The 112,770-nt window shown below is 56.5% G+C and carries 110 protein-coding genes, 2 tRNA genes, 2 pseudogenes and 1 riboswitch (2 of these 115 only partly in view); of the genes and pseudogenes, 44 read left to right on the top strand and 70 right to left on the bottom strand.

The window, feature by feature from the left end; genetic code table 11:
* Positions 1-74 carry the beginning of a transcriptional regulator EbgR gene (gene ebgR / locus ABLU96_RS23480; RefSeq protein ID WP_032720237.1) on the bottom strand. Its footprint begins 910 nt before the window's first position, so 74 of the gene's 984 nt are visible here — the first part of the coding sequence; it begins with the start codon at positions 72-74; the stop codon falls past the left edge of the window.
* 219 nt (positions 75-293) lie between these two features.
* Here ebgR and ABLU96_RS23475 point away from each other — a divergent pair, with 219 nt between their 5' ends.
* Positions 294-626 carry a tRNA-binding protein gene (locus ABLU96_RS23475; RefSeq protein ID WP_014226909.1) on the top strand — a complete coding sequence of 111 codons (333 nt, stop codon included), beginning with the start codon at positions 294-296 and terminating at the stop codon, positions 624-626.
* A 37-nt stretch (positions 627-663) separates the two neighbouring features.
* Here ABLU96_RS23475 and ygjG read toward each other — a convergent pair whose 3' ends face one another.
* Positions 664-2,043, bottom strand: coding sequence for a putrescine aminotransferase (ygjG, locus tag ABLU96_RS23470; protein WP_064404283.1), 1,380 nt, complete (start codon positions 2,041-2,043; stop codon positions 664-666).
* 240 nt (positions 2,044-2,283) lie between these two features.
* A complete protein-coding gene (locus tag ABLU96_RS23465; RefSeq protein WP_064404281.1) occupies positions 2,284-2,838 on the bottom strand; it encodes a PadR family transcriptional regulator in 555 nt (184 codons plus the stop codon).
* Between the two features lie 238 nt (positions 2,839-3,076).
* Here ABLU96_RS23465 and ABLU96_RS23460 point away from each other — a divergent pair, with 238 nt between their 5' ends.
* Positions 3,077-3,850 carry a siderophore-interacting protein gene (locus ABLU96_RS23460; RefSeq protein WP_064404278.1) on the top strand — a complete coding sequence of 258 codons (774 nt, stop codon included), beginning with the start codon at positions 3,077-3,079 and terminating at the stop codon, positions 3,848-3,850.
* A 463-nt stretch (positions 3,851-4,313) separates the two neighbouring features.
* Here the strand turns inward: ABLU96_RS23460 and ABLU96_RS23455 are convergent, their stop codons facing one another.
* The 4 genes from ABLU96_RS23455 to dhaK form a co-directional block, all read right to left on the bottom strand.
* Positions 4,314-5,963, bottom strand: a complete 1,650-nt coding sequence (locus tag ABLU96_RS23455) for a glycerone kinase (RefSeq protein WP_032720240.1) — start codon at positions 5,961-5,963, stop codon at positions 4,314-4,316.
* A 67-nt stretch (positions 5,964-6,030) separates the two neighbouring features.
* Positions 6,031-7,449, bottom strand: coding sequence for a dihydroxyacetone kinase phosphoryl donor subunit DhaM (gene dhaM / locus ABLU96_RS23450; RefSeq protein WP_064375095.1), 1,419 nt, complete (start codon positions 7,447-7,449; stop codon positions 6,031-6,033).
* A 10-nt stretch (positions 7,450-7,459) separates the two neighbouring features.
* Positions 7,460-8,092 carry a dihydroxyacetone kinase subunit DhaL gene (gene dhaL, locus ABLU96_RS23445; RefSeq protein ID WP_348862848.1) on the bottom strand — a complete coding sequence of 211 codons (633 nt, stop codon included), beginning with the start codon at positions 8,090-8,092 and terminating at the stop codon, positions 7,460-7,462.
* An 11-nt stretch (positions 8,093-8,103) separates the two neighbouring features.
* Positions 8,104-9,174, bottom strand: coding sequence for a dihydroxyacetone kinase subunit DhaK (gene dhaK, locus ABLU96_RS23440; protein WP_009651831.1), 1,071 nt, complete (start codon positions 9,172-9,174; stop codon positions 8,104-8,106).
* Positions 9,175-9,770: 596 nt separating this feature from the next.
* Here dhaK and ABLU96_RS23435 point away from each other — a divergent pair.
* The 3 genes from ABLU96_RS23435 (at position 9,771) to ABLU96_RS23425 (ending at position 13,349) form a co-directional block, all read left to right on the top strand.
* The gene (locus ABLU96_RS23435) at positions 9,771-10,868 is read left to right on the top strand and encodes a glycerol dehydrogenase (RefSeq protein WP_009651847.1); all 1,098 of its coding nucleotides are present in this window, start codon (positions 9,771-9,773) and stop codon (positions 10,866-10,868) included.
* 104 nt (positions 10,869-10,972) lie between these two features.
* Positions 10,973-12,886: a dihydroxyacetone kinase operon transcriptional regulator DhaR gene (gene dhaR, locus ABLU96_RS23430; RefSeq protein WP_348862846.1), complete on the top strand. Its 1,914-nt coding sequence runs from the start codon at positions 10,973-10,975 to the stop codon at positions 12,884-12,886.
* A 139-nt stretch (positions 12,887-13,025) separates the two neighbouring features.
* Entirely contained in the window at positions 13,026-13,349 is a 324-nt protein-coding gene (locus tag ABLU96_RS23425; protein WP_071532228.1) for a DUF1889 family protein, read from the top strand.
* Positions 13,350-13,444: 95 nt separating this feature from the next.
* Here the strand turns inward: ABLU96_RS23425 and ABLU96_RS23420 are convergent.
* Positions 13,445-13,520: transfer RNA gene (locus tag ABLU96_RS23420), tRNA-Ile, on the bottom strand.
* A 124-nt stretch (positions 13,521-13,644) separates the two neighbouring features.
* Between ABLU96_RS23420 and mug the strand changes: the two genes are divergently transcribed.
* Positions 13,645-14,151, top strand: coding sequence for a G/U mismatch-specific DNA glycosylase (mug, locus tag ABLU96_RS23415; protein ID WP_009651862.1), 507 nt, complete (start codon positions 13,645-13,647; stop codon positions 14,149-14,151).
* Between the two features lie 69 nt (positions 14,152-14,220).
* On the opposite strand, the gene ABLU96_RS23410 is transcribed toward mug, so the two are convergent.
* The 4 genes from ABLU96_RS23410 to rpsU all read right to left on the bottom strand — a co-directional run bounded on the left by ABLU96_RS23410 (position 14,221) and on the right by rpsU (position 19,440).
* Positions 14,221-14,883 (bottom strand): TetR/AcrR family transcriptional regulator, encoded by a 663-nt coding sequence (locus tag ABLU96_RS23410; protein ID WP_064404271.1) that lies wholly within the window; start codon positions 14,881-14,883, stop codon positions 14,221-14,223.
* 244 nt (positions 14,884-15,127) lie between these two features.
* Positions 15,128-16,972 (bottom strand): RNA polymerase sigma factor RpoD, encoded by a 1,845-nt coding sequence (gene rpoD, locus ABLU96_RS23405; RefSeq protein ID WP_004105908.1) that lies wholly within the window; start codon positions 16,970-16,972, stop codon positions 15,128-15,130.
* Between the two features lie 273 nt (positions 16,973-17,245).
* On the bottom strand, positions 17,246-18,991 hold the full coding sequence (dnaG, locus tag ABLU96_RS23400) for a DNA primase (RefSeq protein ID WP_014226898.1): 1,746 nt from the start codon (positions 18,989-18,991) through the stop codon (positions 17,246-17,248).
* A gap of 233 nt (positions 18,992-19,224) precedes the next feature.
* Positions 19,225-19,440, bottom strand: a complete 216-nt coding sequence (gene rpsU / locus ABLU96_RS23395; RefSeq protein WP_001144069.1) for a 30S ribosomal protein S21 — start codon at positions 19,438-19,440, stop codon at positions 19,225-19,227.
* Positions 19,441-19,677: 237 nt separating this feature from the next.
* Between rpsU and tsaD the strand changes: the two genes are divergently transcribed.
* Positions 19,678-20,691 carry a tRNA (adenosine(37)-N6)-threonylcarbamoyltransferase complex transferase subunit TsaD gene (tsaD, locus tag ABLU96_RS23390; protein ID WP_025105907.1) on the top strand — a complete coding sequence of 338 codons (1,014 nt, stop codon included), beginning with the start codon at positions 19,678-19,680 and terminating at the stop codon, positions 20,689-20,691.
* Between the two features lie 47 nt (positions 20,692-20,738).
* On the opposite strand, the gene ABLU96_RS23385 is transcribed toward tsaD, so the two are convergent.
* From ABLU96_RS23385 to ABLU96_RS23350, 8 genes are all read right to left on the bottom strand, one after another.
* Entirely contained in the window at positions 20,739-22,346 is a 1,608-nt protein-coding gene (locus ABLU96_RS23385) for a cytosine permease (RefSeq protein ID WP_025105908.1), read from the bottom strand.
* Positions 22,347-22,497: 151 nt separating this feature from the next.
* A complete protein-coding gene (ureG, locus tag ABLU96_RS23380) occupies positions 22,498-23,115 on the bottom strand; it encodes an urease accessory protein UreG (protein WP_004105899.1) in 618 nt (205 codons plus the stop codon).
* 8 nt (positions 23,116-23,123) lie between these two features.
* Positions 23,124-23,798 (bottom strand): urease accessory protein UreF, encoded by a 675-nt coding sequence (locus ABLU96_RS23375; RefSeq protein ID WP_014226895.1) that lies wholly within the window; start codon positions 23,796-23,798, stop codon positions 23,124-23,126.
* Entirely contained in the window at positions 23,799-24,272 is a 474-nt protein-coding gene (ureE, locus tag ABLU96_RS23370; RefSeq protein WP_032692886.1) for an urease accessory protein UreE, read from the bottom strand. It lies immediately after the preceding gene.
* Positions 24,273-24,281: 9 nt separating this feature from the next.
* Entirely contained in the window at positions 24,282-25,985 is a 1,704-nt protein-coding gene (gene ureC / locus ABLU96_RS23365; RefSeq protein ID WP_014839580.1) for an urease subunit alpha, read from the bottom strand.
* Positions 25,978-26,298, bottom strand: coding sequence for an urease subunit beta (locus ABLU96_RS23360; RefSeq protein ID WP_014226892.1), 321 nt, complete (start codon positions 26,296-26,298; stop codon positions 25,978-25,980). Before ABLU96_RS23360 ends, ureC begins: the two co-directional genes overlap by 8 nt.
* 9 nt (positions 26,299-26,307) lie before the next feature.
* Positions 26,308-26,610, bottom strand: a complete 303-nt coding sequence (locus ABLU96_RS23355; RefSeq protein WP_025105909.1) for an urease subunit gamma — start codon at positions 26,608-26,610, stop codon at positions 26,308-26,310.
* A 9-nt stretch (positions 26,611-26,619) separates the two neighbouring features.
* Positions 26,620-27,444: an urease accessory protein UreD gene (locus ABLU96_RS23350; RefSeq protein WP_064404266.1), complete on the bottom strand. Its 825-nt coding sequence runs from the start codon at positions 27,442-27,444 to the stop codon at positions 26,620-26,622.
* Between ABLU96_RS23350 and ABLU96_RS23345 the strand changes: the two are divergent.
* Positions 27,434-27,517, top strand: a pseudogene (locus ABLU96_RS23345) (short-chain dehydrogenase); the annotation flags it as partial. The gene ABLU96_RS23350 and the pseudogene ABLU96_RS23345 sit on opposite strands and share 11 nt — an antisense overlap.
* A 97-nt stretch (positions 27,518-27,614) precedes the next feature.
* On the opposite strand, the gene plsY reads toward ABLU96_RS23345, so the two are convergent.
* Positions 27,615-28,235 carry a glycerol-3-phosphate 1-O-acyltransferase PlsY gene (gene plsY / locus ABLU96_RS23340; RefSeq protein ID WP_004854283.1) on the bottom strand — a complete coding sequence of 207 codons (621 nt, stop codon included), beginning with the start codon at positions 28,233-28,235 and terminating at the stop codon, positions 27,615-27,617.
* Positions 28,236-28,456: 221 nt separating this feature from the next.
* Between plsY and folB the strand changes: the two genes are divergently transcribed.
* Together folB and bacA are read left to right on the top strand one after the other, a co-directional pair.
* A complete protein-coding gene (gene folB, locus ABLU96_RS23335) occupies positions 28,457-28,840 on the top strand; it encodes a bifunctional dihydroneopterin aldolase/7,8-dihydroneopterin epimerase (protein WP_014226889.1) in 384 nt (127 codons plus the stop codon).
* Positions 28,841-29,043: 203 nt separating this feature from the next.
* Positions 29,044-29,865: an undecaprenyl-diphosphate phosphatase gene (gene bacA / locus ABLU96_RS23330; RefSeq protein ID WP_004854277.1), complete on the top strand. Its 822-nt coding sequence runs from the start codon at positions 29,044-29,046 to the stop codon at positions 29,863-29,865.
* 10 nt (positions 29,866-29,875) lie between these two features.
* Here the strand turns inward: bacA and ABLU96_RS23325 are convergent, their stop codons facing one another.
* Positions 29,876-31,117 (bottom strand): multifunctional CCA addition/repair protein, encoded by a 1,242-nt coding sequence (locus ABLU96_RS23325; RefSeq protein ID WP_064404265.1) that lies wholly within the window; start codon positions 31,115-31,117, stop codon positions 29,876-29,878.
* A 60-nt stretch (positions 31,118-31,177) separates the two neighbouring features.
* Positions 31,178-31,798, bottom strand: a complete 621-nt coding sequence (locus ABLU96_RS23320) for a TIGR04211 family SH3 domain-containing protein (RefSeq protein WP_014226886.1) — start codon at positions 31,796-31,798, stop codon at positions 31,178-31,180.
* Positions 31,799-32,012: 214 nt separating this feature from the next.
* On the opposite strand from ABLU96_RS23320, the gene ABLU96_RS23315 reads away from it, so the two are divergent.
* The 4 genes from ABLU96_RS23315 to glgS all read left to right on the top strand — a co-directional run bounded on the left by ABLU96_RS23315 (position 32,013) and on the right by glgS (position 38,144).
* Positions 32,013-33,311, top strand: coding sequence for an inorganic triphosphatase (locus tag ABLU96_RS23315; RefSeq protein ID WP_032751304.1), 1,299 nt, complete (start codon positions 32,013-32,015; stop codon positions 33,309-33,311).
* 23 nt (positions 33,312-33,334) lie between these two features.
* Complete coding sequence (glnE, locus tag ABLU96_RS23310) at positions 33,335-36,169, top strand: bifunctional [glutamate--ammonia ligase]-adenylyl-L-tyrosine phosphorylase/[glutamate--ammonia-ligase] adenylyltransferase (RefSeq protein ID WP_004854270.1); 2,835 nt, start codon at positions 33,335-33,337, stop codon at positions 36,167-36,169.
* 58 nt (positions 36,170-36,227) lie between these two features.
* Complete coding sequence (gene hldE / locus ABLU96_RS23305) at positions 36,228-37,661, top strand: bifunctional D-glycero-beta-D-manno-heptose-7-phosphate kinase/D-glycero-beta-D-manno-heptose 1-phosphate adenylyltransferase HldE (RefSeq protein WP_049079787.1); 1,434 nt, start codon at positions 36,228-36,230, stop codon at positions 37,659-37,661.
* Between the two features lie 273 nt (positions 37,662-37,934).
* Positions 37,935-38,144, top strand: coding sequence for a cell surface composition regulator GlgS (glgS, locus tag ABLU96_RS23300; RefSeq protein ID WP_049079786.1), 210 nt, complete (start codon positions 37,935-37,937; stop codon positions 38,142-38,144).
* 53 nt (positions 38,145-38,197) lie between these two features.
* On the opposite strand, the gene ubiK is transcribed toward glgS, so the two are convergent.
* Entirely contained in the window at positions 38,198-38,479 is a 282-nt protein-coding gene (gene ubiK, locus ABLU96_RS23295; protein WP_004854265.1) for a ubiquinone biosynthesis accessory factor UbiK, read from the bottom strand.
* Between the two features lie 120 nt (positions 38,480-38,599).
* Positions 38,600-38,751, top strand: a riboswitch (FMN riboswitch).
* 106 nt (positions 38,752-38,857) lie between these two features.
* Here ubiK and ribB point away from each other — a divergent pair.
* A complete protein-coding gene (ribB, locus tag ABLU96_RS23290) occupies positions 38,858-39,511 on the top strand; it encodes a 3,4-dihydroxy-2-butanone-4-phosphate synthase (protein ID WP_004854262.1) in 654 nt (217 codons plus the stop codon).
* A gap of 85 nt (positions 39,512-39,596) precedes the next feature.
* Here ribB and ABLU96_RS23285 read toward each other — a convergent pair whose 3' ends face one another.
* From ABLU96_RS23285 to zupT, 5 genes are all read right to left on the bottom strand, one after another.
* Positions 39,597-40,649, bottom strand: a complete 1,053-nt coding sequence (locus ABLU96_RS23285) for a pilus assembly protein (RefSeq protein ID WP_025105915.1) — start codon at positions 40,647-40,649, stop codon at positions 39,597-39,599.
* Between the two features lie 2 nt (positions 40,650-40,651).
* A complete protein-coding gene (locus ABLU96_RS23280; RefSeq protein ID WP_032751302.1) occupies positions 40,652-41,389 on the bottom strand; it encodes a molecular chaperone in 738 nt (245 codons plus the stop codon).
* A gap of 13 nt (positions 41,390-41,402) precedes the next feature.
* Positions 41,403-43,835 carry a fimbria/pilus outer membrane usher protein gene (locus tag ABLU96_RS23275; protein WP_213221616.1) on the bottom strand — a complete coding sequence of 811 codons (2,433 nt, stop codon included), beginning with the start codon at positions 43,833-43,835 and terminating at the stop codon, positions 41,403-41,405.
* Between the two features lie 184 nt (positions 43,836-44,019).
* The gene (locus tag ABLU96_RS23270) at positions 44,020-44,592 is read right to left on the bottom strand and encodes a fimbrial-like protein (RefSeq protein ID WP_032751300.1); all 573 of its coding nucleotides are present in this window, start codon (positions 44,590-44,592) and stop codon (positions 44,020-44,022) included.
* 445 nt (positions 44,593-45,037) lie between these two features.
* Positions 45,038-45,808, bottom strand: coding sequence for a zinc transporter ZupT (gene zupT / locus ABLU96_RS23265; protein WP_025105919.1), 771 nt, complete (start codon positions 45,806-45,808; stop codon positions 45,038-45,040).
* Positions 45,809-46,001: 193 nt separating this feature from the next.
* Between zupT and ygiD the strand changes: the two genes are divergently transcribed.
* Positions 46,002-46,793, top strand: coding sequence for a 4,5-DOPA dioxygenase extradiol (gene ygiD / locus ABLU96_RS23260; protein ID WP_064404261.1), 792 nt, complete (start codon positions 46,002-46,004; stop codon positions 46,791-46,793).
* A 45-nt stretch (positions 46,794-46,838) separates the two neighbouring features.
* Here ygiD and ABLU96_RS23255 read toward each other — a convergent pair whose 3' ends face one another.
* From ABLU96_RS23255 to tolC, 3 genes are all read right to left on the bottom strand, one after another.
* Positions 46,839-47,999: a glutathionylspermidine synthase family protein gene (locus tag ABLU96_RS23255; RefSeq protein WP_025105920.1), complete on the bottom strand. Its 1,161-nt coding sequence runs from the start codon at positions 47,997-47,999 to the stop codon at positions 46,839-46,841.
* Positions 48,000-48,004: 5 nt separating this feature from the next.
* Positions 48,005-48,673, bottom strand: coding sequence for a DUF1190 family protein (locus ABLU96_RS23250; RefSeq protein WP_004125303.1), 669 nt, complete (start codon positions 48,671-48,673; stop codon positions 48,005-48,007).
* Between the two features lie 169 nt (positions 48,674-48,842).
* Entirely contained in the window at positions 48,843-50,291 is a 1,449-nt protein-coding gene (tolC, locus tag ABLU96_RS23245) for an outer membrane channel protein TolC (protein ID WP_004854252.1), read from the bottom strand.
* A gap of 195 nt (positions 50,292-50,486) precedes the next feature.
* Between tolC and nudF the strand changes: the two genes are divergently transcribed.
* The 5 genes from nudF to parE are packed head-to-tail and all read left to right on the top strand — an operon-like array spanning position 50,487 to position 54,891.
* Positions 50,487-51,119, top strand: a complete 633-nt coding sequence (gene nudF / locus ABLU96_RS23240; protein ID WP_004854249.1) for an ADP-ribose diphosphatase — start codon at positions 50,487-50,489, stop codon at positions 51,117-51,119.
* Positions 51,116-51,538 carry a DUF1249 family protein gene (locus tag ABLU96_RS23235; RefSeq protein WP_064404257.1) on the top strand — a complete coding sequence of 141 codons (423 nt, stop codon included), beginning with the start codon at positions 51,116-51,118 and terminating at the stop codon, positions 51,536-51,538. The genes nudF and ABLU96_RS23235 overlap by 4 nt, the downstream gene beginning before the upstream one ends.
* A gap of 24 nt (positions 51,539-51,562) precedes the next feature.
* Entirely contained in the window at positions 51,563-52,390 is an 828-nt protein-coding gene (cpdA, locus tag ABLU96_RS23230; protein ID WP_025105921.1) for a 3',5'-cyclic-AMP phosphodiesterase, read from the top strand.
* Positions 52,390-52,965, top strand: coding sequence for an esterase YqiA (yqiA, locus tag ABLU96_RS23225; RefSeq protein WP_004854243.1), 576 nt, complete (start codon positions 52,390-52,392; stop codon positions 52,963-52,965). The genes cpdA and yqiA overlap by 1 nt, the downstream gene beginning before the upstream one ends.
* Before the next feature lie 30 nt (positions 52,966-52,995).
* The gene (gene parE / locus ABLU96_RS23220; protein WP_004854242.1) at positions 52,996-54,891 is read left to right on the top strand and encodes a DNA topoisomerase IV subunit B; all 1,896 of its coding nucleotides are present in this window, start codon (positions 52,996-52,998) and stop codon (positions 54,889-54,891) included.
* A 41-nt stretch (positions 54,892-54,932) separates the two neighbouring features.
* Here the strand turns inward: parE and ABLU96_RS23215 are convergent, their stop codons facing one another.
* The 4 genes from ABLU96_RS23215 to qseB all read right to left on the bottom strand — a co-directional run bounded on the left by ABLU96_RS23215 (position 54,933) and on the right by qseB (position 58,032).
* Positions 54,933-55,247 carry a putative quinol monooxygenase gene (locus ABLU96_RS23215; RefSeq protein ID WP_004125281.1) on the bottom strand — a complete coding sequence of 105 codons (315 nt, stop codon included), beginning with the start codon at positions 55,245-55,247 and terminating at the stop codon, positions 54,933-54,935.
* Positions 55,248-55,338: 91 nt separating this feature from the next.
* Positions 55,339-55,920 (bottom strand): NAD(P)H-dependent oxidoreductase, encoded by a 582-nt coding sequence (locus tag ABLU96_RS23210; RefSeq protein ID WP_014226872.1) that lies wholly within the window; start codon positions 55,918-55,920, stop codon positions 55,339-55,341.
* A 106-nt stretch (positions 55,921-56,026) separates the two neighbouring features.
* Complete coding sequence (gene qseC, locus ABLU96_RS23205; RefSeq protein ID WP_064404255.1) at positions 56,027-57,376, bottom strand: quorum sensing histidine kinase QseC; 1,350 nt, start codon at positions 57,374-57,376, stop codon at positions 56,027-56,029.
* Positions 57,373-58,032, bottom strand: coding sequence for a quorum sensing response regulator transcription factor QseB (qseB, locus tag ABLU96_RS23200; protein WP_014226870.1), 660 nt, complete (start codon positions 58,030-58,032; stop codon positions 57,373-57,375). Before qseB ends, qseC begins: the two co-directional genes overlap by 4 nt.
* 150 nt (positions 58,033-58,182) lie before the next feature.
* Between qseB and ABLU96_RS23195 the strand changes: the two genes are divergently transcribed.
* From ABLU96_RS23195 to ABLU96_RS23170, 6 genes and pseudogenes are all read left to right on the top strand, one after another.
* Positions 58,183-58,590 (top strand): YgiW/YdeI family stress tolerance OB fold protein, encoded by a 408-nt coding sequence (locus ABLU96_RS23195; protein ID WP_014839568.1) that lies wholly within the window; start codon positions 58,183-58,185, stop codon positions 58,588-58,590.
* A gap of 77 nt (positions 58,591-58,667) precedes the next feature.
* Entirely contained in the window at positions 58,668-59,537 is an 870-nt protein-coding gene (locus ABLU96_RS23190) for an AraC family transcriptional regulator (RefSeq protein WP_009651841.1), read from the top strand.
* A 122-nt stretch (positions 59,538-59,659) separates the two neighbouring features.
* A complete protein-coding gene (parC, locus tag ABLU96_RS23185; RefSeq protein WP_025105924.1) occupies positions 59,660-61,918 on the top strand; it encodes a DNA topoisomerase IV subunit A in 2,259 nt (752 codons plus the stop codon).
* Positions 61,919-62,110: 192 nt separating this feature from the next.
* The gene (plsC, locus tag ABLU96_RS23180) at positions 62,111-62,848 is read left to right on the top strand and encodes a 1-acylglycerol-3-phosphate O-acyltransferase (protein ID WP_004125254.1); all 738 of its coding nucleotides are present in this window, start codon (positions 62,111-62,113) and stop codon (positions 62,846-62,848) included.
* An 84-nt stretch (positions 62,849-62,932) separates the two neighbouring features.
* Positions 62,933-64,345 (top strand): cell division protein FtsP, encoded by a 1,413-nt coding sequence (gene ftsP / locus ABLU96_RS23175; RefSeq protein WP_004854230.1) that lies wholly within the window; start codon positions 62,933-62,935, stop codon positions 64,343-64,345.
* A 30-nt stretch (positions 64,346-64,375) separates the two neighbouring features.
* Positions 64,376-66,589: pseudogene (locus tag ABLU96_RS23170) on the top strand (YgiQ family radical SAM protein); the annotation flags it as partial.
* A gap of 154 nt (positions 66,590-66,743) precedes the next feature.
* Here the strand turns inward: ABLU96_RS23170 and ABLU96_RS23165 are convergent.
* The 3 genes from ABLU96_RS23165 to yqhD all read right to left on the bottom strand — a co-directional run bounded on the left by ABLU96_RS23165 (position 66,744) and on the right by yqhD (position 69,421).
* Positions 66,744-67,199 (bottom strand): HIT family protein, encoded by a 456-nt coding sequence (locus ABLU96_RS23165; protein ID WP_025105926.1) that lies wholly within the window; start codon positions 67,197-67,199, stop codon positions 66,744-66,746.
* Positions 67,200-67,297: 98 nt separating this feature from the next.
* Entirely contained in the window at positions 67,298-68,125 is an 828-nt protein-coding gene (gene dkgA / locus ABLU96_RS23160; RefSeq protein ID WP_046877669.1) for a 2,5-didehydrogluconate reductase DkgA, read from the bottom strand.
* Positions 68,126-68,257: 132 nt separating this feature from the next.
* Positions 68,258-69,421: an alcohol dehydrogenase gene (gene yqhD / locus ABLU96_RS23155; RefSeq protein ID WP_064404252.1), complete on the bottom strand. Its 1,164-nt coding sequence runs from the start codon at positions 69,419-69,421 to the stop codon at positions 68,258-68,260.
* 196 nt (positions 69,422-69,617) lie between these two features.
* Here yqhD and ABLU96_RS23150 point away from each other — a divergent pair, with 196 nt between their 5' ends.
* Complete coding sequence (locus tag ABLU96_RS23150) at positions 69,618-70,517, top strand: AraC family transcriptional regulator (protein WP_049082833.1); 900 nt, start codon at positions 69,618-69,620, stop codon at positions 70,515-70,517.
* A 44-nt stretch (positions 70,518-70,561) separates the two neighbouring features.
* On the opposite strand, the gene yghB is transcribed toward ABLU96_RS23150, so the two are convergent.
* A complete protein-coding gene (yghB, locus tag ABLU96_RS23145) occupies positions 70,562-71,221 on the bottom strand; it encodes a DedA family general envelope maintenance protein YghB (RefSeq protein ID WP_004125241.1) in 660 nt (219 codons plus the stop codon).
* A gap of 132 nt (positions 71,222-71,353) precedes the next feature.
* The gene (metC, locus tag ABLU96_RS23140) at positions 71,354-72,541 is read right to left on the bottom strand and encodes a cystathionine beta-lyase (RefSeq protein WP_032692874.1); all 1,188 of its coding nucleotides are present in this window, start codon (positions 72,539-72,541) and stop codon (positions 71,354-71,356) included.
* Positions 72,542-72,792: 251 nt separating this feature from the next.
* Between metC and exbB the strand changes: the two genes are divergently transcribed.
* The 4 genes from exbB to yghX all read left to right on the top strand — a co-directional run bounded on the left by exbB (position 72,793) and on the right by yghX (position 75,601).
* A complete protein-coding gene (gene exbB / locus ABLU96_RS23135) occupies positions 72,793-73,524 on the top strand; it encodes a tol-pal system-associated acyl-CoA thioesterase (protein WP_004854209.1) in 732 nt (243 codons plus the stop codon).
* A gap of 6 nt (positions 73,525-73,530) precedes the next feature.
* A complete protein-coding gene (gene exbD, locus ABLU96_RS23130) occupies positions 73,531-73,956 on the top strand; it encodes a TonB system transport protein ExbD (RefSeq protein ID WP_014226862.1) in 426 nt (141 codons plus the stop codon).
* Between the two features lie 141 nt (positions 73,957-74,097).
* Positions 74,098-74,592: a TIGR00645 family protein gene (locus ABLU96_RS23125; RefSeq protein ID WP_004105804.1), complete on the top strand. Its 495-nt coding sequence runs from the start codon at positions 74,098-74,100 to the stop codon at positions 74,590-74,592.
* Positions 74,593-74,713: 121 nt separating this feature from the next.
* Positions 74,714-75,601 (top strand): YghX family hydrolase, encoded by an 888-nt coding sequence (gene yghX, locus ABLU96_RS23120; protein ID WP_025105929.1) that lies wholly within the window; start codon positions 74,714-74,716, stop codon positions 75,599-75,601.
* A gap of 35 nt (positions 75,602-75,636) precedes the next feature.
* Here yghX and yghU read toward each other — a convergent pair whose 3' ends face one another.
* Positions 75,637-76,503, bottom strand: coding sequence for a glutathione-dependent disulfide-bond oxidoreductase (yghU, locus tag ABLU96_RS23115; protein ID WP_014226859.1), 867 nt, complete (start codon positions 76,501-76,503; stop codon positions 75,637-75,639).
* Positions 76,504-76,575: 72 nt separating this feature from the next.
* Positions 76,576-77,136, bottom strand: a complete 561-nt coding sequence (locus tag ABLU96_RS23110; RefSeq protein ID WP_064404250.1) for a thioredoxin domain-containing protein — start codon at positions 77,134-77,136, stop codon at positions 76,576-76,578.
* On the opposite strand from ABLU96_RS23110, the gene ABLU96_RS23105 reads away from it, so the two are divergent.
* From ABLU96_RS23105 to ABLU96_RS23095, 3 genes are all read left to right on the top strand, one after another.
* Entirely contained in the window at positions 77,124-77,267 is a 144-nt protein-coding gene (locus ABLU96_RS23105; protein ID WP_305955792.1) for a hypothetical protein, read from the top strand. The two genes, ABLU96_RS23110 and ABLU96_RS23105, sit on opposite strands and share 13 nt — an antisense overlap.
* Before the next feature lie 76 nt (positions 77,268-77,343).
* Entirely contained in the window at positions 77,344-79,215 is a 1,872-nt protein-coding gene (gene gss, locus ABLU96_RS23100; RefSeq protein WP_009654105.1) for a bifunctional glutathionylspermidine amidase/synthase, read from the top strand.
* Positions 79,216-79,480: 265 nt separating this feature from the next.
* Positions 79,481-80,662 (top strand): PLP-dependent aminotransferase family protein, encoded by a 1,182-nt coding sequence (locus ABLU96_RS23095; protein ID WP_014226856.1) that lies wholly within the window; start codon positions 79,481-79,483, stop codon positions 80,660-80,662.
* Between the two features lie 334 nt (positions 80,663-80,996).
* Here ABLU96_RS23095 and ABLU96_RS23090 read toward each other — a convergent pair whose 3' ends face one another.
* From ABLU96_RS23090 to ABLU96_RS23075, 4 genes are all read right to left on the bottom strand, one after another.
* Positions 80,997-81,185, bottom strand: a complete 189-nt coding sequence (locus ABLU96_RS23090) for a hypothetical protein (RefSeq protein WP_014226855.1) — start codon at positions 81,183-81,185, stop codon at positions 80,997-80,999.
* 273 nt (positions 81,186-81,458) lie between these two features.
* Positions 81,459-83,378, bottom strand: a complete 1,920-nt coding sequence (locus ABLU96_RS23085) for a tyrosine-protein phosphatase (protein WP_348862844.1) — start codon at positions 83,376-83,378, stop codon at positions 81,459-81,461.
* 263 nt (positions 83,379-83,641) lie between these two features.
* Positions 83,642-83,980 (bottom strand): hypothetical protein, encoded by a 339-nt coding sequence (locus ABLU96_RS23080; protein ID WP_032692867.1) that lies wholly within the window; start codon positions 83,978-83,980, stop codon positions 83,642-83,644.
* 106 nt (positions 83,981-84,086) lie between these two features.
* Positions 84,087-84,689, bottom strand: a complete 603-nt coding sequence (locus ABLU96_RS23075; protein ID WP_025105932.1) for a short chain dehydrogenase — start codon at positions 84,687-84,689, stop codon at positions 84,087-84,089.
* A gap of 98 nt (positions 84,690-84,787) precedes the next feature.
* On the opposite strand from ABLU96_RS23075, the gene ABLU96_RS23070 reads away from it, so the two are divergent.
* Positions 84,788-85,687: a LysR family transcriptional regulator gene (locus ABLU96_RS23070; protein ID WP_064404247.1), complete on the top strand. Its 900-nt coding sequence runs from the start codon at positions 84,788-84,790 to the stop codon at positions 85,685-85,687.
* A 79-nt stretch (positions 85,688-85,766) separates the two neighbouring features.
* On the opposite strand, the gene ABLU96_RS23065 is transcribed toward ABLU96_RS23070, so the two are convergent.
* Positions 85,767-86,912 (bottom strand): PLP-dependent aspartate aminotransferase family protein, encoded by a 1,146-nt coding sequence (locus tag ABLU96_RS23065; RefSeq protein WP_004854188.1) that lies wholly within the window; start codon positions 86,910-86,912, stop codon positions 85,767-85,769.
* A 10-nt stretch (positions 86,913-86,922) separates the two neighbouring features.
* On the bottom strand, positions 86,923-88,293 hold the full coding sequence (locus ABLU96_RS23060; RefSeq protein WP_064407223.1) for a cystathionine beta-synthase: 1,371 nt from the start codon (positions 88,291-88,293) through the stop codon (positions 86,923-86,925).
* A 33-nt stretch (positions 88,294-88,326) separates the two neighbouring features.
* On the opposite strand from ABLU96_RS23060, the gene ABLU96_RS23055 reads away from it, so the two are divergent.
* Both ABLU96_RS23055 and ABLU96_RS23050 read left to right on the top strand, forming a co-directional pair.
* Positions 88,327-88,569 carry a hypothetical protein gene (locus ABLU96_RS23055; protein ID WP_014226848.1) on the top strand — a complete coding sequence of 81 codons (243 nt, stop codon included), beginning with the start codon at positions 88,327-88,329 and terminating at the stop codon, positions 88,567-88,569.
* A gap of 269 nt (positions 88,570-88,838) precedes the next feature.
* Positions 88,839-90,227 carry a DASS family sodium-coupled anion symporter gene (locus tag ABLU96_RS23050; protein WP_049082823.1) on the top strand — a complete coding sequence of 463 codons (1,389 nt, stop codon included), beginning with the start codon at positions 88,839-88,841 and terminating at the stop codon, positions 90,225-90,227.
* Positions 90,228-90,361: 134 nt separating this feature from the next.
* On the opposite strand, the gene ABLU96_RS23045 is transcribed toward ABLU96_RS23050, so the two are convergent.
* Both ABLU96_RS23045 and ABLU96_RS23040 read right to left on the bottom strand, forming a co-directional pair.
* Positions 90,362-90,437 (bottom strand) — tRNA-Phe (locus tag ABLU96_RS23045).
* A gap of 105 nt (positions 90,438-90,542) precedes the next feature.
* A complete protein-coding gene (locus ABLU96_RS23040; RefSeq protein ID WP_004135818.1) occupies positions 90,543-91,259 on the bottom strand; it encodes a DUF554 domain-containing protein in 717 nt (238 codons plus the stop codon).
* Between the two features lie 437 nt (positions 91,260-91,696).
* Between ABLU96_RS23040 and ABLU96_RS23035 the strand changes: the two genes are divergently transcribed.
* The gene (locus ABLU96_RS23035; protein ID WP_014226846.1) at positions 91,697-93,835 is read left to right on the top strand and encodes an ornithine decarboxylase; all 2,139 of its coding nucleotides are present in this window, start codon (positions 91,697-91,699) and stop codon (positions 93,833-93,835) included.
* A gap of 67 nt (positions 93,836-93,902) precedes the next feature.
* Here ABLU96_RS23035 and ABLU96_RS23030 read toward each other — a convergent pair whose 3' ends face one another.
* The 4 genes from ABLU96_RS23030 to mutY all read right to left on the bottom strand — a co-directional run bounded on the left by ABLU96_RS23030 (position 93,903) and on the right by mutY (position 97,847).
* Entirely contained in the window at positions 93,903-95,159 is a 1,257-nt protein-coding gene (locus ABLU96_RS23030) for a nucleoside permease (RefSeq protein WP_009651814.1), read from the bottom strand.
* Positions 95,160-95,352: 193 nt separating this feature from the next.
* Entirely contained in the window at positions 95,353-96,435 is a 1,083-nt protein-coding gene (mltC, locus tag ABLU96_RS23025) for a membrane-bound lytic murein transglycosylase MltC (RefSeq protein WP_014226844.1), read from the bottom strand.
* Positions 96,436-96,485: 50 nt separating this feature from the next.
* Entirely contained in the window at positions 96,486-96,761 is a 276-nt protein-coding gene (locus ABLU96_RS23020; protein ID WP_004854175.1) for an oxidative damage protection protein, read from the bottom strand.
* 27 nt (positions 96,762-96,788) lie between these two features.
* Positions 96,789-97,847 (bottom strand): A/G-specific adenine glycosylase, encoded by a 1,059-nt coding sequence (mutY, locus tag ABLU96_RS23015; RefSeq protein ID WP_064404242.1) that lies wholly within the window; start codon positions 97,845-97,847, stop codon positions 96,789-96,791.
* A 136-nt stretch (positions 97,848-97,983) separates the two neighbouring features.
* Here mutY and trmB point away from each other — a divergent pair, with 136 nt between their 5' ends.
* The 3 genes from trmB to ABLU96_RS23000 are packed head-to-tail and all read left to right on the top strand — an operon-like array spanning position 97,984 to position 99,799.
* Complete coding sequence (gene trmB, locus ABLU96_RS23010) at positions 97,984-98,703, top strand: tRNA (guanosine(46)-N7)-methyltransferase TrmB (protein WP_004854170.1); 720 nt, start codon at positions 97,984-97,986, stop codon at positions 98,701-98,703.
* Positions 98,703-99,029: a YggL family protein gene (locus tag ABLU96_RS23005; RefSeq protein WP_004854168.1), complete on the top strand. Its 327-nt coding sequence runs from the start codon at positions 98,703-98,705 to the stop codon at positions 99,027-99,029. Before trmB ends, ABLU96_RS23005 begins: the two co-directional genes overlap by 1 nt.
* 50 nt (positions 99,030-99,079) lie before the next feature.
* Positions 99,080-99,799, top strand: coding sequence for a DUF2884 domain-containing protein (locus tag ABLU96_RS23000; RefSeq protein WP_009651812.1), 720 nt, complete (start codon positions 99,080-99,082; stop codon positions 99,797-99,799).
* Positions 99,800-99,847: 48 nt separating this feature from the next.
* Here ABLU96_RS23000 and ABLU96_RS22995 read toward each other — a convergent pair whose 3' ends face one another.
* The 8 genes from ABLU96_RS22995 to ABLU96_RS22960 form a co-directional block, all read right to left on the bottom strand.
* Positions 99,848-101,149: a TRAP transporter large permease subunit gene (locus ABLU96_RS22995; RefSeq protein ID WP_004105725.1), complete on the bottom strand. Its 1,302-nt coding sequence runs from the start codon at positions 101,147-101,149 to the stop codon at positions 99,848-99,850.
* Positions 101,149-101,652, bottom strand: coding sequence for a TRAP transporter small permease (locus ABLU96_RS22990; protein WP_014226842.1), 504 nt, complete (start codon positions 101,650-101,652; stop codon positions 101,149-101,151). Before ABLU96_RS22990 ends, ABLU96_RS22995 begins: the two co-directional genes overlap by 1 nt.
* A 46-nt stretch (positions 101,653-101,698) precedes the next feature.
* Positions 101,699-102,685, bottom strand: a complete 987-nt coding sequence (locus ABLU96_RS22985; protein ID WP_014839537.1) for a TRAP transporter substrate-binding protein — start codon at positions 102,683-102,685, stop codon at positions 101,699-101,701.
* Positions 102,686-102,989: 304 nt separating this feature from the next.
* Positions 102,990-104,126: a radical SAM family heme chaperone HemW gene (gene hemW / locus ABLU96_RS22980; RefSeq protein WP_064404241.1), complete on the bottom strand. Its 1,137-nt coding sequence runs from the start codon at positions 104,124-104,126 to the stop codon at positions 102,990-102,992.
* Positions 104,119-104,712: an XTP/dITP diphosphatase gene (locus ABLU96_RS22975; RefSeq protein WP_004854157.1), complete on the bottom strand. Its 594-nt coding sequence runs from the start codon at positions 104,710-104,712 to the stop codon at positions 104,119-104,121. The genes hemW and ABLU96_RS22975 overlap by 8 nt, the downstream gene beginning before the upstream one ends.
* Positions 104,713-104,724: 12 nt before the next feature.
* Positions 104,725-105,015 (bottom strand): DUF167 family protein YggU, encoded by a 291-nt coding sequence (yggU, locus tag ABLU96_RS22970; protein WP_004854155.1) that lies wholly within the window; start codon positions 105,013-105,015, stop codon positions 104,725-104,727.
* A complete protein-coding gene (locus ABLU96_RS22965) occupies positions 105,012-105,578 on the bottom strand; it encodes a YggT family protein (protein ID WP_004105714.1) in 567 nt (188 codons plus the stop codon). Before ABLU96_RS22965 ends, yggU begins: the two co-directional genes overlap by 4 nt.
* A 17-nt stretch (positions 105,579-105,595) precedes the next feature.
* Positions 105,596-106,300, bottom strand: a complete 705-nt coding sequence (locus ABLU96_RS22960; RefSeq protein ID WP_046877685.1) for a YggS family pyridoxal phosphate-dependent enzyme — start codon at positions 106,298-106,300, stop codon at positions 105,596-105,598.
* Positions 106,301-106,316: 16 nt separating this feature from the next.
* Here ABLU96_RS22960 and ABLU96_RS22955 point away from each other — a divergent pair, with 16 nt between their 5' ends.
* Together ABLU96_RS22955 and ABLU96_RS22950 are read left to right on the top strand one after the other, a co-directional pair.
* Positions 106,317-107,297, top strand: a complete 981-nt coding sequence (locus ABLU96_RS22955; RefSeq protein WP_025105940.1) for a type IV pilus twitching motility protein PilT — start codon at positions 106,317-106,319, stop codon at positions 107,295-107,297.
* A 348-nt stretch (positions 107,298-107,645) separates the two neighbouring features.
* A complete protein-coding gene (locus ABLU96_RS22950; protein ID WP_014226837.1) occupies positions 107,646-108,299 on the top strand; it encodes a LuxR C-terminal-related transcriptional regulator in 654 nt (217 codons plus the stop codon).
* A gap of 55 nt (positions 108,300-108,354) precedes the next feature.
* On the opposite strand, the gene ruvX is transcribed toward ABLU96_RS22950, so the two are convergent.
* The 7 genes from ruvX to ABLU96_RS22915 form a co-directional block, all read right to left on the bottom strand.
* Entirely contained in the window at positions 108,355-108,771 is a 417-nt protein-coding gene (ruvX, locus tag ABLU96_RS22945; protein ID WP_014226836.1) for a Holliday junction resolvase RuvX, read from the bottom strand.
* The gene (locus ABLU96_RS22940) at positions 108,771-109,334 is read right to left on the bottom strand and encodes a YqgE/AlgH family protein (RefSeq protein WP_014226835.1); all 564 of its coding nucleotides are present in this window, start codon (positions 109,332-109,334) and stop codon (positions 108,771-108,773) included. The genes ruvX and ABLU96_RS22940 overlap by 1 nt, the downstream gene beginning before the upstream one ends.
* A gap of 176 nt (positions 109,335-109,510) precedes the next feature.
* Positions 109,511-110,458 (bottom strand): glutathione synthase, encoded by a 948-nt coding sequence (gshB, locus tag ABLU96_RS22935; RefSeq protein WP_014226834.1) that lies wholly within the window; start codon positions 110,456-110,458, stop codon positions 109,511-109,513.
* A 20-nt stretch (positions 110,459-110,478) separates the two neighbouring features.
* Positions 110,479-111,210: a 16S rRNA (uracil(1498)-N(3))-methyltransferase gene (gene rsmE / locus ABLU96_RS22930; RefSeq protein WP_032720268.1), complete on the bottom strand. Its 732-nt coding sequence runs from the start codon at positions 111,208-111,210 to the stop codon at positions 110,479-110,481.
* A 91-nt stretch (positions 111,211-111,301) separates the two neighbouring features.
* Positions 111,302-112,009 (bottom strand): deoxyribonuclease I, encoded by a 708-nt coding sequence (endA, locus tag ABLU96_RS22925; protein ID WP_014226832.1) that lies wholly within the window; start codon positions 112,007-112,009, stop codon positions 111,302-111,304.
* Positions 112,010-112,103: 94 nt separating this feature from the next.
* Positions 112,104-112,604, bottom strand: coding sequence for a SprT family zinc-dependent metalloprotease (locus ABLU96_RS22920; RefSeq protein ID WP_024274713.1), 501 nt, complete (start codon positions 112,602-112,604; stop codon positions 112,104-112,106).
* A gap of 75 nt (positions 112,605-112,679) precedes the next feature.
* Positions 112,680-112,770, bottom strand: the 3' end of a protein-coding gene (locus ABLU96_RS22915; protein WP_004854145.1) for a sugar porter family MFS transporter. Its footprint extends 1,304 nt past the window's final position; the window shows 91 of its 1,395 coding nt (coding positions 1,305-1,395); its start codon lies beyond the right edge, outside the window; the stop codon is at positions 112,680-112,682.

Here is a 112,770-nt window from a genome sequence, read left to right as displayed (position 1 = left end):
TCGTCGTTTAAAACGCGGGAAACCGTCGCCAGTGAAACGCCTGCTTCGGTCGCGATATCTTTTAGTGTGGCCATTGTTTTCCTTATCTGACGTTGCCCCATCGACGCAAACCATTGTAAAGCAAGCGCGGGCAGCTGCATCTCTTTTCAGTAAATTTCCGCCGTATTATTCATCCCCGCCGCAGCGTTTCCACCGCGCAAAAGAGTGATGAATCTAACATTCTTCGCACTATTATGCGGAAACCTCGCCGACATTTGTTATCTTTTACTAAAATTTTACTTGGGAGGTGCAAGATGGAAACGGTGCTTTATGCTGATTTTGCCAGACTGGAAATGCGTACGGGAAAAATTGTGGCGATAAAACGACATGAGAATGCCGACAAGCTCTATATTGCCCGGATTGATGTTGGCGATCGCACGCTGCAGACGGTAACCAGCCTCGTGCCGTACTACAGCGAAGAAGAGCTGCTGGGAAAAACGGTCGTGGTCCTGTGTAATCTGGCGAAAGCCAAAATGCGCGGTGAAACCTCGGAGTGCATGCTGCTTTGCGCCGAAACGGACGATGGCAGCGAAAGCGTACTGCTTACGCCGGAAAGGGCGATGCCTGCTGGCGTGCGGGTGGTATAACGCAATGCCCTCTCCCTGTGAGGGAGAGGGCAGGTCACTACGCCTCTTCCACCGAAACCCGCAGCGCCGCCAGCGCCAGGCGGGCCGCTTTTAGCACCTGTTCACACTGCTCAGGGGTCAGCGTCAGCGGCGGTTCAATGCGGATCGTCCTTGCGTTGTTGAGCGTTCCTGCCACCAGTACGCGCTGGCGGAACATCTCGCTGGCAAAGTCATAGCCGATTTCGTTATCGACAAACTCAATGGCCATCAGCATACCTTTGCCGCGCACGTCATTCACCAGATCCGGATATTCGCGGGCCAGCTGGCGGAAGCCGTCCAGCAGCATGTCGCCTTTCTGCTCCGCCTGCGCGGGCAGGTTTTGCGTCAGCAGCACGTTGATGGTCGCCAGCGCCGCCGCGCAGGCCAGCGGGTTGCCGCCGAACGTGGTGGTATGCAGGAACGGGTTATCGAACAGCACCGAGAATACCTCTTCGGTGGCGACCGTTGCGCCAATCGGCATGACGCCGCCGCCCAGCGCTTTGGCAAGGCACAGAATGTCCGGCTGGACGTTTTCATGCTCGCAGGCGAACATCTTGCCGGTGCGCCCCATGCCGGTTTGCACTTCATCGAGGATCAGCAGCGCGCCAAACTCGTCGCACAGCTTGCGCACCGCGGGCAGATAGCCCGGCGGCGGCAGAATCACCCCGCCTTCGCCCTGAATAGGCTCAAGGAGCACCGCCGCGACGTCATCGCCGGTCTTTTTGCACTCGCTCAGCAGGGTGCGCATCGCGTTGATATCGCCAAAAGGCACGTGACGGAATCCCGGCAGCAGCGGCATAAAAGGCTTACGGAAAGTCGATTTCGCGGTGGCCGAAAGCGCGCCCAGCGACTTACCGTGAAACGCGCCGCTGGTGGCGACGAAGGTAAACTTGCCGCGCGGAGACTGATAAGCCTTCGCCAGCTTTAACGCCGCTTCGACCGATTCGGTACCGCTGTTGCTAAAGAAGCTGTATTTCAGTTTGCCCGGCGTTAAGGCCGCCAGGGTTTTAGCCAGCATGGCCCGCAGCGGGTCCAGCAGTTCCTGACTATGAAGGGGTTGTTTAGCGAGCTGATTTTCGACGGCGGAAACGACAACTGGATTACGGTGCCCTACATTAAAAATCCCAAACCCACCCAGGCAGTCGATAAACTCCTGTCCCTGAGTGTCGACAAGCGTATTTAACCCTCCCGCTTGCCACTCTACGGCTCCGTAATCCCCGCCAGCAGTGACCGATTTTCGATACGCTAAAAACCCCGGGTTCACATGCTCTTTAAAGTATTCCCTGACCTCCTGGTTAAGTGATTTCATCTCCTCATGATCGAGCGTTCGCTTCTCAATGAGATTCAGTGCGTGTGCGCTGCAGGCCAGAGCCGATGCGCTGGACGGTAACCTGTTCAAAATATGCTCCTGGGCGGGGCGTATCACATGATACTGAATTAAGTATTGCAGGGATTACGCCACTTCGGCGCGAGCCAGGAAAATCGGGATAAACGCAACGTGAAATTGCGGTTGAGCAAAATTTAATCTTATCGCGAAATTATTGGCATGTTTTACTCCTGAAGGCGTGAAACCATGCGCAGAAGGGGTCCCGCCGCGTGCTTCGCGGCGGTGCAGGCTGCCCGGCGATGGGGCAGAGGGCTAGTCGAGCTGGGAGATTTCCATTGCCGCGCGGTCAATGACGCCGACGATCTGCTTTAGCTGAGCTTCGGTTATTTCCTGCTGGTTAACCCTTAAATCCAGTACCGCCTTAAAATTCTCCAGCGCGCGCTTCATCTGCGGATTTTTACGCAGTTCACAGCCCACCATGCGCGCCTGCAGCCTGGTCTGAATATGCTCCAGCTGCTCCAGGTTCTCCGCGTGCAGCTGACTGCCTTCGGCGGTAATGGCGATTTTTTTGCGGCCGTTTTCGTCAGCCACGCTGATTAATCCCTGATCCTGAAGTAAATCGAGCGTCGGGTAGATGACGCCGGGGCTCGGGCTGTAGTTGCCCTGGGTCAGGGTTTCGATCTCTTTAATCAGTTCGTAACCGTGGCTGGCATTGCGGGTGAGGATGTCCAGAATCACCAGGCGCAGCTCGCCGTGACCAAAGAAGCGCTGCCGGCGTCCGCCGCCTCTGCGACCGTGCTCGCCGTGTTCGCTATGTTCCCCGTGGCGTCCGCGTGGGCCATGGCCTTCTTCGTGATGGTGTCTCATGTTTTTCTCCTGTGATTATTTGATATATCTAATTTATATCTAAAAATAATAAAGTAGCAACAAAGTAGTGAATGTATTTTTTATTTAATTGATATTTAACGTTTTAATTTTTGATTTTGGCTTTTGTGGCGTTTTTCTATGACTATATCAAAAAACGCTTGCATTCTTTTTTAATGGCAATCATTATCATTTGCAAGATTTTTAGATATATCTATTCCGTTCACGAAGGCGATGAAAGATGACAACGACCAGACACCCCAAATACCCGCAGCGCGTACGTAATGAACTGCGCTTCCGTGAGTTAACCGTATTGCGCGTCGAGCGTATCGGCAGCGCATTCCAGCGCGTCGTGCTGGGCGGAGAGGCGCTGGAAGGCTTTGTTTCCCAGGGTTTTGACGACCACACCAAGCTCTTTTTCCCGGCCGCGGGCGCTGCGTTCACGCCGCCGGAGGTGACGGATGAAGGCATTAACTGGGGCGATGGCGTGCGTCCGGCGACCCGCGACTATACGCCGCTGTACGACGCCGGGCGTCATGAGCTGGCGTACGACTTTTTTATTCACGATGGCGGTATTGCCAGCAGCTGGGCGCTGACGGCGAAAACGGGCGATAAGCTGGTGATCGGCGGGCCGCGCGGTTCGCTGGTGGTGCCGGAAGATTACGCCTGGCAGCTGTATGTGACCGATGAGTCAGGCATGCCCGCGCTGCGCCGCCGTCTGCTGGGATTGCAGCAGCTTCCGACGCGCCCGCAGGTCGCGGCGATCGTCACCATTGGCGATGAGTCTTATCAAGATTACCTGGCCGATCTCGATGGTTTTCATATCGAGTGGGTGGTGGGACATCACTCCACTGCCGTGGCCGAGCGCCTGACGCGAATTGCGGTGCCGGCTGAGGATTATTTTATCTGGCTGACCGGGGAAGGCGCGGTAGTGAAATCGCTGCTGGCGCGCTTTGAAGGCCCGGAGATTGATCCGCAGCTGGTGCGTTCGCAGGCCTACTGGCACAGCAAATAAGCGTGGAGAAACCCCGGGTTGCGGCTGGCGCCTTACCCGGGCTACCGGACCGCAGACGGCTGTTAACCCGCAGCCCGGGCAAGGCGCGTTAAGCGCCGCCCCCGGGAGCAGCGCGCAGAGCGGCTGAATTTCCCGGAGGCGATGCAGTGCACCTGTCCGGGCGACCGGTCCGCAGACGAGGGGGAACCCGTAGCCCGGGCAAGGCGCGTTAAGCGCCGCCCCCGTGAGCAGAGCTCAGAGTGGCTGAATTTCCCGGAGGCGATGCTGCGCATCTGTCCGGGCGACCGGCTTGCAGACGGGGGTGAACCCGTAGCCCGGGCAAGGCGCGTTAAGCGCCGCCCCCGGGAGCAGAGCGCAGAGTGGCAGAATTTCCCGGAGGCGATGCTGCGCATCTGTCCGGGTGACCGGCCCGTAGACGGTGGTGAAACTGTAGCCCTGCTAAGCGCAGCGCGAGCAGGGGAGACTATTTCTGCGCCAGCGCTTTAAATACCATGGCCACCGCGTGGGCGCCGGGGTCCATATTGCCGCGCAGGCTATCGCTGTTCAGATACGATGCGCGCCCGGCGCCCGCTTTGCTGGCGTGAAGCGTACGATCCGCGCCCGCCTGCGCCGCGGCGAAAGCCGCCTGCAGGTTATCCGGTTCGGCCAGCAGCGCCGTTAGCGCCGGCTGCAGGGCGTCAATCATGGTCCGGTCGCCTTCATCCGCACCGCCGTAAAACTTCATCTGCGCCAGACCGGCGTTTAATGCTTCGGCGACGCTTGCCCCCTGTTCCAGCTTCTGCCCGGCGGCGGTAAAGAAAATCGACATCAGCACGCCGCTGGAGCCGCCCATCACAACCGTCAGACGCTCGCCAATCAGGGCAAACAGCGTGGCGAGGTTAGCCAGCGGCAGCTGACGACGCTGAAGTAAGTCGGCGATGTCGCGCGCGCCGGCGGCGAAGGTGGAGCCGGTATCGCCGTCGCCGACTTTCGCATCCAGCGCGTTAAGGTCTGCTTCCAGCCCGGACAGCGTGCCGGTCACACGTTCCACGTAGCCCGCAACTTCGCTGTTCTCCGAGGGCGCAAACTCCACCCGCGTACTGCGCAGCGATGATGGCATCACGCTGACCGCGCGCGGCTGTACCGGCGTCTGCCAGCCGGCGGTTTCTACCGCGGAAAGCAGCGCCTTCTCAATGCTCTCTTCCAGCACGATGGCGGTGAGGGAGAAACCTTTCATATCCAGCGCGGTGACCAGCGACGCCGGGCCTATCAGCCAGTCGATACGCTGATGCAGCGGAGTATTGGCCAGCTCGCGGGTCAAAATCGCCATTTCGGCAATCGACACGCCGCCGAGATTATTGATCATCACCGCCAGGCGGCCGGTTTCCGGCAGGGCGGCGCTGAGCTTCTCTACCATTAGCGTAACGATTTCCGCGCTGTTCTGCGTAGCGATAACCGAAGCGCCCGGTTCGCCGTGGATCCCCATCCCCAGCTCGGCCTGATCCGGATGATGGCGCGGAGTCGTTTCCGCATCCTGCGGCAGATGACAGCTGGAAAGGGCCAGGCCAAGGCTGAAGGTGTGTCTGGCGGCATACTGCGCTTCGCGCAGCACGGTTGCCAGATTGTGGCCGCGTTCGGCGAAGTAGCCGGCCACTTTATGCACCAGAATCGTCCCGGCAATGCCGCGCGGATGTTTGTTATCCGGCAGCGAAATATCATCGCCGACGATCAGCATTTCGACGTTATAGCCCATACGGCGCGCTTTCTCCGCGGCGAGGCCGAAGTTCAGACGATCGCCGGTGTAGTTCTTGACGATCAGCAGGCATCCGGCATCGCCGGTCACGGCCTGGATGGCGGTCAGCACCGCATCGACGCTCGGCGAGGCAAACAGATCGCCGCAGACGGCGGCGGTCAGCATGCCTTTACCGACAAAGCCCGCGTGGGCCGGTTCGTGACCGGAACCGCCGCCGGAGATTACCGCCACGTTGTTTTTGTCGAGATCGCGACGCACCACCACGCGAATGGCGGGATCGCTCTCCAGCCGCGCCAGGTTATTCCACGGGCTGGCGATAATGGTCCCTTCAATCACTTCGTTGACGAGGTTGGCGCGCTGATTAAAAAAGAATTGAGACATAACGGATCCTGAAAGTTAAGCGAGTTCCCGGAGGGGACAGCCTCCGGGGCGGAAAGGTTAGGGCAGGTTAGCCGCGAATCACGCGTTTGCCGGGAATATCAAGGATGACGTTCTCGCCATCTTGCAGCGTCAGGGCACCGCTCTGCTGGCACAGCATCGCGATACCCGCCTGGCGGGCGATAATGGCGCCGTGAGAGAGCTCGCTGCCGGCCTGCAGGCAGATCCCCTTCACCTGCTCTGCGTTAAGCTGCAGGACGGTTGAAGGGAAGATATCGTCGGCAACGAGGATCGAAGGCGCGCTAAACTGCGGCAGCGCTTCATCGCGCTCGTTAAGGTGACGCAGCGTGCGGTGCAAAATATCTTCAATATCAATATAGCGCGCCTGCAGGTAAGCATCGTCGAGATGGCGATATTGTTGGCTTAAATCGCTCAGCACCTGTTGCCAGGCCCACGCCGCGCTGCACTGCTCGTCGCGTATGATGTCGCACGCCGCTGCGTATAAATCAGGGTCATCGAGCAGGGTATGATGCCCGGAGAAGATCGCCGCGATGTCGGCGGAAAACGTCGCCTCTGCCAGAGTCGTCAGCGCGCTAAGGTCTTCCAGCGTCCGGTCGATGGCCCGTTTCAGCCGCAGCTGCTGCTGGCCGATGGCGGCGCTCGTTTCCCGCGAGATCCTGTCCTGCGGCTGGGGATAAAGCACGACCTTACCCTCAACGCGGTCGGCGCTGGCGGGCCGACGCGCGGGCGCCGCCTCGGTTGGCTCGCCGAAGTTCTCCGCCGCCAGCGCCTGGAACGCCGCCAGCGCGGCGTCGGCGTCCGGGCCGCGGGCAAGCAGCCTTAAGGTATCGTTCCGGCGCACCTGAAGCAGGGCGATTTGGTTGAGGCTGTCCGGCGTGACGCATTTACCCCCTTTCTCCAGCACCAGGTCGGCATTGAATCCCGCCAGCGCGGCGACCAGCTTTGACGCCGGACGAACGTGCAGGCCGTTGTGGTTTTGAATCACCACGGAAACCGAGCGCGCGTCGCGGTCGTCGACCGGCGCGGCGGCCAGCGAAGCGTGTTGCGGTTGCGATGGTAACCCCAGCTGTACGCGTTTTGCCTCCAGCGCGTTCATGGCGTCTTCGATCACCTTGTCGATGCCGGCTCCGGCGGCGGCGCTCACCGTCGCCGCCAGAGTCCCTTCCACCAGCGGCGCCGCGCACAGGCGAACCTTCGCCGCAATGGCCGGATCGAGGAGATCCAGCGCGGTTTCGGCGCTCAGCAGGGCGCTGCCGATATCCATCATCACCAGGATATGATCGGCGTCGGCGACGGACTCGATGGCTTCCATAACCTTAATGGGATCGGTGCCGATCGGACTGGCGGGATCGTCAATTCCGGCGGCGATCGCCAGCTTACAGCCATCGTTCATTAACATCTGCCGGGCCAGTTCTCCGACACCTTCGCCCAGACGGGCGCTATGAGAAACAATAACCAGGTTTACCATCGCGTTTTCCTTACTCTTTGGCCGCTGCGGCCAGCATCTGAACCATCAACATCACCGAGGTCGCGCCCGGATCCTGGTGCCCGATGCTGCGTTCGCCCAGGTAGCTGGCCCGCCCTTTGCGAGCCTGCATGGCGATCGTGGCGTGGACGGCGGCTTGCGCCTGTTCGCAGGCAGCATCAAGGGCGCCTGGTATCGACAGGTGCTGTTCGCTGGACTGGCTCAACGATTCCACCACCGGCAGCCAGACGTCGCACATGGTTTTATCGCCCGGCTCGGCTTTGCCGCGATTCACCACCCCTTCCGCGCCTTCGCGAAAGGTCTGATAGAGCTCCTCCAGGGTCAGGCTCTGGTGGGCCTGGGTCACCTGAGCGGCGCGGATAAAGAAGGTGCCGAACAGAGGGCCGCTGGCCCCGCCGACGTTGGAGAGCAGCGTCATACCGGTATTTTTAAGAATAAAACCAATGTCTTTATCGGCAATCGACGGCAGCTTTTCCACCACCTTGCTAAAACCGCGATGCATATTCAGGCCGTGGTCGGCATCGCCGATTTCCCGGTCCAGACCGGTCAAAAAATCGCTCTCTTTGGTGAAAATATCGCCGCAGCGATAGAGCCAGTCTACGATTTGCGTTCTGCTTAATGACATGTCGTTGCTCCTTATTTGCCCCAGTTCAGCGCCGGGGTGTGTACCGGGGCGTCCCATAATGCCAGCGTCTCTTCATCGGCCTTTAGCAGGGTGATGGAAAAGCCCACCATATCCAGAGAGGTACAGTAGCTGCCGATAAGGTTGCGCGCGATAACGATACCGGCCTCCTCGCAGCGCTGCGTCAGACGGTTATAGACGCCGTAGAGTTCGGACAGCGGCGTGGCGCCGAGGTTGTTGACCAGTGCGATAACCCGATCGCCTTTTTGCAGCGCCTGCTTGGTCTGCGTGACCTCCTGCCACGCGCCTTTCACGTTGTCCCAGTGGCGCAGCGTGCGGCTATAGGCGCCGTTTTCCAGCAGGGTATCGAACATTTCGTCAACGGTGCGATCGAGAGAGGTGAAGCGGCGGCGGTCGATGCCCGGTTCGCCGTGAATGCCGACGCCGAACTCCATCTCATCGTCCTGCAGTTCGAATGAGGGTTGCCCGGCGGCCGGAACGGTGCAGGCGCCGAGCGCGATGCCGATAGAGTGGCCGAGGTTGTTGAGCTTGCGCCCCAGTTCGGCGCAGGCTTCCAGCGAGTCGCCGCGTTCGGCGGCCGCGCCCACCAGTTTTTCAATCAGCACGGTATTCGCCACGCCGCGCCGCCCGGCGGTATAGAGGCTGTCTTTCACCGCCACGTCGTCATCGACTACCACGGTGGTAACCTTGACGCCGCTTTCGTGCAGCAGCTCGGTGGCGGTTTCGAAGTTAAGAATATCGCCGGTGTAGTTTTTGATAATCAGCAGCACGCCTTCGCCGCCGTCGATGGTCATGGCGCACTCAAACATTTTATCCGGCGTCGGGGAGGTGAAAATTTCTCCCGGGCAGGCCCCGGAAAGCATGCCCTGGCCAATATAGCCGCAGTGCATCGGCTCGTGGCCGCTGCCGCCGCCGGAGAGCAGCGCCACTTTCCCGGCCACCGGCGCATCGGCGCGGGTGACGTAGACCGGATCCTGGTGCAGCGTCAGTTCAGGGTGGGCTTTTGCAAGGCCAGCCAGTTGTTCACTCAGGACATCTTCGACACGGTTAATCAGTTTTTTCATTGTTTATGCTCCGTCGGAGTTTCGATGCGGCCTCTCTGCTGACGGAGGCGATCATCGTGTAGGGGTACCGCCTGACGATATGCGATATCGGGCGATGTATTGATTCTGGCTGAGTTGGCGGGAAAAAAAATCGCCATAAAATGAGTTTCATTACGAAACGTAATTATTAATTGTTGTTCCTTAATGAAACATTTTTGCGCAAGGAAAGGGAAAAATGCGAAGTAAGGCGCCTCTTTCACCTCGCTTCATCAGCGTGGAAAGCCCGCTCAGAGAAATAATTTTGCCCCTTCTTGCCGCCCGTGGTGGTGAAAAACGTCGACGATCGTCCGGCTGGTGACCTTCTTTTGCGCCAAAGGGGCGGATCGAGATCGCAATCCCATCGTTTCACATGAATTCATGTTTCAATATGAAACAATATAATTTATGTCCTGTTTCATATCGGGACAAAAAGGGGAAAGATTTTTTTGCCCGCGGCTCGCCCTACAGTGATGGCATCGCTCAGGTAGCGCTTTCGTCCCCGCCTTTGATGTAAGGCCGGACGGAGAAACACCGGGGCTCATCATGTCAAAACATGCACTTATTTGAGGGTGAACGGAATGCTAAAAGTTATTCAATCTCCAGCCAAATATCTCCAGGGACCAGATGCATCCACGCTGTTTGGGCAATACGCCAAAAACCTGGCGGACAGCTTTTTCGTGATTGCCGATGACTTCGTGATGAAGCTGGCGGGAGAGAAAGTGCTGGAAGGTTTGCACAGCCACAACATCAGCTGCCATGCGGAGCGCTTCAACGGCGAATGCAGCCACGTTGAGATCAATCGCCTGATCGCCATTCTGAAACAGCACGGCTGCCGCGGCGTGGTGGGCATCGGCGGCGGCAAGACGCTCGATACGGCGAAAGCCATTGGCTACTACCAGAAGCTACCGGTGGTGGTGATCCCGACGATCGCCTCCACCGATGCGCCAACCAGCGCGCTGTCGGTTATCTACACCGAAGCCGGCGAGTTTGAAGAGTATCTGATCTACCCGAAAAATCCGGACATGGTGGTGATGGATACGGCGATTATCGCTAAAGCGCCGGTGCGCCTGCTGGTGGCCGGGATGGGGGATGCGCTTTCAACCTGGTTTGAAGCCAGGGCCTGCTATGACGCCAGAGCCACCAGCATGGCCGGCGGCCAGTCGACGGCAGCGGCGCTGAGCCTGGCGCGCCTGTGCTATGATACGCTGCTGGCGGAAGGCGAAAAAGCCCGCCTCGCCGCCCAGGCCGGCGTGGTGACCGATGCGCTGGAACGCATCGTTGAAGCGAATACCTACCTCAGCGGTATCGGCTTTGAAAGTAGCGGTCTGGCCGCCGCGCACGCCATTCACAACGGTTTCACCATCCTCGAAGAGTGCCACCATCTGTACCATGGCGAGAAAGTGGCGTTTGGTACTCTGGCGCAGCTGGTGCTGCAAAATAGTCCGATGGAAGAGATCGAAACGGTGCTGAACTTCTGCCATACCGTCGGGCTGCCGGTTACGCTGGCGCAAATGGGCGTTAAAGAGGGCATCGATGAGAAAATTCAGGCAGTCGCCAAAGCGACCTGCGCGGAAGGTGAAACCATTCATAACATGCCGTTCCCGGTCAGCGCGCAGAGCGTGCATGCGGCGATTCTGACCGCCGACCTGCTCGGACAGCAGTGGCTGGCGCGCTAATTTAGCGTCGACCTGCCCCGTCTCATTTAAGCGATGAGACGTTTTCTCCCCCTCTGGCGGTAGCCGCCGGAGGGGTTGTCGTTTATGAAACAGCGGATAGGGATATGACTGCGCAGACTCAGAGCTTTCCTTTGGTGATAACCCAGTCGTGGCATCGCTGCAGCAAGTTTATGCAGCGGGAAACCTGGCAGACGCCGCATCAGGCGCAGGGGCTGACGTTTGAATCGATTTGTCGGCGCAAGACCGCGCTGTTGACGATTGGTCAGGCGGCGCTGGAGGATGCCTGGGAGTTTATGGATAACCGCCCCTGCGCGCTGTTCATCCTCGATGAGTCCGCCTGTATTCTTAGCCGCTGCGGCGATCCGCAGACCCTCGACCAGCTGGCGGCGCTGGGATTTCATGACGGCAGCTACTGCGCGGAAAGCATTATCGGCAGCTGCGCGCTTTCGCTGGCCTCCATGCTCGGGCAGCCGGTCAAAACGACGGGCGAGGAGCATTTTAAACATGCGCTGCACGGATGGTCGTTTAGCTCCACGCCGGTGTTTGATAACCACGGGCGTCTGTTCGGTTCCATTTCCCTGTGCTGCCTGACGGAAGAACAGGCTTCGCCTGATCTCTCCCTGACCCTGGCTATCGCCCGGGAAGTCGGCAACTCGCTGCTCACTGATAGCCTGCTGGCCGAGTCGAATCGCCATCTTAACCAGATGTACGGTCTGCTGGAGAGCATGGATGACGGGGTGATGGCGTGGAACGAGCAGGGGATTTTGCAGTTTCTTAACGTGCAGGCGGCGACTCTGCTGCATCTTGATGCCCAGGCCAGCCAGGGGAAAAATATTAATGAGCTGGTGACGCTGCCGGCCCTGCTGCGTCGGGCCATTAAGCACGCGCGCGGGCTGAACCATGTGGAGGTCACCTTCGAAAGCCAGCATCAGTTTGTCGACGCCGTGATTACGCTCAAGCCAATCGTTGAAGAGCAGGGCAACAGTTTCATTCTGCTGCTGCATCCGGTCGAGCAGATGCGCCAGCTGATGACCAGCCAGCTTGGCAAAGTGAGCCATACCTTTGAACAGATGTCGGCGGACGACCCGGAAACCCGGCGGCTGATTCACTTTGGCCGCCAGTCGGCGCGCGGCACTTTTCCGGTGCTGCTGTGCGGTGAAGAGGGGGTGGGTAAGGAGCTGCTCAGCCAGGCGATTCACAATGAGAGCGAGCGGGGCGGCGGGCCGTATATCGCGGTCAACTGTCAGCTGTATGCCGACAGCGTCCTGGGCCAGGATTTTATGGGCAGCGCGCCGACGGACGATGAAAACGGCCGCCTTAGCCGTCTTGAGCTGGCCAACGGCGGGACGCTGTTTCTGGAAAAAATCGAATACCTGGCGCCGGAGCTGCAGTCCGCGCTGCTGCAGGTGATCAAACAGGGGGTTTTAACCCGTCTGGATGCCCGCCGCTTGATTCCGGTAGACGTTAAAGTGATCGCCACCACCACCGTCGATCTTGCCAATCTGGTGGAGCAAAACCGCTTTAGCCGCCAGCTTTACTACGCGCTGCACTCCTTTGAAATCGTTATCCCACCGCTGCGCGCGCGGCGTAACAGTATTCCTTCGCTGGTGCACAATCGCCTTAAGAGCCTGGAAAAGCGCTTTTCCTCGCGACTGAAAATGGATGAAGATGCGCTGGCGCAGCTGGTGGCCTACTCCTGGCCGGGCAACGATTTTGAGCTGAACAGCGTGATTGAAAATATCGCCATTAGCAGCGATAACGGCCATATCCGGCTGAGTAATTTGCCGGAATATCTGTTTGCCGAGCGGCCCGGCGCCGACGCGGGCTCCTCGCTGCTGCCCGCCAGCCTGACCTTTAGCGCCATTGAGAAAGAAGCGATTATCCATGCCGCCCGCGTGACCAGCGGGCGGGTGCAGGAGATGGCGCAGCTGCTGAATATTGGCCGCACCACGCTGTGGCGAAAAATGAAACAGTACGATATCGATGCCGGCCAGTTTAAGCGCGGACGTATGGAGTAGTTTCCTGTGGGGAGTAGTACGGAATAGTCGAGCAGAAAAGCACCACGCAAGCGTTTAGCTGCGGTCTGAATCAAAGAAAGGCAACGATCTCTTTGATATCCCGGCGAAGATGGGTCCATAGTGTCATCATGTTCATTACGTGGTTAATTTTAAGGATAAGAGTATGCCAACAGCAATCGATAAAGCCCTGGATTTTATTGGTGGTATGAACACATCGTTGTCGGTGCCGAATACTATGGATGAAAGTACCGCTAAGGGAATTTTGAAGTATTTGCATGAACTAGGCGTACCGGCAAATCCTGCCGACGTCATGGCCCGGGGTGAAAAGGAGGGATGGGATGCCGGGTTCACGGAAAAAGTGGCCGGCTGGGCGGAAAAAATTGCCTCCGGTAACCGGATCGTCATTAAAAACCCGGAATTCTTCACCGTCTATATGCGCGAACAGCTGCAGGCGCTGGTGTAAGCCGCCTGTCGCGAACCTCGCGTTAAGCTGCGGCGCCCCGAGGGGGCCGCACAATGCAAAAGGGCCGACGATTTCTCGTCAGCCCTTGCTGTATCTGGTGGCCCCTGCTGGACTTGAACCAGCGACCAAGCGATTATGAGTCGCCTGCTCTAACCACTGAGCTAAGGGGCCGTGGCGAGGGATTATAAAGTAACTGTTCCCCGCAATCCAGCCTAAAAATCACGCCTGCTGTTTTTATAAACAACGCATTTTCAATCCTTTATAATTACCTTTTAGGCATTGAGCTGGGGAAAACATGATTAACGATATTCTGGCGCCGGACCTGAGGGTGGTCTTTTGCGGTATCAATCCGGGGAAGTCTTCCGCCCATACCGGTTTTCATTTCGCCCATCCGGGCAATCGCTTCTGGAAAGTGATTCACCAGGCCGGCTTTACCGACCGTCTTCTGAAACCCGAGGAGGAACTGCAGCTGCTGGATACCCGCTGCGGGATTACGATGCTAGTCGAACGCCCGACGGTGCAGGCCAGCGAGGTTGAGCTGCTGGAGCTCCGCGACGGTGGCCGTGAACTGGTCAGAAAAATGGAAGAGTATCAGCCGCGCGCGCTGGCGATCCTGGGTAAACAGGCCTTCGAGAAAGCATTTCAGGTGCGCGGCGTAAAATGGGGCAAGCAGCAGGTGACCATTGGGGCGACGGAAGTGTGGGTGCTGCCGAATCCCAGCGGCCTCAACCGGGCGACGCTGGATAAACTGGTGGAGGCCTACCGGGAGCTTGACGAGGCGCTGGCCACGCGAGGGCTTTAATGCATTTCCGACGACAAAAGGGTTACGGCTTTCACCCCGGTCGTCGGCGGCTGGCTTAAGCCTGAGGCTTTAGTCAGCTTTTTCGCAATCGCTAATATTCCCTTTTTCTATCATGAATAAGAGGGCGTCAAAAGCGAAGTCGAGAAAGGCTTTACGGTCTTTCTCAAGGTGACGTAAAAGACATTCTTCTCTGTATGAGGACTTTTCCATTAGCCCGGTCAGGCAGAGCCAGAACAGCATCATGACGTCCGCGACGGGAGCATTTAATCCAATCTCTTTTTTTTCGGCGGCGTCTGTGATTCGCTTTGCGATAATCTGGTGGATCTGTTCTCCAGTCATAGCGATATTTTTCAACGCCTTATTGTTTTTAGTGATTTTTTCAGAACAGGCGATCTTCCCGGCTATCGCGGAAAAGTAGGCAAGGCTTGTTTCGTGGAGAGCCATCAGCGCATGGCACAGCTCGCGATAAAATTCGCGAAATGAATTTTGCCGATTGGCGATTGGTACAAGCTCCTGATAGAAACGCGCCATTACCTCCAGGATAAGATGATCCAGAATATCCTTTTTATTGTCGAAATAGGTATAAAGCGTGGTTTTACTAAAACCGGCTTCATGTGCGATCTCATCCATGGTGGTACTTTCTATTCCACGGCTTAGAAATAATGTATTAGCGGTGGTTAAAATAACCGTTCTATTAAAATCAGCCAGCTGAATTTTACGCTTGCTATTCATTTCATTTCCCTATGATTTGCCTGCGGTTTTAGGCGTAAATACGCCCCATCAACCAACCAATAGTACAATCGTAAAACCATGAGTCCAGCGGTTTAATGGCACATAAATAAATAATAAGAATAAGACCTGGATATATATTGATGGGTTTTATATTGGGGTTTTAATATTTATTAAATAAATGGTTTCTGCTTAGATATAAAAAAAGCCAGTCATGTGACTGGCTTTTCAGGGGACGCGGCGATAATTAATCGTCGAGGAAGCTACGCAGCACTTCAGAACGGCTCGGATGGCGCAGTTTACGCAGCGCCTTCGCTTCGATCTGACGAATACGTTCGCGGGTTACGTCAAACTGTTTACCCACTTCTTCCAGCGTGTGATCGGTATTCATGTCGATACCAAAGCGCATACGCAGGACTTTCGCTTCACGGGCGGTCAGGCCAGCCAGAACGTCGTGGGTGGCGGCGCGCAGGCTCTCGGTGGTGGCAGAGTCCAGCGGCAGCTCGAGGGTGTTATCCTCGATAAAATCTCCCAGATGCGAATCTTCATCGTCGCCAATCGGCGTTTCCATGGAGATAGGCTCTTTGGCGATTTTCAGCACCTTACGAATTTTGTCTTCCGGCATCAGCATGCGTTCGGCCAGCTCTTCCGGCGTCGGCTCACGGCCCATCTCCTGCAGCATCTGGCGGGAAATACGGTTGAGCTTGTTGATAGTCTCAATCATATGCACCGGAATACGGATGGTGCGCGCCTGGTCTGCGATAGAGCGGGTGATCGCCTGACGGATCCACCAGGTTGCGTAGGTGGAGAACTTGTAGCCGCGGCGGTATTCAAACTTATCAACCGCCTTCATCAGACCGATGTTGCCTTCCTGGATCAGATCGAGGAACTGCAGACCGCGGTTGGTGTATTTCTTGGCGATCGAGATAACCAGACGCAGGTTCGCTTCAACCATCTCTTTCTTCGCACGGCGCGCTTTCGCTTCACCGATGGACATACGACGGTTGATATCTTTTACCTGCTCGATGGTCAGGCCGGTCTCTTGTTCAATCTGCTGCAGTTTCATCAGGCCGCGCTGAACGTCTTCTTTCACGTCAAGCAGCTTCTCTGACCACGGCTTGTTCATGGCGATGGCCGCATTGAACCAGGTTTCGCTGGTTTCGTTGCCGGTGAACAGAGTGATGAAGTTTTTCTTCGGCATTTTGCACTGCTCAACGCACAGCTTCATGATGATACGTTCTTGAGTACGAACGCGATCCATCATGATACGCATGCTGTTAACCAGGTAATCGAACTGCTTCGGTACCAGACGGAACTGTTTGAACACTTCGGACAGCTTGAGGATCTCTTCCTGCGCTGCGGCGTGGCTACGACCTTTCGCTTTGATGGTGTCGCGGGTCAGTTCGTACTGCGTACGCAGCTCGGCGAATTTCTCGCGCGCCAGCTCGGGGTCGATGCTGTTGTCGTCATCGCTGCTGTCGTCGTCTTCTTCTTCATCTTCGTCTTCGTCGTCATCCATCTCTTCCTGAGAGAGTTCAGAACCGACGTGCGTCGCCGTTGGCGCCATATCTTCTTCGGCGTTCGGGTCGACAAAACCGGTGATCAGATCGGACAGACGCGCTTCTTCCGCTTCAACGCGATCGTACTGCTCCAGCAGATAGGTGATCGCTTCAGGGTATTCAGCCACCGAGCACTGAACCTGGTTAATGCCGTCTTCGATACGTTTAGCGATGTCGATTTCGCCTTCGCGCGTCAGCAGTTCGACGGTACCCATTTCACGCATGTACATGCGCACCGGGTCGGTTGTGCGTCCGATTTCAGACTCAACGCTGGAGAGAACCTGCGCCGCAGCTTCTTCCGCATCTTCGTCAGTATTGTTGTTCGTTTCAGCAAGCAAAAGATCATCGGCATCCGGTGCTTCTTCCATCACCTGAATGCCCATGTCGTTGATCATTTGGATGATGTCTTCGATCTGGTCGGAGTCGACGATATCTTCCGGCAGATGGTCATTGACCTCGGCATAGGTCAGATAGCCTTGCTCCTTACCACGTTGGACAAGAAGCTTCAGCTGTGACTGCGGGTTTTGCTCCATAAGACGGTATCCACACTTAATTCGTTTGATTGGTGTAAGCAGGCGAACTGCCAACATTTAAAGCGAGGGCGTACTTATATTATTGCCGCTGCGCCTCGAGCGGCTGTCGGGGTCTTCCCGAACGATATTCGGCACTTAAGCCGTTCAATGCGTTATCTTTCAAGTTGTCTCTGCGTTAGCTACGTTCTCTCATCCTGGTCATGTGCTTGTGCGCACTCCCGGGGATTCGTTCTCTTGCTGCCTTGATACAACTTGAATGAGTTTGTCTTTCGTTTATTTTTTGGCCAGTTCCTGGCTGATGGTCCAGAGTTCCCGGCGCTCTTCACTGCTTAAGCCGTGCGTGCGGTCGCGAGCTATCAACTCTTCTTGCCGCAGCTCCAGCAGTGAATCAAACATATGGTTGAGCGAGTCGGTGAAGGTTTTTTCAGCAATATCCTTATCTGCTATATCGTCCCACATCGACAGTTTTTCAAGGGTTGCGGCCTCATTTGTGCCGCGATACTGCTCTAACAGCAGCCCGGTGGTCAGGCCCGGCTGTGCCAAACAGGTTTTAACCAGTTCGTTGAACAACCCAAGCCCCGGCATTTTACGCGGGTCCAGCCCTTCCAGGGGCGGTACCAGCGGCGCCAGATCCGGGTTTTGTACCAGTAACCCTATCAGTATACGCATGGTCGTGCGTTTTAGCTGCGGAGCAGGGCGCTGGATGCCATTTTCAGACTGTTTTGGCATTAAACGTTCAAGCTGCGCATCATCTAAAATTCCCAGCTTATTGCCTAACTCCTGGCGCAGGTAAATGCGCAGCGTTTCACCCGGCACCTGCGTTATCAGCGGCAGCGCTAAGGTACTCAGCTGCGCGCGGCCGTCCGGGGTGCTCAAATCCACCTGCGGTAGCAGGCTGTTGAACAAAAACGTGGAGAGCGGCTGAGCTTGCTCCATCCGCGCTTCAAATGCGGCTTTCCCTTCTTTGCGCACCAGCGTATCCGGGTCTTCGCCATCCGGCAGAAACATAAAGCGCAGCTGGCGCCCGTCGGTCATATACGGCAGCGCCGTTTCCAGCGCGCGCCAGGCGGCATCGCGGCCAGCCCGGTCGCCGTCGTAGCAGCAAACCACCTGATTGGTGACCCGGAACAACAGCTGAATATGGTCAGCGGTCGTCGACGTTCCCAGCGACGCAACGGCATAGTTAATGCCGAACTGCGCCAGAGCCACCACGTCCATATAACCTTCGACCACCAGCAGGCGGGGCGGTTCAGCGTTATCCTGCTGCGCTTCATAAAGACCGTACAGCTGGCGGCCTTTATGGAAAATATCGGTCTCCGGGGAGTTCAGGTACTTCGGCATGGCGTCACCCAGCACGCGACCACCAAAACCAATCACCCGGCCTCGCTTATCGCGGATGGGGAACATCACCCGTTCGCGGAAGCGGTCGTAACTGCGTCCCTGATCGTTAGTGACCAGCATGCCCGCATCAATCAGCGACTGGCGGTTTTCTTGATTACCGCCAAAACGTTTTAAAACGTTGTCCCAACCGGGAGGGGCGTAGCCAATCGCGAAGCGCGTAATCACCTCGCTGCTTAAGCCGCGTTTTTCCAGATACTGGCGCGCGGGGCCGGCGGCGGGTTGCATCAGAGACTGTTGATAAAACGTGTTCAGACCATCCATCAGCTGATAGAGATTTTGCCGCTGATGGCGCTCAATCTGGCTGGGTCCGCTACCTGCTTCATACGGCACGTCTAGATTATGCATGGCAGCCAGCTCTTCGACGGTTTCCACGAACTCGAGCTTGTCGTAGTTCATCAGGAAGTCGATAGCGTTGCCGTGCGCACCGCAGCCGAAGCAGTGGTAAAACTGTTTTTCACCGTTGACGGTGAAAGAGGGGGTTTTTTCGTTATGGAACGGACAGCACGCGTGAAAATTTTTGCCCTGCTTTTTCAGCTTTACCCGGGCATCGATCAGATCGACGATATCGGTGCGCGCCAGCAGGTCATTGATAAATACTCGTGGAATTCGTCCAGCCATATGCCCCGTTTTATACACGTTACCCTTCAAGCTGCCTCTGCGTTGGCTTCGCTCGTTCACCCTGTCACTTACTTCGGTAAGCTCCGGGGACTCACTCCCTTGCCGCCTTGATGCATCTTGAATGATTGAGTGTATATGCTAATGCATAAACGAAAATAAGCCGCGCATTCCTTTCGGAAGCACGGCCTTACAACTACAACTCGGTCTGAATTGAGAGCCTGGCTCCCAACAGATTAGTACAGACGAGTGCGGCGTGCGTTTTCGCGAGCCAGTTTCTTCGCGTGACGTTTCACTGCGGAAGCTTTAGCGCGTTTACGTTCGGTAGTCGGTTTTTCATAGAACTCACGACGACGAACTTCCGCCAGAACACCTGCTTTTTCGCATGAACGTTTGAAGCGACGCAGCGCTACGTCGAACGGCTCGTTTTCACGTACTTTAATTACCGGCATGTAACTCTCACCTTTGATAAATTCGGTTTGCCGCTGGCATCAGCGCCAGCTTATTTCAAAATGGTGCGGAATTTTACTGCAATTGCTGCTGCTTTGTAAAGCACCGACGCGATTTTTGAAAGGGACTTTTATAAGGACAGGGAGTATACACGAAGTGAACGCCAGGGGTGAGGAAAGTTTTACATCAACCCGCATTGGTCCTACACTGCGCGGTATTGAAACGAGGTAAAACTAGCCATGCGTGTACTGGGAATTGAAACATCCTGCGATGAAACCGGCATCGCCATTTATGACGACGAAAAAGGTCTGTTAGCCAACCAGCTGTATAGTCAGGTGAAATTACACGCTGACTACGGCGGCGTGGTGCCCGAGCTGGCCTCGCGCGACCACGTACGTAAAACCGTCCCCCTGATTCAGGCGGCGCTCAAGGAAGCCGGGCTGACGGCAAAGGATATCGATGCCGTTGCGTATACGGCGGGCCCCGGCCTGGTGGGCGCGCTGCTGGTCGGCGCAACGGTTGGCCGTTCGCTGGCGTTCGCCTGGAACGTGCCGGCGATCCCGGTACACCATATGGAAGGGCACCTGCTGGCGCCGATGCTGGAAGATAATCCGCCGCAGTATCCTTTTGTCGCGCTGCTGGTTTCCGGCGGCCATACCCAGCTGATCAGCGTCACCGGCATTGGCCAGTATGAACTGCTGGGCGAATCGATTGACGACGCGGCGGGCGAAGCCTTCGATAAGACAGCGAAACTGCTGGGGCTGGATTATCCCGGCGGCCCGATGCTGTCGAAGATGGCCTCCCAGGGCACCGAAGGGCGCTTTGTCTTCCCGCGCCCGATGACCGACCGCCCCGGGCTGGATTTCAGCTTTTCTGGCCTCAAGACCTTTGCCGCGAACACCATTCGCAGCAACGGCGATGACGATCAAACCCGCGCCGATATCGCCCGCGCTTTCGAAGATGCGGTCGTGGATACGCTGATGATTAAGTGCCGCCGCGCGCTGGATCAAACCGGCTTTAAACGGCTGGTGATGGCGGGGGGCGTCAGCGCGAACCGTACGCTGCGCGCAAAGCTGGCGGAAATGATGAAAAAGCGCGGTGGTGAAGTCTTCTACGCTCGTCCTGAATTCTGTACCGATAACGGCGCGATGATTGCCTATGCGGGGATGGTCCGTCTGCGCTCCGGCGCTAAAGCGGAGCTCGGCGTCACCGTTCGTCCGCGCTGGCCGCTGGCCGAGCTTCCGGCGGCATAACGTCTGATATTTCACAGGCCGACGTCCTGTCGGCCTGCCTTCGCGACTTATTCCATACTCTTACACAGCGAGCAAATCGCCCCCTGGTGCTTGTGCGAATGCATCACGTCAGGACGTTCGTACTCTTCCCGGCAGCTCAGGCAGCGGTAAACGGTGATCGACGCGTTACCCTGCGCATCGTAGCGCGGCTCGGCGATACCATCATCGTGCTGTTTAATGTAATAGCGCCCGCGGGTGGCGATCCCCATGACCGGCGTCATCACGAAAGCCACCGCCAGCGCAATCAGCGGCGAGAACGGCGCCAGCGTTTCGCCCAACAGGCCGAAGAAGGCGCTAATCGAAAGTCCTGCCGCGAGGGCAAAAGAGACCACGCCTACCGGGTTGACGTTGTAGATCATCCCGCGGCGATACTCCGGCTGCGCCGGCGCCAGCTTCAGCACCCCTTTGTTGACGGTGATGTCGGTGGCGACCACCACCACCCAGGCGATGGCAAAGTTAGAATAGAAGCCAAGGATCCACGCCAGAGCGCTAAACATGTCGCCTTCCATCAGGGCAAGGGCAATCGTCAGGTTGACGATGACGAAAATAATCCGCCCCGGATAACGTTTGGTGGTGCGCGTCCAGGCGCTGGTCCACGCCAGAGAGCCGGAATAGGCGTTGGTGACGTTAATTTTAATCTGCGAGATAACCACCAGCACCACCGCGAGGGTGAGCGCCAGCCAGCCGGGGACCAGGTTATCGAAGACGCTGACGAACTGTTGCACCGGTTCGGTGTTGTGCACCGCCGGGAAGCGGGTCAGCAGATAGAAGCCGAGGAAAGCGCCGATAATCTGTTTAATCGCGCCTAATACGACCCAGCCCGGGCCGGCGGAGAACACCGCCAGCCACCAGCTTTTGCTGTTTTCCGCGGTCTTCGGCGGCATAAAGCGCAGATAGTCGATCTGCTCGCCAATCTGCATGATCAGCGACAGGCAGACCCCCGCGCCGAGCATAATGGCGGTTAAATCTACCGTTGAGGCGTTGTTTTTACCGGCGAAGTTCATAAAGCCGTCCACCAGATCCGGATCTTTGGCGATAAGCCACGCCACCGGAACCACCATCAGGACCAGCCACAGCGGTGTCGTCCAGACCTGAAGGCGAGTCAGCGCCTTCATGCCGTAGACCACCAGCGGCAAGACCATCAGCGTGGCGATGAGGTAGCCCATCCACAGCGGGATCCCCAGGCCCACCAGCAGCCCCTGCGCCATGATCGAGCCTTCAAGCGCGAAGAAGATAAAGGTAAATCCGGCGAAGATAATGCTGGTGATCACCGAACCAAAGTAGCCGAAACCGGCGCTGCGGGTGATCAGGTCGAGGTCGATGTTATAGCGCGCGGCGGTAATCGCCAGCGGAATACCGGTAAGAAAAATAACCAGTGCCGCCAGCAGGATCGCGTAAATCGCATTGGTGGTGCCCCAGGCCATGCCGATGCTGGCGCCGATAGAAAAGTCAGCCAGATAGGCGATGCCGCCCAATGCGGTCACCGCGACAACCCCCGGTCCCCAGCGGCGAAAGCTCAGCGGAGCATAGCGAAGGGTATAATCTTCCAGCGTTTCTTTGGAGCCGGAGGCACTGGTTTGCGCAGGTAAATCAGTTTTTATATCCAGTGATGACATAGTCATTCCTTAATGGTTAGGCATGACTGGAATTAGCAAACCTTATGCCACATCGCAGGGCAGGCGCTATCAGGGCTTCATGAAGGGGATGGTTAAAGAGAGGGCAGGGTATGCACCATCCCGACACCTCTGCGCCGGGATGGTGCAGGGGTTACTTGCCGAGCATGCCTTTGTCTTCGATAAAGGCGATGATATTTTGCAGGCCGTCGCCGCTTTTCAGGTTGGTGAAGCTCCACGGGCGTTCGCCGCGCATGCGCAGGGTATCGCGCTCCATCACTTCCAGAGACGCGCCCACGTACGGTGCAAGATCGGTTTTGTTGATCACCAGGAAGTCGGATTTGGTGATCCCCGGTCCGCCTTTGCGCGGGATTTTTTCCCCTTCCGCCACGTCGATGACGTAGATGGTGAGATCCGCCAGCTCCGGGCTGAAGGTGGCGCTCAGATTATCGCCGCCGCTTTCTACAAAGATGAGATCGAGATTGCCGAATTTCTCGCTCAGCGCTTCCACCGCGGCAAGGTTCATCGACGCATCTTCCCGAATAGCGGTATGCGGGCAGCCGCCGGTTTCGACGCCGACAATTCGTTCAGGCTCAAGGGCGCCAGCCTCGGTGAGAATGCGCTGATCTTCTTTGGTGTAGATATCGTTGGTCACCACCGCCAGTTGCCAGGTGTCGCGCATGGCTTTGCAGAGGGCTTCCAGCAGCGCGGTTTTTCCGGAGCCGACCGGGCCGCCGACGCCGACGCGCAGCGGTTGCTTAATCATGTTCATACCTTCTCCTAAGAACGGAATAATCGGGAATACTGGGTTTCGTGCCGGGCGGAAGCGATAGCCGCAAGCGGCGTCGCCGAACCGATGGCGTCGTCCGGGGTCGCCAGGGCGCTGTCCATGTCCGCCGCGTAGCGGTCGCACAGGCGAAGAATCAACTGCTGGGCCGCCTGCTGGCCAAAGGGCACCAGCTTGACGCCCGCCATCACCGCGCTTTCAATCCAGCTATAGCCAAGGCTCAGGGCCAGGTCAGGAATGGCGATTTGCCAGCGTACGCCGAGCCACGCCATGCCGGTTAGCTGACTTTGCTGGCACAGCTTGCGCCACTCGGGCGGGCAGTCCGGCTGCCAGTCGGCCAGCAGCCGGGTGAAGGCCGCGCCGCGGTTGCGCTCTTCATCGCGCAGCTCGCGGGTTTCCCGGCAGGCGAGCAGATAAGCGGTCCAGCGCCGGGCGCAGGCCAGATCGCCCGCTTCGCAGGCCCGGTAGAGGCGGGCAAACAGCGGCAGGTCGACGGTAAAAAAGCTCTGCTCCATTTGGCGCAGCTGCCAGCGCTCAAAGGCGGCGGTATCCGCTACCCAGCCCGCTTCCACCGCCCACTCCAGCCCCTGGGACCAGCTGTAGCCGCCAACCGGGAGGCTGCTGCTGGCAAGCTGCATCAAGCGCAGACGTTTTTCCGGCGTCGGCATTTAGTGGCTGTGCTCACGATCGTGATGGTGGTGGTGATGGCCGTGCGATTCGCTGGCGTAGGCGCCGGCTTCCGGTTCAAACGGCAGATGCGCGAAATCCACGGCCAGGCCAAACTGGCGCAGCATATCGTCCAGGACGTGATCGTGATGATAGCGCAGCTCGCCGGGCATAATCTGTAGCGGCACGTGGCGATTGCCAAGGTGATAGCAGGCCTTCGCCAGCATAAAGGGGTCATCGCAGCGTACGACCGAAACGGCTTCATCAGCGGCGATCACTTCAATGAATTCGCTACCGTTTTCGTTACTGAGAATGTCGCCGCCGCGCAGCAGCAGACCGCGCGGCAGCAGCAGGCCCGCCTGACGGCCATCGTTAAGCGTGACTTTAATGCGGCTTTTTACCCGCACGTCAATCGGCAGGGTAACGCTGGCCGTGGCCTGCGCAGGGGTCTCCACCCGTTGGGTCAAATAAAGCATTTGCGCTCCTTAAAACAGGAAATAACGTTGCGCCATCGGTAACACGTCCGCCGGTTCGCTGGTTATCAGTTCGCCGTCGATGCGCACCTCGTAGGTTTGCGAATCCACGGTAATAGTGGGCAGCAGGCCGTTGTGGTGCATATCGCCTTTTTGTACCGTGCGGCAGCCTTTAACCACCGCCGTCGCGCTGTGCAGGTTCAGCCGTTCAGCGACGCCGTTTTCCGCCGCCGCCTGCGACAGAAAGGTCAAACGGCAGCGGTGGCGAGCGCTGCCCAGCGCGCCGAACATCGGGCGATAGTGCACCGGCTGCGGCGTCGGGATAGAGGCGTTGATGTCGCCCATCGGCGCCATCGCGATCATACCGCCTTTGACGATCGTCGCCGGCTTCACGCCGAAGAACGCCGGGGACCACAGCACCAGATCCGCCAGTTTCCCCACTTCAATCGAACCGACTTCATGGGCGATACCGTGGGTTAACGCCGGATTAATGGTGTATTTGGCGATATAGCGCTTCACGCGGAAGTTGTCGTTATCGCCGCTCTCTTCCGCCAGCGGGCCGCGCTGGACCTTCATCCGGTGCGCCACCTGCCAGGTGCGCAACACCACTTCGCCGACGCGGCCCATCGCCTGCGAATCAGACGAGGTGAGGGAGAAGGCGCCCAGATCGTGCAGGACGTCTTCCGCGGCAATGGTTTCCCGCCGAATGCGCGATTCGGCAAACGCCACGTCCTCGGCGATATCCGGGTCGAGATGATGGCAAACCATCAGCATATCCAGATGTTCGTCAATGGTGTTGACGGTATAGGGCAGCGTCGGGTTGGTCGACGAGGGCAGAATATTGGGGTGCGCGCAGGCGGTAATAATATCCGGCGCATGGCCGCCGCCCGCCCCTTCGGTATGGAAAGTATGGATAGTGCGCCCGCCGATGGCCGCCAGGGTATCCTCAACGAATCCGGACTCATTGAGGGTGTCGCTGTGCAGCGCGACCTGCACGTCCATTTCGTCGGCCACCGTCAGCGCGCAGTCGATTGCCGCCGGGGTCGCGCCCCAGTCTTCGTGAATCTTCAGGCCGATAACCCCGGCCGCGACCTGCTCACGCAGCGCATCCGGATTCGAACCATTGCCTTTACCCAGCAGGCCAATATTGACCGGCAGGCTGTCCGCGGCCTGCAGCATCCGCGAGATGTACCACGGCCCGGGCGTGCAGGTCGTGGCGTTGGTGCCCGCCGCCGGGCCGGTCCCGCCGCCGATCATGGTGGTGACGCCGGAGACCAGCGCCTCTTCCGCCTGCTGCGGACAGATCCAGTGAATATGCGTATCGACGCCGCCGGCGGTGACGATCTTGCCTTCCGCCGCAATAATTTCCGTGGCCGCGCCGATCGGGATCGTGACGTTGGGCTGAATATCCGGGTTACCGGCTTTGCCGATCGCGAAGATCCGCCCGTCTTTGACGCCGATGTCGGCTTTGACGATCCCCCAGTAATCGACGATCAGGGCATTGGTCAGCACCAGATCCACACACCCGGCGGAAAGCATCTGTCCCTGGCCCATACCGTCGCGGATCACTTTGCCACCGCCGAATTTGACCTCTTCGCCGTAGGTGGTCAAATCATCTTCGACCTCGATCCACAGCTCGGTGTCCGCCAGGCGAACTTTATCGCCGGTGGTGGGGCCGAACATGTCGGCATAGGCCTGACGTGAAATGTCACTCATCGTTAGCCTCCAGCGCGCCCATAACGTCTCCGCGGAAACCGTACACCGCGCGGGTTCCGGCCAGCGCCACCAGCTCCACCTCGCGCTTTTGGCCAGGTTCGAAGCGCACTGCGGTGCCGGCGGCGATATTCAGGCGATAGCCGGTCGCCTGCTGGCGATCGAACTTCAGCGCCGGGTTGACCTCGGCGAAGTGGTAATGCGAGCCGACCTGAATCGGCCGATCGCCGTGATTTTCAACGATAATGCAGCAGGTGGCGCGGCCGACGTTAATCGCTATCTGGCCGGGTTTTACCTGATATTCTCCTGGGATCATCGCGCTACCTCAGATTATCGGGTTATGGACGGTAACCAGCTTCGAGCCGTCCGGGAAGGTGGCTTCGACCTGGATATCGGGGATCATTTCCGGCACGCCTTCCATGACCTGGTCGCGGCTCAGGACGTGGCGTCCTTCTTCCATCAGCGCCGCGACGCTTCTGCCATCGCGCGCGCCCTCCATAATAAAGGCGCTAATCAGGGCCACGGATTCGGGATAGTTGAGCTTCAGACCGCGGGCCAGGCGACGCTCCGCCACCAGCGCGGCGGTAAACAGCAACAGCTTGTCTTTTTCTCTGGGTGTCAGTTCCATAGCGTTCTCTTAAGTCAGCCAGATTCGGGGGAGTACCGGAGATTTGCCGGTCAGGTGCGGGCGCATAAATTGCCAGATATCGCGCATTGCCCGCTGGCAAAGCAGATTATCGTCACTTAGAAAGCGTACCGTCAGCAGGCCGTCGGTGAGCGTCGCGCCGGCGTAGTTTGCCAGCGGCGTAAGTTTTTCGCGTACGCCTTCGAGCAGCGTTTCGTTCGCCGGGTAGAACAGCATCGTTCCCACCCACGGCTGCTGCGCGACGCAGGCCAGCTGTCCATCGGCCAGGCTCAGGCGCTCAATCAGCAGCGGAGAGCTGTCGACCCACACCTCCAGGCGATTGGCGAGCGCGCCGTGGCTAAAGGCTTCGCCGATGACCGGCCGGCCAAGGCACAGCAGGTCCCACGCCAGCAGCGTGCTGGACGCGGCGAGATGAAAGGCGGTAGACAAAGCGGCGTTGGCGCCGGGAAAGAAGATCGCGTCCTGCGGCAGCCACTCGAGCGTTGAGTTTTCGGCCAGCGTCAGGGTTTGCTGAAGACGCGCCTGCGCGCCGCTGCTGCGATAGAACTTGCTGGCGCCGGGCATGGTGATCAGCGTGTGGCACCCGGGATCCATCGTCGCGCTAATGGTGAGCTCATCGCCGCCGACGATACCGCCGGGCGGATGAAGCAGATAGAGGTGGCAGGTCTCTTCTTCGGGATAAAACGGGCGCTGAACGGTGAGGGGACCGACATGACGACGGGAGGCGAGCGTGGTTTTCCCGCCGAGAAATTGAAACTGGAGGTCCAGCGAGGCCTGCCAGCCTTTTTTATTCTGTGGTAACACGGTGCCGTGCAATGTCGCGCCCCTGCAAAATCAAGATAAAACAGCAGCGAAGAGTATTGATCGGGGGCCAATCATCCCGGTCATATGAAAAGCTTATACCCGTCATACTTCGAGCCGCAGCCGCGTTGGTTTACTTTAATCACCTGGGGCTTACTTGCCGCGAAGTTGCGGCGCAGCAAAGGTTATTTCTGCTCCGGCGTTTTTTTCTTCTTTTTGAGCCGGGTCCAGATGCGGGTTTCCTGACGACGCCACAGACGCTGTATGTTGTCGTGATGGCGCAGCAGAATCAGGCATGACAGCATCGAAACCGGGAAAGTGTACTGCGGTTTGAACCACCAGACATAGAACGGAGCAATCAGCGCGCTCACGATAGCCCCCAGCGAGGAGTAGCCGCTGAGCAGAATCGTCAGCAGCCAGGTTCCGGCCATCACGCCGGTGAGATCCCAGCCGATAGGAGCAATGGCGCCGAAAGCGGTGGCCACGCCTTTACCGCCGCGAAAGTTAAAAAATACCGGCCAGATATGGCCCACGCAGGCGGCGATCGCCACCAGGCCGAGCCAGAACGGCGTCAGGCCTAACGCCCACGCGCCCCAGACCGGCAGCATGCCTTTCAGTACGTCAAAAATAAGCACCGCTACGGCTGCGCCCTTGCCGCCAATTCGCAGGACGTTCGTCGCCCCTGGATTGCCGGAGCCGCTGTCGCGAGGGTCGGGAAGGCCAGCGAGGCGGCAAACGAGAATGGCGCTGGAGATTGAGCCGCAGAGGTAGGCGAGGATAACCAGTCCAGGCGCGATTGCACTCATCAGCTGTTCCATTTTGAAAGTGTCGTTTTATCCCCTGCGCACTGCGCGTTGTCCGCGCATTGGCTCTCCGGGACCCATAGCGATGCTATGCTCCTGGAGCCTTGCCGCGTCGCTGTCTTCCTGCAACGCAAATTATTTAGGGGATGTCTTTGCATCTGTGGATAATACGCATAATTGGCCGGAAGTGGTATCCGGTTTAGCCAAAAAGCAGGCAGGTCGTGATGGATATTGTATTTATAGAGCAACTTTCGGTAATCACCACAATTGGTGTTTACGACTGGGAACAGACCATCGAACAGAAGCTGGTGTTCGATATCGAAATGGCGTGGGATAACCGCAAAGCGGCGGCCAGCGATGATGTCAGCGATTGTCTCAGCTATGCTGATATCAGCGAGCTGGTAATCAGCCACGTCGAAGGCGGGCGTTTTGCGCTGGTGGAACGCGTGGCGGAAGAAATTGCCGACCTGCTGCTGGAAAAGTTTCAATCTCCATGGGTACGTATTAAAGTCAGCAAACCTGGGGCGGTAGCCCGGGCGGCTAACGTCGGCGTCATTATTGAACGTGGCCTTAATCTGAAACAAAACTTTTCAGGTCATACTCGTTAAACAAATTGCGTTTATACCGGTCATAGAATCCGGCCATCAGGCTATTTTCTTTGCCGTTTTGCCCTGTGACAGCGCTCGAAATCCTTGCGTACAACCTGTACGCTCACTTTTCTGCGCGCTGTCTGTGGCCAAATAAGCACGCCTGATAGCTCGGTTCTTCGTTCCTGGTTTTTTTCATTTTACTTTTTAAAGGGTTTAATTGGATGAGCGATATACACTCGCTGCTGATAGCGGCAATATTGGGTGTGGTTGAGGGTTTGACAGAATTTTTACCTGTCTCCAGTACTGGTCATATGATTATTGTCGGTCATCTGCTGGGTTTTGAAGGCGATACCGCGAATACGTTTGAAGTCGTCATTCAGCTTGGTTCCATTCTGGCCGTTGTGGTGATGTTCTGGCGCCGCCTGTTTGGTCTTATCGGCATTCATTTTGGCAAAAAGCCCGAGCATGAAGGCCAGGGCAGCGGTCGCCTGTCGCTTATCCATATTCTTTTGGGGATGATCCCGGCGGTGGTGCTGGGGCTGATTTTCCACGATACCATCAAGTCGCTGTTTAACCCGATAAACGTGATGTATGCGCTGATTGTGGGCGGCGTGCTGCTGATCGCGGCGGAGGTGCTGAAGCCGAAACAGCCGCGCGCGGTGGGCATTGATGATATGACCTATCGTCAGGCATTCGTCATCGGCTGCTTCCAGTGTCTGGCGCTGTGGCCGGGCTTCTCGCGTTCCGGGGCGACGATTTCCGGCGGGATGCTGATGGGCGTCAGCCGCTATGCGGCCTCTGAGTTCTCGTTCCTGCTGGCGGTGCCGATGATGATGGGCGCAACCGTACTGGATATGTACAAGAGCATTGGCTTTCTGAACGCCGGCGATATTCCGATGTTTGCCGTCGGTTTTATCACGGCATTTATCGTCGCGCTGATTGCGATTAAAACCTTCCTGCAGCTGATTAAACGTATTTCGTTTATCCCGTTCGCCATCTACCGTTTTATCGTTGCGGCAGCGGTCTACGTGGTCTTCTTCTAAGCGCCCGCCCTCAGTCCCGCGGCTGAGGGCAACGCTTTTCTTTCCAGCGGGCGACGGCCTGAATCCGCCGACGCGTCAGCTCTTCACGAATTTCAACGCCCTGAAAACCTTCCGCCACCACCTCTTTAGTTGAAACCGACCGGGCAACGTCCCAGGCTTCCAGCAGCAGGCGACCCTGCGGATAATCGCAGGCTTCAAAGCCGGTGCGCCCGCGCACGTCGGCCTCGCTGGTTAACGCGATTTGCCTGACACGATGCGGCTTGCGCCAGGCGTCGATATTATCGAACAGCTTGACCAGCGTTTTCGGCTGCAGGATGGGCAGGGTATGAATCAGATCGTGAAATTCGGCGACCAGTTTTGCCAGGTCGCGCAGCTCGTTTGGCACCCGCAAACGGGCGCAGAGCTGCTCGACCAGCTTAACGCCAGCCGGACCGTGACCATGATGGCGCGGCCAGAGCGCTTTCGGCGTCAGCCCTTTCCCGAGGTCGTGGCATAGGGTGGCAAAACGGACATCCACTTCGGGCGAGAGCATCGCCGCCATGGTGACGGTCATCAGCGTGTGCAGGCCAGTGTCGATTTCCGGGTGCCATTTAGCCGGGGCCGGTACGCCATAAAGAGCGTCGACTTCCGGGAACAGCACCTTGAGCGCGCGGCAGTCGCGTAATGTCTGGAAGAAGAGCTGCGGATTGCGGGTAGATAGGGCGCTTTCCGTCTCTTTCCACACCCGCTCGGGCGTGAGGTGCGCCAGTTCGCCAGCATCGGCCATCGCCCGCATCAGCGCCATGGTTTCATCGGCGATACGGAACCCCAGATGCGCGTAGCGGGCGGCAAAACGCGCCACGCGCAGGACGCGTAGCGGGTCCTCGCTAAAGGCGGGCGAGACGTGGCGCAGCAGGCGCTGGCGTAAATCAGCCTGGCCGCCGTAGGGATCGATAATCTGGCCGTCGGCGTCCTGGGCCAGCGCGTTGATCGTCAGATCGCGGCGCAGCAGGTCTTGCTCAAGGGTGACGTCAGCGGCGGCATAGCAGGTAAAGCCGGTGTAGCCGGAGCCGGACTTGCGCTCGGTGCGCGCCAGCGCATACTCTTCGCGGCTTTGCGGATGCAGGAACACGGGAAAATCACGGCCTACCTGCTGGTAGCCCGCGTCGAGAAGTTGCTGAGGCGTGGCGCCAACCACGACCCAATCTTTGTCTTTAACCGGTAGCCTTAATAACGCATCTCGTACTGCACCACCGACCAGATAAACCTTCACGCCTCACTCTCCCGTCTTTATTTTCTTACGATGATACGTAAGTCTGGCAGAGAAGACGAATTAGTTCATCCAGCGGTCTTTGCGTTTGCGGCTCGGTACCAGGTGCGGCAACACCAGTCCGAGGATCAGGCCGACGCCCAGCACGCCGCCGCCGTACATAAACCACTGCATGATAATGGTGCGCTGTTTGTCATCAAGCTGCAGATTTGCGGCGTTTACCTTTTTCTGCGCGACAACCAGCTCATTTTTCAGCTTTTGGTTCTCTTCTTTCAGACCGTTTATCACGGCGTCGCTACCGGCGACTTTCTTCTGCATGTCCGCCGTGCGCTGATTCCAGGTGGTGTCGATGTTGTTGAGTTTGTCGGTCAGGGTTTTGACCTGGTTTTCCAGATCCGGCACGCGGGTGCGCAGGCTGGGCTCGTTGCTCAGCTCTTTCAAGGGGATCCAGGCGGTACGGCCGCTGTTGTCGCGTACCTGAGCATAGTTCGTGCTGTCGTTGGTTTGCAGCACCGCGACTTCTTCACCGGCGTTGATGGTGCCCACGAGACGATAGTTATCGCCCGGACCGCTGCGCACCCAGGTATTCAGTTCATCTGAAACGTAACGTTTTTCTTCCGCGTGGACCGCCGTGGCGGCGCTCAGCGCCAGCAAAGTCAATGTAATAAGGCGTAATTTTGGCATCAGGTCATCGTTTGGTCATAAAAAGTTGAACGATAGTAGTGGCATCGCCGAAGCGACGCAAAGTTTTCCGCCACAATCGGAATCATCCAGGAGGTGGCCCGGCAAAATGCGCATTGCATGGCGATTCGCCGCAAAATACTATTTACTGACAAGAAATATCGTTGTTAGTTCGCCGCAATTTCCCGGCACAGCATATAAGCGGAAGAATTCAGTCATGGCTCAAGAAATCGAATTAAAGTTTATCGTCGCTCAGGATGGCGTTGACGCGCTGCGTCAGCACCTCAACGCGCTGGAGGCAAAGCATACGCCAGCGGGTCAATTGCTGAATATTTACTATGAAACGGCGGATAACTGGCTGCGCCGCCACGACATGGGGCTGCGCATTCGCGGCGACCAGGGGCGCTATGAAATGACGCTGAAAATCGCCGGGCGCGTCGTCGGCGGCCTGCATCAGCGTCCGGAATACAACATTCCGCTGGACACCCCGGAGCTGGCGCTGGAGAAACTGCCGGCTGAGGTCTGGCCGCAGGGGGAACTGCCGGCGGCGCTCGCACAGAACGTACAGCCGCTTTTCAGCACCGATTTTGAGCGTGAAAGATGGGTGGTCAAAGAAGGCGACAGCGAAATTGAAATCGCGCTTGATCGCGGCGAAGTTAAAGCCGGCGAGCATCAGGAACCGATTTGTGAACTGGAGCTGGAACTGCTGTCCGGTACTACCCAGGACATTCTGACCCTTGCCCGTCGCCTGCTGGATACCGGCGTACTGCGTCAGGGCAGCCTGAGCAAGGCGGCGCGCGGTTATCATCTGGCGCAGGGCAATGAAGAACGTCCGCTGACCGCGTTAACGATCCTTCGCGTCGCGCCGAAGGCCAGCGTCGAGCAGGGTCTGGAAGCAGCGCTGGAAAGCGCGCTGGCGCACTGGCTGTATCATGATGAACTCCTCAATCGCGGCAATACAAAAGCGAAAGCGGAGATTTTGCACGCTATCGCCCGCGTGCGGCACGCGCTGGTGCTGTTTGGCGGTATTGTCCCGCGCAAGGCCACCACGCTGCTGCGTGAGCGTCTGAGCGAAGCTGAGGCGGCGCTGGCGGAGGCCGAAACCGCCCAGGCGGCGCTTTTCAGCGTGGCGACCGTCAGAGCCAAGCTGACGCTGACCGATCTGCTGATAAACCGCGGCTGGCGTCCCTTCCTGAACGCAGCCGGAGAGCAGAAAATTGCCGGTTCGTTTAAACGCTTCGCGGATATTCAGCTCTCCAGAGCGGCGGCGGAGCTGAAAAACGCCTTCCGCCAGCCGTCCGCTGACGGTTATGTCGATCAGCTTCCGCGCCTGACCCGTGAAATTGACACCGTTCAGCTGCTATCCGGCGCTTATATCGACGCTGCCGCGCCGTGGCTGGAAAACTGGCAAGAAACCCGCCGGGCGATAGCGCATAACGACAGCAGCGTTATCGAATATTTTCGTCGCCAGGCGCTGGCCGCGGAGCCGTTCTGGCTGCATAGTGGAAAACGATAATTTCAGGCCAGGGAGCCCCTAAGATGCCGCTTTCTTCGCAATTACAGCAGCACTGGCAGACGGTCGCAGGCCGGCTACCAGCGGATTTTCCCGTATCGACGTTGAGCGATCGGGCGCAATCGGTCATGGCCTTTAGCGATTTCGTCGAACAGAGTCTGATCGCGCAGCCGCAGTGGCTGGCGGAGCTTGAAAGTGCGCCTCCTGAGGCGCAGGAGTGGCATCACTATGCCGACTGGCTGCAGGTTCGCCTGGCCGAGGTCAATGATGAAGCCGCGCTGATGCGCGAGCTGCGCCAGTTTCGCCGTCGGATCATGGTGCGTATCGCCTGGGCCCAGGCGCTATCGCTGGTCAGCGAAGAGAGCAGCCTGCAGCAGCTAAGCGCGCTGGCGGAGACCTTAATCGTCGCCGCGCGCGACTGGCTATACGCCGCCTGCTGCCGTGAATGGGGCACTCCGTGTAATGCTGAAGGTACGCCGCAGCCGCTGCTGATCCTCGGGATGGGCAAGCTCGGCGGCGGCGAGCTGAATTTCTCCTCCGACATCGATCTGATTTTCGCCTGGCCGGAGCATGGCGCCACGCGCGGCGGCCGTCGCGAGCTGGACAACGCCCAGTTTTTTACCCGCCTCGGGCAGCGCCTGATTAAGGTGCTGGATCAGCCCACCCAGGATGGCTTTGTCTACCGCGTTGATATGCGCCTGCGCCCGTTTGGCGACAGCGGCCCGCTGGTGCTGAGCTTTGCCGCGCTGGAGGATTATTACCAGGAGCAGGGGCGCGACTGGGAGCGCTACGCGATGGTGAAAGCGCGAATCATGGGCGATAACGATGGCGTTTACGCCAGCGAGCTGCGCGCCATGCTGCGGCCGTTTGTCTTCCGCCGCTATATTGATTTCAGCGTGATTCAGTCTCTGCGTAACATGAAGGGAATGATCGCCCGTGAGGTGCGCCGTCGGGGACTGAAGGACAATATCAAGCTCGGCGCGGGCGGCATCCGCGAAGTGGAGTTTATCGTCCAGGTCTTCCAGCTGATTCGCGGCGGACGCGAACCGATGCTGCAACAGCGGGCTTTGCTGCCGACGCTGGCCGCCATCGAAGAGCTGCACCTGCTGCCGGAAGGGGATGCGCAGAGGCTGCGCGAAGCCTATCTGTTTTTGCGTCGCCTGGAAAACCTGCTGCAAAGCATCAACGACGAGCAGACGCAAACCCTGCCGCAGGATGAACTTAATCGCGCACGGCTGGCCTGGGGGATGGGGGCTGCCGACTGGGATACGCTCAGCGCGCGGCTGGCGGAGCAGATGGCCAACGTGCGGCGCGTGTTTAATGAATTGATCGGCGACGATGAAACCCAGTCGCCGGATGAACAGCTTGAAGAGTACTGGCGCGAACTGTGGCAGGACGCGCTGCAGGAGGATGATACCAGCCCGGCGCTGGCGCATCTCGCCGACAGCGATCGCCGCAGCGTGCTGGCGCTGATCGCCGATTTTCGTAAAGAGCTGGACCGGCGCACGATTGGCCCGCGCGGCCGTCAGGTACTCGACCAGCTCATGCCGCATCTGCTCAGCGAAATCTGCTCGCGCGCGGATGCCCCGGTGCCGCTGGCGCGCATTACGCCGCTGCTCACCGGGATTGTCACCCGCACAACCTATCTGGAGCTGCTGAGCGAATTCCCCGGCGCGTTAAAGCACCTGATTAGCCTGTGCGCGGCATCGCCGATGGTCGCCAGCCAGCTGGCTCGCCATCCGCTGCTGCTGGACGAGCTGCTGGACCCGAATACGCTTTATCAGCCAACGGCCACCGATGCCTATCGCGATGAACTGCGCCAGTATCTGCTGCGCGTACCGGAAGATGATGAAGAGCAGCAGTTGGAGGCGCTACGCCAGTTTAAGCAGGCGCAGCTGCTGCATATCGCCGCGGCCGATATCGCCGGAACCCTGCCGGTGATGAAAGTGAGCGATCACTTAACCTGGCTGGCGGAGGCGATGATTGACGCGGTGGTCCAGCAGGCCTGGCTGCAGATGGTGGCCCGCTACGGGCAGCCGACGCACCTGCACGATCGCCAGGGGCGCGGTTTTGCGGTGGTTGGCTACGGTAAGCTGGGGGGCTGGGAGCTGGGCTACAGTTCCGATCTCGATCTGGTGTTCCTCCACGATTGTCCGATGGAGGTGATGACCGACGGCGAGCGCGAAATCGACGGTCGTCAGTTTTATCTGCGGCTGGCGCAGCGCATCATGCATCTTTTCAGCACTCGCACCTCGTCGGGCATTCTGTACGAAGTGGACGCTCGCTTACGTCCTTCTGGTGCGGCGGGCATGCTGGTGACCACCGCCGATGCCTTTGCTGATTATCAACAAAATGAGGCATGGACCTGGGAGCATCAGGCGCTGGTTCGCGCCCGCGTAGTGTATGGCGATCCTGAGCTACAGGCGCGCTTTGACGCCATTCGTCGGGATATTCTTACTACCCCGCGAGAAGGCGAAAAACTGCAGACCGAAGTGCGGGAAATGCGCGAAAAAATGCGCGCTCACCTGGGGAATAAGCATCACGATCGCTTTGATATTAAAGCCGATGCCGGGGGTATCACGGATATTGAATTTATTACCCAGTATCTGGTCCTACGCTATGCCAGTGATAAACCGAAGCTCACGCGCTGGTCCGATAACGTCCGTATTCTGGAACTGCTGGCGCAGAACGACATTATGGACGAGGCAGAGGCGAGGGCGTTAACTCACGCTTACACCACGCTGCGCGATGCGCTCCATCACCTGGCGCTGCAGGAGCAGCCGGGGAACGTGGCGCCAGAAGCGTTTAGCCAGGAGCGTGAACAGGTCAGCGCCAGCTGGCAGAAGTGGTTGATGGCTTAACTAAAAAACCGGGTGTGCTATTATCGCGCGCAAAGTTTGCGTCTCGCAGGAGAGAGGAATGAAAGTAACGCTGCCAGAGTTTGAACGTGCAGGAGTGTTGGTGGTTGGCGATGTGATGCTGGACCGCTACTGGTATGGTCCCACCAGCCGTATTTCGCCGGAAGCGCCGGTGCCGGTGGTGAAGGTGGAAAATATCGAAGAACGTCCTGGCGGCGCGGCAAACGTGGCGATGAACATTGCGTCGCTCGGCGCGACCTCTCGTCTGGTTGGCCTGACCGGGATTGACGATGCCGCCCGCGCGTTAAGCAAGGCACTGGCCGACGTCAACGTGAAGTGCGACTTTGTGTCCGTCCCGACCCATCCGACGATTACCAAACTGCGCGTGCTGTCGCGCAACCAGCAGCTGATTCGTCTCGATTTTGAAGAGGGTTTCTCCGGCGTCGATCCGCAGCCGATGCACGAGCGTATTCAGCAGGCGCTGAGCTCCATTGGCGCGCTGGTGCTGTCTGATTACGCCAAAGGCGCGCTGACCAGCGTCCAGACCATGATTAAGCTGGCTCGCGACGCGGGCGTTCCGGTGCTTATCGACCCGAAGGGCACGGATTTTGAACGCTATCGCGGCGCCACCCTGCTGACGCCTAACCTCTCAGAATTTGAGGCGGTCGCGGGTAAATGTAAGGATGAAGAAGAGATCGTTGAACGCGGGATGAAAATCATCGCCGATTTTGACCTCTCGGCGCTGCTGGTGACCCGTTCCGAGCAGGGGATGACGCTGCTGCAGCCGGGGCGACCGCCGCTGCATATGCCCACGCAGGCCCAGGAAGTCTATGACGTTACCGGCGCGGGCGACACTGTCATCGGCGTGCTGGCGGCGACGCTGGCCTCCGGCAACACTCTGGAAGAGGCCTGCTACTTTGCCAACGCGGCGGCGGGCGTCGTGGTGGGCAAACTCGGTACCTCTACCGTTTCGCCTATCGAACTGGAGAACGCGGTACGCGGGCGCTCCGAGACCGGTTTTGGCGTGATGAGCGAAGAAGAGCTGAAGCTGGCGGTTGCCGCGGCGCGCAAGCGCGGCGAGAAAGTGGTGATGACCAACGGCGTGTTCGACATTTTACACGCGGGCCACGTTTCCTACCTGGCTAACGCGCGCAAGCTGGGCGATCGGCTGATCGTTGCGGTGAACAGCGACGCGTCAACCCGGCGTCTGAAAGGCGACTCTCGCCCGGTCAACCCGCTGGATCAGCGGATGATCGTGCTGGGCGCGCTGGAAGCCGTCGATTGGGTGGTCTCTTTTGAAGAGGATACCCCGCAGCGTCTGATTGCCGGAATTCTGCCGGATCTGCTGGTGAAAGGCGGCGACTATAAGCCGGAACAGATCGCCGGTAGCGAAGAAGTCTGGGCAAACGGCGGCGAGGTGCTGGTGCTCAACTTTGAAGATGGCTGCTCGACGACCAACATCATCAAGAAGATCCAGAAAGATAACAAAGAGTAATGTTTTCTCTTCGCACCGTAGCGGCGGTATGTCCGGAATTATCGCGCTAATCGAGGCGTAACCAGCGATAACGCTGCGAAACAGGACAAAAGAGGCCCGCGATCGCCTAATCGCGGGCCTCTTTTTATTTAATGACGGCATAAATGATTTGGCTCAACAAATCGCCATTTGAGGCGCATTTTTCGTACAAAAAAAGCTAAGGTAAGGATAAATACTGAAGTCAGTAAAAAGCATATGACCAATCAGAACACCAACGGCTGAAGGAGTATGCGTATGAAGAAAAACGATATGTATTTAATGAAGAATTTTGATTTTCTGGCCCAGAGCTTCGCCAGAATGAACGCACAAGGTCAGCCCGTCGATCTTCAGGCCATTGTTGGTAATATGGATGAAGCGCATCGCGAATGGTTTTGTCAACGCTATGAACTTTACTGCCGCGAGGCGAATAAAACCATGACGCCAGAAGCGGAGCTGGAGCACTAATCTACTTACCGCAGTACAGATACGACAACGGGCCTGACGGCCCGTTGCTTGTTTTACGGCTTCTCTTCGACGTCCGGCGCTGCCGGCGCGCTCGGCGAACGGTTTTCCAGATCGTTAAGACGCTGCTCCAGAAGCGCCAGCTTTTCACGCGTGCGCAACAGCACCTGCGTCTGCACGTCGAACTCTTCGCGGCTTACCAGGTCCAGGCGAGTTAACTGCGACTGGAGCACCTGACGGATTTTTTTCTCCACGTCTTCCCCCAGATCGCGGAGCCCCTTCGGCATTGATTCATGAACCTGACGGGCGATTTGTTCAATTTTTTTCGGGTCAATCATGGTGGTTTCCTGCTCTGGTCGGTTATCCGCTCATTGTAGTGCGATCGTCGGCGCCTATAAACCATAAATGTTTGAAGCTTATGCATTGCCGACGATAGTCAATAGCGTTATAGTTGCTTTGCTTATTCTCAGGGCGGGGCGAAATTCCCCACCGGCGGTAAATCAACCATAGCGTTGAAAGCCCGCGAGCGCTTTCTGCGAACGCAGAAAGGTCAGCAGATCCGGTGTAATTCCGGGGCCGACGGTTAGAGTCCGGATGGGAGAGAGTAACGGCTCAGCCGGGTTTGTACCCGCTTGCGTTGACTTTTGCCGCTAAACCGGCGCTCCTAAGACTGCCCTGATTCTGGTAACCATACAATTAATGAGGTTTTTTTTACCATGAATCAGACGCTACTTTCCTCTTTTGGTACCGCTTTTGAACGTGTAGAACGTGCTCTGGATGCACTGCGCGAAGGCCGCGGTGTGATGGTGCTTGACGATGAAGACCGTGAAAACGAAGGCGATATGATTTTCGCCGCTGAAACCATGACCGTTGAGCAGATGGCGTTGACCATTCGCCATGGCAGCGGCATTGTCTGCCTGTGCCTGACGGAAGATCGCCGTAAACAGCTCGACCTGCCAATGATGGTTGAGAACAACACCAGCGCCTACGGTACCGGTTTTACCGTGACCATCGAAGCCGCTGAAGGCGTGACCACCGGCGTTTCCGCCGCTGACCGCGTGACCACCGTGCGCGCGGCAATTGCCGATGGCGCGAAGCCGTCCGACCTGAACCGCCCTGGACACGTTTTCCCGCTGCGCGCGCAGCCGGGCGGGGTTCTGACCCGCGGCGGCCATACTGAAGCAACCATTGATCTGGTCACGCTGGCTGGCCTCAAACCGGCGGGCGTACTGTGTGAACTGACCAACGACGACGGCTCTATGGCGCGTGCGCCGCAGTGCATCGAGTTTGCTCAGCAGCACAATATGGAAGTGGTCACGATTGAAGATTTAGTGGCCTACCGTCGCGAACACGAGCGTAAAGCCAGCTGATTGCAGTCGTTGCGCTAAAAGTTGCGCTAAAAAATGAGAAAGCCGGGATATCCCGGCTTTATTGTTGAATAGCTCCAAAAGAAAGCTACTGATAGTTAATCTTTATAATCACATCTTTGCTAAAAGGGCCATCCTTGACTGAGACGGAGGGATTTTGGGTCAGCTCAGCAATATAGTTATGCGTGACGGTTGATGGTCGTCCCGGAATATAGGTAGCGAATGGCATATATTGGTTGAATATAACGTTAGTACTAGCCGTGCTATCATAGATATTCAATAGAAAGCCATTATTCATATCCAAATGAGTAATATCGTATAGGGTATCATTAGTATAGAAGCTGGTCGTGATATCGAATTGTTCAGTACAGCCTGCCGCCTGATCCCGGATGGTGGAGAGGCTGAACGTTTTTTTCAGCGCTGGCATGTCGGTTTTATAAGCATGAATGACGCCAAAATCCACTGTCTGACTTTCAGGGAAAAGCTTAACGGAAGCTGTACAGGTCAAAAACCGCACGTTATCTAATCCAGTAATATAATAACGTAAATTTTTGGCATCACTGAGCAGGTTTGCTCCCCCTTCGCCATCAAATTGCAGTACATTAATGTCACCAAAATTATAGACTGTTGAGCTATCGGGAGGAATCGCTTTAACTTTAATATACAGGCGGAAGCGGGCGTTAAAGGATACATTTTTTTGCAGTACCGAACCATTACATACCGGGTCATGATAGATATTTGGCAGCGGTTTCTGATCTATTCTATCCAGACAGGCGCCTGTCTTGATGCCTTGATTAATGCCTTCGTAATCGACACCATCGTATGTTACGCCAAAAGTAAAATAAGGATTATTGAGTACCTCACTGCTATTAAACGCCGAGAGTTTTATCCAGGCATAAAGCTCTTCCGTTGGGGCAGCGCGACTCCAGTGGGAGGCTTTATCGCAGTACACGGTAATATTAATGTCGGAACTTTCCCAAATTTTCTTGCCAGGCGTAATGTCGTTAGGAATGGTAAAGGAAGGAAGTGTAGCAATGTAAGAAAGCGCTCCTCCTTCGTTATTTTGATAGCAATTTACTGCCCATGATGGCACAGAAAACAGGCTGATTAATAACGTTAAAAAACTTAGTAGTCTTTTCATTATTATCCCTTTTTCACCGGTTCAGACTGACAGACCACTTGTACAGAATTACAGCTGACTTTAAACATATTCAGGCCGCCGTAATCGCCAATAAAGCCTACCTGGAAATTAGCCGGCAGGTCTTTAATCTCCTGCGACGCCAGGCCAAACGGTTCAGCCATCATGCTGGATGTTTTTGGCAGCAGCGTTTTGCCATTCGTGCCGATATAACCCACGGTGATAAAGTAGGGGGAGTTGTTCTTTAACGTTAACCCGCTGGCCGTTCGGCTAATATCGAATTTACCGGTCAGATTCACCTGCCCGTTCTTCACTTCGACTGCCTTTGGTCGCCAGAAAATTTTAATGCGGCTCTGCATGGCAATTTGCATGACGTTTTTCTGTTCCGAGCGCGGCGGAATTTCGCGCACGTTGAAATAAAACAGCGATTCCCTGTCCGCCGGAAGCTGCGTCAACGTTGGCTGAGGAATCAGGCGAACCTGTACTTGCTCACCCGCCTCGAGGCGCACCATTGGCGGAACAGCAGTAATATAGTTTCGGGATTTTTTATTATCCTTATCCTCAATCCATGATTGGGCAAGGAAAGGGGCCGTTGTGCTCTGGTTGGTCAAGCGCACGGAGACGCTCTTATCCGACTGGTTAAGAATAATGCGGGTTCTGTCGGGCGACACGGCGGCATTTACCGCAAAGCTGGTACTCAACAAACAGAATAGTCCTTTCGCAAATGTCTTAATTTTCATCATCATTCATCCTGAATTAATGTGCGGGCTTACATGGTAAAATAATGGCCTGACCATCGAGATTGCTATGGTTAGGCGGTGTCAAATCACACACGTTGTCGTTCCATTTTAGCGTCAGGATGCTGTTTTCCTGTATTCCGCTCAGGTATACAAAGCCGTCATCAGCGACTAAACCTATATCGCGACCGGTTGCTTTGTCTGTTACGGTCACGCCCAGCGGTGGATAGCGTCCGTCTTCCAGGCGGATGACGCCGATGATCTGATAGCCTTTGGTCGCGCTCAGGGGCATATAGCCAATAGCGCCTTCGGTCAGCGTGGTGCGGATTACCGAGTTGGTTACATCCACGCCATCCGGCAGGTTGTTGTTGTTCACCATCACCATCGCCGTTGTGTAGTTACCCACTGACGGAACCACGGAAATACCAAACATATTGGTCATACTACGATGATTGTTTACCTCAACACCGGCTATTCCATCCGCATCCACCATGACGCGAGAACTGTTGCCAGTGTTGTAATCATGTAATGCCGCACCGTAACGGGTTGCCGTGAACGAGCCGTTCCAGCCAGCGCTGAGCGAGCGATAGCTGCTTGGCTTCACGCTACCGTTTACATTCAACCGGCCATAGGGTGAATAGTGCTGATAGTATCCGCGCATGGCCGCTTCGCCATCGCCAAACTCTTTATCTGTGCCTGAAACGGACATATTCCACGGGTTATTACGATCTGAACCATCGTACCAGGTTGCCGTTTGCGTCGTTGCGTCGTCGCCATAGCGCTGCAGGCTGTACATAATATTGCGATTATTTTCCAGCGGCAGGGTGAGTGAAAAGTAATATTGATTCTCTTCATCATCATTCCAGCGCACGCGGCTCATCGCCAATGAAGCTGAAATATTTTTAAACGCACCAATATCAAAGCTCCGGCTCAGAGAAAACGAGTAGTTCGTATTGGTTTCACTGTTCCAGTAGGTATTACGTGTGACACTCAGATAGGTATTTAGCTCCAGCGGCGCAACGAACTGATTAAAGGAGAGCACATAGCTCTCTTTCTCATTGGAGCTGGAGTCGGAGCCATCGCGCGAGCTGATATATTCGCTCATCGTGACGTACTCTTTATCTGAGAACCGGTAACCCGCGAAGGTTACCTGACTGTTTGTTTCTTCAAAACGTTTGGCATAGTTAGCGCGATAGCTGAAGCCGCGCTGTTTACCTTGATCGTCATTACGTAGATTAGCCTCGGCGCGGGTAATATCAAGGGAGAATGAGCCAAAACGGTTAAGGTTAAAGCCAACCCCACCGGTTGCCGCCTGATAGTCATCGGCGGTGACGATAGCGCCGCCGTAGAGAGAAACATCACTCAACCAGCCCCAGGAAGCCTCCCCGGTCCAGAAAAGGGGGTTATTCACATCATTGTGGGTCGTTGATGTGGGTTTACCCACTGAACTTTTATAACGTACCTGCCCTTTACGCGTCAGGTAAGGGATAGAGGCGGAACCAACCTGGAACGTACTTTTGCGTCCGTCTTCTTCCTCGATCGTTACATCCAGCTGCCCCTGCAAGGTTGTGCCCAGATCGGCGATGGTGAATGGCCCGGGGGAGACGGTCGTTTGATAGAGCGTGCGGCTGTTTTGCGTAACGGTGACTTTAGCGTTGGTCTGCGCGATGCCGCTTATTTGCGGCGCATAGCCGCGTAAATCCGGCGGCAGCATTTGTTCATCACTTTCCAGAGAGGCGCCGGTAAAGTGAAAAGTATCGTAGAGGCCTGAGCTCAGGTCGTACTGGCCCATCGTGAATTTTGACGCCAGGGACGGAATCGGGCGGAATAAATAGGTACGCGGCAGGCTGCTGCTGGTACCCGTTGATTTCCGCTCAGTAAACGATTGATCGTACTGATAATCGCTACGTAAGCGCCATGCACCGAGGTTGAAACCCAGTGTGCCATATGAGTTGACGCTCTGGTTGCTGTCGCCGTGGCTCGGCGTGTACTGGCTGGCGTAAAGGTTATAATCCAGCATAAGCCCCGCGATACCGTCGTCCCAGTACTCCGGCGGCGTCCAGTTTTTAGCCTGATATTTCATCCATGCCTGGGGTACGGTTAACGTCAGTACCATGTTCGCTTTATCCAGACGAATAATCAGCTCTGGCTGATGGCTGAGATCGAGACAGCCTTTTTGATTCCACATTTGTAGCGGTTCAATAAACGCATCGGCAAAGCCGAACTCTGCCAGGCGCTCTTTAGTGAGGCAAAGCTGAGATCCGCTTTCGTTATCAGCTTTTATCCACTCCAGGTGATAGGCTTTTGGTAAGGTATTTTTGTTGATCTGTACGCGTGCTACATAGGTGCCGACAGGAATATAGCCTTTTTTTTCAAATTGCGAGAGATCGATGTTTTTCCTGTCCTCAGCATCAATCATATCGGTATTGAATTCTATTGCATAAAGCGGCATTGATAGTGATGCGGTAAAACATACTGAGCAAAGGGTATGCTTTATTAAAAGGAATAACTTTCCTGGCATTAAACCGCTATGAATAATAGTGCGCATAAAATCCGTTTCTTTTAATAAAATAGACCAGGAAAGCCGGTGAATCCATCACCGGCTTGAATCGATAAAAATTAAGCGAAAGCGATAATTATTTATAAGCCAGGACGTAGTTTGCCTGAGCGTAAACATCACCCTCGGTTGCATTTTTACCTTTAGATTCCATGCGGGCGTGGAAGTCCAGGTTCTGAGTCGGGTTGGTATCGGTAAACACTACCGGCACTGCGGATCCCAGGGTTACGGTGTTGTAACCTGCGTCCATAATACGTACGCCAACGCCGGTAGCGCCGCCGTAGTTGCTTTCTTTGGTATTTACCATCAGGCTGGCGTCATTGCTGTCGACGTTGGCAGAAGTGAAGGTCACGTTCACTTTATCCGTTGTCGTTTTCACGCCTTTATCATCCGTTGTGCTCAGAATACAGTCGCGCAGTTTGATAGAGAAATCTGCAGGCTGAGAGTACTGGCCGCCGTTCAGTACGCTATCGGCAACCTGGCCGAGATCGACATCAATCTGAGAGCTTTCCGGTGTCACAGAGCAAGGGGCGGTAATAACGGTACCGGAGAAGGTGACAATACCGTGGCCCTGATCTTCAGCGCTGGCATTAAAAGCAGTCGCAGAAAAAACAGCGGTAGTGACAACAGCGAGCAGCGTTTTTTTAAACATGGAATATAGTCCTTTATAGATGATCAATATTAAATATGAGGTTTACGACAACTGGTATGGGATTGGGTTTGCTTGAATTAATATTAATTCAACGCGTAAAAACTATCATGCTGCTCACTGTTACGCATGTTAATTGTAATTAAAGGTAACTCGCAGTTTTCCTTAATGTATGCATTTTAGTGCGCTTTTTTTAGGATTTTTCGCAATGTAATATCTCTTTTGACGGTGGCTTTACCTGTATTGATTGTTGATGTGAATAAATTTCGTTTGATACCCACAGAATTAATGTCAAATTAATGCCAAAGCAATGAGGGCGAATGCTGTGAAAAGGCTATTTACGCATGGTCTTAATTGACTAAAGGTTAAATTTAATACCTGTTCTCAATTCATCATTAATGATGAATTCATGTAATGAATTGACAAGTGAAATAATGGGGGCATTGACTCAGCCAATGCCCACCGTTTGCAAAACCACCAGGCTTAATCCCATCACTGACATCCCGCACAGCACGCCATAGCTCGGGTTGCTTTGCGGATCGAGCTCTTTCGCCAGCGGCATAAGCTCATCAACCGACAGCGCAATCATGATTCCGGCAACCGCGGCCATAACGGCACCCATCATCACCGGGGATATCGCACTGCCCAGCACCAGCCAGGCCAGCACGCCGCCGAAGATTTCCGCCATGCCGGAAAGACCCGCCCAGAACACCGCTTTACTTCTGGAGCCCGTAGCGGCATATACCGGTCCGGCTACCGCCAGTCCTTCCGGGATGTTGTGTAGCGCAACGGCTAACGCGACCCCCATGCCCAGCTCGAGATTATTGCTGGCCGTCACGAAGGTCGCAATGCCCTCGGGGAAGTTATGCAGGCTGATGCCTAAGGTCAGTAAAATCGCCGTACGGCGCAGGTTACGCGGGCGGGAAATGCCGGGAGACATCAGATCCTGCGGGTGGGCGTGAGGCAGCATGCGGTCAAGCGCAAAGTAGCCCAGAAGGCCGATAATAAACATGCCGTAGCCGAGCAGGGGGGACATGCCTTCGGTAGCCAGCGCGGCGGGCAGCATCTCCATCAACGAAATCAGCAGCATGATCCCGGCGGCGAATCCCAGCGAGAACCCCAGTAAGCGATTCGAGGGTTTCTGCCCGATAACGCCGAAAATGGCGCCAATAAAGGTAGCGCTCCCTGCCAGCAGGGTCAAAATGACGGGTGAGGACAACATTCACCTCCTTATGAAAATGATTCTTATTAAGAGTATCGTGATCCATTGACGATCGCGAGCGCGCGGATTCACTCTTTACCGCCGCTTACATTCAAATTTTCTGACGATCATCATCATGCTTATCTGAGTTTATCCTCCATAGAAAGAGCGTAATGTAAATACATCAACTTTCTTAATAAAGGATATCACTATGTCCCGTACCCGCATGCCCGCGCTGTTTTTAGGTCACGGTAGCCCGATGAACGTGCTGGAAGATAACATCTATACTCGCGCCTGGCGGCATCTGGGCGAGACGCTGGCGCGGCCTAAAGCCATTGTGGTGATCTCCGCGCACTGGTTCACTCGCGGTACAGGAGTGACCGCGATGGAGGCGCCGAAAACGATTCATGATTTTGGCGGTTTTCCCCAGGTGCTCTACGATACGCATTATCCGGCGCCGGGTTCGCCTGAGCTGGCCCAGCGTCTGGTCGAGCTGCTGGCGCCGGTGCCGGTGACGCTGGATAAAGAAGCCTGGGGCTTTGACCATGGTTCCTGGGGCGTGTTGATTAAAATGTATCCCGATGCTGATATTCCGATGGTACAGCTGAGTATTGATAGTACGAAGCCCGCGGCATGGCATTTCGAAATGGGGCGTAAGCTGGCTCAGCTGCGCGATGAGGGCATTATGCTGGTGGCAAGCGGCAACGTGGTGCATAACCTGCGTACCGCACGCTGGCACGGCGAAAATACACCTTATCCCTGGGCGGCGTCGTTTAATGACTACGTGAAGGCGAACCTGGACTGGAAAGGTCCCGTAGCGGAACATCCGCTGGTGAATTACCTGGCGCATGAAGGCGGATCGTTATCGAACCCGACGGCCGATCACTTTCTGCCGCTGTTGTACGTGCTGGGCGCCTGGGACGGTGAAGAGCCGATTACGATCCCGGTTGAAGGAATGGAAATGGGCTCCCTGAGCATGCTGTCGGTGGTCATTGGCGCCTGAAAATAGATAAACCCCGGCAGTAAACAATGCCGCCGGGGTTTGCTGTTACTCGACGAAAATGTGCGGATAAAAGCGCGACAGATCCTGAGTGATCAGCGCCCGGTCTTCGCGAATGCCAATTCCCGCCGGCTGGTCGTTAATCAGCCAGCTGCCGATGAGCGTGTAGCTGTCGCCAAACTTCGGCAACGGATAGAACGCCTGGACGATGGTGCCCTCTTCACCGTACGGCCCTTCTACCGCCTCCAGCACTTTGCCATTCTCCACTATAGAGACGTTAGCGCCTTCGCGGGAGAAGATCGGTTTGATAACGTACTTCTCCAGCTCCGGATGCGCATCTTCGCTGAAATAAGCGGCCAGCAGGTTCGGATGGTTGGGGAACATCTCCCACAGCAGCGGCAGCAGCGCTTTGTTGGAGATAATGCTCTTCCACGCCGGCTCCAGCCAGCGCACGCCTGCATCTTCCAGCTTGGTGGAGAACACCTCGCGCAGCATGTACTCCCATGGATAGAGCTTGAACAGATTACCAATCACCTGATCCTGCAGGTCGGTAAACTGGCCTTTTTCGCCGAGACCAATATCTTCGATGTAGAGGAACTCGGTCGCCACGCCCGCTTCTGCGGCGCAGTCCTGTAAATATTGCACGGTACCGCGGTCTTCAACGGTATCGCGACAGCAGGCCATATGCAGCAGCTGGAAGCCGAACTGCTCGCGCAGCTCGCCAAAGCGATCGATCAGCTTCTCCTGCAGGCTGTTGAACTGATCGCTGCCTGCCGGCAGCTGACCGGCGTTCAGCTGATCTTCCATCCAGATCCACTGGAAGAATGCCGCTTCATAGAGAGACGTCGGCGTATCGGCGTTGTTCTCCAGCAGCTTCGGCTCACCCACGCCGTCCCACGCGAGATCGAGACGCGAATACAGCGAGGGCTGATGGGTTTTCCACGACTGGCGTACGAAGCCCCAGGTGTGTTTGGGGATGCGAAATTTGGCCATTAACTCATCGCTGGCGATGACTTTTTCCACCGCCTGCAGACACATCTGATGCAGCTCAGCGGTGACCTCTTCAAGCTTTTCAACCTGCGCCAGCGTCAGTTTGTAATAGGCTTCTTCGCTCCAGTATGGCTCGCCGTACATGGTGTGAAAGTTAAAGCCATATTCTGTCGCCTTTTCGCGCCAGTCCGGGCGCTCGGTAATGCTGATTCTTTCCATGTCGCTTAGCCGCCCATTGAGCGTGAAGAAGAGGAGCTTGCTGAGCTACGCTGCATGGTTGATTGCTTAGCGACCGAGTCGCCAAACCCGCCGCGCGTCACGGTGCTGGTGGTGGCTGGTTTTGGCGCCATCGCAGTTTTCGGCACGGTCATGGTACGGCCCGGCTGCGCTGCGCCGTAGCTCTTACCGCCCGCGTCGGTGTATTTACCATAGGCCGGGCTGGCCGGGTTTTTTGAGCTGAACAGCGGCTGCTGAGCGCCCATTCCGCCGCCCATCATCCGGCCCATCATGTAGCCCGCCATCAGCGGCATCCAGAAGCTGCCGCTGCTTTGCGCCTGGGCCTGGTTTTCCGGAGCCATGCCTGCCTGAGCCGGCGCCTGCTGGCACTGACCTTCACCGAATTCGGCGACGCAATCTTCACGAGAGGCGTATTTTGGCGCGGTACGTTCTGCTTCTTTGAGTGCGTTGTTGTAAGCGGTGGTGCACTCTGCGGATTTGCTCGGGTTAGCGGCAGAGCAGTCATCGGCGTTTTGATACAGAGAAACCGTTTCATCGCTTTGTTCACAGCCGGCGAGCATAAATACCGCCGTCACGGCGAGCGCAACGGGAGTTAAATGACGAGCGCTCCAGCTTTTGCGGAAGGAGGCGTGTTTAATATTTTTTGTCCGTTTCATGTTTGTCTTCCTGGACCCAGTGGTATGCGTTTTGTTAACGCTCAGGATAGAGGATGAGTGGTGGAAAATGAAGCGAATAGGGGCGGAAAGCGGGGGATCTTTACGTTGCCTTACGTTTAACGCTTCGCTTACCCGCGGGGTAAGCGAAGCGTGGAGTGCGCAAGCTTAATTACTGGCGGAACGGATTGCTGCCGCTGGTGCTGCGTGCGGAAGCCGGTTTTGCCGCGGCGGTGTTGCTGTAGCCGTCAGCGCTGGCATCCTGCTGCGGATTTTCCGGCGCGACGCTGTCAGGCGAGGTCGGAATCGCTTTACCCAGCGTGTTGTTCAGCGCAACCAGGTCCTGCTCGTTCAGCGTACCGAGCGCGGACTTGATGTTCAGCTCGTTAATCAGGTAGTTATAACGCGCGTTGGACAGCTGCTGTTTTGCGTTATACAGCGTGGTGGTCGCGTCCAGGACATCGACGATAGTACGCGTACCCACTGAATAACCGGCTTCCATGGCATCCAGTGAACTTTGGGCAGACACCACGGCCTGTTTGTAGGCATTGATGCTGCTGATGGACGCGTTCACGTTGTTAAAAGAGGAACGAACGGTCTGCACAACGCTACGATGCGCGCTTTCCAGCTGCTCGCTGGCGCCGACAAAGTTGTACTGCGCCTGTTTAACCTGGGAGTTCACCATCCCGCCCTGATACAGCGGCAGGGAGAAGTTCAGGCCGATTTGGTTCTGCCCGATATCTCTGTCCTGCGTGGTGTTTTTAGAACCACTGTAGCTGTTATTAGATACGCTACTGGACGCGTTTAAATTCAGGGTCGGCAGATGCCCATCCTGCGCCTGGCGAATTTGCTCGCGCGCCAGGTCCTGGCTGAGTCGGGCCTGCAGCAGCGACAGGTTGCGGTTTTCCGCTTCTTTCAACAGCGCGTTCACCGCCGATGGTTTAGTGGTTTTAAAACCATCAACGTTCAGCGAGGCCAGCTCCGGATAGTAGTTGCCGGTCACCTGACGCAGCCCTTCTACGGCGTTATCAAGGTCGTTGCGCGCGGTGACTTCATTCGCCAGCACGGCATCGTACTGCGAACGGGCGTTCTGTACGTCAGTAATCGCAACCAGGCCAACGTTAAAGCGCTGGGTGGTCTGATCTAACTGGCGGTAAATAGCCTGTTTCTGCGCTTCGGTATAGGAGAGCGTATCGATCGCGGCCAGCACTTTAAAATAGGCCGTCGCGGTGTTCAGAATCAGCGTTTGCTGATCCGTCTGATAGGTGACGTCCTGAATGCCGGCGTTCTTTTCCTGCAGCGTCAGCGCACGCCATTTCGACATATCAAACAGAACCTGCGTGAGCTGCAGCGATCCGCTGGTGACGTCGGAATTCTGGTCTTTAGCATCACGGAAGCCGCTGGTATAGGTATAATCTGCACCCAGACCGAGCTGTGGCAATAACGGGCTACGCGCTTCGTTGATCTTCTCGAATGCGGCATCACGATCGGCTGCTGATTTACGCAGATCAGGGTTGCTGACACGCGCCTGCTGATAAACCTGCAGCAGGTTTTCAGCCTGGCTCATGGCGCTGAAGCCAGTCAGGCCCAGGCCGATAAGGATGGGAAAGAGTTTCTTCATTTGCATTCCTTGTTGTGAAGCATTTAGCGCTACTCAAATTCTAAAAATAATCACTGATTGTATAGAGTCTGTTACCGTAAAAAGTTGGCGTTATGTGCCATGGGGCGGTAATTTGCACCAATCTAGCATACGAGCCGTAAAACGGTAGCCACACCGCCTATAAATTCATAACTTCATGTTCTACAGGATATCGAAATGAGCGACGTCAATCAGCAGGGGATTACCTTCTCTAAAAACGATGTAGAAATTATTGCACGCGAAACGCTTTATCGCGGTTTTTTTTCGCTCGATTTATATCGTTTTCGCCATCGCCTGTTTAACGGCGGGATGAGCGGCGAAGTGACCCGCGAAATTTTTGAGCGCGGCCACGCCGCAGTCTTGCTACCCTTTGACCCGGTACGCGATGAAGTTGTGCTCGTCGAGCAGATCCGTATTGCGGCGTATGATACCAGCGCGAGCCCGTGGCTGCTCGAAATGGTCGCCGGTATGATAGAAGAAGGCGAATCTCCTGAAGATGTCGCCCGTCGTGAAGCGGTGGAAGAGGCCGGGCTTATTGTTGGCCGGGTTAAACCGGTCCTGAGCTACCTGGCCAGCCCCGGCGGCACCAGCGAAAGGCTGTCTATTATGGTGGGTGAAGTCGATGCAACGACGGCAAAAGGAATTCATGGACTGGCCGACGAAAACGAGGATATTCGCGTTCATGTGGTGAGCCGGGAACAGGCTTACAGATGGGTGGAAGAGGGGAAAATCGACAACGCAGCCTCTGTCATCGCGCTGCAATGGCTGCAACTGCATTATCACAATTTACGAAACGAGTGGACAAAATGAAGCGTTATACGCCTGACTTTCCTGAAATGATGCGCCTGTGTGAAACCAACTTTGCCCAGCTGCGCCGCCTGTTGCCGCGAACGGATGCAGCGGGAGAAAAGGTGAGTTACCAGGTGGGCAACGCGCAATACCGATTAACCATCGTCGAATCGACCCGCTACACTACGTTAGTGGCGATTGAACAGACTCTGCCTGCGGTGAGCTACTGGAGTCTGCCGTCAATGACGGTACGGCTCTATCACGATGCAATGGTCGCTGAAGTGTGTTCAAGTCAGCAGATCTTTCGCTTTAAAGCGCGGTATGATTATCCTAATAAAAAGTTGCATCAACGCGACGAAAAGCATCAAATTAATCAGTTTCTGGCCGATTGGCTGCGATACTGTTTTGCACATGGAGCGATGGCGATTCCGGTTTGTTAGCGTCGTGAAACCTAAGGACACCATTTGGAAAGCCTGTTAAACCTACCTTTGGCTGGTGAGGCCAGAGTCAGGATATTACAAATTACCGATACTCACCTGTTTGCTGAAAAACATGAAACGCTGTTAGGTATCAATACCTGGGAAAGCTATCAGGCCGTACTGGATGCGATCCGCGCCTCACAGCGAGAGTGCGACCTGATCGTTGCTACAGGCGATTTGGCGCAAGATCACTCTGCCGCGGCCTACCAGCATTTTGCTGAAGGCATCGCGAGTTTTACTGCACCCTGCGTCTGGCTACCGGGTAATCATGATTTTCAACCGGCAATGTACAGCACGCTGCAGGAATCCGGCATCTCTCCCGCTAAACGCGTATTGCTGGGCGACCACTGGCAAGTATTGCTGATGGATAGCCAGGTGTTCGGCGTGCCGCACGGCGAGCTGAGCGATTTCCAGCTGGAATGGCTTGAGCAGAAGCTGACCGAAGTTCCGCAGCGCTATACGCTGCTGCTGTTGCACCATCATCCCATGCCGTCAGGCTGTAGCTGGCTGGATCAGCATAGCCTGCGCAATGCCGGGGCGCTTGATTGCGCGCTGGCCGCTTTTCCGCGCGTTAAGCATCTGCTCTGCGGCCATATTCACCAGGAGCTGGATCTTGACTGGAACGGACGGCGCATGATGGCCACGCCATCCACCTGCGTGCAGTTTAAGCCGCACTGCGCGAACTTCACGCTCGATACCGTCTCCCCAGGCTGGCGCTGGCTGGAACTGCATCCTGACGGCACATTGACCACTGAAGTTTGCCGCCTCGAAGGCGTGAAATTTCACCCGGATATCGCTTCAGAAGGATACTGATGTCTACGCTTCTCTATCTGCATGGTTTTAACAGCTCGCCTCGGTCGGCAAAAGCGACTGCGCTGAAAGCGTGGCTGGCGCAGACCTATCCTGACATCTCGATGGTGATACCGGAGCTCCCGGTTTATCCCGCGCAGGCGGCTGAGCATCTGGAGTCTATCGTGCTGGAGCATGGCGGTGAACCGCTGGGCGTTGTCGGGTCGTCGCTGGGGGGATATTACGCGACCTGGCTATCGCAGTGCTTTATGCTGCCCGCCGTGGTAGTGAACCCCGCGGTGCGCCCGTTTGAGCTGTTGAACAATTTCCTTGGCCCCAATGAGAATCCATACACGGGGCAGCAATATGTGCTAGAGTCTCGCCATATTTACGATCTCAAGGTCATGCAAATTGACCCGCTGGAAGCGCCGGATTTAATCTGGTTATTGCAGCAAACGGGTGATGAAGTGCTTGATTACCGCCAGGCCGTGGATTATTTCGCCTCCTGCCGACAAACGGTAGAGGAGGGCGGTAATCACGCATTTGTTGGCTTTGAAGATCATTTCACTCAGATTATCGATTTTCTGGGCCTGCGCTGAGCGGTTCGGAACGACCTACGAATACACACCATGACGCAATCTTCATATAACGCTGATGCCATTGAGGTACTCACCGGGCTAGAGCCGGTTCGCCGCCGTCCGGGAATGTACACTGATACCACACGTCCAAACCATCTTGGTCAGGAAGTTATTGATAACAGCGTGGATGAGGCCCTGGCCGGTCACGCGAAACGCGTGGAGGTGATTCTCCATGCCGATCAGTCGCTGGAAGTCATCGACGATGGACGCGGAATGCCGGTGGATATCCACCCTGAAGAGGGGGTTCCGGCAGTTGAACTGATTCTTTGCCGCCTGCACGCCGGGGGGAAGTTCTCCAATAAGAACTACCAGTTCTCAGGCGGCCTGCACGGCGTAGGGATTTCGGTGGTCAACGCCTTATCGAAACGCGTTGAGGTGAACGTGCGCCGCGACGGCCAGGTCTACAGCATCGCGTTTGAAAACGGCGATAAAGTAGAAGATCTCCACGTGACGGGTACCTGCGGTAAGCGCAATACCGGGACCAGCGTGCACTTCTGGCCGGACGAAAGCTTTTTCGATAGCCCGCGTTTTTCCGTCTCGCGCCTTTCTCATTTATTAAAGGCCAAGGCCGTTCTCTGCCCGGGCGTAGAGATTGTTTTCCGCGATCTGGTTAACGACAGCGAACAGCGCTGGTGCTACGCCGATGGTCTGACCGACTATCTTAGCGAAGCGGTTAACGGCCTGCCGCTGCTGCCGGAAAAACCGTTCGTCGGCACCTTCTCCGGCGATACCGAAGCGGTCGACTGGGCGCTGCTGTGGCTGCCGGAAGGCGGTGAACTGCTGACCGAAAGCTACGTCAACCTGATCCCGACGATGCAGGGCGGTACCCACGTTAACGGCCTGCGCCAGGGGCTGCTGGACGCCATGCGCGAGTTCTGCGAATACCGCAATATTCTGCCGCGCGGCGTGAAGCTGTCGGCGGAAGATATCTGGGAGCGCTGCGCCTACGTCCTGTCCGTGAAGATGCAGGACCCGCAGTTTGCCGGGCAAACGAAAGAGCGCCTCTCTTCACGTCAGTGCGCCGCGTTTGTTTCCGGGGTGGTCAAAGATGCCTTCAGCCTGTGGCTGAACCAGAACGTTCAGTCGGCAGAGCTGCTGGCGGAAATGGCGATCTCCAGCGCCCAGCGTCGCCTGCGCGCGGCGAAGAAAGTGGTGCGTAAAAAGCTGACCAGCGGTCCGGCGCTGCCCGGTAAGCTGGCGGACTGTACCGCCCAGGATTTGAACCGAACCGAACTGTTCCTTGTGGAAGGGGATTCGGCGGGCGGATCGGCCAAGCAGGCGCGCGATCGCGAGTATCAGGCGATCATGCCGCTGAAAGGTAAAATCCTGAACACCTGGGAAGTCTCTTCCGATGAGGTGCTGGCTTCCCAGGAAGTGCATGATATTTCCGTCGCCATCGGTATCGACCCGGATAGTGACGACCTGAGCCAGCTGCGCTACGGCAAGATTTGTATTCTGGCGGATGCCGACTCCGACGGCCTGCACATCGCGACGCTGCTGTGCGCGCTGTTTGTCAGGCACTTCCGCACGCTGGTTAAGCAGGGTCACGTCTACGTGGCGCTGCCGCCCCTGTACCGTATCGACCTCGGCAAAGAGGTGTATTACGCGCTTACAGAAGAAGAGAAAACCGGCGTGCTGGAGCAGCTTAAGCGCAAGAAAGGCAAGCCGAACGTGCAGCGCTTTAAAGGGCTGGGTGAGATGAACCCGATGCAGCTGCGCGAGACCACGCTGGATCCGAATACCCGCCGTCTGGTACAGCTGATTATCAACGATGAAGACGAGCAGCAGACGACCGCCATGATGGATATGCTGTTAGCGAAGAAGCGTTCTGAAGATCGGCGTAACTGGCTGCAGGAGAAGGGCGATCTGGCGGAGCTGGACGGATAATAAAAAATCGGCCGGGAAACCGGCCGATGTCGTTTGCTTGCTTAAATACCCGCTTCAAGAATACGAATATTCATTTCCAGTACGTCGCCTTTCACGGCTTCGCCGTAGGCTTTCATGTGCGGCGTCTGCAGGTGCGCTTCAAGATGCGCGACGCTTTCCCACTGCTCGACCATCACGATAGAATCCGGTGAAGTAGTCTGAAAACTGACGCCAGCGGCGTGATCCACCAGCGGCGCATAGCCGTGGCAGCCTTCTTCCTGGAGAACGGTCGGGGTAATTTTTGCGAACTGATCCAGCACCGCCTGACGATGGTGTTGGCCCGGACGAGTGCGAATTTCAGCGATCACTGTCAACATGGTTAACTCAACTCCTTCTGTATATTCTCATCATACTTCAAGCCGCCGCTAAAATGAGCCGTGCTTGTCGTCTTTTCATAACTCACTACAGTTAACCAAAAATTTCCGCCAGATGCTTGCGATATTCTGCCGTATAACGCGGAACATCGGGCATTTTGATCACATCGTTGGCGATGAAGGTGGGCAGGGCGCTCATCCCAAGGAACTGGTTGGCCTTATGGAATGGCAGGTACACCCCGTCGACGCCAACGCCGTGGAAGAACTGATCTTTCTCGGTGAACGCTTCCATCGGCGCGTTCCAGGTCAGGGACAGCATATATTTTTTCCCCTGAATCAGGCCGCCGGAACCATATTTCTTACTGGCGTCGGAGCGGGTGCGGCCATCGCTGGCATACAGCGCGCCGTGACCTTCGGTAAAGACATCATCAATGTACTTTTTCACCGTCCACGGTGCGCCCATCCACCAGCCCGGCATCTGCCAGATAACCACGTCTGCCCAGAGAAAATTCTGCACTTCTTCTTTGATGTCGTAGTCGCTCTCGGCGCGGACGACCTTAACATCATGCCCGGCGTCGCGCAGATAACCATCCGCGACCTCGGTCAGGGTGTCGTTCAGCTGGCCGTTAGAGTGGGCGAATTTTTTCGCACCGTTAATAATCAGGATGTTGCTCATTTTTTATCCTCAACTTTTCAATTTTGAGGCTAATTTTACCCCGCAGGGCAAAGCGGTAAAATGAGCAAAATGTGCAAAGTCTTTTGCTTTTTTAGCAATAATGCCGCTACCAGCGAATGCGCGCCTCGAATCCGCCGTCCCGGGCGTTGTCGAAGCTAGCCGTCATCCCGTGCAGCGCGGCGATGCGTTTGACGATGGAGAGCCCAAGGCCGCTACCGGGCTGTTCCTGGCCGGGAGGGCGATAAAAGCGCTCGCCGATGCGCGTCAGGGCCTCTGCGCTGATGCCCGGGCCGTTGTCGCGTACGCGAAATTCACCCGCATCAAGGATGATGTCGACCTGGCGTCCGGCGGCGCTATAGCGCACGGCGTTATCCAGAAGATTGCGCACCAGCAGGCTCAGCAGCAGCGGCTGGCCGGTGCGCGTGATGTTTTTCGCGTTCAGGTGCAGGCGTAGCTCAACGCCAGCCTGCTGGGCGGGGTGGTACATCTCCATGACCGCCGACTGCAGCAGTTCATCAAGGGCGATAGTCTGGAGATCGTCCAGCAGCGCCAGCGAATCCAGACGCGACAGGGTGAGCAGCTGGTCGACCAGGCGAGTGGCGCGATCGATCCCCTGGTGAAGCTGCGCCAGCGCTTTATCCAGCCCTTGCGGATCGTCCGTTGAGAGCTGAGCCACTTCGGTCTGCACCTTCAGCGCCGCCAGCGGGCTGCGCAGCTCGTGGGCGGCATCGGACGTGAAGCGACGCTCGCGGATCATGGTGTCATGCGTCCGGGTAAAGAGCCGATTTAGCGCGTCGACCAGCGGGCGAACTTCGCTGGGCACGTTCTCGCTATTTAGCGTTTCGGCGGAGTCCGGCGCCCGGGCGCGCAGCGTGGTGGCCAGCTTTTTCAGCGGCGCCAGCTCCCGGCTCAACAGCACGATGAGCAGCAAAAACATCAGCGGCAGCGCAACCAGCCAGGGCGTAAGCTGGGAGGTGACGATATCCAGCGCCATCTCGCGGCGGTAATCCCACTCCTGACCGACGGCGATACGATGGCGACCGTCGCGGGTGGTAAGCCACAGGAAGCGCCACTCGTCATCGTCGCCGCGCAGGTAGCCATCGCTGAACCCCTCCCGATGGTTACCCCACTGGATATCCTGGCCATTTTCGCCATCGTTAAGCACCATTTTGCCGTCGGCGGTAAAGATAGCGAAAGCCAGCGCATCGTCATCGAGATGGCCATGTTTGACCTTTTTCTGCTCCCGTACCTGCGGAGCGAGGGTATGGAGTTCGTCAACATTCATCGCGCTCAGGCGGCGGGCGAACAGCAGCTGCTGGGTATCGAACAGCTTATCCAGTTTGTCGGCGGTTTGTTGCCAGGCCACAAGGCTGGCAATGCCCCAGGCGGCGCTGGTCAGCAGCAGGAAAAGCAGCGTCAGGCGGACGCGCAGGCTCAGTCTACCCAGTCGTTTCATGCATCCCCCAGGGTATAGCCGATGCCGTGCACGGTGCGAATGAAGCCGCTGCCGAGCTTACGGCGCAGATGATGGACGTGCACTTCTACCGCGTTACTGGAGACATCGTCATCCCAGCTATAGAGCTTTTCCTCAATCAGCTTACGCGGCAGCACGCGTCCGGCGTTGCGCATCAGGAGTTCCAGCAGAGCAAACTCCTTTGGCTTGAGCGGCAGGCTCTCGCCGTTTAGCGTGGTCGTGAGTCGGCCTGGATCGAGAACAACATTGCCGTGCCGCAGCTCGCTGCTGCTGTGGCCGTGGGCGCGACGCATCAGCGCTTCCAGACGCGCGGCGACTTCAACCAGTGCGAAAGGTTTGCAGAGGTAGTCATCGGCGCCGAGACGTAACCCTTCAACGCGCTGGCTGAGCGCGTCGCGGGCGGTGAGGATCAGTACCGGTTCGTGGCGGCCTTTGTCGCGCCATTCGCGCAGAATATCCAGCCCATCGATGCCGGGCAGGGTCAGGTCCAGAATAATGGCGTCGTAAGGGGCGTGGTACAGCGCGGCTTTGCCCTCTTCGCCGCGGGTAAACCAGTCGACGCTGAAGCCCAGCTTGGTCAGTCCGGTTTTAAGGCCGTCGCCGATCAGTTTGTCGTCTTCCACCAGTAAAATGCGCATTTTCTGCTCCTGTGTCCCTCGGATATTCCCGCAGTAAAGCGCGTTGCGGCGCGCGCTGTACAGGAATAAAATTTATTTTTTCCGCTTAAGAAGTCGTTAAGTTTTGCCCGGTGTAATAGTGACGATATAAACACAAAGGGAGAACACATCATGAAGAAAATCGCCGCAATGACCGCTATCATCGCCTTAGTTTCCATGCCGGTACTGGCCGCCGGGCAGGGCGGATTTTCCGGACCCGGCTCGACGCAAACCAGCCAGACGACCACGCAAAACGGCGGGTTCATTGGCCCGAACGGGAGCGTAACGACGGTTGCGAATGCGAAAAGCCTGCGTGACGATACCTGGGTGACCCTGCGCGGTAAAATCGTGGAGCGTATTTCCGACGACCTGTATAAATTCCAGGACAGCTCCGGCACCGTGAACGTCGATATCGATCACAAGCGCTGGAACGGCGTGACCGTGACCCCGCAGGATACGGTAGAGATTCAGGGTGAAGTGGATAAAGACTGGAACTCAGTGGAAATCGACGTAAAGCAGATTCGTAAAATCACGCCATAATTTTCTTATCATCTTAAGCAAGATCGGTCAGGAACCGCACTCCTCGCTCTGTCAGAGTATGTTTCCGGGAGGATGCGATGAACGATACTCAGGTAAGCCCGGCCTTTGCCGGGCGTTTTCAGCAAGTGTGCTTGTACATTGAACGCCATCTGGACACGCCGCTGTCGCTGGAGACGCTTAGTGCGATAGCCCACAGCTCGCCGTATCATTTTCACCGGCAATTCAGCGCCTATAGCGGGGTACCGCTCTATCGCTATATCCAGTGGCTACGTCTGCGTCGCGCCTGTTGGCGACTGGCGTTTAATCCACAGGAAAAGATTATCGATATTGCCCTTGATGCGGGGTTCCAGAATCCTGAGTCGTTCAGCCGTGCCTTCCGCAGCGCTTTCGCGCAAAGCCCCAGCCAGTTCCGTCAACAGCCGGACTGGCTGGAATGGCATCGACGCGTGCCGAAACATACGCTACAGGAGCAACACCCGATGGATGTTAAAATAATCCAGCTACCTACCACTCAGATCGCGAGGCTGCGGCATCGCGGCAACCCTGATTTAGTCAATGAGACCGCCGCGAAGTTTATCGCCTGGCGCAAGGTGAGCGGTCTGTCCCCGGTCGCCAGCTGCGCAACCTGGGGAATCTCCTGGGACGACCCCGCGGCCACGCCGGCTGACGATTTTCGTTTCGATATTGGCGGTACGGTCAGCCAGCCGGTGCCGGAAAACAGCTTCGGCGTGGTGAATGGCGAGATCCCCGGCGGACGTTGCGCAGTGGTGCGTCATCACGGATCTCTGGACACGCTCGCGCAGAGCATCTGGTTTCTTTATCGCGACTGGCTGCCCGCATCGGGAGAGTCGCTGCGCGATTTCCCTGTTTTCTTTCGCTACCTCACTTTCGTGCATGAAGTCGGTGAGCATGAGCTGCAGACGGACGTTTATCTTCCGCTGAAATGAAGGATGTCCACTGAATTCCTCAACCAGCCTAACGCCCTGTGACTCAGGGCGTCAGATAGGGTATTATCGCCGGTAGTTTTGCCGTCCGAACGGCCGGTACGCAGATTGAGGATTCACGATTAATGAGCGATATGGCAGAGCGCCTTGCGCTGCATGAATTTACGGAAAACGCCTACCTGAACTACTCCATGTACGTCATCATGGACAGGGCGCTGCCGTTTATTGGCGATGGCCTGAAGCCGGTCCAGCGTCGCATCGTCTATGCGATGTCTGAGCTGGGTCTCAACGCCAGCGCCAAGTTCAAAAAGTCCGCCCGCACCGTCGGCGACGTGCTGGGTAAATACCATCCGCACGGCGATAGCGCCTGCTATGAAGCCATGGTGCTGATGGCGCAACCCTTCTCTTACCGCTATCCGCTGGTTGATGGTCAAGGGAACTGGGGGGCACCGGACGATCCTAAATCCTTCGCCGCGATGCGTTATACCGAATCCCGTTTGTCGAAGTATGCTGAACTGCTGCTGAGCGAACTGGGGCAGGGCACCGTTGACTGGGTACCGAACTTCGACGGCACTTTGCAGGAGCCGAAGATGCTGCCTGCGCGCTTGCCTAATATTCTGCTCAACGGCACTACCGGCATTGCCGTCGGCATGGCGACGGATATTCCGCCGCACAACCTGCGTGAAGTCGCTCAGGCGGCCATTACCCTGATTGAAAAACCGCAGACCTCGCTGGACGATCTGCTGGATATCGTACAGGGGCCGGATTACCCGACCGAAGCGGAAATCATCACCCCCCGCGCGGAGATCCGCAAAATCTACCAGAACGGCCGCGGTTCGGTGCGGATGCGCGCGGTGTGGACGAAAGAAGACGGCGCGGTGGTGATCAGCGCGCTGCCGCATCAGGTTTCCGGCGCCCGCGTGCTCGAGCAGATCGCCGCCCAGATGCGCAACAAAAAGCTGCCGATGGTGGATGACCTGCGCGACGAATCGGATCACGAAAACCCGACTCGCCTGGTGATCGTCCCGCGCTCTAACCGCGTGGATATGGAGCAGGTGATGAACCACCTGTTCGCGACGACCGATCTGGAAAAGAGCTATCGTATCAACCTGAATATGATCGGGCTCGATAACCGTCCGGCGGTAAAAAATCTGCTGGAAATCCTCTCGGAATGGCTGACTTTCCGCCGCGATACCGTGCGCCGTCGTCTCAGCTACCGTCTGGAAAAAGTCCTTAAGCGCCTGCATATCCTGGAAGGTTTGCTGGTGGCGTTTCTGAATATCGATGAAGTTATCGAAATTATCCGTCACGAAGATGAGCCTAAGCCGGCCCTGATGTCGCGCTTTGGCATCAGCGAAACTCAGGCGGAAGCGATTCTGGAATTAAAACTGCGCCATCTCGCCCGGCTGGAAGAGATGAAGATTCGCGGTGAGCAGAACGAGCTGGAGAAAGAGCGCGACCATCTGCAGGCCATTCTGGCGTCTGAACGCAAAATGAATAACCTGCTGAAGAAAGAGCTGCAGGCCGACGCCGACGCCTTTGGCGACGATCGCCGTTCGCCGCTGCGCGAGCGTGAAGAAGCGAAAGCGATGAGCGAGCACGATATGCTGCCGTCCGAGCCGGTCACCATCGTTCTGTCGCAGAGCGGCTGGGTGCGCAGCGCCAAAGGCCACGATATCGACGCGCCGGGGTTGAACTATAAAGCGGGCGACAGTTTTAAAGCCGCAGTGAAAGGGAAGAGCAATCAGCCGGTGGTCTTTATTGACACCACCGGGCGTAGCTACGCGATTGACCCTATCACCCTGCCGTCCGCACGCGGACAGGGCGAGCCGCTCACCGGTAAGCTGACCCTGCCGCCGGGGGCGACGGTAGAACATATGCTGATGGAGGCCGATGACCAAAAACTGCTGCTGGCTTCCGACGCAGGATACGGGTTTATTTGTACTTTCAACGATCTGGTCGCGCGCAATCGTGCCGGTAAGACGTTGATTAGCCTTCCGGATAACGCGCACGTAATGCCGCCGCTGGTGATTGAGGATGAGTCCGATATGCTGCTGGCCATTACCGCAGCCGGCCGCATGCTGATGTTCCCGGTGAGCGACCTGCCGCAGCTGTCGAAAGGCAAAGGTAACAAGATCATCAGTATTCCGTCGGCGGAAGCGGCTGCGGGCCAGGATGGCCTGGCGCACCTGTTCGTTCTGCCGCCGCAAAGTACGCTGACGATTCACGTCGGCAAACGGAAAATCAAACTACGCCCGGAAGAGCTGCAAAAAGTCACCGGCGAGCGCGGCCGCCGCGGCTCTCTGATGCGCGGACTACAGAAAATTGACCGGGTGGAGATTGATTCACCGCGTCGCGCCTCCGCGGGCGATAGCGAAGAGTAGGAACATCCTCCCCCGCGGTTCGGCGGGGGAGGTTAATATTTACCGCAAAATCGTTGTTTATTCAGGCATTGCGATGAACAATATCCGCCAGCGTCATTCGAGATGCGCAACGCGCTTTGCAATGATGCCCGATGCCTGCAATCTGCGAAACAGCGAGTATAATTCTAAGCGGTTTGGGTTTCAGAGGTAGCTATGCTATTTATTTTTCGACTAATTATCGTTGTCATCTATTGTATTCTGGTCTGCATCTTCGGCTGTATTTATTGTCTGTTCAGCCCGCGTAACCCTAAGCACGTCGCCACCTTCGGCCACCTGTTTGGCAAACTGTCGCCGGTCTTCGGCCTGAAAGTCGAGCTGCGCAAGCCAGCCGACGCGGAAAGCTACGGCAACGCTATCTATATCGCTAACCACCAGAATAACTATGATATGGTGACGGCATCAAATATCGTGCAGCCGCCGACCGTGACCGTGGGTAAAAAGAGCCTGGCGTGGATCCCCTTTTTCGGCCAGCTCTACTGGCTGACGGGGAACCTGCTGATCGATCGCAATAACCGGGCAAAGGCGCATGGCACTATTGCCGAAGTCGTGAACGCATTTAAAAAGCGCAATATCTCTTTTTGGATGTTTCCGGAAGGGACCCGCAGCCGCGGCCGCGGTTTGCTGCCTTTTAAAACCGGCGCTTTTCATGCTGCTGTCGCGGCTGGCGTGCCCATTATTCCGGTGTGCGTGTCTAATACATCGAATAAAATTAATCTCAATCGCCTGAATAACGGTCTGGTGATTGTAGAAATGCTGCCGCCGGTAGATACCAGCCAGTATGGAAAAGAGGGCGTTCGCGCGCTGGCCACGCACTGCCGCGAGCTGATGTCCGCGAAAATCGCTGAGCTGGATAAAGAAGTTGCCGAACGCGAAGCGGCCGCAAAGAAATAACACAGGAAACGCCGCAAACAGCGCGCGGATTGCTGGCGGGAAACGAATTCCCTTATTAATTAGTCAGTATTTCATGGAGTTAATATGTCACTCAGTCGGCGTCAGTTCATTAAGGCTTCAGGCGTAGCGCTGTGCGCGGGCGCCGCGCCGCTGAAGGCACAGGCCGCTGGCCAGCAGCCTGCGCTGCCGATCCCCCCTCTGCTGGAGTCCCGCCGCGGGCAGCCGCTATTCTTGACGCTACAGCGCGCGCACTGGTCGTTTACGCCCGGTACCCGCGCCTCGGTGTGGGGGATTAACGGTCGCTATATGGGGCCAACCATTCGCGTCTGGAACGGCGACGATGTCAAGCTGATCTACAGCAACCGCCTGACGGAAAACGTGGCGATGACTATCCGTGGTCTGCAGGTCCCCGGTCCGCTGATCGGCGGCGCCGCGCGCATGATGTCCGCTAACGCCGACTGGGCGCCGGTACTGCCAATCCGCCAAAGCGCGGCGACCCTGTGGTATCAGGCCAACACCCCAAACCATATGGCAAAACAGGTCTATAACGGCCTGGCCGGCATGTGGCTGGTGGAAGATGATGTCAGTAAGAATCTGCCGATCCCCAATCACTACGGCGTGGATGATTTTCCGGTGATTATTCAGGACAAGCGTCTGGATAACTTCGGTACGCCTGAATACAGCGAGCCCGGTAGCGGTGGTTTCGTGGGCGATACGCTGCTGGTGAACGGCGTACAGGGGCCTTTCGTTGAGGTGTCGCGCGGCTGGGTGCGCCTGCGCCTGCTGAATGCGTCCAACTCCCGTCGCTATCAGCTGCAGATGAGCGATGGCCGATTGCTGCACGTGATTTCCGGTGACCAGGGGCTCCTGCCCGCGCCGGTTTCGCTGAAGCAGCTGTCGCTGGCGCCGGGCGAGCGTCGAGAAATTCTGGTCGATATGACCAACGGCGATGAAGTGTCGATCACCTGCGGGGAAGCGGCAAGCATCGTCGATCGTATTCGCGGCTTCTTCGAGCCGTCGAGCATTCTGATCTCCACGCTGATTCTGACATTGCGCCCGACGGGCCTGCTGCCGCTGGTGACCGATAGTCTGCCCGTGCGTTTGCTGCCGACGGAAATTCTGGCCGGCGCGGCGATTCGCAGCCGTGAGATCACCCTTGGCGACGATCCGGGGATCAACGGTCAGCTGTGGGATCCGCAGCGTATCGATATTACGGCGCAGCAGGGCACCTGGGAGCGCTGGATTGTGCGCGCCGACCGGCCGCAGTCGTTCCATATTGAAGGCGTCATGTTCCAGGTGCGTAACGTCAACGGCTCCGCGCCGTTCCCGGAAGATCGCGGCTGGAAGGATACCGTCTGGATCGACGGGCAGGTTGAACTGTTGGTCTATTACAATCAGCCCTCCTGGCCGCACTTCCCGTTCCAGTATTTAAGCCAGACGCTGGAGCTTGCCGACCGGGGCTCCATTGGCCAGATTCTGGTGAATCCGGCGCCGTAATTTATTCTGTCCCGGTTCCATGCGGCCGGGATTGGAAAAACCTCCTTCATTTCTTCCATCGTTCCGGCTTATAATCGCCGCCCTTTTTGATTATTTTTTTATCATTTCCCCGGAAGCAATATGAGCGCAATATCCCTGATCCAACCGGATCGTGACCTTTTCTCCTGGCCGCAGTACTGGGCCGCCTGCTTTGGCCCCGCGCCGTTCTTGCCGATGTCGCGAGAAGAGATGGATCAACTTGGCTGGGATAGCTGCGACATCATTCTGGTTACCGGCGATGCCTATGTCGATCACCCGAGCTTCGGCATGGCGATTTGCGGACGCATGCTGGAAGCGCAAGGGTTTCGCGTGGGGATTATTTCCCAGCCGGACTGGAATAATAAAAACGATTTTATGCGCCTGGGTAAACCGAATCTGTTCTTCGGCGTCACCGCCGGCAACATGGATTCGATGATCAACCGCTACACCGCCGACCGCAAGCTGCGTCATGACGATGCCTACACGGCGGGTAACGTTGCCGGTAAACGCCCGGATCGCGCCACGCTGGTCTATACCCAGCGCTGTAAAGAAGCCTGGAAAGATGTCCCGGTGATCCTCGGCGGTATCGAAGCCAGCCTGCGCCGTACCGCGCATTACGACTACTGGTCTGATACCGTGCGTCGCTCGGTTCTGGTGGACTCCAAAGCCGATATGCTGATGTTCGGCAACGGCGAGCGTCCGCTGGTGGAAGTGGCGCACCGTCTGGCCGCCGGCGAGCCCATCGGGCAAATTCGTGACGTACGCAACACCGCCATCATGGTGAAAGAGGCGCTGCCGGGCTGGAGCGGAGTGGATTCCACGCGTCTGGATACGCCGGGGAAAATCGACCCGATTCCGCATCCGTACGGTGAAGATTTGCCGTGCGCGGATAACAAAACCGTCGCGCCGCCAAAACAGGAAGCGAAGCGCGTTACCGTGCAGCCCCCGCGTCCGAAGCCGTGGGAGAAGACCTACGTCCTGCTGCCTTCCTTTGAGAAGGTGAAAGGCGACAAGGTTCTCTACGCGCACGCGTCGCGTATTCTGCACCATGAAACCAACCCCGGCTGCGCCCGCGCGCTGATGCAGAAGCACGGCGAGCGCTATATCTGGGTTAACCCGCCCGCAATCCCGCTCTCCACCGAAGAGATGGATAGCGTGTTTGCCCTGCCGTATAAGCGCGTTCCGCATCCCTCATACGGCGATGCCCGCATTCCGGCCTACGAGATGATCCGCTTCTCGATTAACATTATGCGCGGCTGTTTTGGCGGCTGTTCCTTCTGCTCAATTACCGAGCATGAGGGGCGTATCATTCAGAGCCGTTCCGAAGATTCGATCATCAATGAAATCGAAGCGATTCGCGACACGGTTCCCGGTTTTACCGGCATTATTTCCGATCTTGGCGGCCCAACGGCCAACATGTATATGCTGCGCTGCAAGTCGCCGCGCGCCGAGCAGACCTGCCGCCGCCTGTCATGCGTTTATCCGGATATCTGCCCGCATATGGACACTAACCATGAGCCGACGATTAATCTCTATCGCCGCGCCCGTGACCTGAAAGGCATCAAAAAGATCCTCATCGCTTCCGGCGTACGTTACGACATCGCCGTTGAAGACCCGCGCTATATCAAAGAGCTGGCTACCCACCACGTTGGCGGCTATCTGAAGATTGCCCCGGAGCATACGGAAGAGGGACCGCTGTCGAAAATGATGAAGCCGGGTATGGGCAGCTACGATCGCTTTAAGCAGCTGTTTGATACCTATTCGAAGCAGGCCGGTAAAGAGCAGTATCTGATCCCATACTTTATTTCCGCCCACCCCGGCACGCGGGATGAAGATATGGTGAATCTGGCGCTGTGGCTTAAACAGCATCGTTTCCGCCTGGATCAGGTGCAGAACTTCTATCCGTCGCCGCTGGCGAACTCGACCACCATGTATTACACCGGCAAGAACCCGCTGGGTAAGATTGGCTATAAGAGTGAGGATGTGGTGGTGCCGAAGGGTGACAAACAGCGCCGCCTGCACAAGGCGCTGCTGCGCTATCACGATCCGGCCAACTGGCCGCTGATCCGCCAGGCGCTGGAAACCATGGGTAAAAAGCACCTGATCGGCAGCCGTCGCGATTGCCTGGTACCGGCGCCGACGATCGACGAAATGCGCGAAGCGCGTCGCCAGAACCGCCATACCCGTCCGGCGCTGACCAAGCATACGCCGATTGTGCACCAGCGCTCGAACGGCGGGGCGACGGCGAAGAAGCCCGTAAAACGCGGTAAGGTCGCCGGTCGTTAATTCGGCTGCCTGCCCGCTGGCGCTTCTGTATGACCGGGCCTGATAATTCCGGGCCCGGTCAGCAGCTTGCCAAACGGCAAAGCAAATTCTATGGCTAGGCTTCTCTGATTCTGGCCGCCAGCGCCGCCAGCTTTTCATCATCCGCCCGCTCATGATCGTGGGAGGAGAGATAGCCTTCATATTGCGCAAAAAACTTAGTCTGACGCGACTCGATAGGCCGCCATTGGGTCATATCCCCGGTGCCGTGCATCGGGCTGAGTTTGCTGTGGACATGATCAACGCCATAGCCTTCAAAAAACATCCCCGTACGGCCCACGTCATCAAAGGCTTTATCCAGAAGCTTCGCCACCTTCTGCGTCGCCAGCACCAGATCGGCCAATGCCTGCGGCGGCATATCAAACGCATAGCTGGGGTAGTGCTTCTTCGGGATCACGACCGTAAAACCGTCGGTATTAGGGAAAATAGAGAGAAAGGCGAGGTGGTGTTCATCTTCCCACACCTTATGGCAGGGGGCTTTCCCCTCAACAATTTGGCAGAAAATACAGCTCATCAGCACGCATCCATTTGATTGCAATAAACCCTGAATGTACGTGGTTTTAGCCAGATAGCAAAGCGATGCTCCGCCGGAAGCCGACGGAGCAGGAAAGGTTAACCGCCGAACTGATCCGGGTCTGGCCCCAGGCGTTTGTTCTGGTCCAGTTTAGTGATTTCACTCAATTCATCTTTATCAAGACGGAAGTCCCAGACGTTAAAATTCTCGGCAATGCGCGATGGCGTCACCGATTTCGGGATCACCACCAGGCCGCTGTCGAGATGCCAGCGGATAACGATCTGCGCCGGGGTTTTACCGTATTTATCCGCCAGTTGACGAATAATTTTCTGATCGAATACCCCTTCGCCGCCCTGCGCAAGCGGGCTCCAGGACTCGGTCTGGATCTTATGCGTCGCATTCCAGGCGTGAAGCTGGCGCTGCTGCATCAGCGGGTGAAGTTCAATCTGGTTTATCACCGGAGCGACGCCGGTTTCATCGATGATTTTTTGCAGATGATGAACCTGGAAATTACAGACGCCGATGCTTTTTGCCAGCCCCTGCCGCTGTAGCTCAATTAAGCTTTTCCAGGCGTCGACGTAATGGTTAGTTGCCGGAACCGGCCAGTGAATGAGGTATAAGTCGACGTAGTCGAGCTTCAGTTTTTTAAGGCTTTCCTGCAGCGCTTCTTTGGGCTGTTTTTGATCGTCATTCCACAGTTTCGTGGTGACGAACAGCTCATCGCGGGCGACGCCTGCGCTGCTTAACGCATTGCCGACGCCGGTTTCATTCTGGTACACGGCGGCGGTGTCAAACGAGCGATAACCGACTTCCAGCGCCTTATGAATGGCGGAGACGACTTCCTCGTTGCCTGCTTTCCACACGCCGAGCCCCAGCTGCGGCATCAGGTTGCCGTCGTGTAGTTTTATAACGGTTGGATGTGTCATGCCTTCCTCCTGTTAATGAACTCAGCGGAATAAATTCCGCCGAGGGGTAGCATTAAGTCTGGACGAAATAGCTAAAAACGGTAGTTAAACTCCTCTCCTTTGCGCGAGTTTACGCGTCGGAGAGGGCGTTGATTAGCGCGCAGCCTCGTAAATACGGCGGCTGACGTCCAGCGTAATATCCTGATTTTCACCGAGCTGGGTCATGCCGTGCTCTTCCAGTTTCGCCAGCAGCGCCGGGATGGAGCTGCCATCCAGACCGTAGGCGGAAAGGCGCGTCGGGACGCCCATCTGTTCGAAGAAATCACGCGTTGCGGCGATGGCGGCGTCAATGCGCTCTTCCTCGGAACCTTCGGTGATGTTCCAGACGCGGGCGCCGTACTGCAGCAGCTTGGCGCGTTTAGCATCGCGTTTTTCATTCCACAGGGCCGGCAGAACGATAGCCAGCGTCTGGGCGTGATCGAGACCGTGCATGGCGGTCAGCTCGTGGCCGAGCATATGGGTCGCCCAGTCCTGCGGCACGCCTGCGCCAATCAGGCCGTTCAGCGCCTGGGTGGCCGCCCACATAATATTGGCGCGAACGTCGTAGTTTTCCGGCTCTTTCAGCGCTTTCGGGCCGTCTTCCACCAGGGTCAGCAGAATACCTTCGGCAAAGCGGTCCTGGATTTTGCCGTCGACCGGATAGGTGACGTACTGCTCAACGGTATGGACAAATGCGTCAACGACGCCGTTAGCCACCTGGCGCGGCGGCAGGGTGTAAGTGTAAACCGGATCCAGAATAGCGAACACCGGCTGGACGTGGGTGGACATAAACGCGCGTTTGTCGCCGGTGGTTTTACGCGAGATCACCGCGCCTTTATTGGATTCGGAACCGGTCGCCGGCAGCGTCAGCACGGAGCCCATCGGGATAGCGCTGGCCACTTTGCTGCCGTAGGTTTCGAGAATTTCCCACGGATCGATACTAGAATCGTAGTGGGCCGCCGCGGCGATGAATTTGGTGCCGTCGAGAACGGAGCCGCCGCCCACCGCCAACAGGAAAGTGATCTTTTCATCACGCGCGATTTTCACCGCGTTCATCAGCGTTTCGTAGGACGGGTTTGGCTCGATGCCGCCAAATTCCCGAACGTCAATGCCGTTCAGCGCGCTCAGAACCTGATCAAGCACGCCGGTTTTCTTCACGCTACCGCCGCCGTAGGTGACAAGCACGCGTGCATCCGCCGGGATTTGATCGCGCAGATTTTCAATCACGCCTTTACCGAACAGAATGCGGGTTGGGGTATGTAGGTCGAAATTATTCATGGCTGGTGCCCTCAAATAGATAAAACCGCCAACAGAGACAATACCTCTGCCAGATGACGGACATTGTGTTCCCGCGGGCCGTTCCCCTCAATGCACATTCCTGCCGTTGTCTTGCCCATTTCTCCTTGGGGCTGGAGAAATTCGCCGGAAGTGCGCACAATGCGAAGGTATAAAAACGTTCGGAGAAGCACGATAAATGAACCGCGCTGAGATATGCCAGCTATTAACGCATAAGGTTAATCAGCTGAAAGATAAAGAAGAAATTCTTAATGCTCTGCTGCCGGATATTCGCCTGCTGTACGGTACCCAGCCGGGGACGCGCACGCCGGTTATGTATCAGCCGGGGATCGTTTTTCTCTTTTCCGGGCATAAAATTGGCTACATTAACGAGCGTACCTTTCGCTATGACACCAATGAGTATCTGCTGCTGACGGTACCGCTGCCGTTTGAATGCGAAACCTTCGCCACTCCGGAAGTCCCGCTGGCGGGGATTCGGCTGAACGTCGATATTCTTCAGCTGCAAGAACTGCTGATGGATATCGGGGAAGATGAGCAGTTTCAGCCGTCCATGGCGTCGAGCGGGATCAACTCTGCGGTGCTGTCCGAAGAGATATTGTGCGCGGCGGAGCGCCTGCTGGATGTCATGGAGCGCCCGCTGGACGCGCGCATTCTTGGCAAACAGATTATCCGCGAAATTCTCTATCACGTGCTGACCGGGCCGTGCGGGGGGGCGCTGCTGGCGCTGGTCAGTCGTCAGACCCACTTCAGCCTGATTAGCCGCGTATTGAAGCGCATTGAAAGCCAGTACACAGAGAACCTCAGCGTCGATCAGCTGGCGGCGGAAGCGAATATGAGCGTCTCGGCGTTTCACCATAACTTTAAATCGGTCACCAGCACCTCCCCGCTGCAGTACCTGAAAACCTATCGCCTGCATAAAGCGCGCATGCTGATGATCCACGATGGTATGAAGGCCAGCGCGGCGGCGATGCGGGTGGGGTATGAAAGCGCGTCGCAGTTCAGCCGCGAGTTTAAGCGTTATTTCGGCATGACGCCGGGGGAGGATGCGGCGCGTATCAGAACGATTCAGGGGATGTGACGAACGATGTAAGGGCGGCGAATTCGCGCCGCCCCGGTAAACGATCAGGCGTTACAGTATTTCTTTTTAATCACCACGATAACCGTACCGAGCAGCCCGGCGATCAGCAGCGCGATAGGCAGAATCATCAGGCAGGTCATAACCTGATCTTCATGGCGCTTAACGAAGGGAATCATGCTCAGCGCATAGCCCAGACCGGTGACTACGCCAACCCACAGCAGCGCGCTCAGCCAGTTGAAGAACTGGAAGCGGCGGTTTGGCAGCCCGGAAATGCCCGCCATGGTGGGCAGCAGGGTGCGAACAAACGCCAGGAAACGCCCGGCCAGCAGCGCCAGCAGGCCGTGTTTGTCAAACATGCAGGTTGCCCGCTGATGGTACTTATGCGGCAGATGCCCAAGCCAGCGCTTAACCGTAACGGTGTTACCCAGCCAGCGCCCCTGGATATAGCTCAGCCAGCAGCCGAGGCTGGCCGCGGCGGTTAAAATGGCGACCGTAGGTACAAAGTCCATTACGCCTTTGGCGATGAGCGCCCCGGCGAGCAGCAGCAGGCTATCGCCCGGTAAAAATGAGGCGGGCAGCAGACCGTTTTCCAGAAACAGGGTTGCGAACATGACCAGATATACAACGCCCACAACGTGGGGGTTTGCCAACGCGGCAAAATCATGCTGCCACAGCGCGGCGACAATTTCTTGAATGACAACCATGGACTTTCCTAAGTGGTACCGTGTTTTTTGTCTAGTGTACTCCTGAAGAGGCTCGGGCACCTTGATCCCGGGCGCAACTAAAGCGGCCGTTTTTCTAAAAAACGTCCGCTATTGTTGCCACTGACCGTCACTTTACACGATACGCGCGAAGCCCGCCGCTAAATCATCCAGCAGATCGGTAACATTTTCTAACCCGACATGAAGGCGGATCAGCGTGCCGCTGAAATCAACTTCAGCATCAGGACGGATTGCGGCAATGTGTTCCGGCTGGTTGGCTAAAATCAGCGATTCAAAGCCGCCCCAGGAGTAGGCCATGCTGAACAAGCTGAAGTGGTCCAGATAAGCGGAGAGTTCGGCGTCGGTCAGGCGTTTATTGAGCACGAAAGAGAACAGACCGCTGCTGCCGGTGAAGTCGCGCTTCCAGTACTCATGGCCTTTGCTGCCGGGCAGGGCGGGATGATTCACGCGCGCCACCTGCGGATGCTGCGCCAGCCATTCGGCAATCTGCAGGCTGCTTTCATGGTGCTGACGCAGGCGTACCGCTAAGGTGCGCAGGCCGCGGCTGGTCATATAGGCGGTATCGGCATCCACCATTTGCCCCATCAGATAGGCGTTTTCGCGCAGCTGCGCCCAGCAGCGCTCATTGGACACGGCGGTACCCACCATCGCGTCGGAATGGCCGATCAGATATTTGGTGCCGGCCTGAATGGAGATATCGATACCAAACTCCAGCGCTTTAAACAGCACGCCCGCCGCCCAGGTGTTGTCGATCATAATGATGGCTTCGGGAGCGACGCGACGTACCGCCGCGACGATCGCCGGAACATCATGGACTTCCATGGTGATGGAGCCGGGGGATTCGAGGAACACCACGCGGGTGTTCGGCTGCACCAGACGGGCGATATCGCCGCCGATGAGCGGGTCGAACCAGCCGGTGGTGACGCCGAGTTTGGCGAGAATTTTCGTACAGAAATCCTGGGTAGGCTCATAGGCGGTGTTGGTCACCAGAATATGGTCGCCCTGCTCGACGAACGCCAGAATGGTATTCGCGACCGCCGCCGCGCCGCAGGGGAAGAGGGCGCAGCCGGCGCCGCCTTCCAGCTCGCACATCGCTTCCTGCAGGGAGAAATGGGTCAGCGTCCCGCGACGCCCGTAGAACAGCTCGCCTTTGGCGCGGTTGCGCGTCGCGTGCTTTTTCGCTTCGACGGTGTCGAAAACCAGCGATGAGGCGCGCTGAATGACGCTGTTTACCGAGCCCAGGGTGTATTTTTTGCTGCGCCCGGCGTGAACCAGCGCAGTATCAAGATGTTTATCAGCCATGTTCAGATAACCTGTTTTTATACGTCTGGACGTCTAAACTAACATGAATACCCGTTGATGTACCGGGTCGCGGCGGATACAGGTAAAAATTTTATCAACGGCGGGGTCAGCAACTTTTTTACTGCGTAAGCGCAAGGAAAATAAACGTGATTTGCTGCACAGTGTAAATACTAATGAGAACCACTATCAATTCGATGTCGTTTTGATATTATTGTGCGCAGATTTTGTGATTTACGTCCTGGAGATACAGTGTGGGTAATAATTTGATGCAGGCGGATCTCTCCGTTTGGGGTATGTATCATCATGCCGATATTGTCGTTAAGGTTGTGATGATCGGCCTGATTCTGGCGTCGGTAGTCACATGGGCTATCTTTTTCGGCAAAGGCGCAGAGATCCTGGCCAGCAAGCGTCGCCTCAAGCGCGAACAGCTGCTGGTTGCTGAAGCACGCTCTCTCGACCAGGCCAGCGATATCGCTAACGGTTTCGATGCGAAAAGCCTGACCTCGCGCTTGATCAACGAGGCGCAGAACGAGCTGGAGCTTTCCGCAGGTTCTGAAGATAACGAAGGCATTAAAGAACGTACCGGTTTCCGACTGGAGCGTCGCGTGGCGGCGGTAGGTCGTTACATGGGACGCGGCAACGGTTATCTGGCGACCATCGGCGCGATTTCCCCGTTCGTCGGCCTGTTTGGTACCGTCTGGGGCATCATGAACAGCTTTATCGGGATTGCCCAGACCCAGACCACTAACCTGGCGGTGGTTGCTCCGGGTATCGCGGAAGCGCTGCTGGCCACGGCAATTGGCCTGTTCGCTGCGATTCCGGCGGTGGTCATCTACAACATTTTTGCCCGCATGATCGCCAGCTACAAAGCGTCCCTTGGCGATGTCGCCGCCCAGGTTCTGCTGCTGCAAAGCCGCGACCTGGACCTGAGCGCCAGCGGCGTTAAGCCGGTACGTACCGCCCAGAAACTACGCGTAGGTTAATGCTTTATGGCGATGCATTTTAACGAAAACCTCGATGATAACGGCGAAATGCACGACATCAACGTGACGCCGTTTATCGACGTCATGCTGGTGCTGTTAATCATCTTTATGGTGGCGGCGCCGCTGGCTACCGTCGACGTGAAGGTGAATCTGCCTGCTTCCTCCAGCCAGCCGCAGCCGCGTCCGGAAAAGCCGATCTATCTGTCGGTGAAGGCGGATAAAACCATGTTCCTCGGCAATGACCCCATTACCGACGAGAGCATGATCGCCTCGCTGGATGCGCTGACCGAAGGCAAGAAAGACACCACCGTCTTCTTCCGCGCGGATAAAACCGTGGACTACGAGACGATGATGAAGGTTATGGATACCCTGCACCAGGCGGGCTATCTGAAGATTGGCCTGGTGGGCGAAGAAACCGTCAAAGCGAAGTAACCTCTCTCCACCCATCTTCTCAGGCTGGCCTTGCGCCAGCTTTTTTATCTCCTCGAATCGCTCTCTTGTTGGACGCCTGTTGCTATAACGTTGCCCTGTTGCGGTATAATGGCGGCCGTTTATGTTAACTGACAGGATCTTATGGAACGCTTTCTGGAAAATGCTATGTACGCCTCGCGCTGGCTGCTGGCGCCGGTTTATTTTGGCCTTTCGCTCGGTTTGATTGCGCTGACGATCAAATTTTTTCAGGAGATCTTCCACATACTGCCGCATATTTTCAGCGTCAGTGAGTCGGATATGATTCTGACCCTGCTGTCGCTGGTGGATATGACCCTGGTGGGCGGTCTGCTGGTGATGGTGATGTTCTCCGGCTATGAAAATTTTGTTTCCCAGCTGGATATCAACGAGGGCAAGGAGAAGCTCAGCTGGCTGGGCAAAATGGACGCCACTTCGCTGAAAAATAAGGTTGCCGCCTCCATCGTGGCGATCTCTTCCATTCATCTGCTGCGGGTGTTTATGGATGCGAAAAACGTCCCGGACAATAAGCTGATGTGGTACGTCATCATCCACCTGACCTTTGTGCTGTCGGCCTTTGTGATGGGCTACCTCGATCGTCTGACCAAAGTGAAACACTGATCCCTCCTCTCCCGGCGGTGTTGGCCGCTGGGCTTTTTACTCCCCGTTTCTGCTTTTCTCCGCTGGCGTATGTCCGGGCTTCTGCTTTGCTTAAAGGGCGCTTAATAACGGAGGCAGGGTGATGACGCGACTAACGGCCAAAGATTTTCCGCAGCAGCTGCTCGAATACTATGACTACTACGCCCACGGCAAAATCAGCAAACGCGAGTTTCTCCAGCTGGCGGGGAAGTATACCGTCGGCGGGATGACCGCGCTGGCGCTGTTTAACCTGCTGAAGCCCGACTATGCTCTGGCGGAGCAGGTGGCGTTTACCGACCCGGATATCCGCCCGGAGTATATTCATTACCCTTCTCCTGACGGCCACGGCGAAGTGCGGGCTTATCAGGTGACGCCGGCGAAAATAGCCGACAAAGCGCCCGCCGTGGTGGTGGTTCATGAGAATCGCGGCCTGAATCCCTATATTGAAGACGTTGCCCGGCGGGTGGCGAAAGCGGGCTATATCGCGCTGGCGCCGGATGGCCTGAGTTCCGTCGGCGGCTATCCCGGTAATGATGATGAAGGCCGCGCGCTACAGCAGAAAGTCGATCCCGTGAAGCTGATGAATGATTTCTTTGCGGCGGTCGCGTTTATGGCGAAGCATCCGCAGGCGACGGGGAAGGTCGGTATCACCGGGTTCTGCTACGGCGGCGGCGTCAGCAACGCGGCGGCGGTGGCGATCCCTGAGCTGGCCTGCGCGGTGCCGTTTTACGGCCGCCAGCCGCCGCTGAATGAGGTCGATAAAATTAAAGCGCCGCTGCTGCTGCATTATGCCGGACTCGATAGCGGCATTAATGAAGGCTGGCCCGCCTATGAAAAAGCGCTGAAGGCACACAATAAAGTCTACGAGGCCTATATTTATCAGGGTGTTAACCACGGCTTTCATAATGACTCCACGCCGCGCTACGACCGGGCCGCGGCTGACCTGGCCTGGCAACGCACGCTGGCGTGGTTTGAGAAGTATTTGCGCTAAAAACCGGAGGCGGAAGCCTCCGGCGGGCATGGGCGCTACGCCTGGCGTTTATCTTCGGTTTGCGTGTCGAAGTCGCTGGCGTCATGGCGCTCGTGAAGCTGCTCGTTGAGCGGGCCTGAGGTGCGGTTAACCATCCGCCCGCGCTGAACGGCGGGGCGCTTACCCACATCCTGCGCCCAGCGCAGCACGTTTTTATAGCTACCGGCATCCAGGAACTCGGCGGCGTTGTAAACATTCCCCAGCACCACGTTGCCGTACCACGGCCAGATGGCCATGTCGGCGATGGTGTACTCCTCTCCTGCCACAAAACGGCCGCGGGCAAGCTGCTTGTCCAGCACGTCAAGCTGGCGCTTGGCTTCCATCGTAAAGCGGTCGATCGCGTATTCGATTTTCACCGGCGCATAGCTGAAGAAGTGGCCAAAGCCGCCGCCGAGGAACGGGGCCGAGCCCTGCAGCCAGAACAGCCAGTTGAGGGTTTCGGCGCGGCCTGCCGGATCTTTGGGCAGGAAGAAGCCGAACTTTTCCGCCAGATAGAGCAGGATGCTGCCGGATTCAAAAACGCGGGTCGGCGGAGTGGTGGAGTGGTCGCGGAGCGCGGGGATTTTTGAGTTCGGATTAACCTCGACAAAGCCGCTGGAGAACTGATCGCCTTCGCCGATGCGAATCAGCCAGGCGTCGTACTCCGCGCCGCTGACGCCTAACGCCAGCAGCTCTTCCAGCATAATGGTCACTTTCTGGCCGTTGGGCGTCCCCAGCGAATAGAGCTGAAGCGGATGCGCGCCCACCGGCAGCTCCCGATCGTGCGTTGCGCCGGAGACGGGACGGTTGATATTGGCGAATGCGCCGCCGTTGTTTTGCTTCCATTCCCACACTTTAGGTGGCTGGTAGTTATTCTCTGACATGCTGATCTGCCTTTTTAGTGAGGTGTTGATGTCGTGTCGCTGGCGTTACCGCGCCGGCGCGGGAGAGTCGTACTAAGCCAGAATCCGCGCGGCCCATACGCTGACGTCGTCGCCGCTGCCGAGATCCGCCTGCACCAGGCCGTTAACCATAAAGGTCGGCGACACGTGGATGCCGTTCTGGCGCGCGTACTTGCTATGCCATTTGATCTCGTTTTGCAGCTCCGGGCGGGCAAACGCCGCGGCCAGCGAGACGTGGCTATAGCGTTCGATACGCTCGATAATCTGCTGCGGCGTGGCGTTCATGTTCGGCCCGCTGCAGTGGTCGGTAAACTCAAACTCTTCGCGGTGGTCGGCGACGGCTTTAAGCACCTTATGCGCCTGCTCGCGGCCGTGCGGCAGGGTGGACGCGGCGAGAACGCAGCGGACGATGACGCCGGAAAACAGATGCCACGGTTGAGACTGCAGACGAATTTTGATCGTCACGTTATCCGCGCCAACTTCATCCAGCAGGTCATCAAGCTTATTAAATGCCCGCACGGAGAAAGGACAGGTGGGTTCGAGGAACACCTCAAAGGTGCGGGGGCCATGCCCCCAGACCAGCGGTTGGGCGGTCAGATGCGATGGTATGCTCATTGTCGACTCCTGATTGTTTTTTTATCTCAAATAACGATATCACTTTTGCCCGGGGGCGCAGGCTTATTTTCCTTAAGGGCACGATTAGCGAATCGAATGAGTGGTATCATCATTCCACCTCTGTCTGGTAAGTGCCTGCGGCAGGATAAGAAGAGGGAGTTTTGTTTCGCCAACTGCCCGGGCTGCATTAATTTGAGGTCAGGCTAAATGAGCAAAGGTTCCACAAGCAGTGACGCCCCGTTTGGTACACTATTAGGCTACGCACCGGGCGGCGTGGCGATTTATTCTTCTAATTACAGTAGCTTAAATCCGCAAGATTATCCGGATGACGCCACGTTCCGCAGCTATATCGGTAATGAGTATATGGGGCACAAATGGCAGTGCGTGGAGTTCGCGCGCCGCTTTCTGTTCCTCACCTACGGTTTTGTTTTCACCGACGTCGGCATGGCCTACGAAATCTTCTCCCTGCGTTTTCTCCGCGAGGTGGTCAACGACAATATTCTGCCGCTGCAGGCGTTCGCCAACGGCTCCCGCCGTCCGCCTCTCGCCGGCTCACTGCTGATCTGGCAGAAAGGCGGCGAGTTTAAGCACACGGGCCACGTGGCGGTGATTACGCAACTGATAGGGAATAAGGTCAGGATCGCCGAACAGAACGTCATTCACTCGCCGCTGCCGCAGGGCCAGCAGTGGACCCGCGAGCTGACGCTGGAAGTGAAAAACGGCCTCTACACGATTAAAGACACCTTTGCCGATACCGAAATCCTCGGCTGGATGATTCAAACCGCCGATACCGAGCACAGCCTGCCGCAGCCGGTGCTGCCGGGTGAGGCGATGGCCATCAAAGGCGCGCGTCTGCCGAATAAAGGCCAATACCGCGGCAACTGGCTCAACGAGAAAGATTCACTGCAAAAAGCCTACGTGGAAGCCAACGGCCACGTCATCAATAAAGACCCTTACCAGTATTTCACCATCACCGAAAGCGCCGAGCAGGAGCTTATCAAAGCCACCAATGAGCTGCATCTGATGTACCTGCACGCCACCGACAAGGTGATGAAGGATGACAGCCTGCTGGCGCTGTTCGATATTCCGAAAATTCTCTGGCCGCGTCTGCGCCTCTCGTGGCAGCGCCGTCGCCATCATATGATTACCGGCCGCATGGATTTCTGTATGGATGAGCGCGGGCTCAAGGTGTATGAGTACAACGCCGATTCCGCGTCCTGCCATACCGAAGGCGGGCTGATCCTCGAGCAGTGGCTGAAGCAGGGCTACTACGGCACCGGTCACAACCCGGCGGAAAATCTGCTGGATGAGCTGGCCGGAGCGTGGAAGCACAGCCGGGCGCGTCCTTTCGTGCACATCATGCAGGATAAGGATCTGGAGGAGAACTACCACGCGCAGTTTATCCAGCGTTCGCTGACCCAGGCCGGCTTCGAGAGCAAAATTCTGTTTGGCCTAGATGAGCTGCGCTGGGATGCCGCCGGGCAGCTGATTGATGCCGACGGGCGTCTGGTCAACTGCGTCTGGAAAACCTGGGCATGGGAGACCGCTATTGAGCAGGTGCGGGAAGTCAGCGCCGATGAGTACGCGGCGGTGCCGATACGTACCGGACACCCGAATAATGAAGTGCGCCTGATAGACGTTCTGCTGCGCCCGGAAGTATTAGTCTTCGAGCCGCTGTGGACGGTCATCCCCGGCAACAAGGCGATTTTGCCGGTGCTGTGGTCGCTGTTCCCCAATCATCGCTATCTTCTGGATACGGATTTTGTGGTCAACGAGCAGCTGGCGGAAAGCGGCTATGCGGTTAAGCCTATCTCGGGCCGCTGCGGCAACAATATCGACCTGATAGGCCCGCAGGACGAAGTGCTGGATAAAACCAGCGGCCAGTTTTTCGACCGCAAAAATATCTACCAGCAGCTGTGGTGCCTGCCAAAAGTGGATGGCAAATACATCCAGGTTTGCACCTTCACCGTCGGCGGTAACTACGGCGGGACCTGCCTGCGCGGAGATGATTCTCTGGTGGTTAAAAAAGAGAGCGATATTGAGCCGTTAATCGTGCTAAAAGACACAGATAGCCGTTAAGTTTGGCCCCGGATTGCGGCGGTGAGCGCCTTATCCGGGCTGCGGTTCTCGTTACCTGCGGCATTTGTAGCCCGGGCAAGGCGCATCGCGCCGCCCCCGGGGGAAGGCCGCAGGATGCTGAAGAATAACCCGGAGGCGATGCTGCGCATCTGTCCGGGCTACCGAACATACGAACCCGTAGCCCCAGTGAGCATAGTGCGACCGGGGGAATGAACGGTAAAAATAGATAAAACATCACAACAACAAGACAGAAAAGGAAAATAGTATGCACGATCGGCGACTCGCCGCCCGCGCGGGTGAACTTAAGCCCTCCGCCGTCCGCGAACTCCTCAAGCATAGTAAGCTGCCCGGCGTTATCTCTCTGGGCGGCGGTATTCCGGCCCCGGAGCTTTTTGATACCGAAGGCCTGAACCTGGCGGTGCAACAGGTGATGAACGGGCGCTTTAACGATGCGTTCCAGTACGGTTTGACCGAAGGTTATCCGCCGCTGCGTCAGGCCGTTAGCGAACTGTGTCAGGCGCGCGGCGTGGCCTGCTCGGCAAGTCATGTCTATATCACTTCCGGTTCGCAGCAGTCGCTGGATATCGTCGCCCGCACTCTGCTCGATCCGGGTGATGCGATTGTCGTTGAGCGTCCGACCTATCTGGCGGCGCTGCAGGTCTTCCAGCTGGCGCAGGCCAATATTCTCAGCGTGGATACCGACGATGACGGCATGCTGGTGGAACAGCTGGCCGATCTGCTGGAAACCACGCGTGTGAAAGCCGTTTACCTGGTACCGACGTTTGGCAACCCCGGCGGGAAAACCCTGAGCGAAGCGCGTCGCCGCCGCCTGGTTGAGCTGGCGAAAAAGCACGACTTCGTCATTATCGAAGACGATCCGTACGGTGAAATCAGCTTCACTGATGAAGTACGCCGTCCGCTGTATCAGTATGCGGTTGAGCTGGGCTGTGAAGATCAGGTGGTTTATACCTCCACCTTCTCCAAGATCCTCGCGCCGGGGATGCGTATTGGCTGGATCGTGATGCCGGACTGGCTGGCGCAGCAGACGGTGATCGTTAAACAGGCGGCGGATCTGCACACTAATATGCTCTCGCAGGTCATCACCGCGGAATACCTGAGCATGAACCGCCTGGAAAGCCAGATTGCCCTGATCCGCGAAGATTACCGCAAGAAGTGCGTGGCGCTGGCCGACGCGCTGGAATCGCAGCTTGGCGAGCATCTGGCGTTCAGCCGTCCTAAAGGCGGTATGTTCCTGTGGGCTCGCTTCCGTTATCCGTTCGATACCATGGAATGGATGAAGAAAACGCTGGAAAATGGCGTGGTCTACGTACCAGGAGAAGCGTTCTATAACGATAACCCGGATACCCGCACGCTGCGCCTGTCCTACTCGACGGTGTCGACAGAGGGTCTGATGACCGCCGTCGAGCGCCTGGCGAAGTCGCTGTAATCGCCGTGCTCCGCGCCGTCGGCGGCGCGGGGCTCCCTTCTCGTTTTCTTCTTTAAGCCCCTGTTTTTATGCGAATGCATGACCTGCCCGGCGGGCGAAAATCATCAGTGCGTAATGTGAAAACGGGATTGGCGGGTTTTTTGAATCGCCCGCAGCCGATGGCTACGGGCGAGAGAAACACAGAGGCGGGCGGTTTTGCGGCTTATCGCCGGCCCGGGTCGTTAATCCTGGTCGGTAATGCGATCGTCAAGCCAGATCAGCATCAACGTGGAAAGAAAAGCAACAGCGACGGTACCAATAGCTAACAGCATAAGAAGAGCCTCAGGGGTTTTTATTATTTTTCTGCTTTGACCGATGAGCGATTATTTCTGTCTGTGATGGTGACTTTTGTTCCTGACTGGGATGTTGCGAGGGTGAAAAAATCGTCAGCATCAATATCGAAATTGAGAACGATTTCTTTGTACTTCCCACAATTCATTAACTCTTTTGCTTCTTTCATACTACTGGCTGTAATAGTAGGCATCAGTTTCATCTCGTTTAAAAACTGAGAAGCAAAATAAGAGCTTGTCGATACCAGATCAACTACTTTTTATGGTAAGGACAATCATGCATCAGATTGATGATTGCCGCTGCCAGTAGCGGATTGAAACATAATTTCTGTTTTACCTTTCCTGCCAGCGTTTCGTTTTGCCCATGGCGGCGAAAAATGCGCCGATCCTCGGCGGTGTATGTTTAACCGCTTTGCAATTTCGTGGCTAAGAGCAAGCCGCCCGCGGCGGCGGCCTGCTGGGGATGTTTAAAAGGCGTAGCCCACGCTAAGGCTGCCGCTGTAGCCGTGGCTGTCGCCGCCGCTGGCGACGTCAGCCTGGCCGCCAAGGTTCAGGCTCAGCGCACCGCGCGTGATGCTCAAGCTGGCGCCAGCGTTGACCATGTCACGGCTATCGAAGGCCGCGTTCTGTACGACCTCATAGTGATAAACCTGTCCCTGAGTGCGTACCGAAGGGCCGCTGAAACTGTGTTCATAGCCGATATTTATCGCCGGCGTGAAGCGCCAGCCGCCGCCGTTTTGCGAATGAAATGCGATACTCACATTGGCAATACCGCTGGCGTTATTTTCACTGACGCGGTCGACGTTGAGCGCCAGCTCGCTGCCGCTTTCGCGGAAAGCGTCCATCCGCAGGTGGGTCAGGCGGGTCCCGACGGCGTACTCAACGCTGGCAAAATCGAGCGGACTGACGTAGCCGAGGCGCAGCGTGCCGCCAACCAGCTGGCCACGGGTATCGCCGGTGGCCGTACCCAGCCCGCCATTCAGCCGGCGCGTACTGCTATAATCGATCCAGCCTGCGTTAAGATCGGCGGCGGCAAAGAGGCCATGATTTAAATCCTCAAAAGCATAGCGACCGCCGAACCCCAGCAGAGTGGTGTTGGCATCCGCATCGGCGCTGGCGCTGCCCAGCGAGCCCCAGCTATATCCCAGAGTGCCGTAGCCGCTAAGCTGCGCGTTAAACCGCCAGGTATAGCCCAGCAGCGAGCCGGTGGTATGCTCATTACTGCTGGCGGCGCGGGCGGAACCATCGGTGCCAAGATAGCCGCTAAGCCCGGTCAGCCACAGTTTTCCTTCCCCATCCCGCAGCTGACGGCTATCAATATTCGGCGTTAACGCCCTGTCTAATCGCGAGCCGCTGCGCAGCAGGTAGCTGGCGGCGTCCGCGTAAATCTGCCCGCCGACCTGAGTCTCCACGCCGCCGAGGGTTCCGGCATCAATGGCCGATTGCAGATAATAGTTATAGTCGGTGTAGCGGCCCGATAGCTCGCTGTTTTGCAGGGCGTTAAGCAGCGCAGCGCCCTGCGCCGCATTCCCCCGCAGTTCGCTTTGTCCCGGCAGCTGGCCGTACTGCACCATTTTGCCGCGCAGGACGTAGAGCGTCTCCTGCGACAGCCCCAGGCCCTGCTTCAGATAGTTATCTACCGATCCGTACTCGCGGATGATTTCATCCAGCCCGGCCTGAAGATAGCTGGCATCGACGCCCAGCAGCGGCTCGTAAATCGCCGCCATGGCGGGGGGCATCATCGCCAGGGTCGCTTCGACGCGCTGGCGGGTATAGTCGTTGGTGGCGAGGTAGTTTTCCATAATGGTCCCCTCATCGACGCCGGCAATGCTCAGCAGCATCGCGGCGGTCCAGCCGGTGCGGTCCTTGCCCGCGGTACAATGGAACAGCGCTGCGCCGTCGGCGCTGGCCAGATCGTTAAATAGCGTGGTGAACCGGGCGCGCATCCCGGCATCGCTGACGAAGGAGACGTTGGTCTGCTGCATCATCGCTTTGGCTTCAGCGGCGCTACTGAACGTTATTGAGGTGATGTTGCTGCCCGAAGCGGTGTTGCCGATGATATCAATATGGGTATATCGCGCCCCGTCGGGCATCACGTCCGGGCTGCTGGCGATTTCGCTGGCCGTGCGCAAATCATAAACATCGCTGATACCGAGCGTGCTCAGCGTCGCCTGGTCCGCGGAGGATAATGCCAGGGCATTAGAACGATAAAAAACGCCGGTGCGCAGGGTGCCGTCGTGGCTGGTGGTATAAACAGACGTCGTGCCAGCGATATCGCGGAAATTATCCATCGTAGCGAGTACGGGCGTATTTATCGGCGCAGCGTAGAGCACGCCGGAAACGCCGGCGGCGACCAGAGAGAGCGAAACGGGAATATAGCGAATCAAAATAAGCCTCGATAATTATTGGTTATAATTTACTGTTTATTAAGGCTTGGAAATATAAGAGGAGATTGTGACGGAATTATTTCCAGAACGATTTTTTTAAAATAAATAGGGTGATAATAACGTCGGGATATCGATTAAATATAACTTTTTCGCGCGCTAAATACTGTTATTCATTCGCCATGTTTATGTTTAACATTCCGCTCGTCGCAGCAGAATGTTATTTTCTATTATTGTCAGCGAGTCATTTTGCGCAGTAATACGCCTTAATCCGGGCGCTGCTTTTCGCTCATCAGCTGGCGACAGCGCTGCTGGTCCTGGCTGATACTTTTCTGCTCTTCCGGCGTCAACTGCTGCCAGGTGTCCAGCATCCGTTGGCCCAGAGCGGGCACGTAGTGGGTCTTATGCAGCGCATAATCCGAATTGCCGCCTTCAATCATATTTTCCATATCGCGGAGAAACGCACGGCTGTCCTGATGGTCAATAACGCAGAAGACGGAGCGGTAGTACGCGACGTCCTCTTCGGCGTAGCGGGGCGTGAACCACCAGATAAGTAGAGCGATAAGCGCCAAAAGCGGGGCAATAAAAACGAGTTTCTTCAACATGAGTCATTCAAAAAGGCAAATTGAAGGATCAGTGTAGCCGTTGATGAAACAGGATGTAAGCGCCGTCGCGGGCCGGCAGCGTAATTCCGGCCCGCAGCGGCACCGGTCAGTAGCCGACCTTATAGATCCGTCCGCTCTGAACGCCTTCTACGCTGCGGCGGTAGGCCTGAGCCACGCTGGCGGCGGGGACGCTGGTAAAACCGGGGAAGAAACCGTCGTAGGCTGCCGCCGATTCCGTTAATACGGTGGGGCTAATCAGGTTAATACGTATTCCGCGCGGCAGTTCGCAGGCGGCGGCGCGAACGAATCCTTCCAGCCCGGCGTTGACGGTGGTTGCATTGACGCCCTGAGCGATGGGCTCATGGGCGACGATCCCGCTAATCAGCGTAATAGATCCGCCGTCGTTCAGATAATGCTGGCCGGTCAGCGCCAGGCGAATCTGCCCCAGGAGTTTATCCTGTAGGCCCTGGTTGAAATCGCCGTCGGTCATGGTCGCCAGCGGGCCAAAGAAGAGATTGCCGGTGGCGGAAACAATCGCGTCTACCCGACCGGTTTTCGCAAACAGGTTCTGCACGCTCTGCTGTGAGGTGATATCGACCTGATAGTCGCCCTGAGTGCGGCCGACGCGAATGACTTCATGACGCTGGTTTAATTCTTGCGCAACCGCGCGGCCAACGGTACCGCTGGCGCCAATAATGATGATTTTCATAGCAGGTTCCTCTCTCGGGTGAGAGGCTATTCTTTAATAAAACAAATATCGGATAAACTGGCTAAAAGTTAAATGATTGCTAACCAGGGGTTTGTAATATGGATAAGCTGCGGGCGATGGAGACCTTTATTGCGGTCGTGGAGTGCGGAAGCTTTACCGAAGCCGCAGCGCGGCTCGAGATGTCGGCGGTGATGGTCGGGAAATATATCGCGCTGATCGAGCGGCAGCTTAATACCCGTCTTCTTGAGCGCAATACCCGCCGCCAGAGCCTGACCGACGCCGGGCGGGTCTATTTTGACGAGGCGAAACGCGTCCTGGAGCAGGTCTCCATCGCCGAAAGTTCAGTGGAGAGACTACGGGTCGCGCCCGCGGGCACGCTGCGGATAAGCGCGCCGACGTCGTTTGGCGCCTGCGTGATTGCCCCGCTGACCGCCACGTTTCTGCAGGCCTGGCCCGACGTGCGCGTGGAGCTGGATCTGACCAACCGGATGGTCGATCTGGTGGATGAGGGCATCGATCTGGCGATCCGCATCGGCGAGATCCGCAATAACGATCTGGTGGCAAAGTATCTCGCGCCCTACCGGATGACGATCTGCGCCGCGCCCGGGTATTTAGCCCGCCACGGTACGCCGACAACGCCTGCGGACCTGGTCGATCATCTCTGTTTGTCGCATACGGTGTGGACCGCGCGCAATGAGTGGAAGCTGCCGGGCGCGGAGGAGGGCGTACGCTGGAAGCGCGACGCTGTTCTGCGCTGTAATGATGGCTACGCGCTGCGAACGGCGGCGATCGCCGGCGCCGGGCTGCTGCTGCAGCCGGAGGTGCTGCTGGCGGATGCGCTCGAGTGCGGCAAACTGGTGCGCGTGCTCGAGGCGTATACCCCGCAGCCGAGGCCGATTCACCTGCTCTGGCGGCAGGATCTGCGGCCGCTGCCGAAGCTGACGCGCTTTGTTGAGCATCTTCTGCAGGGGCAGGGCCAGAACGGGCAGACAGCTTAATTCTCTGCCGGGCGGCGGGCCTGATGTGATGGGGGATCTTGTCGCCCGGCAAGGCGTTAGCCGCCGCCGGGCAATCTGCTTAGTCGCGCAGCGCGTGACGCCAGTCGGCGATCAGATCCTGCGGATCCTCAATCCCTACCGACAGACGAATCAGCTGCGGAGTAATGCCGTTGGCTAAACGCTGCTCCAACGGGATCGACGCGTGAGTCATGCTAAACGGCTGGCTCACCAGGCTTTCCACGCCGCCGAGGCTCTCCGCGAGGGTAAATAGCTTCAGCTTGCGGATGATCCGCTCGGCGTAGCCATCGTCGCCTTTGACCACCACGGAGATCATTCCGCCGGGAAGCGCCATCTGCCTGCGCGCCAGCTGATGATGCGGATGCGAGGCCAGCCACGGGAACCAGACCCTTTCGACCTGCGGCTGCTGCTCCAGCCACTCGGCAAGCAGCAGCGCATTGCTGCTGTGGCGCTCCATACGCAGCGCCAGGGTACGAATACCGCGCAGCGTCAGGAAGCTGCTGAACGGGTCGAGGACGCCGCCGACCGCGTTTTGCAGGTAGCCCAGCTTTTCCGCCAGCGCGGCGTTGTCGCCGACCACCGCCAGCCCGGCGACCACATCGGAGTGGCCGTTAAGGTATTTGGTCGCCGAATGCACCACGATATCAAAGCCCAGCTCCAGCGGACGATGGATAGCCGGCGAGGCGAAGGTGTTGTCGGTGACGCTGATAATATTGTGCCGCCGCGCAATGGCGGCGATGGCGCTGAGGTCGGCCAGCTTAAGCAGCGGGTTGGTCGGCGTTTCAACCCAGATCATGCGCGTATCGGGCCGAATAGCCGCTTCGATGGCCGCCAGATCGTCGGGCTTCACCCAGCTCACCCGCAGGCCGGCGCTGCGGCGGCGAACGTTTTCAATAAGCCGGTATGTGCCGCCGTAGACGTCGTCGACGGCGACCAGGTGGCTGTCTTTATCCAGCAGCTCCAGCACGGTTGAGATGGCCGCAAGGCCGGAAGCAAAGGCGTAGCCGCGCGTGCCGCTTTCCAGGTCGGCAATCGCCGTCTCCAGCGCGTGACGGGTCGGGTTGCCGCTGCGCGAATATTCGTACCCGGTATGCTGGCCCGGCGCGGGCTGAGCAAAGGTGGAGGTGGCATAAATAGGCGGCATCACCGCGCCGTGTTCATCGGTAAATGTGCCGCTATGTACGCTCAGGGTATGCAAATTTGTCATTGAGAAGTCCTTACTGTTCGAGTCGGTTACGCCAGGTGGTCAGCACATCGCTGCGGGTAATGAGGCCAAGAAAACGATCGTTGTCGGCGATAACGGCCACCAGGCCGCGATCGAAAATGGTCTTCAGCGCGCTTTCCGGCGCGTGCTTATCCAGGGTCTCCACGTTACGGGTCATCGCTTCCCTGACCGGCAGAGAAAAGCGCTGACTGTCGCCCTGGACGTGGCTAATCAGATCCCATTCGTCGACGATGCCGACGACGCGGCCGTTTTCCAGCACCGGCAGCTGCGAGATGTCGTAGAGGCGCATACGCGCGAGGATGGCCGCCAGGGTATCGTCCGGCGCGGCGGTGACGGTTGCCCCTTCGTCGTGGCGCAGGGCGATAAAATCGCTGAGGTCGCCGCGCGAAGGGCGGCTTAAAAAGCCCTGCTGGCGCATCCAGTCATCGTTAAACATCTTTGATAAATATTTATTGCCGCTGTCGCAGGCGAAGGTCACCACGCGTTTAGGGGATGTCTGCGCCCGGCAGTAGCGCAGGGCGGCGGTGAGCAGCGTTCCGGTAGAGGAGCCTGCCAGAATGCCTTCAACCTGCAGCAGTTGGCGGGCGGTGGCGAAAGCTTCGCTATCGGTGACGCGGTATGCGCTGCGGACGCCTTCAAGATGGGCCAGCGGCGGAATAAAGTCTTCGCCGATCCCTTCCACCAGCCAGGAGCCGGTTTCGCCGTAGCGCCCGGTTTCGACCTGGTCCGCCAGAATGGAGCCCGCCGGATCGGCGAGGATAAATTCCGTTTCAGGGGAGTGCTCAGCAAACCAGGCCTGAAGCCCGCCGAGCGTTCCGCCGGAGCCGACGCCGACGACGATTGCGTCAATATCGCCATCCAGCTGCTGGAAGATCTCCGGGGCAGTGGTGGTGGCATGCGCCAGCGGGTTAGCCTCGTTATTAAACTGGTCGATATAAAAGGCACCTGGCGTTTCGTCGGCAAGGCGGCGGGCGTAGTCCTGATAGTAGGCGGGATGGCCTTTGTTAACGTCCGAGCGGGTAAGCTGCACCTGCGCTCCCAGCGCGCGCAGATGGAAAATCTTCTCGCGGCTCATTTTGTCCGGCACCACCAGAATCAGGCGATAATTTTTCTGCGCGGCGATCAGCGCCAGACCGAGGCCGGTATTGCCGGCGGTGGCTTCGATAATCGTGCCGCCGGGTTTTAATTTCCCTTCGCGCTCTGCCTGCGTAATCATGGATAGCGCGACGCGGTCTTTTATCGAGCCGCCGGGATTTTGATTTTCCAGTTTTAGAAACAGGCTGCAGGGGCCGGTATCAAGCTTATGGAGCTGCAGCAGGGGAGTATGACCAATCAGGTCGCTAACGGAATGAAAAACTGACATAACATTTTGCCCATTCGTATCGAGATGATTTGAATGGTAGGGCTGCAAAATTGGCATTTTAAAGAACTTTTGTCTGCCGCTAAGAGCAAAAAGGAATATAAGATGCTTTTTAGCCGTCCGGAGGGAAAGGTAGTTAGCCGCCTGGGCGTGTTGATTTCCAGAATAGCGCGCTTTTGCCCGGTTTTTCACCGAATTATCCGTTTTTACGCGCTGCTTTATCTCTATTTCAGAAATGGATTGCCGAAAATAATCGATGGATCTCTGGGGCTATTTTAGATGTTGGTGAAACTATCAACGCCGCGTATACCGGCGCGGCAGCCAAAGACAGAAATTCAGACGAAGGAAATTAAAGCTAATAAAGTCGGCCTGCTCGCTTCAATAAATCGTCTATATCAGGAACCTCTTTCCGGAAATATCCTGACCTGGGTGTCATTCAGGCGGGAAATTGTCTGGTACGATCCAGTTAACAGAACAGGAACATAATTTATACCTGAAAGACATATACATGTAATGATTCAGTCGTAACCAGTTACAAGGAAGCTACTATGAATAAAAACGACATGAGTCCTTTACCCACCAATACCCACGAGTGGTTTTTTAATCGTAACAGCATCATCATTTTGCTCGATATTGTTCTGTTTATCGTTCTCTACAACACGCTACCCTATGAGCCGAAGGTGGTCATGGGGCTGAGTATGCTCGCTTTTATCGCCGTATTATGGTTAACGGAAGCGTTGCACGTGACCGTTACGGCAATAATGGTTCCCGTTATGGCCGTGCTGCTGGGGGTATTTAATACCCAGGCGGCGCTAAACAGTTTCGCTAACTCTACGATATTCCTTTTCCTCGGCGGCTTTGCTCTGGCGGCGGCGATGCATGTGCAGGGGCTGGATAAAGTCATTGCCGATAAGGTATTAGCGATGGCGAGGGGCAAAATGCGCCTCGCGGTCTTTATGCTATTTGGCGTGACGGCGCTGCTGTCAATGTGGATCAGTAATACGGCGACGGCCGCAATGATGATGCCGCTGGTATTGGGGATCCTGAGTAAAGTCGATGGCAAAAACCGCCATTCGACCTATGTGTTTGTGCTCCTCGGTATTGCCTATAGCGCCAGCATTGGCGGAATGGCGACCATCGTCGGCAGTCCACCGAATGCGATTGCCGCCGCCGAGGTGGGGCTCTCCTTCTTTGACTGGATGAAGTTCGGTTTCCCGGCAATGATCGTCTTACTGCCAGTCGCTATTGCGATTCTTTACCTCGTGTTCAGGCCGGAACTTAAGGGGACCTTCGAAACGAATAGTGAACAGGTCGATTGGGATAAAGGCAAAATAGTCACCCTGGCTATTTTTGGCCTTACCGTATTCTTCTGGATTTTCAGCGGACCTATTAACGATCTGCTGGGCGGTTTTAAATCCTTCGATACCATCGTGGCTTTAGGCGCCATTATATTAGTCAATTTCGCCCGGGTGGTTCACTGGAAGGATATAGAAAAAACGGCTGACTGGGGCGTGCTGTTATTATTCGGCGGTGGTATCTGTTTAAGTAATGTGTTGAAAGAGACCGGCACCAGTCTGTTCCTGGCAAACCAGATTAGCGGGATGGTGGCTCATATGGGGATATTTATTATTATCCTGGTGATTGCAACATTCGTGGTGTTTCTGACCGAGTTTGCCAGTAATACGGCCAGCGCCGCTTTGCTCATTCCCGTATTTGCCTCAGTGGCCGAAGCGTTCGGCATGTCGCCTGTGATTCTGTCGGTATTGATTGCCATTGCTGCTTCATGCGCTTTTATGCTGCCCGTGGCGACGCCGCCAAACGCTATCGTTTTCGCCACCGGCCATATCAAGCAGCAGGAGATGATGCGCGCCGGCCTGTTTTTGAATGTCGCTTGTATCGTCGTTTTGACCGGATTTAGTATGTTGTTTTGGGTATAACTTCTGATAAGCGAGTTTCCACCCAATATCTTGCAAATTAAGACTGCTGTGCGGCGAATAATCGAACGGAGTTCGATGGAGAGTCCGGCCGCAGAAAAGCAAAAACCCGCCTTTTGGGCGGGTTCTTTAAATAGTGGTGCCCGGACTCGGAATCGAACCAAGGACACGGGGATTTTCAATCCCCTGCTCTACCGACTGAGCTATCCGGGCAACGGGGCGCATTAAACCTGATTCACCGCACCTCGTCAACGAAATTTATCTGTTTCGCAGCAGACTGAACAATCTATCACCACATTGCGTCAAAAGCACGCATCTTCAGGCGAAAAACGCCGTCCAGGCCACTGAAATCGGCATCGCCAGCACCAGGGCCGGCAGCATATTCACCACGGCGAACATTTTAATTCCGCAGATGCGCAGACCGGTCGCGACCAGCAGCATACCGCCGACGGCGGTGAAATCCGCCATCATCATCGGCGTGGTTAACGGCATAATCAGCGACGCGCAGGCCGCCAGCGCCAGCTGGATGGCCAGCATCGGTACGCAAATGGCCGAGACGGCCAGCCCCAGGGTGCAGGCGAAGATAGTGGCGGTAAAGAAGTCGAGAAACGCTTTGGCAATGAGAATGCTGGCGTCGCCGGTCATTCCTTCGCGCATCGCGCCGAAAATCCCGGTTCCGCTGGCGCAGAACAGCACGATTATCGCGACGTAGCTTTGAATATAGGACTCATGCGCTGAGACCTTTTTCTGCCCCTTTTTGGGCGAAAGCAGCTGCTGGAGCTTACTGACCAGCGTATTAATGCCTTTCTCCATGTTGCACACTTCGCCGAGCAGCGCGCCCACCAGCGTTGAAAGCACCATCACCGGCAGGTTGGCGCATTTGATCACCAGCAGAATGCCGATGCCCAGCGACGCGAGGCCAAAAATAGAGGTCATTGATGTACGAATCCGTTCCGGCAATCTTTGACTTAAGAGTGCGCCGAGTACGCCGCCCAAAAGGACCGCGCCGGCGTTAATAAATGGCCCTGTAACCACAGCATGACTCCTGTTAATTATCCCTAATGACTGCATTATTATGACGCTAAACGGGCCAAAAGGCTTGCGCATCCGTGGTATGGCTGCATACGTAATTCATCTTGCGCGGTAGATTTAAAGGTGACATGATTGCGCGAATTTTCTCCTCTCCTGAATGAGGCCGCCGTGATGACGACATCGCCGCTACATCGCCGTTGCCGCTGCGTACAGATGCGCAGGCAGCCTCGTCTTGCTACCCTTACACTGCAACTTCTGCCCACCATGCGGTGAGCGTAACGCAGGCTCACTGCAGGACAACAGTAAGATCGGACGCGGTCTGCTTTTACTGATGTCTGGCGGTCGGAGCTGGGATCCAGCCAGACCCTGACATTTCGTTGGCCAGAGCCCAGACGCCCTGGCCGAAGCCTTTTACTCTCCGGAAACGGGTATTCGCGCTCATGAAATCAATGCACATTGCCGCCAGCCGCGAGCTGGTATCCCGCCTGTCCACCCACCGTCGCGTGGTGGCCCTGGACAGTACAGATTTTACCGATGTGGCGGCAGTCGTCATTACCGTAGCGGACAGCCGCAGCGGCATCCTTGCGTTACTGAAACGCACCGGGTTCAACCTGCCGGTTTATCTGTTCAGTGACGCTGACCACGAAAAACCAGAAGGCGTGACGGCCATCGTTAGCGGCAAAGAGCAGGAGTGGCTCGAACTGGAAGCCGCCGCCTGCGGCTATGAAGAGAACCTGCTGCCGCCGTTCTTCGATACGCTGACCCAATACGTTGAGATGGATAACAGCACCTTCGCGTGTCCGGGCCATCAGCACGGCGCCTTCTTTAAGAAGCATCCGGCGGGACGGCAGTTTTTCGACTTCTTTGGTGAAAACGTCTTTCGCGCCGACATGTGCAACGCCGACGTTAAGCTTGGCGATCTGCTGATTCATGAAGGGTCTGCCAAACACGCGCAGAAGTTCGCGGCGAAGGTCTTCAACGCCGATAAAACCTACTTCGTCCTTAACGGCACCTCTGCGGCGAACAAAGTGGTGACCAACGCGCTGCTGACGCGCGGCGATCTGGTACTGTTTGACCGTAACAACCATAAATCCAATCATCATGGCGCGCTGATTCAGGCCGGCGCAACGCCGGTTTATCTCGAAGCGTCGCGTAATCCGTTTGGTTTTATTGGCGGTATCGACGATCGCTGCTTCGATGAGAAATACCTGCGCGAACTGATACGCGAGACGGCGCCGGAAAAAGCCGATGCGCCGCGCCCGTTCCGCCTGGCGGTGATTCAGCTCGGTACTTATGATGGGACGGTGTACAACGCCCGCCAGGTGGTCGATAAAATCGGCGGTCTGTGCGACTACATCCTGTTTGACTCGGCCTGGGTCGGCTACGAGCAGTTTATCCCGATGATGGCCGACTGTTCGCCGCTGCTGCTGGACCTGACGCCGGACGACCCGGGCATTTTTGTCACTCAGTCGGTGCACAAACAGCAGGCCGGTTTTTCGCAAACGTCGCAGATCCATAAAAAAGATAACCACCTGCGCGGACAGGAACGTTTTTGCCCGCATAAGCGGCTCAACAACGCCTTTATGCTGCACGCCTCGACCAGCCCGTTTTATCCGCTGTTCGCCGCTCTGGACGTGAATGCCAAAATTCACGAAGGAGAGAGCGGGCGCCGCCTGTGGGCGGAGTGCGTGGCGCTGGGTATTGAAGCGCGCAAGGCGATTATCGCCAACTGCAAAATGATCCAGCCGTTTATTCCACCGGTGGTGGCGGGGCGTCCGTGGCAGGATCATCCCACTGAAGCCATCGCCCGCGAACGGCGCTTCTTTAGCTTTGAGCCGGGCGCGCGCTGGCACGGCTTCGAAGGCTATGCCAGCGATCAGTATTTCGTTGACCCCTGTAAACTGCTGCTGACGACGCCGGGGATCGATGCGGAGAGCGGAAAATATACCGATTTTGGTATCCCGGCGACCATTCTGGCCCACTACCTGCGCGAAAACGGCATCGTGCCGGAGAAGTGCGATCTGAACTCCATTCTGTTCCTGCTGACGCCCGCAGAGAGCGCCGAGAAGCTGGCGCAGCTGGTGGCGATGCTCGCCCAGTTTGAGCAGCATATTGAATCCGACACCCCGCTGGCCGACGTTCTGCCGACCATCTTTAATAAATATCCGGTGCGCTATCGGGATTACACCATCCGCGAGCTGTGCCAGGAAATGCATAACCTGTACGTCAGCTTTGACGTGAAGGATTTGCAAAAAGAGATGTTCCGCAAGAGGAGCTTCCCGCGCGCGGTGATGAACCCGCAGGACGCCAACCGCGAGTTTATTCGCGGTAACGTTGAGCTGGTGCGCTTAAGCGAAGCCGAAGGGCGCATTGCGGCGGAGGGCGCGCTGCCGTATCCACCGGGCGTGCTGTGCGTCGTGCCTGGCGAAATCTGGGGCGGGGCGGTGCTGCGCTATTTTCTGGCGCTGGAGGAAGGCGTCAATATGCTGCCGGGCTTCTCGCCGGAGCTCCAGGGGGTCTACAGCGAAACGGACCCTGACGGCATTAAGCGGCTATATGGCTATGTGCTGAAAGCATAAAAAACGCGCCCCGTTGATAACACCGGGGCGCGTTTTTTTATTCGTAAATCTGGGGTAAGCCGTTTATTTAATGTGCGACGGTCTGCGCCCCGGTTGGTACGCGGACGTGCTTGTACTTAAACAGCGCCACAAAGGCAAAAGCCAGAACCAGCGAATAGCCGGCGAAAATCAGCCACACGGTTTGCCAGTCGGTGATCCCTTCGACGGTAAAGTGCTCCACCACTTTACCGCTTACCATCCCGCCAAGTATGCAGCCGAAGCCGTTGGTCATCATCAGGAACATCCCCTGCGCGCTGGCGCGGATTTCCGGGCGAACCTCTTTTTCCACAAACACCGAACCCGAGATGTTGAAGAAGTCAAAGGCGCAGCCATAAACGATCATCGACAGCACCAGCAGCACGGTGCCGAACGGGGTCGGGTCGCCGTAAGCGAACAGGCCGAAGCGCAGCATCCACGCCACGATACTAATCAACATCACGTTTTTGATGCCGTAGCGGCTGAGGAAGAACGGGATGGTCAGGATGAACAGGGTTTCCGAGATCTGCGAAATCGACATCATCACCGAGGCGTGCTGTACGATAAAGCTGCTGGCGAACAGCGGATCTTTATCAAAGCTGTGCAGGAAGGTGTTGCCGAACATATTGGTGATTTGCAGTTCGGCGCCCAGCATCATCGAGAAAATAAAGAAGATCGCCATACGTTTGTTTTTAAACAGCGCGAAGGCATCAAGGCCCAGCATGGCGGTCCAGCTCTGGTTTTTCTGCTGATTAGCCACCGGAATATGCGGCAGCGTCAGGGTGAAGAGCACCAGCAGCAAGGAGAGCGCCGCGCCGATATAGAGCTGCATATGGCTCAGTTCAAAGCCGGAGAAGCTGACGCCCCACATGGCGAGGATAAAACCAATGGTGCCCCAGATACGAATCGGCGGGAAATCGGTCACGATATCCATATCCGCAGACTGTAGGCGGTAGTACGAAATGGTGTTAATCAGCCCCAGCGTTGGCATATAGGCCAGCGAGTTGAGCAGGATGACGAGGAACATTTCCCCCGGCGTGGTGACCTGGGCGGCGAGCCACAGCGTCAGCGCGCCGACCAGATGGCAAATGGCATAAACCCACTTGGCGCTGATCCATTTATCGGCAACGATACCGAGCAGCGTCGGCATAAACACCGCGGCGATACCGAGTGAGCTATAGACCGCTCCGATGGCCGCACCGTCGAACTTGAGGGTGACGAACATATACGAGCCGAGCGTGGTCAGCCAGCTTCCCCAGAGGCAGAACTGCAGGAACGACAGTACTTTGAGCTGCAGCTTAAGATTCATGTTTTGATCCTCACGGATATAGAATTGTTTTGTGTTTTAAATAACATTTATGGCGTTATTTTGGTTGGATTCTATCATTTATGCGATGGATGCTTTTGTTAACTGCCGCAGAAAATCGCAAAACAGTTGCGCAACTCTATTGTGTATAGCAGAAGGAAGGCGCCCCGGAGGAAACAGGGGCGCTGAAGGGGGATTACCTGCGGCGGTAGCCTTTCTGTGCAGAGTTAACCTTGTACAGATAGCGGCGCGACTCGGCGGAGGGGTGACGGCTGGTGATGGTTTGATAAACATCGCCCGGCGTCATGTTGTTGATGATATTCGCCGCCTGAACCTTATCGCTGGAGAAGACCCGCAGCACGCTGCCCGCGCCGCCGTTATAGGCGGTGATGACCGCATAGCGACGCGAGGTCGGGTTGGTGATGCCGGACAAATAGACGTTGTTCAGCATCGCCAGATAGGCGGTGCCGGTGTCGATGTTATTGACCGGATCGAACAGATAGCTGCGGCTCGGCAGGCCTGATTTGCCCTGCGAACGGAATACGTCCTTCCCGGCGCTGTGCTGCACCACCTGCATCAGCCCCAGCGCGTCGGCGTGGCTGACCGCATAGGGGTTAAAGGAAGATTCGGTTTGCATAATTGCCAGGATCAGCGATTCATCAACGCCGTATTTGCGCGATGCCTGACGGACCATGCCAATGTATTTATGCGCGCGTTTGTCGAGGTGGTTCGGCACCAGGTTGATGGTGATGCTGTAGATCATGCGCGGGCCGTTGCTGCGGCTTTTCAGGCGCGTTTGCAGCAGATAGTCGGCGAAGCGCGAGGCGCGCCACTCCCAGCGAATCGACTCGCCGGTGTTATCCACCACCTGACCGTACAGGAACGGCTCTTTTGAAATCTGAATATCATCGACGTCGGAATAGAGGTCGATGGAGTTTGGGTCGTCGCCCATCAGCAGGGTTTTAATAATCGCCTGGCGCAGGCGCCCGGCCGGGTCGGTGCCGGCGATGGTTTCGACGGTAATCGTCCCCGCATCAAAGTTGATATGGCTACGGGTCTGATACTGGTCGGTGTATTTGACGTAGTCCTTCGGCCCGGCGAGCAGAACTTCGTTATAACCCCAAATATTCTCGATGTTATGGGCGAACTGGCCCATCAGAATGTCAAAGCCGTTGGTGTCCTTTACCCACGCCTCGTTGTACTCGGCGCCTTTTTTGGTTGAGCTGGAACACGAAACGAGCAAAGGCGCAATCAGCGCTAGCGCTAAGTATTTTTTCATCATTCCGGGAGTGCGTGTTGTGTTTATTGTTGTAAAGGGCCGTCAGGCCCTTACTGTTTTTCTGGCGGCGTGTAGCCTTCGATGTGCACGTCTTTACCTTCAAACAGGAACTGAACCATCTCCTGCTCCAGCAGTTTGCGATGCTCCGGGTTCATCATGCTGAGTTTTTTCTCGTTGATCAGCATCGTCTGCTTATGCTGCCACTGGGCCCAGGCTTCTTTGGAGATTTCGTTATAGATGCGTTTGCCCAGCTCGCCCGGGTACAGCTGAAAATCCTGGCCCTCGGCTTCACGCTGCAGGAAAGTACAAAAAATCGTTCTGCTCATTCTTAATCCTCTTTAATCGCCAGAAAGCTAAACCGGTGCTCCGGCTTTTAACTGTTGCAACAAGCGCTCCACGGGAGCCGCCAGACCGACGGACGGCGGCTGCGCTAAGTTATACCAGAGTGCGCCCCCTTCATCCATGCATGCGCCGGATGAGTGCACTGTAAGCCACATCGGCACAATATCCAGATGGAAATGGCTGAAAGTGTGGCGGAACGCGGTTAATTGCGTCAGATTATCGGTCTTAATCTGACGCTGGGCCAGCCACGCCCGCAGCGCATCTTCATCCTCAAACTGCGGGAAGCAGAACAAACCGCCCCATAAGCCCACCGGCGGGCGCTGGGAGAGGAACACCTCGTCGCCGTGCTGCATCAGCAGGAAATAGCCGGTACGCTCGGGGATCGTCTGTTTCGGTTTTTTGCCTGGGTATTGAGCCCATGAATGATTTGCGTAGGCCATGCAGCCGTTATTCAGCGGACAGAGCTCGCATTTTGGTTTCGAGCGGGTACACACCATCGCCCCGAGGTCCATCATGGCCTGGTTAAAACGCTCGACGCCTTTGGCCGGCGTAACGTCCTCGGCGATCTCCCACAGGCGTTTCTCAACCTCTTTTTTCCCCGGCCAACCGCTGACAGCATAGCAGCGCGCGAGCACGCGCTTCACGTTACCGTCGAGAATCGGATAATGCTGACCGAGAGAAAGGGATAAAATCGCGCCGGCGGTAGAGCGGCCCACGCCCGGCAGCGCGGCGACTTCATCGAAGGTCTGTGGGAATTTGCCGTCGTGCAGGGTGGCCACCTGCTGCGCCGCTTTATGTAAATTGCGCGCGCGGGCGTAATAGCCAAGTCCTGTCCACAGATGCAGGACTTCATCGAGGGGCGCGTTCGCCAGGTCGGTAATCGTTGGGAAACGCGCCATAAAGCGTTCAAAATAGGGGATGACCGTCGCCACTTGTGTTTGTTGCAACATCACCTCGGAGAGCCATACTTTGTAGGGCGTCTTGCCGATTTGCCAGGGCAGGGTTTTACGCCCGTATTTGTCGTACCAGTCCAGCACCTGGGCTGAAAATTGCGCGGCGGGAAAAGTCAAAGCTACGGCTCCGGGATAGCGATTATAAGGTGGCAGATTGCAGCACAAGGGCGAGAGGCTGTAAACCCTTGCATCCGCCGGGTAACTTTGGATAATGCCCGTTTTCCGAACACTCTCACAAGCAGACTTAACTTTTATGAAAAACGACGTCATATCTCCGGAATTCGATGAAAACGGCCGTCCGCTGCGCCGTATTCGCAGCTTCGTCCGTCGTCAGGGTCGCCTGACCAAAGGTCAGCAGCACGCGCTGGACAATATTTGGCCGGTGATGGGCGTTGAATTTAACGATGCGCCGCTCGATTTCGCCGCGCTGTTTGGCCGTGAGGCGCCGGTCACGCTGGAGATCGGTTTCGGTATGGGCGCTTCGCTGGTGGCGATGGCGAAAGAGAAGCCGCAGCAGAATTTCCTCGGCATTGAAGTGCACTCGCCGGGCGTCGGCGCCTGCCTGGCGTCCGCCGAAGAAGAGGGCGTGCAGAACCTGCGCGTCATGTGCCACGATGCGGTGGAAGTGCTGCATACGATGATTCCGGATAACTCTCTGAGCATGGTGCAGCTGTTTTTCCCTGACCCGTGGCACAAAGCGCGTCATAATAAGCGCCGTATCGTTCAGCCGCCTTTTGCCGAACTGGTGAAAAGTAAACTGAAGCTGGGCGGCGTCTTCCATATGGCGACCGACTGGGAGCAATATGCCGAGCATATGCTGGAAGTGATGTCCTCGCTTGAAGGGTATCGTAACCGGTCTGAAAGCAACGACTATGTGCCGCGCCCGGAATCGCGCCCGGTAACCAAATTTGAACAGCGTGGCCATCGTCTTGGCCACGGCGTATGGGACTTAATGTTCGAGAGGGTGAAATAATGGCAACGAATCGTAGCCGTCGTCTGCGTAAAAAAATGCATATCGACGAGTTTCAGGAAGTGGGTTTTTCCGTCGCGTGGCGTTTCGCGGATGGAACCAGCGAAGAGCAGATCGACCAGACCGTTAACGATCTGATTGATGAGGTGATTGAGCCTAATAAGCTGGCCTTTGACGGCAGCGGTTATCTTTCCTGGGAAGGCCTGATCTGCCTGCAGGAAATCGGCAAATGCACCGAGGAACACCAGGCCATCGTACGTAAATGGCTGGAAGACCGCGGGCTTGCCGATGTACGCACCAGCGAACTTTTTGATATCTGGTGGGACTAAGTTTGACAAGGGTCGGCAACTGCCGGCCCGTTTTGTCTGAAGGGAGTTAAATGATGCGCAAAACGCTGTTGGCATTGGCGCTTTCCGTCACCGCTTTGTCCGCGCATGCGGACTACCAGTGTAGCGTCACGCCGCGTGACGATGTCATCCTCAGCCCGCAGCAGGTGCAGGTAAAAGGCGAAAACGGCGATCTGGTGATTAAGCCGGACGGTAACCTGACCTTTAACGGTAAAGCGTATTCCCTGAACGCCGCTCAGCGCGAGCAGGCTCAGGACTATCAGGCTGGCCTGCGCAGCAGCCTGCCGTGGATTGATGAAGGCGCCCGCACGCGGGTAGAAAAAGGCCGCGCCGCGCTGGATAAAATTATTACCGAACAGGTGGGGGCCAGCAGCAGCATGCATAGCCGCCTGACCAAGCTTGATGCGCAGCTGAAAGCGCAAATGAGCCGCATAATTGAACATCGTAACGATGGCCTGACCTTCCACTATAAAGCCATCGATCAGGTGCGCGCCGACGGCCAGCAGCTGGTAAATCAGGCGATGGGCGGCATTCTGCAGGATAGCATCAACGAGATGGGGGCGAAGGCGGTTCTTAAAGGCGGCGGTAACCCGCTGCAGGGGATCCTCGGCAGCCTTGGCGGCCTGCAAACGGCCATTCAGGATGAATGGAAAAACCAGGAAGCCGATTTCCAGCAGTTTGGTAAGGATGTCTGCAGCCGCGTGGTCTCCCTCGAAGAGAGCCGTAAAGCGCTGGTGGGGTCGTTAAAGTAAGTTTTATTTCGCTACCTGCGCCCGCAGGTAGCGATTATGGTCAGTCGATCACATCAGCCCCAGCAGCTGCGGAATAAACAGCGAGATCTGCGGGATATAGACAATCATCATCAGCGCGATCAGCAGGGCGGCGTAGAACGGCAGCAGCGGTTTGATGAGCTGCTGAATTTTAACGCCGGAAATGGAGCAGCCAACGAACAGCGCGCTGCCTACCGGCGGCGTCAGCAGACCGATGCACAGGTTGGCGACCATCATGATGCCGAAATGCACCGGGTCCATCCCTAAATCCTGCGCGATGGGCAGGAATATCGGCGTGAAAATCAGCACCGCCGGGGTCATGTCCATAAAGATCCCAACGATTAACAGCACGATATTAATCAGCAGCAGTATCACCACCGGGTTTTCTGACACCCCCATTAGCGCATCGCTTATCATGTAGGGAATGTCGGCGTTGGTCATCGCCCACGACATGCCGACGGAAAAGCCGATCAGCAGCAGCACGATAGAGGTCATCACCACCGATTCAAGGATCAGCTTCGGCAGATCGCGCCATTTCACTTCCCGATAAATGAGCACCGACAGGATAAAGGTGTAGACCACGGCGATAGCCGACGCTTCGGTAGCGGTAAAAATGCCGCCGAGGATCCCGCCCATCACAATAATCACCAGCAGCAGGCTGGGCAGGGCGTCGAAAAACGCTTTTGCCGCCTGGGCGCAGGTGGGGCGTTCAGAAACCGGATAGCCGCGACGTTTAGCAATGACGGCACAGACCACCATAATAGCCAGGCCCATCAGAATGCCCGGCAGATAGCCGGCCATAAACAGCGACGCGACCGACACGCCGCCCGCCGTCAGGGAAAAGACGATCAGCACGTTTGACGGCGGAATAAGCAGGCCCGTGATGCACGACGAGACGTTCACCGCCGTGGAGAAAGCCGGATCGTAGCCTTTTTGCGTCTGAATGGGGTTCAGCGTGCCCCCTACCGCGGCGGCGGCGGCGACCGCCGAGCCTGAAATCGAGCCGAACATCATGTTTGCCAGCACGTTGACGTGGCCCAGAGAGCCCGGTACGCGTCCGACCATCACCTGAGCCAGATTGATTAAGCGTATGGCAATCCCGCCGCTGTTCATCAGCGTACCGGCAAAGATAAAGAATGGAATCGCCAGCAGGGCGAAGTTATCGAGGCCGTTCGCCAGGCGCTGAGAAACGGTAATCACCGCGATATCCCACGGGAACATCAGCAGCATTGAACCGACGGTGGCGATGCCGATAGAGAAGGAGATAGGTACGCCAATAAAAACCAGAATAAAGAAAGAGCCAAATAGCATCAGTGCGATATAGCTGTCCATCAATTTGCCCCCGCTTCAGCGTGCTTCATGTTTTTTAGCCCGTTGCTGACAAAACATACTGCGTAAAACATCATAATGAGGCCGGTTAACGGCAGGATCAGATAGACGTAGCCCATGGGGATCTGCATTGCCGCTGAGACCTGGGAGGTCGACAGCGTTTTTTCAATCAGCTTCACGCCGCCGGTCACAATCACCGATCCGGCAAAAATAAAGATCAGCAGATTAATGATGACGCTGAGCAGCGCCTGCCTGCGGGGAGGGAGCGTCATCGCCAGTAAGTCGATAGCCAGATGACGCTGGGCGCCGACGGTATATGCCGCACCCAGTAGCCCGACCCAGATCATCAAAAAGCGCGCCAGCTCGTCGGTCAGGGTGCTGGGCTGGTTGAGTACGTAGCGGCTGAACACCTGCCAGACGACGCAAACAACCAGCGCAATCATAACGGCGACGGAGAATGCGGCGATCGTGCGGTCCACCGCCAGCTTTATGCGGTTAAGTATCATCATTGTTTTCCCGATGAAAGCGGGCCAGCGGCTGGCCCGCTAAGTGTTATTCGGCGGCAGCTTCAAATTTGGCCAGCAGGGCGGCCTGCTTCGGATCTTTTTTGAACTCATCAAACAGCGGCTGCACGGCGGCGCGGAACGGCGCTTTATCCACTTTGATAATTTCGCCGCCCATGGCTTTGGCCTGCGCGCGGGTGTCGGCGTCGATCTTGTCCCACAGTTTTTGCTGATACGCTTCGGAAGCTTTCGCCGCCTTGATCAGGATTTGCTGCTGATCCGGCGTCAATTTGTCCCAGGTTTTACTGGAAATAACGAGGAAATCCGGGATGGAGGCATGTTCATCTTCTGAGAACACTTTCGCGATTTCGATATGGCGCGTTTGCACCCAGGAAGGCACGTTGTTCTCCGCGCCGTCCACCACGCCCTGCTGCATGGCGGTATAAACTTCACCAAAGGAAATAGGGGTTGGCGAACCGCCCATTAATTCGACCATTTTTAAGGTTGTCGGGCTGGCCTGGACGCGGATCTTCAATCCTTTTAAATCTTCCGGTTTAGTGATGGGCTTTTTGGCGTAAAAACTGCGGGTCCCGGCAACATAGGCGGAAAGCGCAAAGAATCCTTTATCTTTCGTGGACTCCATAATTTCCTTGCCCACGTCACCAAAGACGACTTTATTGAAGTGATTCTGATCTTTAAACAGGAACGGTAAATTATATATCGCGTAGACGTTATCGAATGATTCCAGATCGCTGGCGGAACCTTTGGTCATATCCAGCGCGCCGTTTTGTAATAGCTCCATCGTTTCGCGCGCGCTGCCCATCTGGCTACTGGGATATATACGAATCTTCATATCACCGTTGGAAAGTTGGTTAACCTCTTTGGACATCGCCTCAAAGGCCTGATGGACAACGTGGCTACGTTCGAGGTTATGTGCCAGTTTTAACGTGACTTTTTCAGCTGCGCTGGCGCCGGAAGCGAGCAGGGCAAGCAGAGATACACACGCCAGAGAACGAGAAAAAGAGAGTTTTTTCATGAGTCGGCTCCATGCACTTAGGGTAATTGGTCAATATCTTAAGGGGTATTCTTTGTTTCTGTATGACATATTATCCTTGTTGTCGTACATCTTTAAGCTGTCTGACTCACACTTTTTCGCAATCAGGCGATCAAATACGTATTTTTGTGCGGTAGGTTATATTTATTTTTAATAAATGAATGTGAATTTATTTTTATTGGAAATGTTGAACTGAGATGATTCGGAAATAACGATATTAATATTTCGGGAAAAGCGAATAATTAATTATCCCGTTATTTTTATAACGGGATAAGCATAGCGAGGTTTATTCGCTGAGGAATAATTCGAGAAGGGAGTTCAAAAAGAGCTTACCGTGCTCGGTAATCTGCCAGCAGCGCTCATCTTCCGTCAGATAGCCCTCAGCAATGGCGGCATCGATTTGCGGACGGATTGTACGCTCATCAAGCCCGGTGTAGCGGCTAAATTCATCTCGCGGCGCCGCTTCCAGCAGGCGGAAACGGTTCATAAAGAACTCGAACGGCTTATCCGCATCTTCCACATCATGCTGGCGCTCCAGATAACGGCCTTCCATATAGCCGCGCGGGTGGCGGGTTTTCGCCGTCCGCAGAATGCGCCCGTCCGGGAAGGTCACTTTGCCGTGCGCGCCGCAGCCAATGCCCAGGTAGTCGCCAAAGCGCCAGTAGTTCAGGTTATGCTGGCACTGATACCCCGGCTTAGCGTAGGCGGAGGTTTCATATTGTTGATAGCCCGCCGCGCTGAGCAGGCTGTGCCCCTGCTCATAAATATCCCACAGCGCGTCGTCGTCCGGCAGGGGCGGCGGACGCGAGCCAAACAGGGTGTTTGGCTCAATGGTCAGCTGATACCAGGAGAGATGCGGCGGATTGAGCGCAATCGCCTGACGCAGGTCGTCCAGCGCCTCTTCCAGAGACTGATCCGGCAGACCGTGCATTAAATCGAGGTTAAAGCTGCGCAGTCCCAGACCGCTTGCCAGGTTTGCCGCGCGTTTGGCTTCCTGTGGCCCGTGGATGCGCCCGAGACGCTGGAGCTTCTGTTCGCTAAAGCTCTGTACGCCGATGGAGATGCGATTAATACCCGCGCGCTGATACTCGACAAAACGATCCGCTTCTACGGTGCCGGGGTTGGCTTCCATCGTGATTTCCGCGTTGTCCGCCAGGGGAAGAGCTTCCCGCACGCCGTCGAGCAGGGTTTGCATCGCCGGGCCTGAGAGCAGGCTCGGCGTACCGCCGCCGATGAAAATAGTGCCGATTTCACGTCCCTGCGCATAGTGGGCGTCGGCCCGCAGATCGTTCAGCAGATGCTGAACGTAGTCGTCGTGCGGTACCTCGCCCTTCAACGCATGCGAGTTGAAATCGCAGTACGGGCATTTTTGCACGCACCACGGGATGTGAATATAGAGGCTCAGGGGCGGCAAATTAGCCATTACGTAAGGCTTCCAGTAACAGTTTGAGCGCGCGTCCGCGGTGGGAAATGGCGCTCTTTTCTTCACGGCTCAGCTCCGCTGCGGTTTTACCTTCCGTCGGAACAAAGAATATCGGGTCGTAACCAAAGCCGCCGCTGCCTGCGGCTTCGCGAGCGATGATGCCCGGCCAGCTGCCGTGGCAAACCAGCGGGGTGGGATCTTCCGCATGGCGCAGATAGACCAGCACGCAGTGGAATTGCGCCTGGCGCCGATCGTCAGGCACGTCGCGCAGCGCATCGAGCAGCTTTTCGAGATTGCGCTGGTCGGTCGCGTCTTCGCCGGAATAGCGGGCGGAATAGATGCCGGGCGCGCCGCCTAACGCATCGACGGCCAGACCTGAGTCATCGGCGATGGCCGGGAGGCCGGTAATCTGCGCGGCATGACGCGCTTTCAGAATGGCGTTTTCGATAAAGGTCAGGCCGGTTTCCTCTGCGGAATCCACGCCCAGTTCGGTTTGCGCCACGATATCGAGGCCAAAATCTGCCAGCAGCGAGGCCAGCTCGCGCACTTTCCCGGGATTGCCGGTGGCGAGAACAACTTTTTGCATATGAGATCCTGTTTATTCTTTCAGGGCGGCGACCCCATCGGGGATCTGCTGCGGATGAATGATTTTTATCTGTTTGTGGCGGCCCAGTTCGCCTTTCTCAATAAGCACCTGGCTTTTCGCTACGCGAAACTGTTTGGCGAGGAATTTTACCAGATGGGCGTTGGCCTGGCCGTCAACGGGAGGCGCGGTAATGGCGACTTTAAGCTCGTCGCCATGTAAACCAACGATGCTGTCGCGGCTGGCCTTAGGCTGAATATACAGCCGTAAGACCAACCCATCAGCGCAGGCTTCGACGGCACTCATAGCGCCATCCACAGCCCCGGAAGCAGAACGTTGCCGGTAGCCTGCAACAGTTCGGCGATACCCATGTTGATCACGTACAGCAGCAGAACCAGCACCATCGGCGAGAAATCAATGCCGCCCATCGATGGCAGCAGTCTGCGGATCGGACGCAGCAGCGGATCGGCCAACTGCATCAGGACATATTCCACCGGGCTGCGTCCCTGGCTTACCCAGCTCATGATTGCCATGAGCAGGAGAACCCAGAAAATCAGCGAGCCGACGGTTTTAATGAGGATCAGCAGCGCGGAGATCCAGATAATCGGCTGGAAGGTGACGACCATAAACAGCACGATAGCTTTCACGACGCAGAGAATAAAGGCGACCAGCAGGGAGGCGCTGTCGAGCGGCCCCATCGCCGGGATAATGCGGCGCAGCGGCCCAACGACAGGCTGCGTAGCCTTGACCACGAACTGCGAAAACGGGTTATAAAAGTCGCAGCGCGCCCACTGCATCCAGACGCGTAACAACACGACCATTGTGTAAAGCTCAATGACCGTTGAGAGCAGGAAAGTCAACGTCTTCATGGCGTTCCTCAGATTCCTTATTTTTTGCTGTAGTCGCGCGCGCCGAAAATTGCGGTTCCGATGCGCACCATAGTGCTTCCCGCCGCGATGGCGGCTTCCATATCATCCGACATTCCCAGCGACAACGTATCGACGGTAGGGTAGTGCGTTTTTAGCCGCGCAAATGCTACCGCCATTTGTTGGGCGACGGCAAACTGCCTTACATATTCTGACTCTGGCGCGGGAATGGCCATTAAACCGCGCAGCTGCAGATTCGGCAGTTTCGCGATCTCTGCCGCCAGCGCGTCCAGCTCGTCAACGGGAATGCCCGACTTGCTCTGCTCATCGCTAATATTTATTTGAATCAGTACGTTAAGCGGCGTCATTTGCGCAGGTCGCTGTTCGCTAAGGCGCATGGCGATCTTCAGGCGATCGACGGTATGGCACCAGTCAAAATGCTCGGCCACCAGACGGCTTTTATTGGACTGCAGCGGCCCTATAAAGTGCCACTGTAGCCCGGTTGCGCCCTTTTCCTGAAAGTAGCGGATTTTCTCCACCCCTTCCTGAACATAATTTTCGCCAAACGCGACCTGGCCTGCGGCCATCGCTTCTTCGATAGCGCCCGCAGGTTTCGTTTTACTGACTGCAAGCAATGTAACTTCTTCTGGAGCACGGCCGCAGCGTGCGGCAGCGGCTGAGATTTTGTCCCGGACCTGTGCCAGGTTATGCGCAATATCGTTCATATACCGAGGATGAGTTATGGAACTGGAAGAAATAGTGGCCCTTAGTGTAAAGCATAACGTCTCCGATCTACACCTGTGCAATGCTTCAACGCCGCGCTGGCGTCGCCAGGGCAAGCTGGAGCCCGCGCCGTTTACCTCTCCGGATATTGGCAAGATACTCGCTGATTGGCTCAACGCCGAGCAGCTCGCCCAGTGGCAGGCCTGCGGACAGGTCGATTTCGCGCTGGCTCCGGCCGGCGGACCGCGCCTGCGCGCCAGCGCATTTGTCCACAACCGCGGTCTGTCGCTGGCCCTGCGTCTGCTGGCGGAAACCTGTCCGCAGCTGGCGGATCTCGGCGCGCCGGCCGCCTTAACGGAGCTGCTCAATGAGGAGAGCGGGCTTATCCTGGTCACGGGCGCCACCGGTAGCGGGAAATCCACCACCCTGGCGGCGATGGTGGGCTATCTTAATCAGCGCCTCAATGGCCATATCCTGACGCTGGAAGATCCGGTTGAGTTTATTCACCGCAGCGAGCGCTGCCTGATCCAGCAGCGGGAAATAGGTCGCCACTGCCCCTCATTTGCCGCGGCCCTGCGCGCTGCGCTGCGTCAGGACCCGGATGTCATTCTGCTAGGGGAACTGCGTGACAGCGAAACGATCCGCCTGGCATTGACCGCGGCGGAGACCGGACATCTGGTTATGGCGACGCTGCATACGCGCGGCGCGGCACAGGCGGTTGAAAGGCTGGTGGATGTTTTTCCTGCCCATGAGAAAGAGCAGGTTCGTAGCCAGCTGGCGGGAAGTTTATGCGCGGTGCTGGCACAAAAATTGTTTCCGGATACTGCTGGCGGAAGAGTTGCGCTATACGAGCTTTTGGTTAATACCCCGGCGGTGGCGAATTTGATCCGCGAGGGGAAAACGCATCAGCTGCCCGGCGTGATGCAAACCGGGCAGCAATTCGGGATGCAAACTTTTACGCAAAGCTTTCAGCAACGTACGGCTGCGGGTCTTTTATAGCTGCATCTTTTATATTCAGACATCATACCAATGGCTTGTTATGATAATGTTTTATTAATGTTTGGTATCATTATTTTATATTACAAATAAGTACCTAAAATTAAGCCGAATAATGCACGCTATGAAAAACGAATTGACATAAACCTCCCATAACCAGGAAAAAAGTTTGATAATCTTTTGACTCTCTTAAGGCATTCGATTTATGCTGTTTACAGGGATAGGAAAATTCCCATGGAATAATGTTTCAAGGTGTAAGTTTGGTTTGAATTTATAAATACACCAGCGATCGTATTCTTGTTAATTCATTTAACCGCTATGAAGGCGGGAATCAACTAAGGAGAGTTTTAAGTGATTAATTTATCTGAGAATTCGGCTTTTTCTCACCAGGTTACTTTTATTACTCACCCCTCTATTCAAAGCAAAGCATTCGCAACCTGGCTGGCTGAGAAGTTATCTGCATCAGTCGTTCTGCAAAATATTAACAAACCCCTCGCGCAGCGTCTTTTGAAAGATTCTGTAATATTATTTGATATTGCAGTTTCAAATAAAAAGTTGAATAGCGTATGGCGTGACATTATTCGTCTGCAGGCGGATAACCCCCGTTTATTGATTATCAATAGCGCGCAAAAGTATGAGCTCTACGAAATGGCGCAGTGGCCAGCGCTGTACGGCGTTTTCCGTCATGACGATGATGAATCGCGCTTAATTGAGGGCGTTAAGGCTGTGCTGAACGGCGAACAGACGGCTGAATTGAGCGTGATGCACCCGGCGATGTATGCTGCGGATCATGTATCGGCGCCTGCGGAAAATTCACCGCTGACCGAGCGTGAATGTGAAATCCTGAATGAACTTCGCTGCGGGGCGACCAATCTGGATATTGCCCGCGCGCTGTTTATCAGTGAAAACACGGTGCGTACCCATCTGTACAACGTGTTCCGTAAGCTAAGCGTGAAGAACCGGACTCAGGCGGTCAGCTGGGCGAATGAGCATTTGCGCCACTAAAAATGAAATCAGGATGATGGCGCCTGCCGCTGCGGTAGGGCGCCATCATTGATGTTCAGAAACTTTGCTCGAAGTAGCTTTCCAGAATAATGACTGCAGAAGCGGAATCCACGCTGCCTTTATTGAGCGCCCGGAATCCACCGTGTTCGAATAGCCCGGCTCTGGCTTCAACCGTGCTCAGACGTTCATCATGCAGGGTTATTTGCACGCCGAAGCGGCCGTGGATTTTATTCGCGAAGTTGCGTGCGCGCGCGGTGAGGGGCTGTTCCGTACCGTCCATATTCAGCGGCAGGCCGACAATCACGGCTTCGGGCTGCCACTCTTTCAGCAGCTTTTCGATAATATTCCAGTCAGGCTTACCGTCCTGCGCTTTCAACGCGGGAAGGGGGCGGGCAGTGCCTGTGATGCGCTGCCCTACGGCGACGCCAATGCTTTTGGTGCCAAAATCAAAGCCTAAAAAAGTGCCGCTCATTACGCATGCCCCGCTTCGGCTGGCATCGTCACGATATCGATGCCAATGAGCTTCGCAGCATCGCGCCAGCGGTCAGCTATCGGCGTGCTGAACAAAATATTCCGATCGGCCGGCGCGGTGAGCCAGGCGTTATCCAGAATCTCTTGCTCCAGCTGGCCTTTCTCCCAGGAGGCATAGCCCAGCGCAACCAGCACGTTGTCCGGCTGTTTATCCGTACCTAGCGTTTCGAGCACGTCGCGGGAGGTGGTGATCACCGTGTTATCGGAAATACGAATGCTGGAAGAAAAGTCGGAAGGCGGCGAATGCAGTATAAAACCCCGATCCTCGGCCAGCGGGCCGCCAACCATCACCGGTTTATCCAGGCGAATCTCGGGATTGCGCGGTTCAGGCGTGATTTTTAACTTCTCCAGGATCCCTTCAACCTGCAGATTTTCCATCGGCTTATTGATGATGATGCCCATGGCACCGTCATCGTTATACTCGCAGATATAGACTACGGAGCGACGGAACATCGGGTCCTGGAGAGCAGGCATGGCAATTAGAAAGTGATGCTGTAAATTCATTGTCAGAGGTTCTGTTCCTGGTTCAAAAAAGCAGCACCCAGTATGCGGGTAAAGCAAGGGAGTGTCGATTCACTTTATCTTGCAGGCTCAAGGCGCGTTGTCGGTATGAACCTGAGCGTGAATCTCCTGAGCTGGCTCCAGGCTACAGGCGCTGGCCTGTAGCCTGAATAAGCGCTTTATTTATTGAGGCGCTTCTCGATGGCATCCATCAGCATCCCGGTAATGGAAATCGGGAAGGCGGCTTCGATTTCACGTACGCAGGTGGGGCTGGTGACGTTAATCTCCGTCAGGCGATCGCCAATGATATCCAGACCGACGAAGATTAAGCCTTTGGCCTTCAGCGTCGGGCCCACGCGGCGGGCGATGGCCCAGTCGCTTTCGGTCAGCGGGCGCGCTTCGCCACGACCACCGGCCGCAAGGTTACCGCGGGTTTCGCCGCCCTGCGGGATACGGGCCAGGCAGTAAGGAACCGGCTCGCCGTCAACCACCAGCACTCGCTTATCGCCATCTTTAATGGCCGGCAGATAGTTCTGCGCCATGCAGTAGCGGCTGCCCAGCTCGGTTAGCGTCTCGGTAATCACGCCGAGGTTGGGGTCACCCTCTTTAACGCGGAAAATGGAGGTGCCGCCCATACCGTCCAGCGGTTTGAGAATGACATCGCCATGTTTTTCCCAGAAGGCTTTCAGCTGGGCTTTATTACGGGTGACCAGCGTTTCCGGAGTCAGCTCGGAGAACCAGGCGGTAAACAGCTTTTCGTTACAGTCGCGCAGGCTCTGCGGCTTATTGACGATCAGCGTGCCTTGCTCTTCGGCGCGTTCGAGGATGTAGGTCGCGTAGATAAACTCGGTATCGAACGGCGGATCTTTACGCATCAGAATGACATCAAGGTCCGCCAGAGGCAGATCCTGTTCGCCGTTGAACGCGTACCATTTATCGTAGTTCTGCTCGACGCTCAGCTTACGCGTACGGGCGCGGGCTTCGCCGTTGATTAAGTACAGATCGTTCATCTCCATATAATGGAGTTCATAGCCGCGACGCTGCGCCTCCAGCAACATGGCGAAGCTGGTGTCTTTCTTGATGTTGATGGTTGCGATGGGGTCCATCACGATGCCGAGCTTAATCATTGTTCTTCTCCGTTAACGCTTCAACCTAAGTCGCCAAAACGCACCTGCAGGGCGGTAATGGCAGTGAGCGCAGTTGTCTCTGTACGCAGAACGCGCGGTCCCAACAGGATATCAGTAAACCGGTAGCGAGCGGTCATCGCTATCTCTTCTGCCGAAAGCCCGCCTTCCGGGCCAATCAGCAGCCGGATACGTTCGACCGGCAGCGGCAGCGTATTAATGCTGGCGCTGGCGCGAGGGTGCAAATTAAGCTTCAGGCCCTCGTCCTGCTCCGCGCACCAGGCTTCAAGCTGCATGGCAGGGCGGATCTCCGGCACCACGTTGCGGCCGCTTTGCTCGCAGGCGGCAATAGCGATTTTTTGCCACTGCTGGATCTTCTTCTGCAAACGTTCGGCGTCCAGTTTAACGCCACAGCGCTCGGAAAACAGTGGCGTTATGAGGCTTACGCCAAGTTCGATCGATTTCTGGATGGTGAATTCCATTTTTTCGCCGCGGGACATCACCTGGCCTAAATGGATATGCAGCGGGGATTCACGGTTATCCATTTTGCTGCTCTGAACGTCAACCAGAACGTTTTTCTTACCTGCCTCGACAATGACCGCCTCGAAGACCTGATTGCTGCCGTCAAAAAGCTCAATTGTCTGGCCTTTACCCATGCGTAAAACGCGACCGACGTGGTTGGCCGCGTCGTCGGAAAGGGCTATCTGGCTACCCGTGGTAATCGGTTCCGGGTGATGGATGCGAGGAATGCGCATGCTTGATATTCCGTTCTTTGCGCAGATATTCTCCTCCCCCGTGGCAGGGGAAGGAGTGAAGCTGCAAATTAACAATTGCCGCTAGTGTAGGTTAGCTCTTTTGCGCCTGGCAAGCCTGCAGGACGTAAGGATTATGGTTGCCCTGAACTTTTGCAATACGCGCGTCGCGTTCGCACTCCCAGGTTGTTACCGGGTACAGCTTATCCCAGGCGGTAAACAGCTGGGTTTGCTGGCGGGAAAGATTGAGCTGGTAGCGGTCGCGCATATAGAAGTAGGTTCTGGCGATAGCGCCCCGGGCGCGAGCCGGCGGCTCGGCAACTTTATCTTTAAAATCAACCTTCATCGCGCACTGGCCGTACTGGCCTTCGCCGCCGTTCCACTGGCTGTACATAAAGTTGGCGCGGTCGCCGTTGACCTCACCGACCGCCGGCTGCAGGTTATGCATATCGCTTTCCATCTTGCGGTATTCCGGATCTTTAGCGCAGTTTTTGCGCCCGCCGTCCTGCCAGCACTGACGCTGATGGCCAAACTGCCACGCGGGAACCACATGCTCCCACTCGACCCGGCTGGCGCGATTTTCATTTTTACGCACTTTATAGCCACAAGATTCCAGGTCGATAACCCCCTTTTTTCCCTGCCAGTTGATTTTACAGCCGCAGTAGAAATCGCCGGGGGCGTCGGCATTGACCTTGACCCCAGCGGTCTTGGCCTGAGAAAAACTGTTGATTCCTTCCGCTGCAAGCGGGGCGCATACCGCCGCGCTGAGAAACGCGGCAGCAAAAATATGAATACGGGACATCGTTAACTCCGTGTCAAAACGAGCCCGCAACGTATCGAATGTGATTGCCAGACGCAATCAGTCAGATCAGAAAATTTCCAGTTATTTCCGGAGATTACTTTTCCGCCACCAGAACATCTCCGCAGCGCACGCAGCGATAGGTGGCCTCCCCGCGCATCACGCGATTATGGCGGCGGACGGTAAGCTGGTGCTGCTGGCACTGGCAGCGGTAGGGGAAGGTATTTTTACGCACTGAATCGAGTTCGAAACGATGGGTGCGCAGAGCCGGAACGCCCAGCACGCTTTCCATCATCCATTTCCACTCTTTGCCGTGCGGCGCCACGCGGCCAAAGTGCTTCCACACCAGCAGGTGGGCCAGCTCGTGCGGCACGACTTCATCAATAAACGCCTGCTGGTTTTCCAGCAGTAGCACCGGGTTAAGGCGGATTTCATTTTTCTCCAGCCAGGCGGTACCGGCGGAGGTTCCCCGCTGCTGATAAACCAGCACCGGTTCAGGATAATGTCGTCCCAGCTTGAGGTTCGCTTTGGCAAGATTTTCCCGCAGGCTGCGCATAACGGCCTGTTGAAGGGCAATGGGAATTCGGGGTGTTTTCATAGCGCCAGAGGATAGTGCGGCGGGATGAGGAGAGCAAGAAGAAGCTTCCTCCCGGGAGGGAGGAAGCGGGTTAGTCTAGTCGCGCGCGCCGATTTCGCGCAGCTTACGGCCTTTCATCAGGTTACGTTCGATATGTTCCAGCGAAACGTTTTTGGTTTCCGGGATC

The sequence above is a fragment of the Klebsiella sp. CN_Kp106 genome (assembly GCF_040064575.1).
Taxonomy (GTDB): Bacteria; Pseudomonadota; Gammaproteobacteria; order Enterobacterales; family Enterobacteriaceae; genus Klebsiella; species Klebsiella michiganensis.
Note: the sequence above shows the minus strand (reverse complement) of the source record. Positions and strands in the feature narration are given on the sequence as shown.

Bases quoted from the DNA above. Each gene is read 5' to 3' on its own strand.
- ABLU96_RS23475 (WP_014226909.1), top strand. From the start codon at position 294: ATGGAAACGGTGCTTTATGCTGATTTTGCCAGACTGGAAATGCGTACG.
- ABLU96_RS23465 (WP_064404281.1), bottom strand. From the start codon at position 2,838: ATGAGACACCATCACGAAGAAGGCCATGGCCCACGCGGACGCCACGGG.
- ABLU96_RS23460 (WP_064404278.1), top strand. From the start codon at position 3,077: ATGACAACGACCAGACACCCCAAATACCCGCAGCGCGTACGTAATGAA.
- ABLU96_RS23455 (WP_032720240.1), bottom strand. From the start codon at position 5,963: ATGTCTCAATTCTTTTTTAATCAGCGCGCCAACCTCGTCAACGAAGTG.
- dhaM (WP_064375095.1), bottom strand. From the start codon at position 7,449: ATGGTAAACCTGGTTATTGTTTCTCATAGCGCCCGTCTGGGCGAAGGT.
- dhaL (WP_348862848.1), bottom strand. From the start codon at position 8,092: ATGTCATTAAGCAGAACGCAAATCGTAGACTGGCTCTATCGCTGCGGC.
- dhaK (WP_009651831.1), bottom strand. From the start codon at position 9,174: ATGAAAAAACTGATTAACCGTGTCGAAGATGTCCTGAGTGAACAACTG.
- ABLU96_RS23435 (WP_009651847.1), top strand. From the start codon at position 9,771: ATGCTAAAAGTTATTCAATCTCCAGCCAAATATCTCCAGGGACCAGAT.
- dhaR (WP_348862846.1), top strand. From the start codon at position 10,973: ATGACTGCGCAGACTCAGAGCTTTCCTTTGGTGATAACCCAGTCGTGG.
- mug (WP_009651862.1), top strand. From the start codon at position 13,645: ATGATTAACGATATTCTGGCGCCGGACCTGAGGGTGGTCTTTTGCGGT.
- ABLU96_RS23410 (WP_064404271.1), bottom strand. From the start codon at position 14,883: ATGAATAGCAAGCGTAAAATTCAGCTGGCTGATTTTAATAGAACGGTT.
- rpoD (WP_004105908.1), bottom strand. From the start codon at position 16,972: ATGGAGCAAAACCCGCAGTCACAGCTGAAGCTTCTTGTCCAACGTGGT.
- dnaG (WP_014226898.1), bottom strand. From the start codon at position 18,991: ATGGCTGGACGAATTCCACGAGTATTTATCAATGACCTGCTGGCGCGC.
- rpsU (WP_001144069.1), bottom strand. From the start codon at position 19,440: ATGCCGGTAATTAAAGTACGTGAAAACGAGCCGTTCGACGTAGCGCTG.
- tsaD (WP_025105907.1), top strand. From the start codon at position 19,678: ATGCGTGTACTGGGAATTGAAACATCCTGCGATGAAACCGGCATCGCC.
- ABLU96_RS23385 (WP_025105908.1), bottom strand. From the start codon at position 22,346: ATGTCATCACTGGATATAAAAACTGATTTACCTGCGCAAACCAGTGCC.
- ureG (WP_004105899.1), bottom strand. From the start codon at position 23,115: ATGAACATGATTAAGCAACCGCTGCGCGTCGGCGTCGGCGGCCCGGTC.
- ABLU96_RS23375 (WP_014226895.1), bottom strand. From the start codon at position 23,798: ATGCCGACGCCGGAAAAACGTCTGCGCTTGATGCAGCTTGCCAGCAGC.
- ureE (WP_032692886.1), bottom strand. From the start codon at position 24,272: ATGCTTTATTTGACCCAACGGGTGGAGACCCCTGCGCAGGCCACGGCC.
- ureC (WP_014839580.1), bottom strand. From the start codon at position 25,985: ATGAGTGACATTTCACGTCAGGCCTATGCCGACATGTTCGGCCCCACC.
- ABLU96_RS23360 (WP_014226892.1), bottom strand. From the start codon at position 26,298: ATGATCCCAGGAGAATATCAGGTAAAACCCGGCCAGATAGCGATTAAC.
- ABLU96_RS23355 (WP_025105909.1), bottom strand. From the start codon at position 26,610: ATGGAACTGACACCCAGAGAAAAAGACAAGCTGTTGCTGTTTACCGCC.
- plsY (WP_004854283.1), bottom strand. From the start codon at position 28,235: ATGAGTGCAATCGCGCCTGGACTGGTTATCCTCGCCTACCTCTGCGGC.
- folB (WP_014226889.1), top strand. From the start codon at position 28,457: ATGGATATTGTATTTATAGAGCAACTTTCGGTAATCACCACAATTGGT.
- bacA (WP_004854277.1), top strand. From the start codon at position 29,044: ATGAGCGATATACACTCGCTGCTGATAGCGGCAATATTGGGTGTGGTT.
- ABLU96_RS23320 (WP_014226886.1), bottom strand. From the start codon at position 31,798: ATGCCAAAATTACGCCTTATTACATTGACTTTGCTGGCGCTGAGCGCC.
- ABLU96_RS23315 (WP_032751304.1), top strand. From the start codon at position 32,013: ATGGCTCAAGAAATCGAATTAAAGTTTATCGTCGCTCAGGATGGCGTT.
- glnE (WP_004854270.1), top strand. From the start codon at position 33,335: ATGCCGCTTTCTTCGCAATTACAGCAGCACTGGCAGACGGTCGCAGGC.
- hldE (WP_049079787.1), top strand. From the start codon at position 36,228: ATGAAAGTAACGCTGCCAGAGTTTGAACGTGCAGGAGTGTTGGTGGTT.
- glgS (WP_049079786.1), top strand. From the start codon at position 37,935: ATGAAGAAAAACGATATGTATTTAATGAAGAATTTTGATTTTCTGGCC.
- ubiK (WP_004854265.1), bottom strand. From the start codon at position 38,479: ATGATTGACCCGAAAAAAATTGAACAAATCGCCCGTCAGGTTCATGAA.
- ribB (WP_004854262.1), top strand. From the start codon at position 38,858: ATGAATCAGACGCTACTTTCCTCTTTTGGTACCGCTTTTGAACGTGTA.
- ABLU96_RS23285 (WP_025105915.1), bottom strand. From the start codon at position 40,649: ATGAAAAGACTACTAAGTTTTTTAACGTTATTAATCAGCCTGTTTTCT.
- ABLU96_RS23280 (WP_032751302.1), bottom strand. From the start codon at position 41,389: ATGATGAAAATTAAGACATTTGCGAAAGGACTATTCTGTTTGTTGAGT.
- ABLU96_RS23275 (WP_213221616.1), bottom strand. From the start codon at position 43,835: ATGCCGCTTTATGCAATAGAATTCAATACCGATATGATTGATGCTGAG.
- ABLU96_RS23270 (WP_032751300.1), bottom strand. From the start codon at position 44,592: ATGTTTAAAAAAACGCTGCTCGCTGTTGTCACTACCGCTGTTTTTTCT.
- ygiD (WP_064404261.1), top strand. From the start codon at position 46,002: ATGTCCCGTACCCGCATGCCCGCGCTGTTTTTAGGTCACGGTAGCCCG.
- ABLU96_RS23255 (WP_025105920.1), bottom strand. From the start codon at position 47,999: ATGGAAAGAATCAGCATTACCGAGCGCCCGGACTGGCGCGAAAAGGCG.
- ABLU96_RS23250 (WP_004125303.1), bottom strand. From the start codon at position 48,673: ATGAAACGGACAAAAAATATTAAACACGCCTCCTTCCGCAAAAGCTGG.
- tolC (WP_004854252.1), bottom strand. From the start codon at position 50,291: ATGAAGAAACTCTTTCCCATCCTTATCGGCCTGGGCCTGACTGGCTTC.
- nudF (WP_004854249.1), top strand. From the start codon at position 50,487: ATGAGCGACGTCAATCAGCAGGGGATTACCTTCTCTAAAAACGATGTA.
- ABLU96_RS23235 (WP_064404257.1), top strand. From the start codon at position 51,116: ATGAAGCGTTATACGCCTGACTTTCCTGAAATGATGCGCCTGTGTGAA.
- yqiA (WP_004854243.1), top strand. From the start codon at position 52,390: ATGTCTACGCTTCTCTATCTGCATGGTTTTAACAGCTCGCCTCGGTCG.
- parE (WP_004854242.1), top strand. From the start codon at position 52,996: ATGACGCAATCTTCATATAACGCTGATGCCATTGAGGTACTCACCGGG.
- ABLU96_RS23215 (WP_004125281.1), bottom strand. From the start codon at position 55,247: ATGTTGACAGTGATCGCTGAAATTCGCACTCGTCCGGGCCAACACCAT.
- ABLU96_RS23210 (WP_014226872.1), bottom strand. From the start codon at position 55,920: ATGAGCAACATCCTGATTATTAACGGTGCGAAAAAATTCGCCCACTCT.
- qseC (WP_064404255.1), bottom strand. From the start codon at position 57,376: ATGAAACGACTGGGTAGACTGAGCCTGCGCGTCCGCCTGACGCTGCTT.
- qseB (WP_014226870.1), bottom strand. From the start codon at position 58,032: ATGCGCATTTTACTGGTGGAAGACGACAAACTGATCGGCGACGGCCTT.
- ABLU96_RS23195 (WP_014839568.1), top strand. From the start codon at position 58,183: ATGAAGAAAATCGCCGCAATGACCGCTATCATCGCCTTAGTTTCCATG.
- ABLU96_RS23190 (WP_009651841.1), top strand. From the start codon at position 58,668: ATGAACGATACTCAGGTAAGCCCGGCCTTTGCCGGGCGTTTTCAGCAA.
- parC (WP_025105924.1), top strand. From the start codon at position 59,660: ATGAGCGATATGGCAGAGCGCCTTGCGCTGCATGAATTTACGGAAAAC.
- plsC (WP_004125254.1), top strand. From the start codon at position 62,111: ATGCTATTTATTTTTCGACTAATTATCGTTGTCATCTATTGTATTCTG.
- ftsP (WP_004854230.1), top strand. From the start codon at position 62,933: ATGTCACTCAGTCGGCGTCAGTTCATTAAGGCTTCAGGCGTAGCGCTG.
- ABLU96_RS23165 (WP_025105926.1), bottom strand. From the start codon at position 67,199: ATGAGCTGTATTTTCTGCCAAATTGTTGAGGGGAAAGCCCCCTGCCAT.
- dkgA (WP_046877669.1), bottom strand. From the start codon at position 68,125: ATGACACATCCAACCGTTATAAAACTACACGACGGCAACCTGATGCCG.
- yqhD (WP_064404252.1), bottom strand. From the start codon at position 69,421: ATGAATAATTTCGACCTACATACCCCAACCCGCATTCTGTTCGGTAAA.
- ABLU96_RS23150 (WP_049082833.1), top strand. From the start codon at position 69,618: ATGAACCGCGCTGAGATATGCCAGCTATTAACGCATAAGGTTAATCAG.
- yghB (WP_004125241.1), bottom strand. From the start codon at position 71,221: ATGGTTGTCATTCAAGAAATTGTCGCCGCGCTGTGGCAGCATGATTTT.
- metC (WP_032692874.1), bottom strand. From the start codon at position 72,541: ATGGCTGATAAACATCTTGATACTGCGCTGGTTCACGCCGGGCGCAGC.
- exbD (WP_014226862.1), top strand. From the start codon at position 73,531: ATGGCGATGCATTTTAACGAAAACCTCGATGATAACGGCGAAATGCAC.
- ABLU96_RS23125 (WP_004105804.1), top strand. From the start codon at position 74,098: ATGGAACGCTTTCTGGAAAATGCTATGTACGCCTCGCGCTGGCTGCTG.
- yghX (WP_025105929.1), top strand. From the start codon at position 74,714: ATGACGCGACTAACGGCCAAAGATTTTCCGCAGCAGCTGCTCGAATAC.
- yghU (WP_014226859.1), bottom strand. From the start codon at position 76,503: ATGTCAGAGAATAACTACCAGCCACCTAAAGTGTGGGAATGGAAGCAA.
- ABLU96_RS23105 (WP_305955792.1), top strand. From the start codon at position 77,124: ATGGTATGCTCATTGTCGACTCCTGATTGTTTTTTTATCTCAAATAAC.
- ABLU96_RS23110 (WP_064404250.1), bottom strand. From the start codon at position 77,136: ATGAGCATACCATCGCATCTGACCGCCCAACCGCTGGTCTGGGGGCAT.
- gss (WP_009654105.1), top strand. From the start codon at position 77,344: ATGAGCAAAGGTTCCACAAGCAGTGACGCCCCGTTTGGTACACTATTA.
- ABLU96_RS23095 (WP_014226856.1), top strand. From the start codon at position 79,481: ATGCACGATCGGCGACTCGCCGCCCGCGCGGGTGAACTTAAGCCCTCC.
- ABLU96_RS23090 (WP_014226855.1), bottom strand. From the start codon at position 81,185: ATGCCTACTATTACAGCCAGTAGTATGAAAGAAGCAAAAGAGTTAATG.
- ABLU96_RS23080 (WP_032692867.1), bottom strand. From the start codon at position 83,980: ATGTTGAAGAAACTCGTTTTTATTGCCCCGCTTTTGGCGCTTATCGCT.
- ABLU96_RS23075 (WP_025105932.1), bottom strand. From the start codon at position 84,689: ATGAAAATCATCATTATTGGCGCCAGCGGTACCGTTGGCCGCGCGGTT.
- ABLU96_RS23070 (WP_064404247.1), top strand. From the start codon at position 84,788: ATGGATAAGCTGCGGGCGATGGAGACCTTTATTGCGGTCGTGGAGTGC.
- ABLU96_RS23065 (WP_004854188.1), bottom strand. From the start codon at position 86,912: ATGACAAATTTGCATACCCTGAGCGTACATAGCGGCACATTTACCGAT.
- ABLU96_RS23060 (WP_064407223.1), bottom strand. From the start codon at position 88,293: ATGTCAGTTTTTCATTCCGTTAGCGACCTGATTGGTCATACTCCCCTG.
- ABLU96_RS23055 (WP_014226848.1), top strand. From the start codon at position 88,327: ATGGTAGGGCTGCAAAATTGGCATTTTAAAGAACTTTTGTCTGCCGCT.
- ABLU96_RS23050 (WP_049082823.1), top strand. From the start codon at position 88,839: ATGAATAAAAACGACATGAGTCCTTTACCCACCAATACCCACGAGTGG.
- ABLU96_RS23035 (WP_014226846.1), top strand. From the start codon at position 91,697: ATGAAATCAATGCACATTGCCGCCAGCCGCGAGCTGGTATCCCGCCTG.
- ABLU96_RS23030 (WP_009651814.1), bottom strand. From the start codon at position 95,159: ATGAATCTTAAGCTGCAGCTCAAAGTACTGTCGTTCCTGCAGTTCTGC.
- mltC (WP_014226844.1), bottom strand. From the start codon at position 96,435: ATGAAAAAATACTTAGCGCTAGCGCTGATTGCGCCTTTGCTCGTTTCG.
- ABLU96_RS23020 (WP_004854175.1), bottom strand. From the start codon at position 96,761: ATGAGCAGAACGATTTTTTGTACTTTCCTGCAGCGTGAAGCCGAGGGC.
- trmB (WP_004854170.1), top strand. From the start codon at position 97,984: ATGAAAAACGACGTCATATCTCCGGAATTCGATGAAAACGGCCGTCCG.
- ABLU96_RS23005 (WP_004854168.1), top strand. From the start codon at position 98,703: ATGGCAACGAATCGTAGCCGTCGTCTGCGTAAAAAAATGCATATCGAC.
- ABLU96_RS23000 (WP_009651812.1), top strand. From the start codon at position 99,080: ATGATGCGCAAAACGCTGTTGGCATTGGCGCTTTCCGTCACCGCTTTG.
- ABLU96_RS22995 (WP_004105725.1), bottom strand. From the start codon at position 101,149: ATGGACAGCTATATCGCACTGATGCTATTTGGCTCTTTCTTTATTCTG.
- ABLU96_RS22990 (WP_014226842.1), bottom strand. From the start codon at position 101,652: ATGATACTTAACCGCATAAAGCTGGCGGTGGACCGCACGATCGCCGCA.
- ABLU96_RS22985 (WP_014839537.1), bottom strand. From the start codon at position 102,685: ATGAAAAAACTCTCTTTTTCTCGTTCTCTGGCGTGTGTATCTCTGCTT.
- hemW (WP_064404241.1), bottom strand. From the start codon at position 104,126: ATGGCTAATTTGCCGCCCCTGAGCCTCTATATTCACATCCCGTGGTGC.
- ABLU96_RS22975 (WP_004854157.1), bottom strand. From the start codon at position 104,712: ATGCAAAAAGTTGTTCTCGCCACCGGCAATCCCGGGAAAGTGCGCGAG.
- yggU (WP_004854155.1), bottom strand. From the start codon at position 105,015: ATGAGTGCCGTCGAAGCCTGCGCTGATGGGTTGGTCTTACGGCTGTAT.
- ABLU96_RS22965 (WP_004105714.1), bottom strand. From the start codon at position 105,578: ATGAAGACGTTGACTTTCCTGCTCTCAACGGTCATTGAGCTTTACACA.
- ABLU96_RS22960 (WP_046877685.1), bottom strand. From the start codon at position 106,300: ATGAACGATATTGCGCATAACCTGGCACAGGTCCGGGACAAAATCTCA.
- ABLU96_RS22955 (WP_025105940.1), top strand. From the start codon at position 106,317: ATGGAACTGGAAGAAATAGTGGCCCTTAGTGTAAAGCATAACGTCTCC.
- ruvX (WP_014226836.1), bottom strand. From the start codon at position 108,771: ATGAGCGGCACTTTTTTAGGCTTTGATTTTGGCACCAAAAGCATTGGC.
- ABLU96_RS22940 (WP_014226835.1), bottom strand. From the start codon at position 109,334: ATGAATTTACAGCATCACTTTCTAATTGCCATGCCTGCTCTCCAGGAC.
- gshB (WP_014226834.1), bottom strand. From the start codon at position 110,458: ATGATTAAGCTCGGCATCGTGATGGACCCCATCGCAACCATCAACATC.
- rsmE (WP_032720268.1), bottom strand. From the start codon at position 111,210: ATGCGCATTCCTCGCATCCATCACCCGGAACCGATTACCACGGGTAGC.
- endA (WP_014226832.1), bottom strand. From the start codon at position 112,009: ATGTCCCGTATTCATATTTTTGCTGCCGCGTTTCTCAGCGCGGCGGTA.
- ABLU96_RS22920 (WP_024274713.1), bottom strand. From the start codon at position 112,604: ATGAAAACACCCCGAATTCCCATTGCCCTTCAACAGGCCGTTATGCGC.